The organism is Streptomyces sp. NBC_01190, from assembly GCF_045039895.1.
GTDB lineage: Bacteria > Actinomycetota > Actinomycetes > Streptomycetales > Streptomycetaceae > Actinacidiphila.
This window is the reverse complement of record NZ_CP108580.1, coordinates 4,752,932-4,840,000: the sequence shown is the minus strand read 5'-3', so window position 1 is coordinate 4,840,000 and position 87,069 is coordinate 4,752,932. Positions and strand designations below refer to the sequence as shown.

Genomic DNA, 87,069 nt, shown 5'->3' with positions numbered 1-87,069 from the left:
AGGTGGGTTTCGCCGGCGTGGCGTCCGGCGGAGATGACGGACATGCCCTCGTCGACCAGCACCGGGGTGTTGGGCATGACGCGGACGACCGCGATGCCGTCGGCGAGGCGCTCTTCGAAGAAGGTGGTGGGGATACCGGCGGCGGCGCTGATCACCAGCCGGTCGGCGCCCACGTGCGGGGCGAGTTCCTCCAGCAGGGCGCCCATGTCCTGCGGTTTGACCGCGAGGATGAGGGTGTCCGCGGTCTTGGCGGCCTCGGCGTTGCCGACGGGCGAGACGCCGTACCGCCCGCGAAGCTCTTCCGCGCGGTCCGCGCGGCGCGCGGTGACCAGCAGATCGGCCGGCGCCCAGCCGGCCCGGATCATCCCGGAGAGCAGCGCTTCGCCGATCTTCCCGGTGCCGAGAACAGCGACCTTCTGCCGCCCGGCGGCGGGGGTGTGGTGGCTCGGGTCGTTCGTATGCGGGGTCATGCGCTCATCTTTCCAGCGACAGGTGGTGGCGGGTGGAACGTCCAGGTGCCGGGATGAGGGGCGTGCCCTTCGGAAGTGAAGGTGCGCGGGGGGGAGGGGAGGAGAGGGGAGGGGAGGGTGAAAGGGAAAAGCCAGGGTCATCCCCTATGGCGTTCGGTGGCGGGGGGATGGACCGTTGACGGTATGAGTCGTTCATCCCGTAGTAGCGCGGTATCGGTCTCGGAGCAGCGGCACCTGGCCGTGGCGTCGGTGACGCTCGGACCTTGGCGGCCGGCGGCCGTTGTCGGGGCGCTCGGGGGCGGTGTGTCGCTGGCGCTCCATGTGGTGCACGGGCACTTCGGCCTGGGCATCCTGACCGGTGCGGTGTCGGTCGCCGCGCTGTTGTTCTTCTCGGTCGGCGGCGCCGGGTCGGTCCTCGGCTACACCAGCCGGGGCGCCGGGCGCGACCACCGGATCAAGCGGTGGGCCCGCGCCCACCCGTGGCGGGTCGCGGCGGTGCCGGCGGCGGCGATGTTCTGCACCGACCTGGTGATCCGCCAGGTCCTCACCAGCCAGGGCCTCTTCAGCACGATCTGGACCGGCCTGTGGCACGCCGCCCTGGTGGCGGCCGTGGTCGGCGTCGTCGGCTCGGTGGCGGCGGCACGCCGCTGAGAGGTGCCGTCAGCGACGGAGCCACCCCCGGCGCCCGCCACCCGCCCCAACGTCGAGTGCCGCCGTCCGGCTTGCGGATGGCGGCACTCGACAGTTTGCGTAATCCCCTGGTGTTCCCCTGGTGTTCCGCGGGCTCATGCCGCGCGTGGGTGTCGTCAGGCGCGGCGGCGGCTCCAGAGCGGGGTGACGAAGGCGACCAGGACGGCCGCGACACCGATCTGGAGAATGTGCCTGACCCAGTCCACCCCGTTGGTGTCGGCCACGCCGAACGCGCTGGCCAGCAAGTTGCCGACGAGACCGCCGACGATACCTACGAGGATCGTGGCCCACAGCGGAATGGGGTTGCGGCCCGGTACGACGAGCTTCGCCAGCAAACCGATGATGAGGCCCGCGATGATGGCCCACAGGAACGACATGACGCCTCCAATTGCCCAATGTCCCCGTCATCAGGAACCTGACGTCCGTATGCCCCTGTTCGAATCCGGCATGCCACCATCCGATCGAAGAGCTCGGCCAAGTCCGCGCGGTCAGCGGCGGCGTGGCTCCCGGCCGGTCCAGGCGGGTCAGGACGGGGGCGCCATCAGGTCGAACGGGGGTCGGCGGCGGCCGGGTTGCCGGAGCGGGCGGCGCGGCGGCGGGCGTGGTCGGCGCGGGCCGCCTCGTATTCGGCGCGGCGCAGCCCCTCGCCCGGGGCCTCGGTGAAGGTGCGCAGGAAGTAGGCGAAGAGGGTGCCGACGAAGCCGAGGGCGTAGAGGCTGGTGGAGGAGGAGGCGGACGAGGAGGTGCTGTGGTGCCCGGCGGGCGGGCGGCGCCGGGTGAAGCCTTTCCAGGTACGGGAGAAGCCGAGGACGGCGCAGGCCACGAAGCCGGCCACGCCGAGGGATGTCACGCCGGGGCCGTAGCGGACCAGGCCCATCAAGCCGAAGCCCAGGGCCAGCGCGCCCGCCAGGGCGGCCAGCAGGGAGCCGATCGCGACGGCGACGCGCCGCATGCCGTAGCCGCGGTCGTGCGCCACCCAGCTCGTACCGAAGAGGCGGATCGGCTCCGGTTGGGGCGGCGCGGTCGAGGCCTTCGCCGTGTCAGGGGCCCCGGGCGCCTTGGCCGCACCTGTGACGGTGCCGATTTCCGCCGCGCCCGTCACGCCCGTCACGCTCGTTGGGCCCGCCGCGTCGCCCGTGTCCGCTGTGTTGGCCGGCTTCGCCGCCTTGCTGTCGCTCACGTCCGCGATTATGTCCCTTATAGTCCGATATCCACGGTGGCGACACCGGTACGGCACCCCGCTTCGGCCAACCGGGTCCAGGCGCCCGTCCACGCCCCCCACCGCCGCCGCGGGCAACCGCTCCGACAGGGGTTTGTCCCCGGAGCAGCCGACATCCACCGAGTACGATGGGCGGCGAGAGGCATGCCGACCCGTACATCGAGGGCGTGAAGCCGGCGCTCGCCGAGGTCGCGACGGTACTCGGGACGGGCCCGCACACCGGGCCGGACCCCGAGGACGAGAGGGTGGCGAAGAACCGTGACGACCACACCGCGGGACCTGTTGATGGTGGCCATGGACATGCCGTCCAGTCGGCCGGTGGAGCCGGGTGATCTGTCGCTCGCGCTGGCCGGCGCCGAGCTGATCGAATTCCTGCGGGCGCGGGCCGTGGAGCTGAAGCACGATCGCGTGGTGCCGTCGGACACGGTGGACCTGGCGGATGTCACGCTGCCGGACGACCGGCTGCTGACGGAGGGCCTGGCCGCGGTGGTCCGCGAGGTGCCCTACGAACCGGTCGGTGAGTGGCTGTGGCGGCGTGGCCGCGGGCTCGCCGTCGCCTATCTGGCCGCCTTCGAGGCGGAGGGGCAGCTCAGCCGGCAGCGGGACCGGCGCTGGGGGATCTTCTGGACCAGCCGGAAAGTGCTGGTCGACACCCCCGCCCGGCGGCGGGCCGACCGGCGGTGGGCGGCGGACGAGCCGATCCTCGCGGCCCTCGCGGCGGCGGCCGGTATCTACGACAAGCGGACCGCGGACTCCCCCGAGGTGACCGACCAGGCGGCGGCCGCCGTGATCAGCGCCGTCACCGACGCCGTGGCCGAACTCGCCGAGGAGCGGCAGCGGCGGGCCAGCAAGCTCAACGACGCGGCGGTCACCAACTACCGCCGCGGCTACTGACGCCGGGAGCGGACAGCTCTACGGGACCGGGCCGCCACCACGGCCGTACGCCACGCGTCCCCAACGGCCCCAGGGTCCCCAGGGTCCCCGCCCCCGACCGCGGGCAGACCCGCCCCCCTCACATCCGGCTTTGCAGCGCCGCCTCCTCCGGGGTCAGCACCAGCGTGCGGGCCAGCAGCAGGGCGATGTCGTCCTCGGAGGGCTTGCGCGTCCTCGTCGGCCGGCCGGGCTGCCCCGGCGGCGCCTTCTCCCACAGGTGCGGGGTCATCCTGCCGATGACCTGCGAGCAGAGCAGCTCCAGTGAGGAGCCGGGACAGGTGAGCGCGGAGCAGAGCCGGTCGAGGCCCGCGTCGAGGTCGGCGGTGCGGGTCTCGATCAGGCCGTCGGTGTAGAGCGCGATGACGCTGCTCTCCGGCAGTTCGACCGCGAGCGACTCGTACGATCGGATGCCCATACCGATGGGCGGGCCCGCGGGCACCGCGGAGACGGCGACGGTGCCGTCCGGGTAGAGCACGGCCGGTGGCGGGTGGCCCGCCGAGGCCATGGTGCAGCTCCGGCTGACCGGGTCGTAGATCGCGTAGGCGCAGGTGCAGCTCATCACCGGGCCGCCGAAGCCCTCGTCGCCGTCCTCCTGCTCGGTCATCAGCAGGACCAGCCGGTCCAGCCGGCCGAGCAGCTCCTCCGGCGGCAGGTTGAGGTCGGCGAGGGTGCGCATGATCGTCCGGAGCTGGCCCATCAGGGCGGCGGCGTTGATGCCGTGTCCGACCACGTCGCCGACCACCAGGCCGACCCGGGCGTCGGGCAGCGGGATCACGTCGAACCAGTCGCCGCCGACGCCCTCGTGGGTGTCGGCCGGCAGATACCGCGACGCCAGCTCCACCGCTCCGCCGCCGGAGAGGTTGTGCGGCAGCAGATTGCGCTGGAGGGCCACCGAGGCGGCGCGTTCGCGGCTGTAGCGGCGGGCGTTGTCCAGGCTCAGCGCGGCCCGGCCGACGAGTTCCTCGATGAGCAGCAGATCGTCGCCGGAGAAGGGCGTCTTGTTCTCCGAGCGCAGGAAGACGGCTTCGCCGAGGACCGTGCCGCGGGCCTGGAGCGGGACGATGATCAGCGAGTGCATGCCGATCTCCTCGACGGTCGGCGCGCGCTCGGGTTCCTGGGCGAGCCAACTGCCGGGTGAGGAGTCGAGGACCGGCTCGAAGTGGACCTCACCGGAGAAGAGGGCGCGGGCGAAGGGTGAGGTCGGGGAGACGTAGACGGATTCGCCGACCCGCCAGGGCGACTCGGGGACGCCCTCGTGGACCGAGGACATGCCGGCCCGGCGGAAGATCGGAATGCTGGCGCCGCTCTTCGGGATGCGCTGGAGCGGCTCCTCGCCGAACTGGACCGTCTCGCCGAGGTCGACGGTCGCGTAGTCGGCGAGCAGCGGCACCGCCGCGTCCGCCAGCTCCTGCGCGGTCTTCATGACGTCGAGGGTGGTGCCGATCCGGTTGCCGGCCTCACCGAGCAGCAGCAGGTGCTGGCGGGCCCGGGATTTGTCCAGGTCGGTGGCCATGTTGACGACGCCGATCGGTTTGCCGTCGGCGCCGTCGAGCCGGAAGTAGGAGGCGGAGAGCACCCGCTCGTCCTCCTCGCCGGGGATCTTCCAGGTGTACTCGCGCTCGACGATCGGCTCGCCGCTCGCCAGCACCTGCCGCATCGCCGCGGTGATCGCCCTGCCGGCGTTGCCGGGCTGTACCTCGGTCATCAGGCGGCCGAGCCGCTGCCGGCGGAGGATGCCGTCCTGCCGCTCGGCGGCGCTGTTCATCCAGATACAGCGCAGGTCGAGGCCCCAGATCGACAGGCCCACCGGCGAGCGGGCCAGCAGGGCCTGGGAGACGGTCGAGCGGGCGGGCGCCCAGGACGAGGAGCTGGTGGGGCCGGTGGCCGTGACGAACCAGTCGGTCCTGCCGTTGCCGAAGAGCGGGGAGGCCTCCAGCATCATCCTGGTGTCGGTGCCGTCCTTGCGGCGGAGCTGGACCACGCCCGACCACGGTTCACGCCGGTCGGTGCGGGCGCCCCAGGTGGCCAGCTCGGTGACCGTGTCGCTGTTGACCAGCAGCATGGCGGCGGAACGGCCGACCGTGTCCTGGGCGCGGTGGCCCAGCGTCCGCTCCGCCGCGTCGGTCCACCCGAGGATGGTTCCCCCGGCGTCGATCACGGCGGCCGCCGTCCCGACCAGGCCCAGGGACTCCTGGGCCGACCACGGCGTCCCTCTGATGGATTCGGCCATACCTGCATCCCATCGGTTGATGCACTTGCACATGTTTTGCGGGTTTTTGTCCTCCTCCAGTTCCCAGTCTGCGCCTGATGCGGCGCGGGCGGAGGTCGGTGGTCCTCACCAGCGCCGGACGGGGCGGCCACGCCCACGGTCGGCGGTATGAAGCGGCCCCGATCAGGGCCGGGCGAAGATGCGACGGTGATGCGACCATGACTGCCATCGATTACTTCGCGAACACCGAGACCGTACGGATCGTGACCGAGCGTGCCGACGGCGGCGAGGTCGTGACGCCGATCTGGTCGGTCGTCGTGGACGGCGTGCCGTACATCCGCAGCGCCTACGGTCCCGACTCCAAGTGGTACCGCCGGGTCCAGCGGGCCGGACGGGCCCTGTTCGACGGCGACGAGCGCTATCTGGTGACGATCGACAACGTCGACGACGAGACGACCGTCGGCAAGGTCGACGACGCCTACCGGGCCAAGTTCGCCGGCAGCCCCTACCTTTCCGACCTCCTCGCCCCCGAGATCCGCGCCCTGACCATGCGGCTGACCCCGCGCTGATACGCGGGGCGCCACCGGGTGCAGGTCAGGCGACGCCCACGCGGGCGCCGCCGGGTGTGGAGGTCAGGCGACGCCCAGCCAGGTCTCCTGGCCGAAGCTGCCCTTGATCTCCGAGGCGATGGTCTCGTGGTTGACGAGGAAACCCAGCTCGTAGACGGTGGTCTTCTCGCGGCCCTGGACGCGGACCCGGACCGGGGTCTCGCCGGGGTGGGCGGCGAGGATGCGGCGGAGTTCGCCGATCACCGGCGGGCTCACCTTGTGTGCGCGCAGAAAGAGCTGGACCGGCGGCTTGCCGCCGAACTCGGCCGAGGAGATGTCGAGTTCGAGGATCTCCTGGCCGGCGATGTTGATCGAGCCGTCCCGGTCGTTGATCCGGCCGGTCACCGCCACGACGCTGTCCTCGACCAGGGCGTGCTGGACGAGCTGGTAGGAGGCGGGGAAGAAGCAGACCTCGATCGAGGCGTCACGGTCGGAGAGATGGACGATCGCCCACGCGTTGCCCTGTTTGGTCATCCGCCGCTCGACACCGGTGATCAGACCGGAGATCTTGACCACGCCCTGGGTCTGCCCCGAACTCACCAGGTCCGCGATGGAGGTGTCGCGGTTGCGGGCCAGGATGTGTTCGGCGCCGTCCAGCGGATGGGCCGAGACATACAGGCCGAGCATCTCCCGCTCGATGGCGAGGAGTTGCTTGCGGGGCCACTCGCTCTCGCCGATGGCGATGTCCAGGCCGAACCCTGAGGAGTTGTCGGCCGAGTCGTCGAGTTCGCCGAAGAGGTCGTTCTGCCCGTACGCCTCGGCCTTCTTCACCGGGATGATCGCGTCGATGGCGGTGTCATGGGCCATCGAGAGCCCCATCCGGGTGTGCCCGAGGCTGTCGAACGCGCCGGCCTTGATGAGGGATTCCACGGCGCGCTTGTTGAGGGCGTTGATCTCCGACTTCTGGAGGAAATCGGCGAACGAGGCGTATTTGCCCTTGGCCTTACGGGATTCCACCATCGACTCGATGACGCCGTGGCCCACGTTGCGCACCGACTTCAGGCCGAAGCGCACGTCCTCGCCGACGGCGGTGAAGTCGGCCACCGACTCGTTGACGTCGGGCAGCAGCACGTTGACGCCCATCTTGCGGGCGTCGGCCAGGTAGATGGCGGCCTTGTCCTTGTCGTCGTCGACCGAGGTGAGCAGCGCGGCCATGTACTCGGCGGGGTAGTTGGCCTTGAGGTAGGCGGTCCAGTAGGAGACCAGCCCGTAGCCGGCGGTGTGGGACTTGTTGAACGCGTAACCCGAGAACGGGAGCATGACGTCCCACAGCGCCTTGATGGACTCCTCGGAGTACCCGTTGCCCTCCATACCGTCGTGGAACTTCTGCCACTGGGCTGCCAGTTCGGCCGGCTTCTTCTTGCCCATCGCGCGGCGCAGCACGTCGGCTCCGCCGAGCGTGTAGCCGGCCAACTGCCGGGCGATGGCCATGATCTGCTCTTGGTAGACCAGCAGGTGGAAGGTGGTGCCGAGGATCGGCTCCAGCGGCTCCCGCAGCTCCGGGTGGATCGGCTCGATCGCCTGCCGGCCGTTCTTGCGGTGGGCGTAGTTGGTGTGCGCGTTGGCCGCCATGGGGCCCGGCCGGTAGAGCGCGAGCACCGCCGCGATGTCCTCGAATCGGGTGGGCTCCATCAGCTTCAGCAACTGCCGCATCGGGCCGCCGTCGAGCTGGAAGACGCCGAGGGTGTCGCCCCGGGCCAGCAGTTCGTAGGTCTTCTTGTCGTCCAGCGGCATGCTCTCGGTGGAGAGTTCGATGCCCCGGTTCTCTTTGATGATCTTGATGGCGTGATCGATGATGCCCAGGTTGCGCAGGCCCAGGAAGTCCATCTTGATCATGCCCATGGATTCGCAACTGGGGTAGTCGAATCCGGTGATGATCACGCCGTCCTTGTCCCGCCGGTGCAGCGGGATCAGGTCGAGCAGTGGCGTCTTGGAGAGGATGACCGCGCAGGCGTGGACGCCGGTGGTGCGGACCAGGCCCTCGATACCCCGGGCCATGTCGATGATCTTCTTGACGTCCGGCTCGTTCTCGTACATCTGCCGGACCTCGCCCGCCTCGCCGTAGCGGGCGTGGGCGGAGTCGAAGATGCCTTCGAGGGGGATGCCCTTGCCCATCACGTCCGGCGGCAGCGCCTTGGTGATCCGGTCACCCATCGCGAACGGGTAGCCGAGCACCCGGGAGGAGTCCTTGATCGCGGCCTTGGCCTTGATGGTGCCGAAGGTGTTGACCTGGGCGGTGAACTCCTCGCCGTACTTCTCGGTGACGTAGCGGACCATCCGGTCGCGCTGGCGGTCGTCGAAGTCGAGGTCGACATCGGGCGGGCTGATCCGCTCGGGGTTCAGGAACCGCTCGAAGAGCAGGCCGTGCTCCAGTGGGTCCAGCTCGGTGATCCGGGTGGCGTACGCGACCAGCGAGCCGGTGGCGGAACCACGGCCAGGACCGACCGGCACGCCGTTGTCCCGCGCGTACTTGCAGATGTCGGCGACCACGAGGAAGTACGAGGAGAAGCCCATCGGACCGATGACCTTCATCTCGGTCTCGAACCGCTCCATCACCTCGCCCGGGATGGGCGTGCCGTAACGGCGCTCCAGGCCGATCATGACCTCTTTGCGCAGCCACGACTCCTGGGTCTCACCCGGCGGCACGTCGAACTGGGGCATCTGGTCGACGTAGGTGAAGACCTCGTCGTACGGCTGGATGCGCTCGGCGACGAGCAGGGTGTTGTCGCACGCCTCGGGCAGCTCGGCGAAGAGCCGGCGCATCTCGGCGGCGGTCTTGATGTAGTAGCCCGACCCGTTGAACCGGAACCGGTTGGGGTCGTCCTTGTTCTTGCCCACGCCGATGCAGAGCAGGGTGTCGTGGGCGTCGGACTCGTGCTCGTGCACGTAGTGCGAGTCGTTGGTGGCCAGCAGCGGGATCTCCAACTGCTGGGCGATCCGCATCAGGTCGTCGCGGACGTTGCGCTCGAGGTCGAGCCCATGGTCCATCAGTTCGAGGAAGTAGTTGTCCTTCCCGAAGATGTCCTGGTACTCGGCGGCGGCCTTCAGCGCCTCGTCGAACTGGTTGAGCCGCAGCCGGGTCTGGACCTCGCCCGACGGGCAGCCGGTGGTGGCGATGATGCCGCCGGCGTGCTCGGCGATGAGCTCCTTGTCCATCCGGGGCTTGCTGTAATAGCCCTCGTACGAGGCCAGGGAGGAGAGCCGGAAGAGGTTCCGCAGCCCGGCGGCGTTCTCCGCCCACATCGTCATATGGGTGAAGCGGCCGCCACCGCTGACGTCCTTGCCCTCACCGTCGTCCGACACCGCCCGCTGACCGCCGGGTCCCCAGAAGACGGGCTTCTTGTAGCGGCGGGACTCGGGCGCCAGATACGCCTCGATGCCGATGATCGGCTTGACCGGGGTCTTCTTCGCCACCTGGAAGAACTCATAGGCGCCGAACATGTTGCCGTGGTCGCTCATGGCGACCGCCGGCATCCCTTCCTCCTCGATCTTCTTGAAGAGGATGGGCAGTTTCTGGGCGCCGTCGAGGAGCGAGAACTGCGTGTGATTGTGCAGGTGGACGAAGCTGTCGGACACCGGGAGGCACCTCCGGGCTGGACGCGGGAAGCCTCCACCCTATCCCTCCGGCGACCCCTTCGTCGGCTCGCACGACGACCTTCTGGACGACCTTCACGGGTCCTTCAGAGTCCTTCTACGCGTCCTCCGGCGGGTCCTTCCGCGCGTCCCTCGGCGGGTCCTTCGATGGGCCCGCGTCACTCGGTCCGGTGGGCGGTGTGGGCAGCGTGGGCAGTGTGGGCGGTGTGGTCGGTGTGGTCGGTGTAGACGCCGACGTAGCGCAGATAGCGGTCGGCGATCTCGTGCACGCTGCCGCGCTCGGAGACGCTGCCGGCCAGCTCGTCGGCGAGCGGCTGCTCCCAGATGCTGCGCCCGATCGCGAACCCCTCGAAGCCGGTGACGCCGGCCGCCACGGACAGCCACCGGTCGAGCACGGAGGGGGGCGCGTCGCGGCCGAGCACGATGCAGCGCACCGCGTCGCGCCCGCCCTGCTGGGCGGTGGCCACCACCCGGGCGGCGTCCTCGGCGCTGTCCAGGCCCTCGACCTTCCAGATGTCCGGCTCCACCCCGGCCCGCTGCATCTCGGAGATGACCTGCCGGGTCAGCCGCGGCCGTACCTCGGTGTCGTAGTCGCCGTCCGGATGGCCCGGGTGGTCGTGGCCCTTCTGCTCGTCGGTGGGCGGCACCAGCAGCTCCACCAGGAGGGATCGGCCGCGGTCGTGCAGCGCCCGGGTGACGACGGCCAGGTCGTCCTGCTGGGCGCGGCGCCGGTCGGCGTCGAAGGCGGGGTTGTCGCGGACCAGGACCTTGACGTAGCGGGGGTCGAACTCCTCGACGTGGTCGAGCCAGCGGTCCTCGCCGAGGGTGCCGTACTCCAGGGTGAACCAGTCCTGCCCCGAGCGCTCGATCGGCATGGCCAGGGTCAGGCCCGCCTCGCGCGCCCGGCGGGCCACGTCGGCGCCGTACCGCTCGTCCACCAGCACCCCGGTGCGCGCCGGGTCGGCGCCGGCCTCGACGGCGGCGAGCAGCCCCTGGAAGACCAGCCGCTTGCCCGCCGCGATCAGCCCGACCTGGGCGGGTCCGGGTTCGCCCTCGATGCCGTAGACGGTACGGGCCAGCGAGGCCCGGTGGTCCATGGCCAGCAGGAAGAGGGAGCCGCCGGCCCGCGCACCGGCCGCGCCGGACGCCCGGGACGCGCTGTTCTGGTCGGTCATCGAAGTCTCCTCTGCGGGTCCGGCGCGCGGCGCGATACCGCCAGAGGCAGCCAAACACGGCTGCCGCACGGCCGCACCGCGAGACGCCAGGCCGGGAGACGCCGGGAGGCTCCGGGAAAGCTCAGCCTTCGAGCTTGCTGACGTCCCGGACGGCGCCCTTGTCCGCGCTGGTGGCCATCGCCGCGTACGCGCGCAGCGACGCGGAGACCTTGCGCTCGCGGTTCCTGGGGGCGTAGACGCCGTTCAGGGCGGCCCGGCGGGCGGCCAGCTCGGCCTCGGGGACCAGGAGTTCCATGACACGTCCGGGGATGTCGATCCGGATCCGGTCGCCGTCCTCGACCAGGGCGATGGTGCCGCCCGAGGCCGCCTCGGGCGAGGCGTGGCCGATGGAGAGCCCGGACGTACCGCCGGAGAAGCGGCCGTCGGTGATCAGGGCGCAGGACTTGCCGAGACCGCGGCCCTTGAGGAAGGAGGTGGGGTAGAGCATCTCCTGCATACCGGGGCCGCCCCGCGGGCCCTCGTAGCGGATGACGACGACATCGCCGGGGGTGACCTCCTTGCGGAGGATCTTGTCCACGGCCTCTTCCTGCGACTCGCAGACCACGGCCGGGCCCTCGAAGGTCCAGATGGACTCGTCGACGCCCGCGGTCTTGACCACCGCGCCGTCGACCGCGAGGTTGCCGCGTAGCACGGCGAGGCCGCCGTCGGCCGAGTAGGCGTGGTCGATGTCGCGGATGCAGCCGCCGGCCGCGTCGGTGTCGAGGGTGTCCCACCGCTCGGACTGCGAGAACGCCTGCGCGGAGCGGACGCAGCCGGGGGCGGCGTGGAAGAGCTCGACGGCCGCGTCGGACGGGGAGCCGCCGCGGATGTCCCAGGTCTCCAGCCAGTCCTTGACGGAGGCGGAGTGGACGGTGTGCACGTCCTCGTTGAGCAGGCCGCCGCGGTAGAGCTCGCCGAGGATGGCCGGGATGCCGCCGGCCCGGTGCACGTCCTCCATGTAGTAGGTGCCGCCGGGCGCGACATTCGGCGCGACCTTGGCCAGGCACGGCACCCGGCGGGACACCTCGTCCATCTCGGTGAGGCCGTACGTCACCTCGGCCTCCTGCGCCGCCGCCAGCAGGTGCAGGATCGTGTTGGTGGAGCCGCCCATGGAGATGTCGAGCGCCATGGCGTTCTCGAAGGCCGCGGCGGTGGCGATGTTGCGGGGCAGTACGGAGGCGTCGTCCTGTTCGTAGTACCGCTTGGCGAGGTCCACGACGGTGGTGCCGGCCCGCTGGTAGAGCTCCTTGCGGGCGGTGTGGGTGGCGAGCACCGAGCCGTTGCCGGGCAGCGCCAGGCCGATCGCCTCGGTGAGGCAGTTCATCGAGTTGGCGGTGAACATGCCGGAACACGAGCCGCAGGTCGGGCAGGCGTTCTCCTCGATCCGCAGGATGTCCTCGTCGGAGACGTTCTCGTTCACGGCGTCGGAGATCGCGTTGATCAGGTCGAGCTTGCGGACGGTGCCGTCGACCAGGGTGGCCCGGCCGGCCTCCATCGGGCCGCCGGAGACGAAGACGGTCGGGATGTTGAGCCGCAGCGCCGCCATGAGCATGCCGGGGGTGATCTTGTCGCAGTTGGAGATGCAGATCAGGGCGTCGGCGCAGTGGGCTTCGACCATGTACTCGACCGAGTCGGCGATCAGGTCGCGCGAGGGGAGGGAGTAGAGCATGCCGCCGTGGCCCATGGCGATGCCGTCGTCCACCGCGATGGTGTTGAACTCGCGGGGGACGGCGCCGGCCGCGTGGATCGCCTCGGAGACGATCCGGCCGACCGGCTGGAGGTGGGTGTGGCCGGGTACGAACTCGGTGAAGCTGTTGGCGACCGCGACGATCGGCTTGCCGATGTCGGCGTTGGCGACGCCGGAGGCACGCATCAGCGCGCGGGCGCCCGCCATGTTGCGGCCGTGGGTGACGGTACGTGACCTCAGCTCGGGCACGGGGTCCACTCCCTTGGGGTTCGCTGGCGGGTGGCTTGCCGCTGGGCGCGGCGGGCCCCGCGGCTCGGCTGGCGCCGGGCCTGGCGGGTTCCCGCCGGGGGCGGGGCGTGCTGAAGAGGGTACGCCTGTGGTCAGGATTTGGACGGGGGGTCCGGGATTTGGGATGGTCCGGTGGGGGGTGACCGGCCCGTTCCGTCCAGCCCTTTGCGGCTGACCTTCTGTCCGGTGGGGGGTGCGGGACGTCCAGCCCATTGCGGCTGGGGCCCGACCTTCTCCCGGTGGGGGTGCGGGACCGTTCCGTCCAGCCCCTTGCGGCTGGGGCCCGATCTTACGGCCGGTGGGGGTTGCTCGCGCAGTTCCTCGCGCCCCTGACGGGGCTCGGGCCGGCGGCGTTCTTTGCCCCCTGACGGGGGCCGTGCGTTCAGCCCCTTGCGGCCGGATCCGGACCCTACGGCCGGTGGGGAGTTGCTCGCGCAGTTCCTCGCGCCCCTGAGGGGGCTTGGCCCGGACGCGGGGCGCGCGTCACAGGCGGGGCGGGTGGGGTGGGGGGTGGCGCCGTAGGCTGTTGGGCGTGGGACGACGAGGCGAGACGCGGCAGGACCGCGAAACGGAGGACATGAGCCCGGTTCGCGTGCCCGACGCGAAGGTCGCGTTGTCCACCGCGTCGGTGTATCCGGAGTCGACCGCCACCGCGTTCGAGATCGCCGCCCGCCTCGGCTACGACGGGGTGGAGGTGATGGTGTGGACCGACCCGGTGAGCCAGGACGTGGACGCGCTGCGCCGCCTCTCCGACTACCACCGCGTCCCGATCCTCGCGGTCCACGCGCCCTGTCTGCTGATCACCCAGCGGGTGTGGTCCACCGACCCGTGGGTCAAGCTCCAGCGGGCGAGGAAGGCGGCCGACCGGCTGGGCGCTTCGACCGTCGTCGTCCACCCGCCCTTCCGCTGGCAGCGCGGCTACGCCAGGGACTTCGTCAACGGCATCTGGCGGATGGCCGAGGAGACGGACGTACGGTTCGCCGTCGAGAACATGTACCCCTGGCGCTACCGCGACCGCGAGATGCTCGCGTACGCCCCCGACTGGGACGTCAGCAAGGACGACTACCGGCACTTCACCGTCGACCTCTCGCACACCGCGACCTCGCGGGTGGAAGCGCTGGCGATGGTCGGGCGGATGGGCGACCGGCTCGCGCACGTCCACCTCGCGGACGGGGCGGGCTCGGGCAAGGACGAGCACCTCGTACCGGGCCGCGGCGGCCAGCCCTGCGCCGAACTGCTCGAATCCCTCGCCCGCTCCGGCTTCGACGGCCACATCGTCGTCGAGGTCAACACCCGCCGCGCCATGTCCGCCGCCGAACGCGAAACCGACCTGGCCGAGGCCCTCGCCTTCACCCGCCTCCACCTAGCCACCACCCCCTCCCTCCCCCACTGAATTCCCCTCGGGGTCCCCACCAGCGATACGTCTCGGGGTGCCAACCAGGGGCGCGGGGAACTGCGCGAGCAACCCCGACCGGACGGGCGGTCCGGAAACAACCGCAAGGGGCTGGCCCGAACGGACTCGCACCCCAGCCCCCGCAAAAACTCAACCCTTTCGCCGACCCACCTCAGCAACCCCCCGCCCCGCCTCCTCAACCGTCTCCGGCCCCCCGTTCGCCGGCCCCCCTGCCAAAACATCGAGCTTCCGCAGGATCACCCCCTCCCGCAGCGCCCACGGACAGATCTCCAGCTCCTCGATCTCGAAGAGATCCATCGCCGCCTCCGCCACCAACGCCCCCGCGAGCAGCTGCCGCGCCCGCCCCTCCGACACGCCCGGGAGTTTCCGGCGTTGCTCGACCTTCATCTCGGCGAGCCGCGGCACCCACTCCTCCAGCGAGGAGCGCTCCAGCACGCGCTTCTTGTAGAGCCCCTCCGCGCTGCGGGCCGCGCCCGCCATCCGTGCCAACTGCTTGAAGGTCTTCGACGTGCCGACCGCCAGATCCGGCCGCCCCAGCTTGGCGAAGTCCGCCACCGTACGGCCGATCTCGGTGCGGATATGGCGCCGCAGCGCCCGTACGTCGTGGTGCTTGGGCGGATCACCGGGCAGCCAGTCGTTGGTCAGCCGGCCCGCGCCCAGCGGCAGCGACACCGCGGTCGCCGGGTACTCGTCCATACCGAAGCCGATCTCCAGCGAACCGCCGCCGATGTCGAGGCCGAGAAGCTGTCCCGCCGACCAGCCGAACCAGCGGCGTACCGCCAGGAAGGTCAGCCGGGCCTCGTCCGGCCCGGCCAGCACGGTCAGCCGGACGCCGGTCTCCCGCTCGACCCTGGCGAGCACCTCCTCGCCGTTGGCCGCCTCCCGCACCGCCGAGGTGGCGAAGGGCAGCACGTCCTCGACGCCCTTGTCCTCCGCCACCCGCATCGCGTCCGCGACGGTGGCCACCAGCCGCTCCACCCCCGCCGCGCCGATCGCGCCCTGGGCGTCGAGCAGTTCGGCCAGCCGCAGTTCGGCCTTGTGCGAGTAGGCGGGCAGCGGACGCGCACCCGGGTGCGCGTCCATGACCAGCAGATGGACGGTGTTGGAACCCACATCGAGTACGCCGAGTCGCATGGAGGAACGCTAGCGCCAGCCGGGCCCGGGGCGGGGCAGGGCCCGGGAAGACGGTCCCCCGGCGCGGGAATCCCGGTCGAGGCGACGCGTCCGGCAAAGACCGGTTGCGGCATTCCGCGCATTCCGGTCGTACGACATACCCTTGGGCGCGTGGCGAAGGTGAAGACCCGTAAGGGCGGCAGCAGAGGCGACGGCAACCGGGGCGGCAAGAGCAGGGCGGAGGTCGTGCAGAGCGACGAGGCGGAGCTGGACTTCGCGCGGGCGTGGGTGGAGTTCATCGACCCCGCCGACGAGGAGCAGCTCTTCCGCTGCGACCTGACCTGGCTGACCTCGCGCTGGACGTGCATCTTCGGCAGCGGCTGCCAGGGCATCGTGGCCGGGCACGGCGCCGACGGGTGCTGTTCGCTCGGCGCGCACTTCTCCGACGACGACGACGAGAAGCGGGTCGCCGAGCATGTCGCGCGGCTCACCCCGGAGACCTGGCAGTTCTATCCGAAGGGGGCCGGACCCGACGGTTTCTGGGCGGAGGAGAACGAGGACGGCGAGCGGCAGACCCGGGTGGTCGACGGCGCCTGTGTCTTCGCCAACCGGGCCGGTTTCGCCGGCGGCCAGGGGTGCGCGCTGCACGCGCTGGCGCTGCGCGAGGGGCGTGAGCCGCTGGAGACCAAGCCGGACGTCTGCTGGCAGTTGCCGATCCGGCGCACCTTCGACTGGGTGGACCGGCCGGACGAGAGCCGGGTGCTGGTGGTGTCGATCAGCGAGTACGACCGGCGCGGCTGGGGCCCCGGCGGCCACGATCTGCACTGGTGGTGCACCTCGGCCAGCTCCGCGCACGGCGCGGGGGAGCCGGTGTACGTCTCTTATCGGCCCGAGCTGACCGAGCTGATGGGTCCCGCGGCGTACGCGGAGCTGGCCGCGCTGTGCGAGGCGCGGCTGGGGGCGACGGGACAGCCGCTGGTGGCTCCGCACCCGGCGGACCCGGTGCTTCCGTTGCTGCCGCTGATCTCCTGACCGCGGCGGCCCCTCCCGACCGCGCCCGCTCGGCCGCCCCGGTGGCCCGGTGTTCGGCGCGGGGGGATACGGGGAGACCGGGGGACGGGGTGGGCGGGGTGGGCGCAAGGGCGGGTGCGGCGGTCAGGAGGTGGTCGGGGAGGGTTCCGCTTCCGCGGTGGTCGGTGCGGGGGTGCTCGGGGTGGGCGACGGGGTGTCCGACGGCGGGGTGGTGGGGGCGGTGGTGGCGGGCGTGGTCGGCGGCGGGGTGGTGGGCGAGGTCCGCACCGGGCTCGCGGGTGCGGTCGGGGACGGGGACGACCGCGGTACGGCGCGGGGCGAGGTGCCCTGGAGGGTGACCGTGGTGTGGCCGGGCGAGAAGCGGATCGCCGCGGTCCAGGACCCGGCCGGTTCCAGGCCGCGGTCCACCGTGACGCCGAGCGTGATCGACTCGCCCGGCTTCAGCGTGCCGCCGTGCGCCGAGAAGCGGAGCCAGTAGGCGTAGGTGCCGGCCTCCCAGTGCACCGGGGTGGCGCCGTCCGCGGTGAGGGTGATGAGCATGGTGCCCGCCCTGGCCCGGGCGGTGACCGTGAGATAGCCGGAGCCGTCGGGGGGCGGTGCCGCGGCGGACGAGGAGACCGCGACGGTGGTGACCGCCGGGACGCCGGACGCCGAAGCTCCCGCGCCGCTATCGGGCTGCCCGGACGGCCGGGAGCTGCCCGCCTTCTCGTACGGGACGCCGTCGAGCCCGTCGAGCCCGTCCGGCTCGCTGGCCGAGGCGCGGCCGCCGGAACCGTGCTGGTCGTCCCCGAGCGGCGCCGCCCGGCAGGCGGCCCACAGGGCCAGTACGGGTGCGGCCACCACGGCCGCGACCACCGCGCCGGTGACCGCGCGGTGCCGCAACTGGGCCCGCCGCGCCGCCCGGTCCTTCAGGTCCAGCGGAAAGCCGCGCCGGTCGAAGCGGGGCGTCACATCACGCACCCGGCCGAACCCCGCGTCCATGGCGCCGATCAGCGCCGCGTACGCCGCCGAACGGGACGCCTTGACCAGGGCCAGCACGGCGGCGGCGGCCGCCCCCTCGGAGGCCGCGCCCGGCCAGGGGCCCGCCGCCACGACCCGTTCCGCGGTGCGCCGGCACACCTCGCAGTCGTCCACGTGCCGCACGAGTTCGCCGCGCAGCGCCGGGCCGAGCGACACCGCCGCGCCGCCCGCGAGTTGGGCGACCGCGGCGCAGCGCCCGGTGTCCACCACGGCGAGCGCGGTGCGGGTGCGCTCCACCGCGCAGGCGGCCCGGGCCAGCAGCGCCCTGGCCGCCTCCGGTTCGAGGCCCAGCACATGGGCGACCTCGCGGGCGGGCAACTGGTGGCGGACCGCGAGTTCGAGCGCCTCGCGCTGCTCGGGGGTGGTGCCGGCCGCCTCGGGCCAGGCGAGCGCGGCGAGTTGGGCCCGGCGCCGCTCGGCCTCCGCGTCGGAAGGAACCGGCGCGGCGGCCGGGACCGCGGCGAGCCGCCGCAGACAGGCCCACCGGGCGAGCGCGTACAGCCAGGGCCGCCGCAGCTCGGGGTCGCGCAGCTTGGCCCGCTGGCGTTCGGCGAGCGCCAGCACCTCGCCGAGGGCGGCGGTGGCGGCGTCGTGCTCGCACAGGATGGCCAGGCAGTACGTGAACAGGCCGTCCAGGTACGGCTCGTAGTGGGCGGGCGGCTGCATCGGCAGCGTGCCCTGGGGGCGGTGCCGCTGCGCCGACGCGCGGGGGCCGCGGTTGCCGTCCCGCGCGGACCCGGCGGTGGCACGGGCGGATCGGCGGACGGCATCGGCTCCGCCGTCGGGGGCGCCGTTGCGAGCGGCGTCCCAAGTGGCCTCGCGTGCGGCCCGGTTGGTGTCGCGGCCGGGTGCACGGCCGGTGTCGCGGCCGGCCCACTCGCCGTCCCTGTCGCGATCCCGCTCGCCGTCCCTGTCGCGATCCCGCTCGCCGTCCCTGTCGCGATCCCGCTCGCCGTCCCTGTCGCGATCCCGCTCGCCGTCCCGCTCGCTCCGGGCGCGACCGGTCGGCGCCCGGTGTTTGCGGTGCGCACCGGTGCTCTGGGTGGGGCTCTCCTGCCTGCTCATCACCGGGCGACGGTAGGCCCGCAAGGCCCTCCGACTCGACGTTCCGGGCTGACTTTAATCCTTATGGGTAGCGATCTGCCCCATAAGGGGACATGAGCACCCCTCGGACGAGTGAATACGCGTGTCCTCCGACCTGGACGGGACCGCCCCCTTGTCGTACCCACCCACTACGGTGAACCGCATGGCCACCCGTAAGCCCGTTCAGAAGGACCGTCCCTCCTACCGCTGCGCCGAATGCGGCTGGACCACGGTCAAGTGGCTCGGGCGGTGCGGGGAATGCCAGGCCTGGGGGACCATCGAGGCGTTCGGCGGCGCGCCCGCGATCAGGACCACCGCGCCTGGGCGGGTCACCACCGCCGCCCAGCGGATCGGCGAGGTGGACGGCCGCCAGGCCACCGCCCGTTCCACCGGCGTGCCGGAGCTCGACCGGGTGCTGGGCGGCGGCCTCGTCCCCGGCGCCGTGGTGCTGCTGGCCGGCGAGCCCGGCGTCGGCAAGTCCACCCTGCTGCTCGACGTCGCGGCGAAGGCCTCCTCCGCCCAGTCCCCCACGCTCTACATCACCGGTGAGGAGTCCGCCTCGCAGGTGCGGCTGCGGGCCGACCGGATCGGCGCGCTCGCCGACCACCTGTATCTCGCCGCCGAGACCGATCTGTCGGCGGTCCTCGGCCACCTGGACGATGTGAAGCCGGCCCTGCTGGTGCTCGACTCGGTGCAGACCGTCGCCTCCCCGGAGATCGACGGCGCGCCCGGCGGCATGGCCCAGATCCGCGAGGTCGCGGGCGCGCTGATCCGGGCCTCCAAGGAGCGCGGGATGTCCACCCTGCTCGTCGGGCACGTCACCAAGGACGGCGCGATCGCCGGCCCACGGCTGCTCGAACACCTGGTGGACGTGGTGCTGAGCTTCGAGGGCGACCGGCATGCCCGGCTGCGGCTGATCCGCGGGATCAAGAACAGGTACGGGGCGACCGACGAGGTCGGCTGCTTCGAACTGCACGACGAGGGCATCATCGGACTGGCCGACCCGTCCGGGCTCTTCCTCACCCGGCGTGACGAGCCGGTGCCCGGCACCTGTCTGACCGTGACCCTGGAGGGCCGCCGCCCGCTGGTGGCCGAGGTGCAGGCGCTGACCGTGGACACCCAGATCCCCTCGCCGCGCCGCACCACCTCCGGCCTGGAGACCTCGCGGGTGTCGATGATGCTCGCGGTGCTGGAACAGCGCGGCCGGATCAAGTCGATCGGCAAGCAGGACATCTACACGGCGACGGTGGGCGGGGTGAAGCTCTCCGAACCGGCCGCCGACCTCGCGGTGGCGCTCGCGCTGGCCAGCGCGGCCATCGACACCCCGCTGCCGAAGAACCTGGTGGCGGTCGGCGAGGTGGGTCTCGCCGGCGAGGTCCGGCGGGTCACCGGCGTGCAGCGCCGCCTGTCGGAGGCACACCGGCTCGGCTTCACCCACGCGCTGGTGCCGCCGGACCCGGGCAAGATCCCGGCCGGGATGAAGGTGATCGAGGTCTCGGACATCAGCGACGCACTGCGCGCGCTGCCCCAGCGGTCGCCCCGCTCATAGCTGGCGGCGAGGCGTCCGGGGAGCCCCGGACCACCGGACCGTACCGGCCCCGGCCCTTGAGAATCCGGCGCTCAACTCCCGCCGGGCGCAATATGACCCGCTCCTCGCACCACCCGCCCGCTCCCCCACGGCGCCTGAGCCGCGCCCCTATCGCAAGCAGCAGAAAAGGGCCTCAGACACCGCCGGTGTCAACCCCTACCACCTCCGGCGGAGTCCTCATCTCCGCGTCTCGCGGCGCGGACGACGTAAACTTTGCCCTGGTCTCGCCTCCCGCCGAGTCGGCAGTGGGCACCGAAGCTAGCGGAGGATTGCAAGGTGGCAGCCAACGACCGGGCAGGGGGCACGAACCCGGCCCGAAGGGCAGCGGGGGACTCCGCCGGCAGGTCCGGCGGAGGTCCCGGGGCCGACGGCGGGCTGATGCGCGCCTCGCTGAGCGCCGTAGCGCCCGGCACCGCCCTGCGCGACGGCCTGGAACGGATCGTCCGCGGCAACACGGGCGGCCTCATCGTGCTGGGCATGGACAAGACGGTCGAGTCGCTGTGCACCGGCGGCTTCGTCCTCGATGTGGAGTTCACCGCGACCCGGCTGCGCGAGCTGTGCAAGCTGGACGGCGCGCTCATCATCGACAAGGACATCACCAAGATCCTGCGGGCCGGGGTGCAGCTGGTGCCCGACCCGGCGATCCCCACCGAGGAGACCGGCACCCGGCACCGCACCGCCGACCGGGTCAGCCGTCAGGTCAACTTCCCGGTGGTCTCGGTCAGCCAGTCGATGCGGCTGATCGCGTTGTACGTCGACGGCCAGCGCCGCGTGCTGGAGGACTCGGCGGCGATCCTGTCCCGGGCCAACCAGGCACTGGCCACCCTGGAGCGCTACAAGCTGCGGCTCGACGAGGTGGCCGGCACGCTCTCCGCGCTGGAGATCGAGGATCTGGTCACCGTCAGGGACGTCACGGCGGTCGCCCAGCGGCTGGAGATGGTGCGCCGGATCGCCACCGAAATCGCCGAGTACGTGATCGAGTTGGGTACCGACGGCCGGCTGCTGTCGCTCCAGCTCGATGAGCTGATCGCCGGGGTCGAGCCGGAAAGGGACCTGGTGGCGCGGGATTACGTGCCCGAGCCCACCGCCAAGCGGAGCCGTACGGTGGCGGAGGCGCTCGCCGAGCTGGACACGCTGCCGCAGAACGAGCTGATCGAACTCACCACGGTGGCCCGTGCGCTGGGCTACACCGGGTCGCCGGAGTCGCTGGACTCGGCGGTCTCGCCGCGGGGTTACCGGCTGCTGGCGAAGGTGCCGCGGCTGCCCAACGCCGTGATAGAGCGGCTGGTGGACCACTTCGGCGGGCTCCAGAAGCTGCTCGCGGCGAGCGTGGACGACCTTCAGACGGTGGAGGGCGTCGGCGAGGCGCGGGCCCGGTCGGTCCGGGAGGGGCTCTCGCGGCTCGCGGAGTCCTCGATCCTGGAACGTTACGTCTGACGCGGCGCGGGCTGACGGGGGTTCGGCCCCACCGGGTTCGTTCCAGCGGGGCTCGTCCCCGCGGGGGTCGGTCCGTCGGGGTTCAGCCCTGTGGAGTTAGGTCCGTCGGCGTTCAGTCTTGTGAGAGGACGAACGAGGCCTGCTTGCTTCCGTAACCGGCCAGCGTCGCCTGGATCAAGTACGTGCCCGGCGCGGCCTGCTGGCCCTTGGGCTTGGCGCACTTCGGCGAGCTGGTCTTGCCGTTCCACCGCAGGGTGTACGTGGTGGAGCTGTGCGCGGGCACCTCGAGCAGGTGGGAACCACTGGTCGGGCAGTCGTTCGAGGCCCAGACATGGCTGTTGTCCGCGGCCTTGGTGATGCCGAAGACCGCCTTGGTCGGCCCGAAGTCGATCTTGCAGGTGATGGCACCGCTGTTGGTGGCCCGCAGCGCGAACGCGGGGGTGTCGCCCGGCGAGTAGGAGTTCTGCTCGCTGGCCAGCGAGATCCGCACCGCGCCGGACGCGCAGTCGGGGAGCGAGGGATCGGCGAGCACCTGGCCGCCGGAGCCCGCGCCGTCGGAGTCCCCCGCCGTACCGCCGCCGCCCGCCGCCACGCCGCCCGCCGAGGCACCGGAGGTGGTGCCCGAGGAGGCGCCGGCCGCCGAGCCGGCACCCGCGGTGGTACCGCCGGCGCCGGTGTTGCCGCCGGCCGAGCCCGCCGTGCCGCCGCCCGCCGTGTCGCCCGAACCGCCGCCGCTCGTACCGCCGGTGGCCGAACCGCCGGTGGGGGAGCCGTCGCCGCCGGGCGAGGTGTCCCGGCCGCCCGGCCGCCCGCCGATGTGGGTGCCAGAGGGCGCGGGACCCGCGGTGATGGTGGCCGCCGGGGTGTGCGAGCCGGTGGGCGCTCCCGAACCGTTTCCGCCGCCGCCCCCGCCCGAGTTGACCGCCCAGAAGACGATCAGGGCCACCAGGGCGAGCACGCACAGCGCGATGACCCGCCGCCGCCAGTAGATGGTGGAAGGCAGAGGTCCGACGGGATTGCGCATTGAGCCCACAGAGGAACTCTAGGGGAGATCACCCGTCTGCCGCCGCATCACCCGCCGCTCGTCTTACGGTCTTTGCCGATCATCACGTTTACGCGGCCGGATCCACACCGCTCGGTCACCGGGTGATCATCGGGACGGAGGCGGGCGGTCACCATCGGTAATCGGGCACGTTCGGGTGATGTTCGGGTTATGCCCGGGTGTCGCTCACTGGTATTGAGTGGTCGCTGTCAGTCGCCGCGCGTTGTGGTGACGTCCGCCACGTGTGCGAGGATCGGATGGCCATGAGCACAGATTTCCGCGCCACCGCCGCACGCACGCCGTCCTCACGGTCCGCCCGCGGGTCCACCGCCGCGTCCCCCTACGCGGCCGCGGTCGAAGCGGCGCCGGCCGCCGCGCCGCTGCCCGCCGCCGTGGCCGCGCTGCACGACCTGGTGATCGACTGGTTCGACGGGCATGCCCGTGACTTGCCGTGGCGCCGCCCCGACGCCGGCGCCTGGTCGGTGATGGTCAGCGAGTTCATGCTCCAGCAGACCCCGGTGAGCCGGGTGCTCCCGGTGCACGCGGAGTGGCTGGCCCGGTGGCCCCGACCGGCCGATCTGGCCGGGGAGGCGCCCGGCGAGGCGGTCCGCGCCTGGGGCCGGCTCGGCTATCCGCGCCGCGCGCTGCGGCTGCACGCGGCGGCCACCGCCATAGCGCACCAGCACGGCGGCGAAGTCCCGCACGACCACGCGGAGTTGCTCGCGCTGCCGGGCGTCGGCGAGTACACCGCGGCGGCGGTGGCGTCCTTCGCCTACGGGCGGCGGCACATCGTGCTCGACACCAACGTACGGCGGGTGTTCGCGCGGGTGGTGACCGGTGTGGAGTACCCGCCGAACGCGACGACGGCAGCCGAGCGGCGTACCGCGGCCACGCTGCTGCCCGCGGACGAGGCGACCGCGGCGCGCTGGGCCGCGGCCACCATGGAGTTGGGCGCGCTGGTGTGCGGAGCCCGCTCCCCCGCGTGCGGGGCCTGCCCGGTGGCGTCACGCTGCGCCTGGCGGCTCGCCGGCTCGCCCGCGCACGACGGCCCGCCGCGCAAGGGGCAGGCGTACGCGGGCACCGACCGCCAGGTGCGGGGCCGGCTGCTGGCCGTCCTGCGGGCGTCCCCGGGCCCCGTACCGAAGTCCGCGCTCGACGCGGTGTGGCCGGAACCGATTCAGCGCTCCCGCGCGTTGGACGGCCTGGTCACCGACGGCCTGGTCGAACCCCTGGACAACGACGAGTTCCGCCTCCCGCGGTAGGGGGGTGGGGTGCCCTCTCGCCGCGGGCCGCCCAACTGTCGGCGGCGCGAACCCCGGGCGGACCCGGGACGGTCAACGTGCCGTTGGGTGGGGGCCGTCTGGCGCACGGGTGCCCCAGGGTGGGTGCTGCCTTAGGTGAGGGTGCCCCATGGTGGGCGCCGCCTGGGTATGGGCACCGCCCTGGCCCTTATTGCCGCCCTCTCGCCTCCGGCCGCTCAGACCCGGTGCCGACGGTCATTGGTGCTCGACCCCTCTCCCCCTACCTTCGGCGGGGGAACCCCCACTCAGGACCTCCGCGCGTTCTCCCCCAGACTCCGTCCGGGGGGACCCCCATTTCGACACCAGCGCGCCCTTCGGCTCGCTGGCTATCGGCGAACCCCCCGCAGAAAAGTGAACCCAAGGACCGGCCCCTCCCGCGTCAGGTGGGCGGCGCGCCGACGGGGGTTGGGCGGGGGCGCCCGCGCCGGCTGACCTTGCGGGTGGAGGGTGCCCGGCGGCGAGGGGGCGGCAAAGAAGGGCCCCGTTACAGGATTGATGGGTTGCTGTGCGTTTGCCGAAGGCTGGTCATGGCGAAAGCCCAACATCCGCTCCGTAGCGTCGAAGCGTCGGCCGTCGGGACCCGTGAAGGGGTGATCCGGGGGCCGGGCGCAAGAAGGCGAACGCGAGGGGTGGAGGCACCATATGGCGGCGAGCGGCGCGGTACTGGAGTTCGAGGAGTACGTGCGCACCCGGCAGGACGCCCTGCTGCGCAGTGCGCGGCGGCTGGTGCCCGACCCCACCGACGCTCAGGACCTCGTCCAGACCGCCTTCGTCCGTACGTACTCGCACTGGGACGGCATCGCCGACAAATCGCTGGCCGACGCGTACATGCGCCGGGTGATGATCAACACCAGGACCGAGTGGTGGCGCAGCCGCAAACTCGACGAGGTGCCGACCGGTGAGCTGCCGGACGCCAGTGTGGACGACGGGGCCGAGCAGCGGGCCGACCGGGAGATGCTGCGCGACGCGCTCCAGGTGCTCGCCCCCAAGCAGCGGCAGGTGGTGGTGCTGCGCCACTACCGCCAGTTCAGCACCGAGGAGACCGCCGACGCGCTCGGTATGTCCACGGGTACCGTGAAGAGCACCCTGCACCGGGCGCTGGCCCGGCTGCGCCATGAGCTGGAGCACGGCAGTTACGGATACACCCGTCAGGAGGATGTGTGCGCCGCCTAGGGCCGATCGCCGTGGCGTCCGCGCTGACCTGCGCGTGCGTCATGGTTTCCGGCTGTGCGGCGAGCGCCACCGGAGTCCGCAGGGAGGGGCCGGCGCCGAAGGTCACCCTCAAGACCTCGCCCGCCGCGGCGCCCGCCATCGCCTCCGACCCGGCGGCGCTGGCCGGGATGGTCCGCCGGGACGCCGGGGTCAGCGCCGGTGTCCGCAAGGATCTGGCACCCTGCCCGGGCAGCGACTATCCGATGGAGACCGACGCGGGCGAGCTCACCGCGGGCGACGGCCCCGACCTGGTGGTCAACATCACGACCTGCGGTGAGGGGCTCGGCATCGCCGCCTATGTGTACCGGATGACCGCGGGCAAGTACCGCCGGGTCTTCGCCGACGAGCGCGCGCCGGTGTACGGGAGTGTGACGGACGGCCGGCTGGTGGTGATCCACGAGGTCTACCGGGACGACGACACGGACACGTATCCGACGGACGGCGGGCTCGCGTACCCGACCGGTGAGGAGTCCACCACGTACGTGTGGCGGACCGACCATTTCGTGCAGAGCGCCCGTTCCTTCACCGACTTCGGGGCGCCTTCGCCGACCGCCTCCCCGGAGCCGACCTCCACGGCGCCGGTGCCGCTGCCGAAGTCCGGGCTGCTCGACCCGGAGCTGCCGGCCGGGGGAACCACCGGCGCCTCGGCGTCCGCCGGCACGGCGCGGGTCAGGCCCACGAGCGAGCCGACCGCCGCGCCCTCGCCCACGCCGACCCCGACCCCGACGCCGCCCGCCGCGGCCCGGCAGCAGACCCCCCGCAACCTGTCGGTGACCGGGCCGGGAGACTGACCGGATGGCTTCCCTGCACGGCCTCCACGGCACCCGCGGCACCCACGTGCTCTTCGTCGAGGACGACGACGTGATCCGGGAGGCCACCACCCTGGCCCTGGAGCGGGACGGCTTCCAGGTCACCGCCGCGCCCGACGGCCTCACCGGGCTGGACGCCTTCCGCGCCGACCGGCCGGATCTCGCGCTGCTCGACGTGATGGTGCCGGGTCTGGACGGGGTCAGCCTGTGCCGACGGATCCGCGACGAGTCCACGGTGCCGGTGATCATGCTCTCCGCGCGGGCGGACTCCATCGACGTCGTACTCGGTCTTGAGGCGGGCGCCGACGACTACGTCACCAAGCCGTTCGACACGGCGGTGCTGGTCGCCCGGATCAGGGCGGTGCTGCGCAGGTTCCGGGCCACCGCCGCCGAGGAGAAGGACGCAGCGCTCTCCTTCGGCGACCTGGCGATCGACCCCGAGGGTATGGAGGTCACCCGGGCCGGCGAGCGCCTCGCGCTGACCCCGACGGAGATGCGGCTGCTGCTGGAGTTCGCCGCCGCGCCCGGCACCGTGCTCTCCCGGGACCGGCTGCTGGAGCGGGTGTGGGACTACGAGTGGGGCGGCGACACGCGGGTGGTGGACGTCCATGTGCAGCGGCTGCGGGCGAAGATCGGCCAGGACCGGCTGGAGACGGTCCGGGGCTTCGGCTACAAGCTCAGGGGCTGAGCCGGCATGCGCCGTCCCTTCCGCCCGCGCCCGGCGCGGCCTTCGCGCGACTTCTTCCGCAGCGGTCTGCGCTGGAAGATCAGCGCGGCCATCGCGGTGGTGTCCGCGCTGGTCGCCCTCGCGCTGAGCCTGGTGGTGCACAACGCGGCCCGGGTCAGCATGATCAACAGCACCCGCGACGTCCAGGACGAGCGGGTGCAGTCGGCGCTGCGGATCTACGAGTCCACCGGCCGGCTGGTCTTCTACGCGCGGCTGGACGACCCGGCCCTGCCCAAGGAGTTGAAGGCTTACGCCGCCAAGGGGCAGCGCGCCACCTATGTGCAGGACCGGCGCGGCGAACCGGCCAGTGTGTGGGCGTCCACCCCGGTCTCGCACGGCCACGTCCTGTCGCTGCGGGCCACGTTCACCGACCGCTACTCGGTCCTCGGCGACCTCGACCGGACACTGACCGTCGGCTCGCTCGCGGTGGTCGTCGGCGGTACGGCGCTCGGCGTGCTGATCGGCGGCCGGATGTCGCGGCGGCTGCGGCTCGCCGCCATCGCGGCCCGCAAGGTGGCGGACGGCGACCCCCGGGTCCGGGTGCGCGAGGCGATCGGTGGCCGACGGGTCCGCGACGAGACCGACGAACTGGCCCGGGCGGTGGACGCGATGGCCGACGCGCTCCAGTTGCGCCTGGAGGCCGAGCGGCGGGTCACCGCGGACATCGCACATGAGCTGCGGACCCCGGTCACCGGCCTGGTCACCGCCGCCGAACTGCTGCCGCCCGGGCGCCCGGCCGAGCTTGTCCGCGACCGAGTGCGGGCCCTGCGGACGCTCGTCGAGGACGTGCTGGAGGTGGCCCGGCTCGACGGCGCCGCCGAGCAGGCCGACCTCCAGGAGATCGACCTGGGCGACTTCGTCCGGCGCAGGGTCCGTACGCTCGCGCCCGACGCGAAGGTGCTCGTGACCGAGAACGCCGTGGTGCAGACCGATCCGCGCCGCCTCGAACGCATCCTCGGCAATCTGCTGGCCAACGCCACCCGGCACGGTGAGCCGTCGACCGAGGTGGTCGTCGACGGCCCCTTCGTCCGGGTCCGCGACCACGGGCCCGGCTTTCCCGCCGAGTTGCTCCGCGAGGGGCCCAGCCGCTTCCGTACCGGCACCCCTTCCCGCTCGGCCCCCGGCCACGGCCTCGGCCTGACCATCGCCGCCGGTCAGGCCCGTGTGCTGGGCGCCCGCCTCACCTTCCGCAACGCCGCCGCGGCGGACGGCGGCGGCGCCGTCGCCCAACTCCTCCTCCCCGGCGGGCCCCGCTGAGCCGTCGCGGTCGGGTCAGAGCGCGTCGGCGAGGATGGGCGGCTGGGCCTCGTCCGCGGCGGGGGCGGTGGGGGCGCCGCGCAGCGGGGTCTCGGTCAGGAACCAGGCGGCGACGAAGCCGAGGACGCTGACCACGGCGCCCCAGAGGAAGACGACGTGGGTGCCGGAGGCGACCGCGTGGAAGTAGGCGTCCTTGATGGCGGCGGGGAACTTCGCGATGGTCGCCGGGTCGAGCTGGGCGCCGGCCGCGGTCGCGGCCGAGCCGCTCGCGCTGCCGGACATCCCGTCCTGGACCTTGTGCGAGAAGAGCGCCCCGAAGAGCGAGACGCCGAAGGAGCCGCCGATCGTACGGAAGAGGGTGGCGGAGGACGAGCCGACGCCGATGTCCTTCATCTCCACGCTGTTCTGCGAGACCAGCATGGTGATCTGGATGACGAAGCCCATGCCAGCGCCGAGGACCGCCATGAAGGCGCCGGAGGTGAAGCGGCTGGTGTGGACGTCCATGGTGGACAGCAGGAAGAGGCCGACGGTCATCAGCCCGCCGCCGAGGATCGGGAAGATCTTGTACCTGCCGGTGGCGGTGGTGACCCGGCCCGCGATCATGGAGACCGCCATCATCGCCAGCAGCATCGGGAGCAGCAGCAGCCCGGAGTTGGTGGCGGACGCGCCCTGGACGGTCTGCTGGTAGAGCGGCAGGAAGGTCATCGCGCCGAACATGGTGAAGCCGACGAGGAAGCCGATCACCGAGATCAGCGAGAAGTTGCCGTTGCGGAAGATGCGCAGCGGCATCACCGGCTCGGCGGCCCGGGTCTGGCTGTAGAGGAAGGCGCCGAGGGCGGCCAGGCCCAGCACGAGCAGGCCGATGATCTGTACGGACGTCCAGTCGTACTGGGTACCGCCCCAGGTGGTGAGCAGCACCAGCGAGGTGATCGCGATGGTCAGCAGCGCGGCGCCGAGGTAGTCGATACGGCCCTGCCCCCGCTTCTTCGGCAGGTGCAGCACGGCGGTGACGACCACCAGCGCGACCACGCCGATCGGCAGGTTGATGTAGAAGCTCCAGCGCCAGCCCAGGTTGTCGGTGATGGAGCCGCCGACCAGCGGGCCGCCGATCATGGCGATGGCCATGACGCCGGCGATGAGGCCCTGGTACTTGCCGCGCTCGCGGGGCGGTATCAGCTCGCCGATCACCGCCATCACGCCGACGATCAGACCGCCGGCGCCGAGGCCCTGGACGGCCCGGAAGCTGATGAGCTGGTCCATCGACTGGGAGGCGCCGGAGAGCGCCGAGCCGGCCAGGAAGAGCACGATGGAGGTGAGGAAGATGCCCTTGCGGCCGTACATGTCGCCGAGCTTGCCCCAGACCGGGGTCGAGGCGGCGGTGGCCAGCGTGTAGGCGGTGACCACCCAGGAGAGGTGGTCGAGGCCGCCCAGCTCGCCGACGATGGTGGGCATCGCGGTGCCGACGATCATGTTGTCGAGCATCGCCAGCAGCATCGCGATCATCAGGCCGACCATGACCACGCGGACGCTGCGCTGCCGCGGCTCGGCCCGCTCGCCCGGCGCGGTGCCCCCTTGCGGTGCCGACCCGTCCGCCGATGTGGCCGTCTTTGCCAGCGGTGAGCCTGGCTGTACACCTGACTGTGACGCCGGCTGCGACGCTGATGTCGATCCTGGCTTTGATTCTGTCTTGGACATGACCGCTTACCTCCCCCGGAGTGGGCGGTCGTTCGGCCCGGCGCCGCCGCGAGGGCCGCGCTCCCAGAGGCTACTTACTTGCCGCCCGGCTAGTTTTCCGTGCCGATCAACGTACGGTCCTTACTAGCCGGGCGTCAAGTAAGTGCGTAGGGTTCCGCTTAGGCCGTAGGTTGGCCGCAGGATATGTCGCACCGTGATCGCGGTATGACGCGCAGTACAGCAGGAGAGCGACACCATGGGCACACCGCATCACCCGCGCCGTAACGACACCCGGCGCCGTATCCAGGACGTCGCTCTGGAACTCTTCGCCGAGCACGGATACGAGAAGACCTCGCTGCGCGAGATCGCCGAACGGCTCGATGTGACCAAGGCCGCGCTGTACTACCACTTCAAGACCAAGGAAGACATCCTGGTCAGCATCTCCGACGACATGGCCGGGCCGGTGGACGAGCTGATCGCCTGGGCCGAGTCGCAACCGCGCAATCTGGCCAGCAAGCAGGAGTTGCTGCGCCGCTACAGCGAGGCCCTGTGGAGCGCCGCCCCGCTCTTCCGCTTCATCCAGGAGAACCAGGCGACGGTCCGCGAACTGTCGATCGGCGAGTCCATCAAGAGCCGGCTCAGCGCGCTCAGCGAGCTGCTCAAGGAGCCCACGTCGTCCATGGCGGCGCAGGTGCGCTGCATGACCGCGCTGTTCGCGATGCACGCCGGGATGTTCGCGGTGCGCGACATCGAGGGCGACCCCGAGGAGAAGCGCGCGGCCATCCTCGAGGTCGCCCTCGATCTTGTCGCCCAGGCGGAGGCGAGCATCGTCCCCCGCTGAGCCCCGTAGGGCCCTGGTGAGCCCTGGTGAGCCCCGGTGGACGCCGGGGAGCCCCGGTGAATCGTCTCCGCGCCTGCCCTCGTGCCCCTGCTTACGGGCGCACGCCGTGGTCCTTCAGGAAGTGCAGCGGCTCGACGGCCGAGCCGTAGTACGGCGTGGTCCTGACCTCGAAGTGCAGGTGCGGCCCGGTCGAGTTACCGGTCGAGCCGGACAGGCCGATCTTCTCACCGGTGATCACCTGCTCACCGACGTTGACGCCGATGTGCGACAGGTGGCCGTACTGCGTATACAGGTGGTCGGCGTGCTTGATCACGATGTTGTTGCCGTACGCGCCGCCCCAGCCGGCCGTCACCACGGTGCCGGTGTGCGCGGCCCTGACGGTGGTACCGGTGTTCACCACGAAGTCCTGACCGGAGTGCTTGTGTATCCAGTGGGGTCCGGCCTGGTTGAAGCCGGCGCCCAGCACATAGCCGGTGGTCGGGGTCTCCCACGAGGCCACCAAAGCCTTGTGGTCGGCGGCCGCCTTGGCCTGCGCCCGCTTGACCGCGGCTGCGGCGGCGGCCTTCTGCTGCGCCGCCACGACCTTCTGGTGCTCGGCCGCGGCCTTGGCGTGGGCGGCGGCGACCTTCGCCTTGGCGGCCACCACGGCGGCCTTGTCGGCGGCGGCCTGCTGCCCGGTCGCCTGCTGGTGCATGCTCACCGAGATGCTGCTGGTCGCCCCGCCGGCCATGAAGCCCTCGGGGTGGGTGTGTGCGGACGAACCTGCGCCGGCGGCGAACGCCGCCGTCGAACCCAGCGCGATCGCCGCGACCACTCCGCCGGTCACCATGGCGACGCGGCCGCGGGTGACGGACTGGGCGGCGCGGTTCTTCATCGTCGAGATCTTGCGCATGAAAAAATCAACCTCACTGAATGGGGGAGCGGCGGTTCCGACATCGATCCCGTCGCCGTTCCTTGATAACCCGCCTTTCGGCAGGTGCCAAAGAGCCCTCTTACTAAGTGAGGCCGTAGCCGGAGCCGCCCTGCCCCGGCCTTCATCGCAAAGGCGAAAAATCCCGAAAGTCCCTATTGCCCGCTCGGGTGTCAGCGGCCGGTGCGGGATACCCCCGCCGGGTCACCGCTCCTATTCCGGCTAGTAAGTGACGCGGGCCACGTGCGGCACCTCACCCGGGCTCCCATGGAAAACGGTCGGCCCCGGGTCCTCAAGGACCCGGGGCCGACCGTTCACGCGATGACGCGGTGACGCGCCCTGGTAGGGGTCACGCCTCCTTGGAGAGGTTCGGCGGGCCGCCCGCCGTCTCGATGGGCGGCGCGTCCGCCACCGTGACCTTCTCCTCGCCGCGGAAGGTGAACTTCGCGGCCTCGCCCTCACCCTCGACGTCCACGACGACGATGTGGCCGGGGCGCAGCTCGCCGAAGAGGATCTTCTCGGAGAGCGAGTCCTCGATCTCCCGCTGGATCGTGCGCCGCAGCGGACGCGCGCCCATCACCGGGTCGTACCCGTGCTTGGAGAGCAGCACCTTCGCGTCGGTGCTCAGCTCGATGCCCATGTCACGGTCACGCAGCCGCTCGTCCACCCGGCCGATCATCAGGTCGACGATCTGCAGGATGTCGGCTTCGGTGAGCTGCGGGAAGACGATCACGTCGTCGACCCGGTTGAGGAACTCAGGGCGGAAGTGCTGCTTCAGCTCGTCGCTGACCTTCGCCTTCATCCGCTCGTAGTTGGTCTTGGTGTCGCCCTGGGCGGCGAAGCCCAGGTTGAACCCCTTGGAGATGTCCCGGGTGCCGAGGTTGGTCGTCATGATGATGACCGTGTTCTTGAAGTCGACGACCCGGCCCTGGGAGTCGGTCAGCCGACCGTCCTCCAGGATCTGCAGCAGGCTGTTGAAGATGTCCGGGTGCGCCTTCTCCACCTCGTCGAAGAGGACCACCGAGAACGGCTTCCGGCGCACCTTCTCGGTGAGCTGGCCACCCTCCTCATACCCCACGTAACCGGGCGGGGAGCCGAAGAGCCGCGAGACGGTGTGCTTCTCGCTGAACTCCGACATGTCCAGGGAGATCAGCGCGTCCTCGTCGCCGAAGAGGAACTCGGCGAGCGCCTTGGAGAGCTCGGTCTTACCGACGCCGGACGGGCCGGCGAAGATGAACGAGCCACCGGGACGCTTGGGGTCCTTCAGACCCGCGCGGGTGCGGCGGATCGCCTTGGAGAGCGCCTGGACGGCGTCCCGCTGGCCGATGACGCGCCGGTGGAGCTCGTCCTCCATGCGCAGCAGCCGGGAGGACTCCTCCTCGGTGAGCTTGAAGACCGGGATGCCGGTGGCGGTGGCGAGGACCTCGGCGATCAGCTCGCCGTCGACCTCGGCGACGACATCCATGTCGCCGGCCTTCCACTCCTTCTCCCGCTTGGCCTTCGCCGCGAGGAGCTGCTTCTCGTTGTCCCGCAGCGAGGCGGCCTTCTCGAAGTCCTGCGAGTCGATCGCGGACTCCTTCTCGCGCCGCACCTCGGCGATCTTCTCGTCGAACTCCCGCAGGTCCGGCGGCGCGGTCATCCGGCGGATCCGCATCCGGGAGCCGGCCTCGTCGATCAGGTCGATCGCCTTGTCCGGCAGGAAGCGGTCCGAGATGTAGCGGTCGGCCAGCGTGGCCGCCTGCACCAGGGCCTCATCGGTGATGGACACCCGGTGGTGCGCCTCGTAACGGTCCCGGAGGCCCTTGAGGATCTCGATGGTGTGCGGCAGCGACGGCTCCGCGACCTGGATGGGCTGGAAGCGGCGCTCAAGGGCCGCGTCCTTCTCCAGGTACTTGCGGTACTCGTCAAGGGTGGTGGCGCCGATGGTCTGGAGCTCGCCACGGGCCAGCATCGGCTTCAGGATGGAGGCCGCGTCAATGGCACCCTCGGCGGCGCCCGCGCCGACCAGGGTGTGCAGCTCATCGATGAACAGGATGATGTCGCCGCGGGTGCGGATCTCCTTGAGCACCTTCTTCAGGCGCTCCTCGAAGTCACCGCGGTAACGGGAGCCGGCGACGAGCGCGCCCAGGTCAAGCGTGTAGAGCTGCTTGTCCTTGAGCGTCTCGGGCACCTCGCCCTTGACGATCGCCTGGGCCAGGCCCTCCACGACCGCCGTCTTGCCGACACCGGGCTCGCCGATGAGCACCGGGTTGTTCTTGGTGCGGCGGGACAGCACCTGCATGACCCGCTCGATCTCTTTCTCGCGCCCGATGACCGGGTCGAGCTTGGTCTCCCGGGCGGCCTGGGTGAGATTGCGGCCGAACTGGTCAAGGACGAGCGAGGTCGAGGGGGTGCCCTCGGCCGGCCCGCCGGCCGTGGCCGACTCCTTGCCGGTGGAATATCCGGACAGCAGCTGGATGACCTGCTGCCTGACCCGGTTGAGATCGGCGCCCAGCTTCACCAGGACCTGGGCGGCGACGCCCTCGCCCTCGCGGATCAGGCCGAGCAGGATGTGCTCGGTGCCGATGTAGTTGTGCCCGAGCTGAAGGGCTTCGCGGAGCGACAGCTCCAGCACCTTCTTGGCCCGGGGGGTGAAGGGGATGTGACCGGACGGGGCCTGCTGCCCCTGACCGATGATCTCCTCCACCTGCTGACGGACCGCCTCGAGCGAAATCCCGAGGCTCTCCAGGGCCTTAGCGGCGACACCCTCACCCTCATGGATCAGGCCCAGGAGGATGTGCTCGGTGCCGATGTAGTTGTGGTTGAGCATCCGGGCTTCTTCCTGAGCCAGGACGACAACCCGCCGCGCGCGGTCGGTGAACCTCTCGAACATCGTTAATCGCTCCTCAGAGCGGTCGGGCAGTGAGGGGTCGGTCCCCTCCCAGTCCTTCCGCATGCTAGTCCCGCACAGCGGCGCCGCTCGCGTATCACTCTCGCTCGCGCGAGGGAAGCTGCGCTACCGGCTGACGTCACTCCCACAACCTCGATGGTGCGAGACGATGTTCCCGCAGGCCAGGCGAATAGCCCTTTATCCAGTACGCCCGTGGCGAACGCCCGCCCCACCTGCTCGAACACCAGCCCTTCCCACTAGGTCCTTCTTACCCTCAGCGGCCCGGTAATCCACACGGAGCCACCACTTCCAGTGCGCTACGGGCGAACAAGCAGCCGCCGGGCAACCAGCGGCAGCCGGCCGCCGCGGCCCTCTGCCGGGACCGGGCGGTGCCGGATCCTTCACCCTGCGCACGTTTCCCACCACACTACGTAACTCTTGCGTAACCCTTGTCCCGCCCCGGAGTTGCATACGGCATGGGCTGGTACGAGCACGAGCTGGGGTGGCCGGTGGCGGACGGACCGCCCCCGGGCCTGTTCACAGGGGTCCGATTCGACGCGCTTGAGGTCCCGGCCGAGGCCGGGTTCGCGATGCTGAGCCGGTTCTCCCGGCCGGACCAGCTCGGGCCGGTGGCGCTGGACGGCCACCGGGTCCGGCTGCTGGTCGCCGCCGGTTCGGCGGCCGAGCTGCCGGGCCTGCTGGAGTGGCTGGAGTGGGGCGGCATCCCGCTGGACCTGGCCGCGCTCGGCGGCGGGCAGTGGATGCGGGCCCCGGCGCACCCTGAGTGGGCCCGCCGGGAGGCCGCGTACGACCGGTCGGCACCGGTGTGGCTGCGGCCTCCTCGGCCGGGATTCGACGTGGAATCCACCGTGCCCGCGCTTGGTGCCGGGGGCGAGGCCGATGGCTCGGGGGTACCCATCGGACTGTCGGCGCTGGTGGCCGCCTTGGCGACGGCCTGCCATCGGATCACGTTGCGAACGGGCCGCCAGGATCAGCCGTGGGCCTTCTCGTACGCCTCACGGATGGTCGCCGGCACGCGACCCCGGTCATTGACCTCGTAACCCTTCTCCTTGGCCCAGGCACGGATCTTCGCCGTGTCGGGGCCGGAGGCGCCGCCGCCGCGGGGTGCCTTGGTGCGGCCCCGCCCGGCCCGCCCACCGGTACGCCGGCCACTGTCCGTGTACGGGTTGAGCAACCCGCGCAGCTTGTCGGCATTCTCCGTCGTGAGGTCGATCTCGTACGTCACACCGTCGAGAGCGAACGTCACGGTCTCGTCCGCCTCGCCCCCGTCGAGGTCGTCAACAAGAAGAACCTGAACCTTCTGTGCCACCGGCTTCCCTTTCATCGAAAACGGATTAACGGTAAAAGCAAAGCGCCTTTCCGCGAAAAACACAAACCCCTTGCGCGAAGAGGCACACCCGAGGTAGCGCGATCCGGACAAACCGGATCCCTCAGAGTTGCAGCAGCATGCGGCTGTTGCCCAAGGTGTTGGGTTTCACCCGCTCCAGGTCGAGGAACTCGGCGACGCCCTCGTCATTGGAACGGAGCAGCTCCCCGAACACATCGCCGTCCACCGGGGTCTCGCCGATCTCGACGAAGCCGTGCTTGGCGAAGAAGTCGACTTCGAAGGTGAGGCAGAAAATGCGCCGGACTCCGAGCCAGCGCGCGGTGTGGAGCAACTTCCCGAGCACCTGGTGCCCGACACCGGCCCCGCGCAGTGCGGGATCGACCGCGAGTGTCCTGACCTCGGCCAGGTCCTCCCACATCACATGCAGTGCGCCGCACGCCACGACAGCCGCGTCCTCGTCGCGTTCGGCGACCCAGAACTCCTGGATGTCCTCATAAAGGGTCACCGTCGGCTTGTCCAACAGGATGCCGTCGCGCACATACGAGTCCAGCAAGCGTCGTAGGGCGACGACATCGCCGGTGCGGGCGCGGCGGATGGTGACCTCATTCGACTTCAGCGGCATGGGCGGACGCTATCGCCCTTCGGGATCCTCCTCGCCGGAGGGGTCCACGGACTGGATGATGCGCAATGCGTCCCGCACGGCTTCCCGCTGTTCCGGGGTCATCATGCCGAAGAAGTGGACCAGGGCCTCGGCGGGGTTGTCGGTCGCGGCCCAGGCTTCGTTCATCAGTGCGGCCGAGTATGCCGCGCGCGTGGATACCGCCTCATAACGATATGCGCGGCCTTCGGCGGACCGGCGCAGCCAGCCCTTCTGGCGCAGGTTGTCCATTACGGTCATCACCGTTGTGTAGGCGATGGAACGCTCCTGCTCCAGGTCTTCCAGAACCTCACGAACCGTGACCGGGCGGTTCCACTCCCAGACACGCGTCATCACGACGTCTTCCAGCTCTCCCAGTGGTCGTACCACAGGGAAATCCTACGGCTCGATGCGATTAAATGCCCGAATTGGGGCATTCGGAATCTTCGGCGGGGTCCGGTGATCCTCGGCGGGCTTTGGTGATCTTCGGGGATCTTCGGGGTCTGCCGGGGTCCGCCGGGATTTTAGGGGCCGCCGGCGGGCTTCAGAGATCCCGGGGCACTTCCGCGGCCTGCTTCGCCGCCTCGGCGCGGGCGAACGCGGCGTCGACCGCGGCGTCCTCCTTGGCCTTGTTGGCTCCGCCCTGGTTCTTGATCATCGTCACGATGACCGCGATGAAGAGAACGGCCATCACCAGCGGGGGTACGAGCGCGGAAACATAATCCATGCCGAGCAGCCTAGCCGCGGTGTTGTCGGGGCCTTTGCCCACCCTCGGTCGAGGGCGTGGCGGGGTGGAACGGGGGGAAATCGCGGAATGATGATGTGTCACACATATAGCGGGGAGGCCGGGCCGCCGGGAGCCGAGGGCCGGGGGGCCTGGAGGCCGGAAAGGGGAGCGGGGCCGCGGCGCCGAAATCCGGCGGGCCGGTGGGGGTGCGGCCGGCGCCGGAGTTCGGGGCGGGGGTGAGCGGGACGGGGGCGGGGCTGGGTGACCGGCCGGGTGGCCCGGGAGCCCGGTCAGGCGCTTCTGGCCTGGTCCGGTTTGGCGGGGGTACGGCGGTTGGGGGGCCAGATCTCGGCGGGGGTGGGGGTACGGCGGCCGGGCTCTTCGGGGGCGGGGGGCGTCTGCGGCTGCTGCGCGGGTTTCTTCTTGGCGTCCCGCTGGGGCTGCTGAGGCTGCTGGGGCTGCTTCGGCTCGTCGGCGAGGACCGGGGACGGCAGCAGGGTGAGCAGGCGGCGCGGCGCGGGCATAGCGGCCTCCAGGCGCAGTCGTACGTCGTTCTCCGCGAGGGTTTCGCACTGGCGCAGCAGGGCGGTGCGGCGTAGGTGCTCGGGGGCGGCGCAGGGTTGCGAGCGCAGCAGGCGCAGGGCGGCGAGGTCGTCGGGGACGGGGAGGTAGCCGCGGGCGAGGGCGGCGGCGAGCCGTTCCAGATAGCCGGCCGAGGCGCCCGGCAGTGCCTGCCGGTAGCGGCGCAGGTCGTCGAGGAGGAAGCCGTGCAGCCGGGCCGCCTCGTGCAGGGCCTCGTCGAGGGACGCCGTGAGCCGCAGATAGTCCTGGACGTACGCGGCGGGGCGCGGCACGGCGGTTGCGGCGGCGCTTCGGCTGGGGTGCAGCACTTCAGCGAGCGCGCGCCGCACCACGCGCAATTCGTCCGCGCTGAACGCGATGCCGCCTCGGGTTCCGTGTGGCGTGGGCATGCATGGACTTTAAGTGCTTAGCGGACAAACTTAGCGGATTCCCTCTTCCCCGGGAGCGTCGGGCTCCGCCGGTCCGCCGCGAAGTGGGGCACCCCCTCCCCCGGGCTCCGCCCGGACCCCCGTGCGGCCCACGCCACGCCCGGGGCACCCTCCCCGCCGAGGGCCACCAAAAACCGCCGCGACGGCAGGACGCGACACCGAGCAAACCGGCGGGGCCGGAGTGGGCTCGGCGCCGCCGGGACGGGATCATCCGCTTCCCGCCGCCGCGGCGGGACAGGGGGCCGACGGCCCCCAAGACCCCCGGTGCCCGCACCCGTCGGCGGCCCACGCCGCCGAGAGTGGGCGGTCGGGTCGGGAAAGGCACCCGCAGGGGGACGTACCGGTTAGGGAGAAGGCGTGTTGCGTTCGTAGACGAGGCGGAGGCCGATCAGGGTGAGCCAGGGCTCGTGTTCGTCGATCAGGGAGGCCTCGCCGAGGACGAGGGGGGCCAGGCCGCCCGTGGCGATGACGGTGACGTCGTCGGGGTCGTCTGCGAGCTCGCGGGCCATCCGTTCGGCGATCCCGTCCGCCTGGCCGGCGAAACCGTAGAGAATCCCGGACTGCATCGCCTCGATCGTGTTCTTGCCGATGATGCTGCGCGGCCGCGCCAGCTCGATCTTGCGAAGCTGCGCCCCCCGCATCCCCAGCGCGTCCACCGAGATCTCGATGCCGGGCGCGATCGCCCCGCCCACGTACTCCCCCCGCGCCGACACCGCGTCGAAGGTCGTCGCCGTGCCGAAGTCGACCACGATGCACGGCCCGCCGTACAAGTGCACCGCCGCCAGCGAGTTGATGATCCGGTCGGAGCCGACCTCCTTGGGGTGGTCGACCAGGATCGGCACCCCCGTCTTGACGCCCGGCTCCACCAGCACCGCCGGCACGTCCCCGTAATACCGCCGGGTCACCTCGCGCAGCTCGTGCAGCACCGACGGCACGGTGGAGCAGATGGCGATCCCGTCGATGCCGTCCCCGAGGTCACCGAGCAGCGGATGCATGCCCATCAGGCCCTGGAGCAGTACCGCCAGCTCGTCGGCGGTACGGCGCGGGTCGGTGGAGATCCGCCAGTGCTCGACGATCTCCTCGCCGTCGAACAGCCCGAGGACCGTATGCGTGTTCCCGACGTCGATGGTGAGCAGCATCCGCCTCTACGCTTCCGCTCGCAGGTCCAGCCCGATGTCGAGGATCGGGGCCGAGTGGGTGAGCGCGCCCACCGCCAGATAGTCGACCCCGGTCTCGGCGTAGGCGCGGGCGGTCTCCAGGGTGAGCCGCCCGGAGGATTCCAGGAAGGCCCGCCCCGCCACGATCGCCACCGCCTCGGCGGTCTGCTCCGGGGTGAAGTTGTCCAGCAGGATCAGATCGGCGCCGGCTTCGAGCACCTCGCCGACCTGCTCGACCGTGTCCACCTCGACCTCGATGGCCACCTCGGGGAACTCCGCCCTGACCAGCTTGAACGCGTTTGCCACACCGCCGGCCGCGATCACGTGGTTGTCCTTGACGAGCGCCGCGTCCGACAGCGACATCCGGTGGTTGACGCCGCCGCCGCACCGTACCGCGTACTTCTCCAGGGCCCGCAGGCCCGGCGTGGTCTTGCGGGTGTCGCGGACCTGGGTCGTGGTGCCGGCCAGCGCGTCCGTCCAGGCCCGGGTCGCGGTGGCGATGCCGGAGAGCCGGCAGAGCAGGTTGAGCGCGCTGCGCTCGCCGGTGAGCAGATCGCGGGTCAGCGCCCGCACGGTGAGCAGCTTCTGCCCGGCCGTCACCCGGTCGCCGTCCTCCACATGCCGCTCGACCTCGAACTCGTCTGTGCACACCACCGACAGCACGGCCTCGGCGACCCGCAGCCCGGCGACCGTACCGGCCTCGCGGGCGGTGAAGTCGCCCACCGCGCGGGCGTCCTCCGGCACGGTCGCGACCGTGGTGACGTCCACGCCCTGGTCGAGGTCCTCCTCGATCGCGAGGTGCGCGATGTCCTCGACCTGGACGGGGTCGAGGCCGGCGTCGGCGAGCAGCTGGGCCAGGTCCGGGTCGAGGCCGCACTCCAGCGGGTCCAGTTCGTACTCCTCCGCGTGGCCGTCGCCGCAGCCGCAGCCGTCGCCGCAGCCACCGCCGCCGGCACTCTCGGCGGGCGGCCCGAACTGCGGCAGGGGGAGGGACACGGGCCCAGGACGGTCGGGGGCGGTCACGAAAGCTCCTTCACTAGCGGGGTGGCGGCCCCATCATCCCCGAATCCGGGGCCTTCGGTGGTACGGACGGCGAGGGTGCGCTCCGGAGTCAGCCGTACCACCAGATGACGGCCCCACCGCTCGTCGTCGCGGTCCGGGCGGTCCTCTCGCCAGTGGCAGCCGCGGGTCTCCTCGCGGCGCCGGGCGGCGGCGACCAGGACCTGGGCGACCAGGCCGAGATTGGTGGCCTCCCAGGTCTCCACGCAGGGCTCCGCGGTCTTGCCCTCGCGTTCGTACGCCTCCACCGCGGTGGTGTGCAGCCGCTCCAGGGCGTCCGCGGCGACCGCCAGACTGTCCGCGCTGCGCAGCACCCCCGCCCCCGCCGTCATGATCCGCTGCACCTCGAACCGCGCCTCGGAGGCGAGCAGCGGACCGGCCGACGGCTCGGGGATGACCGGCTCGCCCGGCCCGGTCCCGTCGCCGAGCACGCCGCCGGTGACCACGTCGTCGGCGATCCGCTCGGCGAAGACCAGGCCTTCGAGCAGTGAGTTGGAGGCGAGCCGGTTGGCGCCGTGCACGCCCGTGCAGGCCACCTCGCCGCACGCGTAGAGCCCCGGCACGCTGGTGCGGCCGCGCAGGTCGGTGCGGACCCCGCCGGACGCGTAGTGGGCGGCCGGCGCGACCGGGACGAGCTGGGTCACCGGGTCGATGCCGTGCGCCCGGCAGGCGGCGAGGATCGTCGGGAAGCGCTGCTCCCACATCCGCGCGCCGAAGTGCCGGGCGTCGAGGTACATGTGCTCGGCGCCGGTCTCCAGCATCCGCCGTGTGATGCCCTTGGCGACGATGTCCCGCGGCGCCAGCTCGGCCAGTTCGTGCTGCCCGACCATGAAGCGCGTGCCGTCCGCGTCCACCAGGTGGGCGCCCTCGCCGCGGACCGCCTCCGACACCAGCGGCTGCTGGCCCTCGGCGTCCGCGCCGAGCCACAGCACGGTCGGGTGGAACTGCACGAACTCCAGGTCGCTGACCTCGGCCCCGGCCCGCAGCGCCAGCGCCACCCCGTCGCCGGTGGACACCGCCGGGTTGGTGGTGGCGGAGAAGACCTGGCCCATGCCGCCGGTGGCGAGCACCACCGCCCGGGCCCTGACCGCGCCCACCCCGTCCCGCTGCCCCGCTCCCATGACGTGCAGGGTGACGCCCGCGGTCCGGCCGGCCGCGTCGGTGAGCAGGTCGAGCACCAGGGCGTTCTCCACCAGCTCCAGGTTGTTGCGGCCGCCGGCCGCCGGCCCCCTGGCGCCCATGACCGCCTCGATCAGCGCCCGGGAGACCTCCGCGCCGGTCGCGTCGCCGCCCGCGTGCACGATCCGCCGGCGGTGGTGGCCGCCCTCGCGGGTGAGCAGGATGTCGCCTTCGCCGTCGGTGTCGAAGTGGGCGCCGGTCGCGATGAGCCGGCGGACCGCGTGCGGACCCTCGGTGACCAGCGCGCGTACCGCCTCCTCGTCGCACAGGCCCACGCCCGCGACCAGGGTGTCCGCCAGGTGCTGGTCCGGGGTGTCGCCGTCGCCGAGCGCCGCGGCGATGCCGCCCTGCGCCCAGCGGGTCGACCCGTCGTCGAGCCGGGCCTTGGTCACCACCGTGACCTTCGCGCCGGCCGCGGCGCAGCGCAGCGCCACGGTGAGGCCGGCCACGCCGGAGCCCACCACGACCACGTCGGAGTCGATGGCCCAGCCGGGGGCGGCGGCGCGCAGCCGGATGCCGGTGCTTTCGCCTTCGGCGCCGCCCGGCGCGGCGGGGACCGCCGAAGGCGCTGACGTCCCGGAAGATGCTGAGGTCCCGGAAGACGCTGAAGACGCTGAGGTCCCGGAAGGCGCTGAGGTCCCGGAAGACGCTGAAGACGCTGACTGCACGGTCATACGGCGGCTCCGGGCTCAGGGGGCTTCGCGGGCGCTCCGGCCGGGAAATCCAGCGGGAGGTTGTCGATCAGGCGGGTGCTGCCGACCTTCGCGGCGACGGCGAGGACCGCCGGGCCGGTGAACCCGGAGGCGGCCTCGGTGAAGTCGGCGGGGTCGATCAGGGCGAGATAGTCGAGGCTGAGGCCGCCCGCGCGGTCGAGATGCTCGCGGGCCGCCTTCCGGACGGCCTCCGGCCCGTCCGGGACCGCCTCCCGGCCGGCGAAGAGCGCGCCGGACAGGGCGAGGGCCTGCTCGCGCTCGGCGGCGGACAGGAAACGGTTCCGGCTGGACAGGGCGAGGCCGTCCGGCTCCCGTACGGTCGGCACCGCGATGATCTCCACCGGGAAGTTGAGGTCGGCCACCATCCGGCGGATCAGCGCGAGCTGCTGTGCGTCCTTCTGCCCGAAGAAGGCGGCTCCCGGACGGGTGAGGTGCAGCAGCTTGGCGACGACGGTGAGCATCCCGTCGAAGTGTCCCGGCCGGTACGCGCCTTCGTACCGCTCGCCCATCGGGCCGCCGGAGATCCGGACCCGCGGCGCGCCGGTCGGGTACATCTCGGCGACGTCGGGGGCGAACACCAGGTCGGCGCCGGCCTCCTCGGCGACCCGGAGGTCGGCGTCGAGGGTGCGCGGATAGCGGTCCAGGTCCTCGTGGGGGCCGAACTGCAACGGGTTGACGAAGACGGTGACGGTGACCAGCCCGCCGCCGGCCCGGGACCGCGCGGCCCGGATCAGCGAGGCATGGCCCTCGTGCAGGGCGCCCATCGTCATGACCACGGCCGAGGCCGGGGCGAGATCGCGGGCGTGGTGTACCAGTTCCGTCATCGGGTCATCGGGTCCCCTCGTCGGCGAGGACGCCGAGCAGCGCCTCCGCGTACTCCGCTTTGAGCATGCCGTTGGCGAGCGCCCGGTCGGCGGTGGCCCGGGCCATCGCCACGTAGGAGGCGACGGTCTCCGGGGCGTGCGCGCGCAGTTCCGCCAGGTGGGCGGACACGGTGCCGGCGTCGCCGCGGGCGACCGGGCCGGTCAGGGCGCCGTCGCCGGAGCGCAGCGCGTTGTCCAGGGCGGCGCCCAGCAGGGGGCCGAGCATCCGGCCGGGCGCGGCGACGCCGGCCGCCCTGAGCAGGTCCATGGACTGCGCCACCAGGGTGACGAGATGGTTGGCGCCGATGGCCAGGGCGGCGTGGTAGAGCGGCCTGGCGGCCTCCTCGATCCACTCCGGTTCGCCGCCCATCTCGATCACCAGCGCCTCGGCGGCCATCCGCAGCTCGCCCGGCGCGGTCACCCCGAAGGGGCAGCCGGCCAGCCGCTGGACGTCCACCGCGGTGCCGGTGAAGGTCATCGCCGGGTGCAGCGCCATGGGCAGGCCGCCGGCGCGCAGCATGGGGTCGAGTACGGCTGTTCCGTACCGCCCCGAGGTGTGCGCGACCAGTTGGCCGGGCCGTACCGCCCCGGTCTCGGCGAGCCCCACGGCCAGCGCGGCCAGCGCGTCGTCGGGCACGGCGAGCAGGACGAGGTCGGCGCGCTCGAGTACGGCGGCGGGCTCCATCAACGGCACGCCCGGCAGCAGGGCCTCGGCGCGGCGGCGCGAGGCGTCCGAGACCCCGGACGCGGCGACCACCCGGTGCCCCGCCAACCCCAGCGCGGCCCCAAGCGCGGGCCCCACCCGCCCGGCCCCCACCACACCCACCGCCAGCCTCGCCGGCTTCTCCTCCACAGTCACCACGCCTCCCAGGACGCCTTCTCGTCAATCCTACGCGAACGGTTTTCCCTATCTATGCCGCGCCCTCGCCTCCGGCCGCATAGGCCCCCAAAGGGCGACCCTCCAGCGCGTGGTGGACCCAGGGGTACCCCGCATGGGCCCATCCAACGCCCAGACGTCGGCCTCATTGGTCCACTTCACGCTCCGGGGTTCGCCGGTAGCCAGCGAGCCGAAGGGCACCCCCGCTTTGAAAGGTTGCCCATCCACCTTGGGGAGTAGCGGGGATCGCTCTGGCGGCTGACCCCCGGAGGGAGAAGCTTCCTTACGCTGGCTGTGTGCAGCGCATCTACGACTTCTTCCGCCGGCACCCGACGTGGGTCGACAGCTTCGGGGCCGTCGCACTCCTCGGCGTGTGCGCGGTGTGGATCGCGCTGGGCGGAGCCCTCTCGCCGGGGTCGGCCGTCGCCGCCGTGCCGCTCTCCTTCGCGCTCGCGGTCGTCGTGGCGCTGCGCCGCCGCGCCCCGGAGCGGATGCTGCTGGTGGCGCTCGGCGCCGGGCTGCTGCAACTGCTGCTGAACGTCCAGACCAACCCCGGGGACGCCGCGTTCCTGGTGATCATCTACACCTGCGCCTCGAACGGCCGGCGCTGGTCGTCCCGGCTCGGCCTGGTCGCGGGGCTCGCCGCCGCGCCGCTGGCGATGGTGCGCTGGCCGCCGGGGGGCCCGTACTCCACGCTCTGGAGGACCCTGCTCCAGACCTTCTTCCTCGCCGTGATCTTCGCCCTGTCCTGGGTGGTCGGCGACCGCCTCCGGACCCGGCGCGCCTATTACGCCGAGTTGGAGGAGCGGGCCGCCCGTCTGCACCGGGAGCGCGAGGCGCAGTCCAAGGCCGCGGTCGCCGCCGAGCGGGCCCGGATCGCCCGGGAGCTGCACGACGTGGTGGCGCACAACGTCTCGGTGATGGTGGTCCAGGCGGACGGCGCCGCCTATGTGCTGGACGCCGCCCCGGACCAGGCCAAGCAGGCGCTGGCCACCATCTCCGCCACCGGCCGCCAGGCGCTCGCCGAGATGCGCCGGCTGCTCGGCCTGCTGCGGGCCGGGGACGACGCGGGCGGCGAGTATCTGCCGCAGCCCGGCGTGGACCAGCTCGAAGACCTGATCGACCAGGTGCGCGGGGCCGGCCTGCCGGTGCGGTTCGAGGTGGCGGGGAACGCCCGGCCGCTGTCCAGCGGGGTGGAGCTGACCGCGTACCGCATCGTGCAGGAGGCGCTGACCAATGTCCGCAAGCACGGCGGCGAGGGCGCCAGCGCCCGGGTGCTGCTGGACTTCGGCGAGGCCGCGCTCGATCTGCTGATCGAGGACGACGGGCGCGGGCCGCTCGCACCGTACGACCAGGGCGGGCGGGACGGCCTCGGGCAGGGCCTGATCGGGATGCGGGAGCGGATCGGCATGGTGGGCGGCACGCTGGACGCCGGTCCGCGGCCGGGCGGCGGCTTCCGGATCAGCGCGGTTCTGCCGCTGAAGACCGGCGGCTCCTCGCTGCCGCCCCGGCCGCCGCAGGCTCCCCCGTCGGCCCCGTCGGCCCCGTCGCCTCCGTCAGCCCCGTCGGCCCCGTCGCCTCCGTCCGCTGTCCCCACCTCACCGCTCTCGAGTTCCGTCAACTTCCAGCACGAACCCGCCGAGTGAAACCCTCCGAGTGAGAAGAGCCAAGCGATATGGCGATCCGCGTCATGCTCGTCGACGACCAGGCGCTGCTGCGCACCGGCTTCCGGATGGTGCTGGCCGCCCAGCCGGACATGGAGGTCGTGGCCGAGGCGGGCGATGGCGTCGAGGCGATCGAGGTGCTGCGCTCCACCCGGGTGGACGTGGTGCTGATGGATGTCCGGATGCCCCGGATGGACGGGGTGGAGGCGACCCGGCAGATCTGCGGCGCCGACCGGGACGAGCCGGAGCGGCCCAAGGGAGCGGCGGAGCCGGCGCAGCCGGCGGACCCGAAGAAACCAGCCGGTCCGCGGGTGCTGATCCTCACCACCTTCGACCTGGACGAGTACGCCTTCGCCGCGCTGCGGGCCGGCGCGAGCGGCTTCCTGCTCAAGGATGTGCCGCCGGACGAACTGCTGACCGCGATCCGGGCGGTGCACAGCGGTGACGCGGTGGTCGCGCCCTCCACCACCCGGCGGCTGCTCGACCGGTTCACCCCGATGCTGCCCAGCTCCGGCGCCGACCAACGGCTTCATGTGGTCGACCGGCTGACCGAGCGGGAGCGCGAGGTGCTGCTGCTGGTGGCGCAAGGTCTGTCCAACGGGGAGATCGCCCGGAAACTGGTGCTGTCCGAGGCGACCGTGAAGACGCATGTGGGGCGTATTCTCACCAAGTTGGAGCTGCGCGACCGGGTGCAGGCGGTGGTGCTCGCTTATGAGTCGGGATTGATCAGGGCGGGCAGCGGCGGATCGTTCTGAAGGATCAGCGCCAACGGGCCGGGAAGCGCGCGTCGATCTCCTCGCGCCCCAGCCGGTTGAAGCGCTTGGCGCCGCCGTCGCGTTGTCCGGTTCTTTCCCGGGATGGGCGCGCAAGAGCCGCGAGACCCAGGCCACTTGCGCATCAGGAGACCCGGAAAACCGAAAAATTGGACCTTGCGGAGCGTTCGAACAGAACCATACAGTCGCAACTGTTCGCCCTGCATCGAACTAGTTCTTTCGTCAACAGTTTTCGCCGTCTCGTCGGTCGGTCGGGGATACCGATCCGCCGGGTCGTCACACAGTCAAACAGTTCCACTCACGGGGGAGCACTCTATGCGTGCCATCGTCTTCGAAGAGTTCGGCGGTCCAGACGTCCTTACATACGTCGAGGTGGCGTTACCCGAGCCCGGCTCGGGCGAGGTGACCATCGACGTCGCCTACAGCGGTGTCAACTTCGCCGACATCAAGGCCCGTTCGGAGGGCTACCGGGTGCCGTCCCTGCCGTTCCGGCCCGGCCTTGAGGTCTCGGGAGTGATCCGGGCGGTCGGGCCGGACGTCACCGGGCTCGCCCCCGGGCAGGAGGTCGCCGCCCTCGTCGACGGCGGCGGGTACGCCGAAGTCGTCGTCGCCCCGGCCGCCACGGTCTTCGGCATACCCGACGGCCTATCGCTGCGGGCCGGAGCGACCCTGCCCAGCGCGCTGCCCACCGCGTACGCACTGCTCTACGAGGTGGCCCGGCTGCGGGAGGGCGACACCGTCCTCATCCAGGGCGCGGCCGGCGGCATCGGCACGGTCGCCGGCCAACTCGCCCGGATGGGCGGCGCGTCGGCGGTCTACGGGGTGGTGTCCTCCCTCGACAAGGCCGAGCACGCGCTCAAGTCCGGCTACGACCAGGTGTTCGCGGCGGACACCTTCGACACGGACGTACGGGCGGCGACCGGCGGCCGGGGCGTGGACATCGCGCTCGACCCGGTGGGCGGCGAGACGTTCCAGCGCACGCTGGCGGTGCTGGGGCGCTTCGGGCGGCTGGTCTCCTTCGGCAACGCCTGCTCGGGCGAGCCCTGGCGGATCGGGCCGGCGGACACCTATCCGCTCGGCGTGTCGGTCGCCGGGTTCTCCATTCTGAGCATGGCCGCGGCCGATCCGGCGCGGCTGCGGGTCATCGCCGAGCAGGCGTTCCGTACGGTCGCCGAGGGCGAGGTCGAACTGCCGGTGAGCGCGGAGTTCGCGCTGGCGGACGCGGCGGCGGCGCACCGGCTGGTCGAATCCCGTACGAGTACGGGCAAGTTGCTGCTGCGGGTCTGAGACCGGGCCCCGGCGGGCTCAGTCGGCGGTGGGGCTGTCGGCCGCGCTGGCGTCGGTGGCGTCAGTGGTCTCGGTGGCGTCGGTGGTCTCGGCGACGTCGGCGACGTACCGGGCGAAGGACACCGCGGCGTCGCGGGCGTCCTGCTCGGTCCACTCCAACGCGGGTGCGGCGATGGTCAGTTCGGTCATCGAGAGGCCGGGCAGGCCCGGCTCGTGGAACTGTGCGCGGCCGAAGAGGCTGATCCCGTCCTGTTCGGCCTGGCGCAGCGCGGCCTCGTTGAGGACGTCCGCGGGGTAGGGCAGCCAGAGCTGGAACTGGTGGGTGTGCGGCTCCGCCGGGTGGACGCGGGGCCAGGTCAGGCCGCCCTCGGCCAGCCCCTCACGCAGCGCGCGGGCCACCGGTTTGGCGTGCGCCACGTACGAGGGCAGCCGGGGGAGTTCGTGCCGCAGTCCCGACAGGGCGGCGAGCACGGCGGGGAACTGCTGGAAGACCAGGCCCCCGTAGCGGTGGCGCCACGCCTTGGCCTCGGCTATCAGTTCGGCGGAGCCGGCCAGTGCGGCGCCGGATATGCCTTCCAGGGACTTGTAGAAGCTGACGTAGACGCTGTCGGCGAGGCCGGCTATCTCGGTGAGCGGGCGGCCGAAGTGCGGCGGGCACTCCCAGAGGCGGGCGCCGTCGAAGTGCACCACGGCGTCCCGCTCGCGGGCCGCGGCGACGGTGGCGGTCAGTTCGTCCCAGGTCGGGAGGACGAAGCCGGCGTCGCGCAGTGGCAGTTCGAGCATCAGGGTGCCGAACGGCTCCTCGAAGTCCCGCACTTCGTCGGCGCTGGGCAGGCGGGGCTGCCGGGTGGGGTAGACGGTGCGCAGGCTGGTGACCGCCTTCAGCGCGCCGCGCTCGTGCACCTCGGGGTGGGCCAGCGGGTGCAGGGCGACCACGTCGTTGCCGGTACGGCCGGCCCACGCGCGCAGCGCGACCTGCTGGGCCATCGTCCCGGTCGGAAAGAAGGCTGCGTCCGCCATCCCGAGCAGCCCGGCGACCTCCCGCTCCAGTTCCTCGACGAGCCCGTCCCCATACGTGTCCGGCTGCTTCCCGTCCCCCGCGAACTCCTCAGCGGCGCTCCCGAGCCGCGCCACCAACTCCGCTACCGACCCCCGCCCTCCGGCCCCCAACACCAGCCGGCACCCACGCAACGCCGCCTCCCGCCGCCGAGCCGCGTCTTCCCCGCTCCCACCCTCATGTCCACCCATCCCCCCATCCTCCCCCACCCCCCAGCGATCCCGAGCCCGGGGGGCGTGGGCGCCTTGAGGGCCGGGGGCCTCGGGTGGAGCCGGCGGGTCCCCCGGAACCGCCGCGGGGGTGCGGGGTGCGTCGGGGTCGGCCGGGCCGGAGGGTCTAGCCGGCCCGGCGGTGGTTGTTGCGGGGGGAAGACGCGGAGCGGCTGCGCTTCTCGATGTACATCCGCTGGTCCGCGCTGTGCAGGACCTCCTCCGCGGTCATGCCGCACCCCGCCCAGCCGATACCGAAGCTCGCCCCCACCCGCACCGCCCGCCCGTCCACCCGGATCGGCGGGATGATCGCGTTCCGCAGCCGCACCGCGAGGTCCGCCGCGTCCGCCGGAGTCAGATGATCCGCGAGCACCACGAACTCGTCCCCGCCGAGCCGCGCCACCGTATCCCCGTCCCGCACCGCCGCGGTGAGCCGCCGGGCCACCTCGATGAGGACCGCGTCCCCCGTGTGGTGGCCGAAGCGGTCGTTGATGGACTTGAACCCGTCGAGGTCGCAGAAAAGCACCGCGAGCCCCTTCGCCGTGGTCTCCTCGTCCGTCTCGTCCGGCGCCACCGTATGCGTGTGCGAGTCGAGCGTGCCGAGCGGCGCCGCCATCTCGTCCGGCCCGTAGCCGTAGCTGAAGGCGAAATCGTCCAGCCCCTGCACCGGTCCGGCGGCCTCCGCCGGATCATCGGCGTCCCGGTCCTGCGGCCGCGGGCACAGCCGGGAGGACAGCCTCGCCCGCAGCTCCGCGCTGTTGGGCAGCCCGGTCAGCGAGTCATGGCTGGCCCGGTGCGCCAACTGGATCTCCCTGCTCTTGCGTTCCTCGATGTCCTCGACGTGGGTGAGCAGGAAGCGCGGCCCGTCCGCGGTGTCGGCGACCACCGAGTTCCGCAGGCTGACCCACACATAGCTGCCGTCCCGCCGGGCCAGCCGCAGCTCCGCCCGGCCGCCCTCCGCGGAGGTGCGCAGCAGCAGCCCGACGTCCTCGGGGTGCACCAGGTCGGAGAAGGAGAACCGCCGCATGGTGGACGCCGAGCGCCCGAGCAGCCGGCAGAGCGCGTCATTGGCCCGCAGCAGCTTCCCGTGCTGGTCGCCACCCATCTCCGCGATGGCCATACCGCTGGGCGCGTACTCGAACGCCTGCCGGAAGCTCTCCTCGCTGGCCCGCAGCGCCTGCTGATCGCGTTCCAGCCGGACGAGCGCCCGCTGCATGTTCGCCCGCAGCCGGGCGTTGCTGATCGCGATGCCGGACTGGAAGGCGAACATCTGGAGCGCCTCGCACCCCCACGGCCCCGGGTGCCGCCCGTTGGCCGGCTGGTCAACCGAGATCACGCCGATCAGCTCGCTGCCGACGCTCTGCGAGGAGTACATGGGCGCGTAGAGCCGGTCCCCCGGGTGCCACTCGTCGGCGAACCGCGGCAGCGGCCCCTCGGTGTGCCACTGCGGCACATCGTCGTCGATGAGCACCCAGCCCTCGGTGTGCGGTATGAACCGCAGCGTGCCCCAGCGCTCGCCCATGGTCAGCCGCCGCTCCCACGACGTACGGGAGCCCGCCCGCCCGAGCAGCAGCGCCTCACCGGCGGAGCTGCCGGCGAACGCGGCGACCACCAGGTCACCGTCCGGCCGGACCAGGTTGACGGCGGCCAGTTCGTAGCCCAGCCCGCGCACCACCCCGTTGGCCACCGCCTGGAGGGTGTCGGCGAGACTCCGCGCGGTATTGAGATCCGCCACGACCTGATGCAGTTGACGCAGGGTCGCGAGACGGACATACGGCTCCGACTCGGTGTCCATGCCCCTCTCCGCCCCTTCCACGCCCTCGACAGCGACTCCTCGGTGGTGCGGTTCCGATCCCCGTGTCAGTGGTGGCCCGCGCACAGGCCACGGTGTAATTCACACTCTTCCAATTACACCGCCACTGAATCACAGTGAGCTGTTCGTTCGGTACACAGGGTCAACAATTCCTGCATCTTGTGACCCAAGTCACATCGTCGGGTAATCACTTGAACACGGATCGTAGCGAGTGTGCGCCCGGCCGGGACCGGAGAGCAAGAGCCGGGCGCCCCCTGAAGCCTCCCCGACGAGTGCCGGGGAGGCTTGAGGGGGCGCCCGGGGAGCGCCAGGGAAGGCCCGGGGAGCTTCGCAGAGCGCCGGGGAGGCTCCCCCGAGGTCCTAGGACCGGGCGGTACGCGTTCTGCGACCACAGCCCGATGTGGCCGATCCGCGCCGACCCGTACCGTGGAGAGCGTGTCCGCTACTCCGCCGGGACGGCATTCTGGGACCACCATGGGCCAGACCTCCGTCAACACCGATGACTTCCGCGCCGCCATGACCCGCCTCGCCGCGGGCGTGGTCCTGATCACCGCGCACGACCCCGACGACGGGCCGCGCGGCGAGGACGTCGGCATGACCGCCACCGCCTTCATGTCGGTGTCCCTCGAACCACCGCTGGTGCTGGCGAGCGTACGCGTCGGCTCCCGGATGGACGAACTGCTCGAACGCCAGACGCGGTGGGCGGTGTCGGTGCTCAGCGAGAGCCAGCGGCACATCGCCGGGCGGTTCGCGCTGCGCGGCCGGATCAGCGACCGGCTGCTCTTCGAGGACATCGCCTACTACCGCGGTGAGCTGACCGGCGCGCCGATCCTCGGCGGGGCGCTGGCGATACTGGAGTGCGAGACCGAGCAGCGGGTGGCCGCGGGCGACCACACCCTGGTGATCGGCCGGGTGCTGTCGGCCCGCACGCCGAGCGCGGAGGGCGGCCCGCTGACGTACTTCCGCGGCCGCTACCGCTTCCTGGCGTGAGGCCCGGGGATCGGCTCAGTCCCAGTCCCCGCCGCTGCGCCCCCGCTTGGTCTGGCCCCGCTGCTTCTTCACCCGCAGCCGCCGCTCATTGATGCCGCGCGGGATCCTGGTCGGCCGGCGGACCTTGGGCGGCGGCGCGGTGGCCTGGGCCAGGATCGCGGCCAGCCGCGTCGCGGCGGCCTCCCGGTTGCGCCACTGGGAGCGGTGCTCCGACGCCCGGACGGTCAGCACGCCGTCGGCGGTGAGCCGGCCGGCCAGCCGCTCCAGGGCCCGCTCCTTCCACACCGGCGGCAGCGACTCGGTCGCCGCCAGGTCGAACCGCAGCTCCACCTGGCTGTCGCTGGTGTTGACATGCTGCCCGCCGGGCCCGGACGACCTGGAGAAACGCCAGACCAGCTCGGCCTCCGGCAGAGAGACGGAACCACGGATGAGCAGGGGCTCGGACATACGTCCCATGATCCCGCCTCGGCGCCGTCACGTCACGTGGATTGCGCGCCGTACCCAGGGTGGGAACCACACCCTGCCCGGTCCGCGTTCTGTCGGATGACGGTACTTTCGTCCGGCACACCGACACACACCGACGACCACGACAAAGGGGACTTCCCATGGCGGTAAGCCTGTCCAAGGGCGGCAACGTCTCGCTCACCAAGGAGGCTCCCGGCCTGACGGCCGTGACGGTCGGCCTCGGCTGGGACGTGCGGACCACCACCGGCACGGACTTCGACCTCGACGCGAGCGCCATCGCCGTCAACGCCACCGGGAAGGTCTACTCGGATGGCCACTTCGTCTTCTTCAACAACAAGCAGAGCCCCGACCAGACCATCGTCCACACCGGTGACAACCGGACCGGCGAGGGCGAGGGCGACGACGAGTCGATCAACGTCAACCTGGCGGCGCTGCCCGCCGATGTCGACAAGATCGTCTTCCCCGTCTCCATCTACGACGCCGAGACCCGCAGCCAGAACTTCGGCCAGGTCCGCAACGCCTACATCCGCATCATCAACCAGGCGGGCGGCGCCGAGATCGCCCGCTACGACCTGAGCGAGGACGCCGCCGTCGAGACCGCCATGGTCTTCGGCGAGCTGTACCGCAACGGCGCCGAGTGGAAGTTCCGCGCGGTCGGCCAGGGTTACGCCTCCGGTCTGGTCGGCATCGCCACCGACTTCGGCGTCACCCTCTGACGCTCTCAGCGCTCCCGAGCCTCTCCCGAGGCTCACCGGCTCACCCGCCCGGGGCGCCGCCCGGCGCCCCGGGCCCCGGCCCGTACCGCCCCCGCACGCCGTACCCCGTTTCACCCGTCTGGCACGATCAGCCGGTGATCGACCTCGGCTACGCCCTCTCCCGCCGCTTCCCCGACCCACCGCAGACCGACTACCGGACCGCGGACGTACGGTCGCTGCGGCACGACCTCTTCTGCGGGGACGTGTATCTGGCCGAGGGCGAGCGGGAGTTGTCCACAGCCTGGGGATGGGTGCCGGTGCTCGACTTCGCCTGGGCGCTGTGCGACATCGTGGAGCTGCTCGACCGGGACCCGCGGGGCGGCCGGGCGGCCCGGCCGCAGCACGCCGAGTTCGACTTCACCGAGTCCACCGACCGGCTGCGCTTCGTACGGCGCTTCGGACATGTGGACGTCACCGCCGACTGGCTGCCGGACGAGCCGCCGCTCGGTCTGCACCACGGCGGGCTGCGCCGCGAGGCCCGCGACTTCCTGCACGACCTGACCGCCGACCTCACCGACATGCACGAGGGCCTGGCCGCCAACCCGGTGGTCTGGGAGCTGCTCGCCCGCTTCCCCCGGCTGTGACGGATTCCCCCGGCGGCGGCAAACCCTCCTCACGGGTGGCCCTACCGCGTGGCGGGGCCCGGGAGGCGGGTGACCGGCTTGGGAACTCCTTTACGCTCGCCAAGAGTTCTCAGCGCGCAGAACCGAACCCCGTCGAGGAGAGATCCACCATGGCCCTGTGGGACCGCTTCAAGGAATCCGCCCAGAGCATGCAGACGCAGCTCAACGCGAAGAAGAACGACCTCAAGAGCGGTGCCTTCCGCGATGCCAGCATGGCCATCTGCGCCCTGGTGGCGGCCGCCGACGGCTCGGTGGACCCCGCGGAACGGCAGCGCGTCGCCACCCTGATCGGCAGCAACGAGGTGCTCCAGAACTTCCCCGCCCTGGACCTCCAGCGCCGCTTCGACGACTACCTCAACAAGCTGACCGCCGACTTCGACTTCGGCAAGGTGGCGATCCTCCAGGAGATCGCCAAGGCGAAGAAGAAGCCCACCGAGGCCCGCGCGGTCATCCAGATCGGCATCGTCATCGGCGGCGCGGACGGCACGTTCGACAAGTCCGAGCAGGCCGTGGTGCGCGAGGCGTGCTTCGCCGTCGGGCTGAACCCGGCGGAGTTCGACCTCTGAGTCCCGGCTCACCCGCCTGGACCCCGGCGCCGGTCAGGGCCTTTCGCCCCGCCCGGCGCCTGGCGCCTGGCGCCTGGCGGTCAGACCACGTCGACGAACACGCCCGCGGCGTCACTGTCGTAGTGCGTGCCGTCCCCGAAGTACTGGATCAGCCACTTGCCGTCCTGCGTCGCCTTGTGGGTGAACTTGGCGCGGCCCGCCGCGTCGGTCCTTCCGTATGCCAGGTAGGTCCACTTGGTGCTGCCCTTGGGCTGGAAGTACAGCTCGACGTACTGGCCGGCGTAGGGCTTCCAGACCTTGCCGATGTACGCCTTGAGGTTGCCGGTCAGGGTGAGCGTCGCGTTCTTCTTCACCCGGGCGGTGTTGGCGTACATCTGGAAGATCCGGGTGTTGGTACGGGTCAGGTGGACGATCGGGCCCGCGCTCGCGACCAGTTGGTCGGAGGTGGCGTGCCGCACCTGGTAGTAGCCGTCGAGGTAGCCGTAGGTGGAGATCTTGAAGGTGCTCGTGTAGTCGAGGTTGACGCCGGCCAGGCCCTTCCAGCCGGTCTTCCCGTCGGGCGAGTACCACAGGCCGACGTTCTGCGAGCCGGTGTACTGGTCGCGGTGGTAGGTCCGCAGCAGCTTGCCGGAGACGGTCACCCGGTCGTCCGCGGACACCGACGAGACGAGGCCGGCGAAGGAGGAGTCGTCGGGCACGATGACGCTGCCGGTGGCGCGGCCGGACCGCAGCGGCTGGGTGATCGTGGCGTCCCAGGTGCCGTCGGACTCCGGATCGCCCAGCAGGGTGACCGAGAAGTGCCCGGCGCTGTCGGTGACGGCCGTGGTCCTGGCCGCACCGGTCGAGCTGAACCCGGCGGAGACCGGCACCCCGGCCACCCCGGGCGAGGTGGCGCTGGACGTGGCGTGCACCACGCCGCTGACGGTGAACGCCTGCCCCGGCAGCACCCGCTTGGCGCTCGCCGCCGCCGTCACCGCGGACGGGGTGGAGCGGTACGTGGCCGGCTGGTCCCCGACTGACGCGGCGCCGTCGGCCACTCCGGAGTCCTCGCTGAACCGCGCGTCGAAACCGACGGCGCCCGACACCGCGAAAGCGGCTCTGAACCGGCCGTCCGCGTCGGTGACGGCCGACTGGGAGGTCAGGACCGTCGACGACCGGGGATAGGTCATGTCCACCGTGACCGTCCGCCCCGCCAGCGGGACCAGGTCGCCGCTGCCCGGCTGGACGCCCAGCAGCACACCGCCGGTGGTCTCGGTGGTGTGGTCGACGTCGAGGACCGCCGGATCGAGCATCAGCGCGCCGGGGTTCGCGGTGGTCCCGTCGGCGGCGGCGAACTTCGGCGTGAGCGTGAAGTCCAGCGCCCCCGGCTCGGTCCTGGTGACGGTGTCGCCCTGGCTGTCGGTCGCGGTGACCTCGACGTCGTACCGGCCGAGGCGCGGCATCGTGCCGCCGTCCTCGGTCAGCTTCAGCAGATCGTCCCCGGCCCCCGTCACCCACTGCTCGCCGACGGCGGTCAGGGTGGGCTCGGCGAGCACGGCGCCTTCACGGTCGCCGTCCAGGACCTTGGCGGTCACCGAGGTGACCTGGTTGCCGGCCACGTCGGTCCAGGCGGCGACCGTGAAGGCGCCGCGCTGGCCGGACTCCGTGACCACCCGGCCGATGCCGATGGGCGCGGCCTCGTCGGCGGCGTAGGCGGGCGCGGCGATCAGGCTCGCGCCGCCGAGCACGGCCGCCACGACCAGGGCGGAGAGGGCGGTGTCAGTGCGCATCGACGTACACGTCCTTCGACTCGGCGTAGTAGTGCTTGGCGTCGGGCTCGATGTAGGTGCCCCAGGTGCCGTCCTCGAACGCCTTGGTGTTGAGGGTGTAGTGGCCGGCCGCGTTGGTGTAACCCTTCACCACCCAGTACCAGTTGGGGTCGCCCTTGGGCTTGAAGACCAGCACCACGTGCACCCCTGCGTACGGCTTCCAGCCGCTCGCGGTGAGCTGGTAGACGTTGCCGGACGCGGTCAGCTTGGCGTTGAGCTTCGGCTTGGTGGAGGACATCGCGACCGAGACGCCGGTCCTGGTCCGGTTGACCCGCTTGGCGGCGCTCACGACCGGCTGCATGATGTCGGTCTCTGGGTGCCGGACGCGGTAATAGCCGTCCCAGTAGGCCGGCTTGGAGATCTTGTAGGAGCAGGTCCCGTTGTAGGTGCCGCCGTTCGCCTTGAACCACTGCAGGTTGGACCAGCCGGTCTTGCCGTTCGCCGAGTACTCGAGCGACAGCGGCTCGTAGTCGCAACTCCCCCTCAGCGAACCGGACACCGTCACGGTGTCGTACTGGTCGACCGAGGCGGCCGGGGTGGTGAGGCTGCCGACGGTCGGCACCGCGATGCGCTCGCTGAAGCTGCTCGATCCGGCGAGATAGACCGACGGCTGTACGAAGGTGTAGGTGTCGGTGGTCCGGGCGGCCACCACCGAGTAGCCGAACGTGCCACCGGTGCCGGTCGTGCCGTGGCCGAGTACCCCGGTCAGACCCGTGGTGTACGGGCTGCCGTAGACGGTCGCGGTGTAGACCGGCGCGCCGGCCCAGGGCTGCCAGATCCCGTTCACGAAGCGCTGGACGCTGCCCTGCTCGGTGAACGGCACGTTCGGGTTCGCCCGGGTGCGGCTCTCCGTCGCGCTGATCCGGTAGCGCGAGGTGGTGACCGACGGCGTGGGCCCGTAGCCGACCGGGCCGGGCACGGTGTCGGCGGCCGGCGCGATGACCCGGGCCCGGACGCTCTGCGCGCCGGCCGGGAAGGTGAGCGGCACCTGGAAGGCGCCGTCGGCGCCGGTGGTGGCGGTCACCGGGGAGCCGGTCAGCCCGGTCAGGGTGTCGTAGTCGACCTCGACCGTCGTCCCGGCGCGGGCCGGACCGGTCGTCCCGGTGGCCGGGTCCAGGGTGGTGGCGGCGCCCGAGACCACGATGGTCTGGTGGTCCCAGTCGAGGGTGTCCCGGTCGAAGGAGAGTGCCCCGACACCGGTGCGCAGGCGGTAGTCGAGATCGCTGGCGGATCCGTGGTCGGCGCCCGACCAGTGCTGGACCTGGCCGCCGGGCAGCCGGTAGTCCACGTCCACCGGGTAGTCGCCGTAGGCGGTACCGGCCGGCAGGGAGACGGTGTGCTCGGTGGTCCAGCGGCCGTCGGCCTCGGTCAGGTCGTCGGTCGAGGCGAGGACCGGGGCGTCGGCGGCCGCGGAGGCCCGGACGCTCACCTGGACCCACAGCGCGTCGACGGAGTCGAGGTAGACCGTCAGCCGGCCGTCGTCGTCGCTGGTCACCTGGCTGACCGCCGGGCTGTCCGCGTGCGCGGCCGGGGCCACGGCGAGCGCCGGGACGGCGCATCCGGCGGCGAGCAGGAATGTGGCGGCCGCTCGTACGGAGGCAGGCCGGACAGAGCGCACTTGGCGCATGAAAGAACCCCCCACAGGTTCGCAACGTGCCCACAGAAAGCACGTGGAGCGGCACCCTATCCGACCTCAGGAGCAACGTTTTCCCCGGGGGCCACGGGGAGTTCACCGACCGGAAGGACCTGGCGCCGTCGTTCCCGGCCCACCGCCCGGTGACCGTTTGACCCGACCAGCCACGCCCCACCCGCAGCCGGCAACGGACCTGCCCCGTCAGGGGCGCGAGGAACCGCGCGACCAGCCACAGCGGACCCGCAGCCGGGAACGGACCGGTCGACAGCGGACGCACCCCGCAAGGGGGCGCGAGGAACCGCGCGACCAGCCACGACGGACCGCGGCCAGGAACGGACCGTCCGACGGCCCTGGAGCGTAATACCGTGGGGCCATGGGATTACATCACCACAGCGAGGATCCCTGGCGGGTGCGGGTGGACGCCGAGGACGGCACGCCCTGCGGAGCCGGCGTCCTGCTGGACGACCGGCACGCCCTCACCTGCGCCCATGTGGTGCGGTACGCCGGGGCCGGCCCCGAGGGAACGGCCACCCGCGTGCGGATCAGCAGCGTCGCGTGCCGCGAGGAGTGGAGCCGTACCGCCCGGGTGGCCCCCGGCTCCTGGGTGCACAGGAACGGCACCCGGCGCGGCGACGTGGCCCTGCTCGAACTCGACGAGCCCGCCGAGTGCGGGACCGTGACGACCCTGTGGCGAGCCCCCATATCCGGCGGCCGGGTGCGCGTCTACGGCTTCCCGCGGGCCGAACCCTTCGGGATCGGCGCCGACGCGGAACTGTCGGGCCCCGGCGGCCGGGCCGGCGAGTGGGGCCTGCTCAACCAGGTGCGGGACGGCGGTCCTTGGATCGAGGAGGGCTACTCGGGCGCCGGAGTGATGGCGCTCGGCGGCGAGTTCGACCGGCACGTGATCGGCATCGTGGTCGCCGACTACGTCAACGGCGACGCCAGAGCCGCGTGGATGCTGCCGACCGAGACCGTACTGGCCTATCTGCCGCAGATCGAGCGGTTCATCGACGGCGGGCGCACCAACCACCTCGGCCCGTCCGCCGGTTCGTGGCCGGACGACGTGCTGGGCGACACGCTGCGCCTCGCCCTCACCAGGGAACTCACCGGCCTGCTCGGCGGCGGCTGGTCGGGGACCGCCGTCGTCGGCACCGGCGGTGCGACCGGGGCCGGCGCCTCCTGGCTGCTGCGCCTGGTTCGGACCGCCGACCCGGCCGCCCGCGCCGGCTTCTCCGACGCCGAACTCACCGACGCGCCCGGCGACACCGTCCTCGGCCTCGGCGCCATCGACGCGGCGTACGACGCCCGTGACCGGAGCGTCGCCGACGTACGGGGGTATCTGGCCGACCGGTTCGGCCTGCCCGGCGGCGGCAGCGCGCAGGTCGTGGGCCAACTGCTGCGCCGCAAGCCGCCCGCCTGTGTGGTGGTGGGCAGCGTCGACCGGGCCGAGAACCCGGAGGCCCTCGTCCGCGAGTTGCTCGGGCCGTTGGCCCGCCGGGCCAGGACCTGGGGGATGCGCCTGGTCATCGGAGTCGAGGACAGGCCCTCTCCCGATCTCGCCTATGAGGTCTCCCTCGATCCCGGACCGCTCACCGGCGGCCCCCCGGGCGGCCGCACCGAAGCCACGACGGCGGCCGCGGCCGAAGCGGCCGTGCGTCAACTCGCCGCCGCGGAGGACGCGGCCACGCTGCTTCAGGTCGAGCAGGGGTGGAAGTTCTTCAGCCCGCCCCGGCTGCCGCCGTCCGCCGCGCCCCGGCTGCGGGTGCGCCTGGCCGTCGCCCGCGAGCGGGAGCCCGACCCCGAACTCGCCGCGATCCACGCCCGCGCCGTCGAGGCCCTCACCGTGGTTCTACGGTTCGAGCGCAATCTACGGCGGCTCATCACGATCTGCGAGGAGCTGCGCACGAGCCTGGAACTGCACCGGGTGCGGGCGGCCCGGTTCTTCGGCGACGAGGACCTGCGCCTGGGCGACCTGCACGCCCCCGCCGCCCGGGAGTTGCGGACCCCGCCGATCGATCTGACGGCGGCCCGCACCCTGGTCAAGCGGTACACCGACGAGGTCAACCGGCGGATCGACGAAGGGTGAAGGTGGCACCGTGGAGCGATGTGTCCGTCCCGAGTGCGGTCGCGGCGTCATCGACGAGGACGGCTTCTGCACCGCGTGCGACCTGCGGCCGGTGGCGGCCGCTGCCGGATCCGCGGGCCCGGGCCTGGGCCCGGCCTCGGCTCCGGGTCCGGCCGACCCGCCGGGGTTGCCGGGGCCGTCTGGGACGCCCGGGCCAACGGGGTCACCGGGGCAGCCGGGGTCGCCTGAGCAGCCTGGGCAGCCGGGCTCTCCGGGGATGAGCGTCGGTGTGGCGAAGGTGCGCTCCGACCCCTGGTGGGGCCTTGAGCTGGTCGGCGCGGGCCATCCGCCCGACTTCGCCGACGTACCGTCAGGCCCGGCCGGACCCGTGCCCGAGGAGCACCGCTTCTGCGCCAACCCGGCCTGCGGGGAGCCGGTCGGGCGCGGGCACGACGGCGAGCCGGGGCGGACCGCCGGCTTCTGCCCCACCTGCGGCACCCGCTTCGACTTCGCCGGCGCGGGCCACCCGGGCCACCCCGGCAGGTCCGGCAGCTCCGGTCGACCCGGCGGCCCGGGCCACCACACCATCGCCGGGCGCTACGACGTCGAGCGCGTCCTCGGCTCGGGCGCGTACGGAGCGGCGTACCTCGCCTACGACCGCAACCTCGAAACCCGGGTGGTCCTCAAGGCACTGAAGCGGACCTCGGTCGCCGAGACGGCCAAGGACGAGCGGAACGCGCTGGTCGGACTCCGGCACGACAGCATCGTGCGCATCCTCAGCTACGAGAGCGAAGGCCCCCACCTCGTGCTGGAATACGTCCCCGGCACCCCGCTGTCGGCCCGCGCCGACGACCCGCTGGAGATCCTCCTCGCGCACGGCATCCGCATCCTCCAGGCCCTGGACTATCTGCACGCCCGCGGCCTGCTGCACTGCGACGTGAAACCCGGGAACATCATCCGCTTCCGGGAGGAGAGCTCGCTCGGGCCGCGCGACCGGGTCCGGCTCATCGACTTCGGCTCGGTGCGGACCCTGGACGACATCCGGCCGCTGGTCGCGTACACCGAGGCGTACGCGCCGCCCAGGGACCAGCCGGGCGGCCCCGATCCCGAACACCTGCGGCCCACCGCCGGCTTCGACCTCTACAGCCTCGGCATGACCCTCGCCGAAGTGTGCCGCGCCCCGCTGCGCGACCGCACCTCCCCCGGCGTCGACTCGCTCCGCCTGCTGATCGACCGCGCCACCGACCGGGCGGTGCCGGAGCGCCGCTTCGTTTCCGCCCGGCAGTTCGCCGAGCAGCTCAGCGGGGTGATCCGGCAGGTGGTGGCGGCGCCGCCGACCTCCCGGCAGTACACCCGCGCCTCCGCGCTCTTCGGCTCCATGACCGAGCCGCTGCACGGCGGTCTCGGCGCGGCCCGGCCGCTCGACCACTGGGTCACCGCGGACCTGGGCGAGGACGCGCGGCTGACCCTGTCGGCGCCCTTCTCCTCCCCGTCGCCCAGGGACATGGCGGCGGCGCTGCCGACGCCCCTGGCCGACCCCGACGAGACCTTCATCGCCGGGCCAGCCGAGAGCTGGCTCGCGGAGAGCCGGCTCGCGCTGCGCAGGGGCGAACTCGGCGCGGCCGACCAGGCACTGGCCAACGCCAATCTGCCCCAACGGCACTGGCTGCACTCGTGGTACAGCAGCCTGATCGCGCTGGCCGGCGGCGACGCGCGGCGCGCCACCGGCCACTTCACCGCCGTACGCCGCGCGTTGCCCGGCGAACTCATCCCCCAACTGGCGCTCGGCCTGTGCGCCGAGCTGCGCGGCGATCTGGTGGTCGCCCAGGCGCACTACGGCACGGTCTTCGCGACCACACCCGCGCTGGGCGCGGCCGGCTTCGGGCTGGCCCGGGTGCATCTGATGGCCGGCCGGCGGGATGAGGCGGTGGCCACCGCCGAGCGGCTGGCGCGGGAGTTCCGCTTCGAGCGGGAGGCGCGGATCGCCGCCGTACGGCTGCTCGTCACCGCGGTCACCCCCGATACGGCGCCGCCGACCGCCGCCGATCTGGAGCGGGCCGCCCTGGCGGTGACCGATCTCGATCTGGACACCGGCTCGGCGGCCGGGCTGCGGGCCGAGATCCAGTACGCGCGCTTCACGAACGACCGGTCGAAGCTGTCGGAGGTGGTCCGGGAGATCGCGCGGTACGCGGCCACCGAGCGTGAGTACGTATCCCTGGTCGACCTGGCGAACCGGCTGCGTCCGCCGCTGGCGCGCCGATGGCCGAAACGGCACGCACGAGCCGGAAAATCCCGTTTCGACGGAACAGCCGGGACGCTAAGCTCCTAGGCCGTATACGACACTCCGACGGACCGCTGGACCTAGTGGACCTGCTGGACCGCTGGACCGCTGGACCGCTGGAGTACCAAGGCCACCGCAGAAGACGCAAAGACGCGATCGGATGGTGCCGATGGGGGACGAACCGTCCGTTGGGCTGAGCTTCACCGTCGAGGTGGACGCGCCTTCGGACCTGGCCTTCGACGCGACGCGTGCCGACGCCCTGATCACGGTGAAGGCGCTCGCGGCCGGCGGGACCCGCCCGGTGCCGGCCGCCGAGATCCTCATCATGGACCGGTCGCTGTCCATGGCCGGCCGGGGCAAGCTCGACGAGGCCAAGCGCGCGATGTGCGCCGCCGTCGACGCCCTGCGGGACGGTACCCGACTGGCGATCATCGCGGGCAACCACACAGCGCGGGTCGTCTATCCCCCCACCGGCACGCTCGCCGGGATCGACGCCGGCACCAGGGCCGCGGCCAAACTCCAGATCGCCCGTCAGCTCCCCGAGGGCGGTACGGCGATCGGCAGCTGGCTGACCCTGGCCGGCCAAGTCTTCGAGACCCTGCCGGACAGCGGCACCGTGCGGCACGCGGTGCTCTACACCGACGGCAAGGACGAGCACGAGACCCCCGAGGAACTCGGCACCGCGCTGGCCGCCTGCTCCGACCGCTTCGTCTGCGACGCGCGGGGGCTCGGCGACGACTGGAACTACGCCGAGCTGCTGCGGATCACCGAGGCGCTGCACGGCACCGCCGAGGCGGTCGTCACCATCTCCGACCTCACCGGTGACTTCACCCGGCTCATCCGGCAGGCCCGGCGGATCGTGCTGCCCCGGGTCTACCTCGGCTTACGCCTCAACGACCGCTTCCGGCTCGACTCCGTCCGGCAGACCCGTCCCGTCGACGCCGGACTCACCGGCTCGCAGCGGCAGTCCGACGGCGAGCTGCACGTACCCCTCGGCGCGTGGTCGCCGGAGACCCGGCAGTACGAGGTGTCGCTCTCCTTCGACGCCGAGTCGCTGCCGGTGGACGAGGATCTGCGCGCCGCCCGCATCACCCTGCACGCCGAGCGGCCGGACGGCACCCGGCAACCGTGCGCCGGCACCATGGCCATGGTCGTACGGCGGCGGTCCACCCCCGGCTTCGAGACCATGCGGCCCAGCGAGCTGACCCGGGTGGAGAGCCGGCGCGAGCTGGGCATGGCGATGAGGGCGTGCGCCGACGCCTGGGACGAAGGCGACCTGGCGCGGGCCGACCGGGAGTTGCGGCTCGCGGTCGAGGTCGCCGAGTCCCTCCAGGACACCGCGCGCCTGCGGGTGCTGCGGGCGGTCGCGGAGACCGGGCCCGATGGGCGGCCGCGGCTGCGCCGCACGGCTTCCCGGGGGGAGATGCAGCGGCTCGGGCTCGAATCGACCCGGACGGCGGCGCCGCGGGTCGATCCGGTGGGGCCGTGGGGACCCGTGGGAGCGGGCGAGCGGGGTGAGTGGGGCGATCATCCGGCCGCCGACGGGACGCCCCAACGGCGCTGCCCGCGGTGCGGCGCGACGACGGCGGCCCGGCTGCTCAGGCACTGCGAGGCGTGCGGGTACGGGTTCGACGACGCGGGTGAGGGGGCGGGTGAGGGGGCTGCCGCCGGTGGCGCTCGGGGACCGGCGGGCGGGCCTGCGGACGGCCTGGCGGAGGGGCCCGCCGCCGACCCGGTGAGGTCCGCGGACGGCCCGGTGGACGCCTCATGAGCGCGGTCGCGGCGCCCGGACCGTCGCTGCGGCGCTCCCTGACCGGCTGGCGGGCCCGGCTCCGTACCACCCACCCGGTCACGGTGCTCCGCTGGTTGCGCGGGGGCGTGCTGGCCATGGTGCTCGGCACCGCGCTGCTCTACCTGCTGGTGTCCATCCAGGCGGACCACCAGATAGCCGCCGCCCGGCGCACCGCGGTGGCCATCGCGGACATCGAGAGCGCCCGTCTCTCGGCCGATCACGCGCGTAACGAGCTGGTGGACTTCGCCGCCATCCGCCAGGTCGGTCTGACCGGCCCCGGCGCGGAGTTCGCCATCCACACCGGCCGGGTGAGCACCGACCTCACCTCGGCGGCCCAGGGCAACGCGGCCGGCCGACAGGGGCTGACTCAGATCCTCTTCGTCCAGGGGCAGTTGACGAGCTGTACGCAGTCGGTCTACGCCACGGCCGGCGCCGCCCCGGACAGCACCGCGGGGCTTGCGGCGTGCCAGGACGCGCTGCACCGGCCGCGGGAGGTCTTCGACGGCCGGAGCGTGCCGGGCACCGGCGGAATCCAGGCCTCGCTCGAAGACCTCAGCAACCTCGAGCGAACCGCGCTCGACCACCAGCGTCACTCGCGCTGGCTGGACCCGGCCCTCGTCCGGGGCGTGCTGCTGGGACCGGTACTCGTGATGGCGCTGCTGGTCACCGCCACGGGCTCGGTGACCAGGCGGCACTTCCGACGGTACGCCAGCAGAAAGCTGACGGCCGCGCTGTCGGCCACCGCGGCGGTCGCGGTCGTCACCTGCCTTCTCAGCCGTTACGACGAGCGGCACCTCGCCGCGCACCCGTGGGCCGGGCATCCCGTCACGCTGGCGCTCGCGCTGACGCTGCTCACCGCCGCCGGAGCGCTGGCCTACCTGGCCTATCTGCCGCGGCTGGCCGAGTACCGGTTCCCCCGCTCATGAGGGGGCTGATGAAGGGGCTCATGAAAGCGCTCGGGAAGCCGCGCCGGACCTCGCTCGGGACCTCGTTCGGGACCTCGTTCGGGACCTCGCGCCGGATCGCGGCGACGCCTCGGCTGGCCCGCTGCGCGCTGGCTCTCGGCCTGCTCCTGGGGGCGGCCGGCTGCGGCGGCGGACCGCGGCACAGCGAGGTGACGATCATGGTGCCCTGGTCGCAGGGCGAGTTCCACGCGTTCTACTCCGTCATCGAGCAGTTCGAGCACCGGACCGGAATCCACGTCAATGTGGAGGTCACCCGGGCGCTGACCCAGCAGCTCGACGCCGCGGTGGCGGGCGGCGCCCCGCCCGATCTGGCGATGCTGCCGAATCCGGGCGCCATCGACCAGTACGCCAGGGCACACCAGTTGCGACCGCTCGATGTCGCCACCGGGACGTACGTACAGCCCTTCCGCGGGCTGGCGACGCTGAACGGCAAGGCCTACGCGGTACCGGTCAAGGCCGACGTCAAGAGCCTGATCTGGTACGACCCGGCGGCCGGGTCGGGCAAGCGCCTCGACGCCCTCCAGGACCTCGCCGCGCCCGAGCCCGCCGACTGGTGCCTGGGCCTGGAGTCCGGTCCCACCTCCGGGTGGCCCGGGGCCGACTGGATCGCGGACATCCTGCTCGCCCGGCAGAAGCCGGCGGCGTACGCGGCATGGGTCTCCGGGGAGCTGCGGTGGACCGACCGCCAGGTCCGCGACGCGTGGACCACCTGGCTGAAGATGCTCGGCGACGGCATCGACCAGGCGACCGTCCGGCAGTTCGGTGATGCCGCCAAGGGGATGACCCGGCAGCCGCCCACCTGCTCCTTCACCCACGGCACGCTCGCCGCGATGTCCTTCGCCGACACCGAAGTCGCCCAGCGGGACTACGACTTCGAGACGTCGACCGGGCAACCCCTGCTGGAGGTCTCGGCGGACTTCGTCGGCCTCTTCACCGACAACCCGGGCGCCACCGCGCTCATCGGCTATCTCTCCGGCCGGACCGCCCAGCGGGACTGGGTGAACGCGTCGGGCGGCTACGCGATCTCCGCCGACAGCGAGGTGACGCCCGGCCTCTACGCCAACCCGGTCCAGCGGCGGATAGCGACGATGCTCCAGCCGGACTCCGGCTACACCCTCTGCTTCAGCGCCGCGGACGCGATGAAGCCGGACATGGCGGCGGCCTTCTACCGGGCCGTGCTCGACTCCGCCGCCGCGCCGGCCACCCTGCCGGAGCTTTTGCGGGGCCTGCAGAACGTCCAGGCGAAGGTGGGGGCGTCGCCGGTCTCCACTGACAAGCTGTGCACGTAACCGATCACTTGCCCGTTTCGTACCGCCCGTCGCACCGCGCGTGCCCGCCGTCACCGTACCGAGGAGTGCCGATGTCCGACGCCGTCGAGTTCACGCTGTCCAACGGAGCCGTCGTCCTGGTGGCGCCCCCTGGGCGGGCGGGCAGCCGGGCGGTCGGTGTCACCGCCCGGATCGAGGCCGCCGAGCGGACCCTGCGCGAGGCGCTAGCGCCGATCACCTCCGCCGCCGCCGACATCATCGACGACTTCCGGGCCCTCACCCACCGCCCCGACGAGGTGGAGGTCGCCTTCGGCGTCGTCCTCGACGGCAAACTCGGCGGGATCATCGCGAGCGCGAACGCGGGCGCCCACCTGGACGTCACCCTCCGCTGGCACGCCGCCGACCCGAGCCCAGCGCCGACCCCGACCCCGGGCGCCGACACGTGAAGCAGCCGAACCGGCGGGCCCTGAGGCCGACTTCCCCGTAACCGCGGATGGCCGGCCGGCGAACGCATATCTTGAGGCGGTGACGACCCTCCCGACGGAACCCGCGCCGCAACTCGGACTGCTCGACCTTTCGGTGGACCTGTCGGTTCCCGAGGTTTACTCGGGTGCGGACTTCACGCTGTATCTGCACATCAAGAATCCCTTCTCCATACCGGTGTGGGTCGAGTCCGTGGAGTTGAGCCTCCCCGCGCAGTTGCAGTGGCGTTCGATAGGGGACGGCAAGTGGCGCTGGCGGCGTCGCAGCCGTGCGACCCCGGAGAACGACGCGCTCCATCGGCTGCTCGCGGAACAGACGAAGAAGCTCGCCCGTATCAAACGAGAACTGAAGCCCCTTGAGGGCTCGTCCGACGAACGGGCCGAGCGGCTCAGGGCCGAGGCGGGCGAGACGGAGGCGGAAGCGGAGCGCATAAGAAACCTGATCGCCAAGTCACCGCACAACGTCAGCTTTCACCTCCAGGACGATGCGACGCTCAATCTCTACGACCCCCGGGCGCACACCTCACCGTGCACGTTCAAGACGGCTCGACCGCGAACGTGTACGGGTCCCGTGCCGCGGACGAGCCGGAGCGGGTCCCGCTGACCGGGTCGCTGCCGAAGGGCGTGGCTCTGCAGCCCGGATGCACGGATGTGTGGACGATCCGGCTGGGTACGGGGAAGAACCCGTTCTTCCTGCCGGCCAAATACCATCTGCAACTCACCGCCGTCTATGGGCAGGAACCGCCGGACCGCCGCGAACGGAACGAGGAGGGCTCCCCCATGCGGCGGGTCTTCTCCAATACCACCTCCTTCACGGTCCCGGTGAAAGCCGCCCTGTGGAAAGTCATGCTCGGCGGTGTGATCGGCGGGGCGGTCGGTAGTATCGCCCGATCCTTGCAGGACGCCAAAACACAGCAAGCGCTGCTGAGCACCACGAACCTGTCGTCAACCATCGGCGCCCTTGTGCTCGCCGTCATTCTGAGCGGAGCGGCGATCGTTTTCTCCGCACGTAAATCAGAAGCACAGTCCTTCGTCACGGTCGAGGACTTCTGGGGCGGACTGCTCGTCGGCTTCCTCATCGGCTATTCCGGCACAGCGGCATTCGGCAATATCACTCAGGTAAATACCTGAACGGGGAGTTGAGCGTGCGCGGTACGGCGCGCATGCCCGGATGAGCCCGGGCCCGGTCGCGGGCACTCCCCATGCGACACCGATTTTCCCCCGGCCGAGCCGTACGCGTACGGCAGGCCCGAACGCCGGGATACGCCCGACCGTCGTGGACGTGACCGGCACCGCCCGCTGGGCCATCATCACCGACGCCTGACCGACCGGCCCCCGGGGGCTTTCTCAGGCGCGGCCCCTGTCGCCCGGCGGCAACAGGGCCGCGTCCGGCGGGAGTAGGGCCAGCAACCCGGTCGCCGTGCGTGACGTGATCAAGGCCACACAACCACTTGGTGAGGCGCTTCGTCACGAGTGCCGTCGGAACTCTCCGCGCCGCGGCACGGGGAGTCGTACGCGGCCAGAAAGCTGAGGGCACGTGAAGAAACGTGGACGGATACGCATCAAAACGGCGCCAACGAGCGCGCTGGGCAGGGTCGTCGGGGTAGCCGTACTGCTGGCCGGCTCGCTTTTGGCGGCCGGCCTCGGCTCGTCCGCGGCGCTCGCCGACGGGGCGTCGCCCGCGACGGCACCCGCGGCCTCACCCACACCCACCCCGTCGGGCCCCGCGCCGGCGACCGGCACCGCCAACTCCGGTGAGAGCGTGGCCCGGGTGCACCAGCAGGTGACCAGCGGGACCCTGCTGGCCCACCACGGCGTACGCGAGGTCTGCCCGCGCTGCGACGCCCGGATCGTCACCGAGACGGCCGGCAAGAACACCCCGCTGCGGTCGGCCGCGCCGGCCGGCTACGGCCCCGCCGACCTGCGAACCGCGTTCGGTCTGCCGGCCACCTCCAGCAGCACCCGGACCATCGCCATCATCGACGCGGGCGTCTACCCCACGTTGGAGAAGGACCTGGCCACGTACCGCAAGACCTTCGGACTGCCCGCCTGCACCACCGCGTCCGGCTGTCTGACGCTGGAGAACTACACCGGCGGCAGGCAGCCCGCCCCGCAGAAGGGTGCGCAGGGCGCGTACATCGAGGAGGAAGTGGCCGTCGAGACCGCCCTCGACCTCGACATGGCCGCCGCGGCCTGCCCCTCCTGCCACCTGCTGGAGATCTCCGTCCCCTGGCAGGACGCCCAGGACGACAACGACGTCTCCACCGGCGACTTCGCCACCGCCGTACAGACCGCGGTGGCCGCCAAGGCGTCGGCGATCAGCATGAGTTACGGCTTCAGCGCGGACGTCCAGAACACGCACGGCGCCGATCTGACCGCCCTCGACCAGAAGGGCATCGCGATCACCGCGTCCACCGGCGACTCCGGTTTCAACGGCGGGATCCACCAGTCCTGGCCGTCCGACCTGCCGTCGGTGATCAGCGTGGGCGGCATCACCCTGCCCGCCACGGGCGCGGCCAGTGCCTGGTACGCCGCGGGCAGCGGCTGCGAGACCAACTTCAGCGCCGCCACCGGCCAGCCGGCCGCCGTCACCGCGGCCTGCGGCGGGCACCGGGCCGCCGCCGACATCTCCGCGGTCGCCGACCCGGCCACCGGTGTCGCGGTCCGTGACACGTACGCGCCGAGCAGCGGCGAGCCCAACAACTGGATCGTGGTCGGCGGCACCAGCGCGTCCGCGCCGTACGTGGCCGGTCTTTTCGCCCGCGCCGGGCACCTCGCGGCCGTCGACGGGCCCAAGAGCCTCTACCAAGCACCGGCCGCCGACTTCACCGACGTCACCAGCGGCAACAACGAGGCCTACCACCAGTGCGCTACCTACCCGGGGGTCAGCACCTCGCTGTGCAACGCGGGCCCCGGTTGGGACGGGCCGACCGGCCTCGGCGTCCCCCACGGCCTCGGCGCGTTCTGATCCGGCCGGCCCGGGGGACCGGGCCGAGACCGTATCCGCCAGGTAATCCACCGGATCCGCGCGAGGCATTCGCCGGATCCGTCCCGCGTCCACGGAGAGGAACCCCCATGCGTCGTACAACTCGCGCCGCCACGGTCGGCGCGGCGGCGGCCGCGCTGCTGCTGGGCGGCTCGGCGGTGGCCAGCGCCACCATCGGCAAGGCGTCACCCGGCAGCGCGTCGGCCGGCACTACTTCGGTCACCGGTAGGTCGAGCGCCGGTACGTCCAGCGCCGGTACGTCGGCCGCCGGCGCCGCGGCCGCCCGCCCCTGCGGCGTCGATGACGTCTCCTTCTACTTCGGCGGCATGACCGCGGGCACCGGCCACCGCAGCTTCGATCTGACCCTGCTGGCCCACGACGGCATCAGCTGCACGCTCAAGGACACCCCGCTGATCACCGTCGCCGGGCCGCCGGACCAGACCAAGCCGATCCCGCTGACGGTCAACGGCCGCGGCGGCACGCTGATACTGCGGCCCGACTCCCCGCTGCACGCGACCGTGGCGTACAGCATCCCGGACACACCGGAGGACAAGCTCGAGGTCAGCTCGCTGACCCTGGCGATGCCCGACCTCACCTCCCGCGGCACGTACTTCGGCGTCCCCGGCGTGAACGACATCTACAGCGGCGGCATCTCGATCACCTCCTGGACCACCGGCCTCGGCCTCGGCGAGGGCGAGGAGGCCTTCTAGAACCCCCACCGGAATCCCCCCACCCGCCCCTTGATCCGCCCCGACCCCGCGGCGGTTCAGGGCCCGCGGCCCTCGCGGGGCCGGCCGGGGGTCGGATCGGCTCGACGTCCCGGGGTGGGGGGGACGGCGGGGCGGGTGATGCGTCATATGACCCCCGCCGCGAGCAGCAGTTGCCAGGCGGTTGTGGGCAGGAGCACCGGCCGTACCGGCGCGGGCGGTTCGCCTGGGGAACGGCCGGGGGCGGGAGCGGTTGCGGTTGCGGTTGCGGTTGCGGTTGCGGGAGTCGGTACGGGAGTGGCCGCGGGAACGTGCGCGGAAGCGGAAGCGGAGTCGTTGACGAGCTTGGCGGACTCCAGGGCGGACGCGCCGACCAGCACGATCTGGTCGTCGTCGCCGTGTGTTCGTCCGGCCGGTGAGCTTCAAGGAGGGGCAGCGGCCGCGGCGGATCAGCCGGATGCCCGGTGATAGCTTTCGTCCGCTCCAGATCATCTCCGCCTCGGCCCTCAACCCCGCGGCGAAATAGCCGGGTTGCCCGGCAGGGGAGAGGACGGGCGTGCGGGGACACGATCGGGCGGCCCGCTGATCAGCCAAAAACCCGTTCACCGGTTGCCGTCGGTTCGCGTCACTTTCCCGGCCCCTGTGTGCTGAATCCGTGCTCGGGCACAATCCAGACTGCGCCGTCCACGTTTCAGGAGTAGGTCAGCAGGCTCGCAGTGTCCAGGTCGAAGTCGAACGGCTCCGGGATCTTGATGATCTCACCGAAGTCCGCGTCTTCGCGACGGTGATATCTTCCACCGTCAGGGTGGCTGAAGAGAGTGACGGATTTCATTCTGGCATCCACCACCAGATACATCGGGATTCCCATCATCGGGTAATCCCTGACCTTCCCCACCCAGTCGTTCTCAGGGTTCGACGGCGAGACCAATTCAACGGCAATCACCGCGGCCTCCGCAGGGACCTGGTTGTCCGTGGTCTCCAGGACATCGGCCGGCAGATAGGTGAGGTCGGGGTTACGGCTCTTGCCCACCCCAGGAGAGACGAGGTCGGTGTTCTCGCTCGGCAGCAGGTCGCCTGGGCAGTACGCGTCGAACTGACGCCGCACCACCACGAGATTGCACTGATGAATTCCCGGGGGCCCGACCATCATGATAATGGTGTCGCCCGAGATCTCTGTCTTGAAGCCGTCCGGCAGATTCCTGCGGGCCTCGTCGAGGAGTGCGAAATGCTGCGGGTCCATGCTGCTGCGCTTTCCAGGGCGGGCCGACCGGACTCCAAGACAAGCGTGGACCTGCGGCCCAGGGGTCCCGCGCCGCTCCACGAACGCTATCTGCTCGGCGTATGTCAGCCCACCGAGTACGAGATGCTCCACTCCGCAAGGGACAGTTCTGAGGCGACAGGGATCAGCACCTGGCTGCACGCCTTCGACTACCACCACAGTACCGACGACGCCTTCACCCGCGCGCTCCAAGCAGCGCCACGTACTCAACGCGGGCTTCCACCGGGCCCTGCCCCTCCCCGCCCTCCTCGTCGCCGCCACCGCGGAATTGAGCCGGCTGACCGTCCCCCCTACGACGGCGACTTCGACATGATCACCTCCCTCACCGGCCAGCCCGCCGAATGGGTCGTCCCGCCCGGCAGCGCCGACCACTGACACCGGCGCGGGGACGCCGCACGCGCCGGCGACCGCGACACCGCCCAGCAATGGAGGGGCTGGGCTGACCCGCGCGCCGCTGCTCCGGCCGGATGTCCGCCGGCCGGAGCAGCGTTCTCCCCGGCTTATGACGCGCGCGCGCCGCACGGGATCAGGCGGTGCGGGGTGCCCGCAAAATCCGCACGCTGTGGGCGGGGAGGGTGACCGACGCGCTGGCCCCGACGACGGCCTCCTCAGTGCTGTCGGGCTCGGCGGTGTCCACGGCGGTGGCCCACTTCTCCGGGTAACCGGCACCGGGGACCCGGAAGTCCACCGGTTCGTAGTGCGCGTTGAGCAGCACGAGGAAGGAGTCGTCCGGCGCCGGGGCCCGCTGGGCGCGTTCGATGTCGCTGTCACCACCCAGGTAGACGGCCAGGGCGTGCGCGTCGCCGCGCTGCCAGTCCTCCGTATTCATGGGCTGGGCGTCCGGCCGCAGCCAGGCGATGTCGGCGCGCTCGGCGGGGATGCCGTCGTCGGCCCCCAGGAGGAAGCGGCGCCGCCGCAGCACGGGGTGGTCACCCCTGAGCTTGAGGAGTCGGGCGGTGAAGTCGCTCAGCCGCTGCTGGTCCTCGTCGAGATCCCAGTGCATCCAGGCCGTCTCGTTGTCCTGGCAGTAGACGTTGTTGTTGCCGCCCTGTGTGCGGCCGGTCTCGTCGCCGTGCGCGATCATGGGAACACCCTGGGAGATGAGCAGGGTGGTCAGGATGTTCCGCTGCTGACGTGACCGCAGCTCGCGGACCGACGCGTCGTCGGTCGGGCCCTCGGCGCCGCAGTTGAAGGAGCGGTTGTCGCTCTCGCCGTCCGCCCCGCCCTCGCCGTTGGCGTCGTTGTGCCGCTCGGCGTACGAGACGAGGTCGCGGAGCGTGAAGCCGTCGTGCGCGGTGACGAAGTTGATGCTCGCCCGCGGGCGGCGGCCGTCCTGCTGGTAGAGGTCCGGGGAGCCGGTGATACGGGCCGCGAGTTCGCCGAGCGTCCCCTCGTCACCGCGCCAGAAGGCGCGCACGGTGTCCCGGTACTTGCCGTTCCACTCGCTCCACAGCGCCGGGAAGTTGCCGACCTGGTATCCGTCCGGACCGACGTCCCACGGCTCGGCGATGAGCTTGACCCGGCCGATCACCGGGTCCTGCTGGACGATGTCGAGGAAGGCGGAAAGCCGGTCGACCTCGTGGAACTGGCGCAGCAGCGTGGCGGCGAGGTCGAAGCGGAAGCCGTCCACGTGCATCTCGGTGACCCAGTACCGCAGTGAGTCCATGATCATCTGAAGGACGTGCGGGTGCCGCATCAGCAGGCTGTTGCCGGTGCCGGTGGTGTCGAAGTGGTGGCGCGGGTCGTCCTCCACCAGGCGGTAGTACGCCTGGTTGTCGACACCCCGGAAGGACAGCGTCGGGCCCTGCTCGTTGCCTTCGGCCGTATGGTTGTAGACGACGTCGAGGATCACCTCGAGATCCGCCGCGTGCAGCGCCTTGACCATGGCCTTGAACTCGTCGACCTGCTGACCGCGGCTGCCGCCGGCCGCGTACGCGTTGTGCGGGGCGAAGAATCCGATGGTGTTGTAACCCCAGTAGTTCGACAGGCCCCGGTCGACGAGGAACCCGTCCTGGGTGAACTGGTGCACCGGCATGAGCTCCACCGTGGTGACCCCGAGCTCGACCAGGTGCGCGATCACGGCGGGGTGCGCCATGCCGGCGTAGGTGCCGCGCAGTTCCTCGGGGACCTCGGGGTGCAGCCGGGTCATCCCCTTGACGTGAGCCTCATAGATCACCGACTCGTGGTACGAGCGACGCGGCGGCCGGTCGTCCCCCCAGTCGAACGCCCGGGGGTCGGTGACGACGCCCAGCATGGCGTGGCCGAGCGAGTCACGCTCATCGGGCAGATCCGGCTCGTCCAGGCGGTGTCCGCACAGGGAGGGATCGCCGTCGATCTGGCCGTCGATCGCCTTGGCGTACGGGTCGAGCAGGATCTTGGCCGGATTGCAGCGCAGGCCGTTGGCGGGGTCGAAGGGCCCATGGACCCGGTAGCCGTAGCGCTGCCCAGGTCCCACACCGGGCAGATAGCCGTGCCAGACGGAGCCGTCCACCTCGGGGAGCTCGATCCGGCGCTCCGTTCCGTCACCGTCGATGAGACACAGCTCCACCTTCTCGGCGACTTCCGAGAAGAGGGCGAAGTTGGTACCGGCACCGTCGTACTCGGCACCCAGCGGGTAGGCGCGACCGCCCTGAAGATCCATGTCCATGGCCTGCCCTCAATGTCCCGTTTCACGCAGCGGGCGAGAAGGATCACATGAGGGGAGGGGCGCCCCCGGGATTCGGGGGCGCGTGGCTGGGGGCGGGGCGGGCCGGCGAGCGTCGGGCGGGGCGGGCGAGCCGCGGGCCGTGTGGGTGAGCTGCCGGGCCGCCGTGCGGGGCGGGGCCGGCAGGCCTCGGACGCTCAGCCCTGCCGTTCCCGCGGGAGCCGCTCCAGCAGGCCGCGCAGGTCGTCCGCGTGTTCCTCCTCCTGGGCCAGCAGCTCCTCGAACACACGGCGGGTGGTCGGGTCGCCGTCGCCGAGCCACTTGACGATCTCGGTGTACGAGGCGACGGCGACCCGTTCCGCCACCAGATCCTCCTCGACCATCTTCGCCAGGTCGGCGCTCGCGTCGTACTGCGCGTGTGAGCGAGAGGTCAGCGTGTCGGGATCGAAGTCGGGCTCCCCGCCGAGCTGCACGATCCGCCTGGCCAGTTTGTCGGCGTGCTGCTGCTCCTCCTGCGCGTGCTCCAGGAACTCCGCCGCCACCGGTTCGGCGTACATCCCCGTCGCGGTGTAGTAATGCCGCTTGTAGCGCAGCGTGCAGACGATCTCGGTGGCCAGGGCCTCGTTGAGGATCTGGAGCACCCTCTTCAGATCCGCGCCATAGGCATCGGTCACGGGCCCCTTGTCGATCTCGCTGCGGGCTCGCTCACGGATGGTCTCGATGTCGGTCAGGAACTCCGCCACAGGTCTTCCTCCTCTTGTCGCCCCGCACGCGCCCGCTGACGCGGAGGACGTGCCGGCAGATCGCGTCTCGCCCTCCTTGTGCCCCGATCCGCGCCCGGTACCTCTGCCTCGGCCGGCCAGGGCAGTCGCGCTACCGGTCACGCCGGGCCGGAGCGGGGTGGCGGGAGGCCGCACAGTCCGCAAGGTGGCGTTGACGCGGAACGGCTCACGACGCCGGGCCGGCCGAGATGTCGAGGCCGCGCCGAAGCCAGAGTCCTTCGAGGAGCAGCTACGCCCGCTTGAACAGCCAGGTGTTGCACCGGCCGGTTGAATTCGCCGACTACGTATCCGAGCAGTTCGCGAAGACGCTGGAGAAGCTGGGCCTCCGGCAATCCGTCGGGCGGATAGGAGCCTGGAGCCACCCCGTCAAAGCGTCCCCGTGACAGTTCTGTCCGCCCGGCCGGCGACAGCGTGCACCCCACGCTACCGACCGGGAGGAACGCGGTGAACACGGTGAACGCGGTGAACACGGACGAGCGGCACAGGTCCGGGCACGTCGTGATCGGCGTCGACACCCACAAGAACGTGCGCGTCGCCGCCGTGACGGACACGATCGGCGGCTCGACCCATATCGGCCAGGGGTCCATCACGTGGCAGGGACGCCTTTTAGAGAAAGCTCCGTCCTGACGGCGCTCAGGCGGCGAGGCCCACTCGGTGGGCGTAGAGCGCGGCCTGGGTGCGGTCAGTCGCACCGATCTTCGGATATATGCCGGTGAGGTGGTTCTTCACGGTCTTCTCGGATATCTCAAGCCTCCGGGCGATGAGCCGGTTGCTCAACCCCCGGGCCAGCAGGCGCAGTACACCGCGCTCGCGCGCGGTCAGCGTGGGGTCGGCGGGCGGTTCCGCATTGGCCGAGGCGGCGGGCGGCGCCCCCTTGCAGAGCTCGGTCAGGCCCACTCGGTGGGCGTAGAGCGCGGCCTGGGTGCGGTCAGTCGCACCGATCTTCGGATATATGCCGGTGAGGTGGTTCTTCACGGTCTTCTCGGATATCTCGAGCCTCCGGGCGATGAGCCGGTTGCTCAACCCCCGGGCTAACAGGCGCAGTACGCCTAACTCCCGGCAGGTGAGATTCGCGGTCGGCGCTTCTTCCATGGCATTGCCTCTCATGAAGGGCGCGAGAAAACGGACGCTCAGAAAACGCATCCGGAGATTTTCCGCACACAATGGGACCAGGCATCGGTCGGAAGTTGCGCGATTCCTCGAAGGTTTGCCCATCGGCCATTCCGGCCGCAGTCACCGTGTGCGCTCAAAAAACAAGTGCGGGCACGGATATTGAGGGGGCAACATGCAGTAACCTCTGCACGGGGTGCCTTGATAGACTAATCAACACCCTCATGGAGAATACGACACCGCTATAACTCCGTCAACTGGCGTGGCCGCACGTACCCCCAAGCATGCTTTCAGTTGTCAGCAACCAGGCGATAGAAGTGGGGGTATATGGGCATACAACCGATCATGTCGCTGACTAAACGGCTGAACCACCTTTTCAAGGTGGAGAGCGTCGGCGGTGACGACCGCCCCGGCGAGGTCCACGTCGTCGATCCGGCCGAGCAGGGGTGCGAACTCGGGTATCCCGTTTGTTTTCGCGCCGATCTCCCGCGAGGCCAGGGTGATGCCGTCGCCGTGGAGGACCGCGGACAGCACGAAGACCTGACGGCCGTCGGGACACTCCGCACCGCGCAGGCACTTGCCGTCCACCGCGATCGCCCGGTGCCTTGAACGCACCGGATCGGCCTCGCTCCAGACCCAGGCACTCCCGGCCGAGGGTCTCCAACGACAACCCCTACAACCCCTACAGCGAGGCCCAGTTCAAGCCACGAAGTACATGGCGGACTATCCCGGACGGTTCGACTCGCTGACCCGCGCCACACCGGGGCGGTACGGGTGGGTGCTGCCCAGCGCGATCGTCCGCCCCGGGTCGGCGGCGGGGACGACCAGCAGCGCGTCTGTCCCCGCCTTCCGCGACAGCACCGCGCACAGATGGTCCTCGGGGATCTCCGGACACGTGGACAGGAACCGGTAGTAGCGCGTGAGCGGCGTGCATCCGCGGTACATGAAGCGGAGGGATGTCCCGCCGGCCGGGGACACGCGCCGAACCCCGAACTCGTCCGAACGGTCAGCGGATGTGTTCCTCACCGCGCGGTCCCTCCTGTACGGAACGGAGCCGATGCATTACACCGCAGTCTCCTCCGGATCTCAGCAGAGTGGGCCTGGGACCTTGGTCCTATTGATCGGGAACGAGCGACCCTGACACGCTGTTGCGCCATGGACGCAGCGAAACCGAGAATTCTCTACAACCCACGTGATCCGAAGATGCGCAGCGACCCATACCCCTTCTATGCGCGACTGCGCGAGACCGAACCGGTCCATCTGACGCCATTTGGTTTCTGGGTCGTTTCCGGATACGACGAGGCCGCGCAGCTACTCCGTGACCCGCGGCTCACCAGCGAATTCCACCGGGACGCGAAGTGGGCGGAACATCGGGGTGGCTGGAACAGCCCCGTGGTGGACGACGCCCGGATGTGGATGCTCATGCTGGACGGCGGAGCCCACCGGCGCATCCGCGGGTTGGTGAATCCTGTGTTCAGCGGGCGTTCCATACAGGAGATGGCTCCTCGAGTTTCCAGGATTCTGGCGAAGGTCCTGGACGACATGGGCTCGGGGGAGGGCATCGACCTCATCGACGAGCTCGCGCTACCCCTGCCGGTGACAGTGATCTGCGGGGTCGTCGGCCTGCCGGTCGAGGACCGGGACCAGTGCCGACGGTGGACGGAAGCCATCGGGCACGTGGTCGACCCCGCGCTGGACGAGGCGACCCAACAGGTCATGAACAGCTCGGTGGTGGAGTTCCGCGCCTACATCGCCGAACATCTGGCCAAACGGCGCAGCGAGCCGCAGGACGACATCCTGTCCCGGCTGATGCTCGCGGAGGTGGACGGCGAGCGGCTCTCCGACGACGAGATCATCGCCAACGTGCTGCTGCTGTTCAACGCCGGCCACGAGACGACGGTCAATCTCATCGGCAACGGCATGCTGGCCCTTTTGCGCCACCCGGACCAGCTGCGGGCCCTGCGGGAGAATCCCGGACTGATCGAGGAGGGCGTCGACGAATTCGTGCGGTACGACGCCCCCGTACAACTCGTCGCGCGTATCACCACCGCAGACGTCGAGGTCGGCGGGAAAACGATCCCGGCCGGATCGAAACTCATGATCCTGCTCGGTGCCGCCAACCGGGATCCGCGCCGGTACGCACATCCGGACACCTTGGACATGACGCGCACCGCTATCAAGCCACTGGCCTTCGGCGGCGGTCCGCACTATTGCATCGGTGCGCTGCTCGGGAAGATCGAGGGCCGGCTCGTCTTCGACGAGTTGCTGCGGCGCTATCGGAACATCTCACTCACCACAGAGGAAGTCGTGTGGCGCCCCCACGTTAATTTCCGCGGACTGAGCGAGTTGCGGGTCGACCTGGTCCCCTGACCGCACGCCGATCGGCCCGCGCTTCGTCCCCGCGGCGGGACCCGCAGGAATGAAGCCCGCGAGAATGGCACGAAAGGACCCGATCCCTTGCGCAGCTCCCTGCTGTCCGGCAACACCCTCACGGAGAGTTTCCTCCACCACACTCAGGCCTCACCCGACGCCGTGGCCGTCTTCCCCGGCAGCGGGGAGCGCCTCTCGGGCGCCCAGCTCGCCGAGTCCTCGCTGCGATGCGCGGTCGGCCTGATGGACCACGGGGTCGGCCCCGGCGCTGTCGTCGGCCTCCTCGTCCCCACGGACGCACGCTTCCTCACCCTGTTCTTCGGGGTGCAGCGCACCGGAGCCGCATGCAGCGTCCTGCCTCTGCCTGCGGGATTCGCCGACGAGCAGGGCACCGCCCGCCGGCTGGCCCGCGTGCTGCGCATCGCCGGCATCCGCCACCTCGTCCTCGGGGCCGCGTTCGAGAATCTGGGGACCCTGCTCACCGAGCAGCTACCTGGCCTCGTCCTCATCGATCCCGCGGTTTCCGCCATCGGCGGCGCGAGCCGGCTACCCGCCGTCGACCCGGACGCCCTGTCGGTCGTGCAGTTCACTTCCGGCAGCACCAGCGCACCCAAGGGCGTGATGCTCACGCAGAGCACCATGGCCGCGGGGCTGCGGGCCTGTGTGGTCTCCGGGGAGTTCAGTCCGGACGACGTCTTCATGCAATGGGTTCCCACCTTCCACGACATGGGCCTGGTCGGACTCTGCTCGCATCTGCTCAACGGTGCCGATGTGCATGTGTTCACACCGACCGCGTTCCTTCGCCGCCCCGCACAGATTCTGAAGTACTTCGCCGAGCAGCGGGGCACGGTGATCACCGGACCCAACTTCTCGTACGACCAGTTCGTCGATGCCGCGCCGCCGGAGCTGGTCAAGGAGCTCGACCTGTCCGCCTGGCGGCTCGCGTTCAACGGGGCGGAGCCGGTGAGCGCCGAGACGGCCGAGCGCTTCACCACCCACTTCGCACCCGCCGGCCTGCGCGACAGCGTCATGTACCCCGTGTACGGCATGGCCGAGGCCACGCTCGGCATCACGTTCCCCCGGCCGGGCAGCCCGGTAAGGATCCTCTCCCTCGACCGGAACGAACTGGCCGCCACCGGGCGGGTGGTGCCGGTGGAGCGCGGCATCCGCGGAGCCAAGGACGCGGTGGCGCTCGGCGGCCCGGTGCACGGCATCGACATGCGCCTGGTGGCCGACGACGGCCGGGAGTGCGGGCCGGGCGAACTGGGCGAGGTGCAGATCGCCGGACCGGCCGTGACCACTGGCTACTACAACAATCCCGAGGCCACCGCGGCCGCATTCGACGGACGCTGGTTCCGCACCGGCGACGTCGGATTCCGCCACGAGGAGGACCTGTTCGTCACCGGTCGCACCAAGGACATGGTGATCGTCCGGGGCCAGAACTACTTCCCCGACGATGTGGAGGCCGTCGCCCGGGAGGTGCCCGGCATCTACCGCAAACGCTGCGTCGCCTTCTCCGACGTGACGGAGGACGGCCGTGAGGTGGTCCGGGTGGTGGTCGAGGCCGACCCGAAGCAGGCCGGGGCCGATCTGCGGGCCGAGATCACCGCCAGGGTCGTACAGGAGATGGACTTCACCGAGGTCCGTGTGCATCTGGTCAAGCCGCGCTGGATCACCCGTACCACCAGCGGCAAGTGGCAGCGCTCCCGCACCCGGGAGCGCCTGGCGGAACTGGCCGACATCACTGCCGCCGACGCGCGGCCCGGCGACCGAACCGAACCGGAGGACACCCCGTGACCACCCCGAGCAAGCTGAAGACCGCCCGCGACCCGGACGCGGAGGAACTGCACAGCTACGACGTCTTCCCGGCCTACCAGAACGCCTCGTGGGAGATGAACGACATCCCGTGGGACGAGTTCCGCCCCGACCTGGTGCGGCCCGAGTACATCGCCTTCGCCATCGGCGCGGTCATGGGCGAGTCCAACTCGATCGCCGCGCAGCACGGCTTCTTCAACGAGTTCGTCGACGACTACGATTTCTCGGCCTTCGTCTGCCTGTGGGGCTACCAGGAGCTCCAGCACCACCTGGCGTTCAAGAAGTGGCTGCGACTGGCCGGCACCGATGTCGACTACGAGCAGATCAACGCGATGCGCGCGCCGTATCCGCCGGGCATCACGCCGTCGGCGACCCTCGCCACCAACATCATCTCCGAGATCGCCACCAACCACATGTACAAGTGCGTGAGCCGGGCCACCGAGGAACCCGTCATCGCCACGATCATGAAGAGGGCGAGCGGCGACGAGGCCCGTCATGCACGGGAGTTCATCCACTACACAGCCCGCCGGCTGGTCAGCCACCCCGAGGAGCTCGCCTCGGTCCTGGAGACCTTCTACGTCTACATGGCCGACCCCAAGGGCCGCTACAACCACCCGGTGAGCAAGTTCAAGGGCAACCTCCCCGAACTCGACGGCCATGTCACCATCGACGAGGTCTTCCGCCACTTCGGCGAGGTCGACGACGGCACCGAGTGGGACCGCATCCACCGGCAGCTGTTCAACACGCTCGCCGAACTCACCGGCCGTCCGGTGGAAAAGCTCCGTGACATCCGGCGCATCCTCGCCGAACTGCCCCGGGCCGAGGACGGAGCACGATGACCGAAGAGGTCACCCCTGTCGAGCTGCCCTGGCTCGACGAGCCGCGCTTCCAGTGCTTCGGCTGCTCGCCGCGCAACAAGATCGGCCTGGCCCTGAAGATGTTCCGCCTCGCCGACGGCCGGCTCGCCACCGACATCACCTTCTCCGACGAATACGCCTCCTACCCGGGAGTCGTCCACGGAGGCATCGTCAGTGTCCTCGTGGACGAACTGATGGGCGATCTGATCGCTCTCGACCGTGGCCTGCTGGCCTTCTCCGTCACCCTGCGCACCAAGTTCCTTCGCCCGATGCGGACCGGCACCCACTACCGGGCCGTCGCGCGGATCATCCGGGAGGGCAACGGCGTGGTGCACGCGGAGGCCGACGTCCTCGGCCCCGACGGCAGTCCGCATGTCATGGCCAACTCCGCCTACCAGCCCATCAGTTCGGTGCAGGCCGAAGACCATATGGGCCTGGTCGGCGCCGACCGCGACCGTCTCGCACACTTCTTCGACCACGCGATTGGATGACCATGTCCCAGCAGATCGGTCCGCAGGCCTCCTCCCTCCAGGAGTCCGCCGTCCTCCACGAGGTCCTGGCTCAGACAGCCAAGGAACTCGGTCTCGGTATCGATGAGATCGCCGAGGACTCCGTCCTCAAGCAGCTGCCCGGCGCGGACTCCGTGCGGCTGCTGCGCGTCGTCGCGCAGATAGAGCGCGTCTACGACGTCGAGTTCGAGGACGAGGACATCTTCGACGTCGGCACCCCGCGGCAGCTCGCCGGCCTCGTCCTCGCCCAGGCCCGCACGGAGGGCTGACGATGACCACCCATGCACGGGCGGACGCCCGCCCCGAGCCGCACGCCGGGCGCGAAGGCGACCTGGCTCTCCCCCCCGAGGATGCGAGGCGGGCCACCAACGAGCACTACGAGCTGCCCCCCGAGGTCTTCAGGGCCTTCCTCGACGAGCGGGTCAAGTACAGCTCCGGCCTGTACCGCACCCCGGATGCCACCCTGGAAGAGGCGCAGACGGCCAAGCTCCACTTCGTTGCCGAACGCCTCGGTCTGGGCGGCGGCGAGCTCCTCCTCGACATCGGCTGCGGCTGGGGCAGCCTCACCCTGTTCATGGCCGCGGAGTACGGCTGCGAGGTGACCGGGGTCACCCCCTCGGCGCCGCAGGCCGAGTACATCCGGGAGCGGGCCCTCCAGCTCAAGGTGGCCAACCTGGTCGACATCCGGGTCGGCTCCTACAGCGACCTGGAGATCGACGGACGCTACGACGCGGCCACGATGCTCGGCTCGATCATCCACATGCCGGACCGGGTGGCCGTGCTGCGCAAGGTGTACGGCTCGCTGCGCCGCCAGGGCCGGCTCTACCTCTCCGAGAGCTGCTTCCGCAGCACCGAGGTCTACCGGGAGTTCGCCGCCCGGCCAGGCACCCGGCACGTCACCGAGACCATCTTCGGCTTCGCCGACATGGTGCCCTTCTCCCATCTCATCGAGGCGACCGAGTCGGCCGGCTTCAGCCTGGAGGCGCTCGACGACCTCACCGCCCACTACCACCGCACCATCGAGGAGTGGGAGCGCCGCGCGGAGGCCAACCGCGACCGGATCGAGGCCGCCGCTCCTGGCATGGCCGAACCGCTCGTACGGTATCTGCGCACCGCCAACGCGGGCTGGGGCTACACCTCCAAGCACTACGCCCTCACCGCGGCCAAGTCCCGGCTCGGACCCAAGGCGGGGGCATGACCAAGACCGCCGCACTCGACGACCTGCTGCCCGCCCTGGAGATGCACGAGCTCGTCGACCAGGCGGTGACCCGCGCCGGCGAGCGGTCCTGGACCATCGCCGAGTTGGACTGGGACTCCCTGCGCCCCGAACGGCTCAGTGAGACCGACCGTTCCGCGGTGCGGTTCATCACCTTCGTCGAGGACCACATCCCCGGCTACCTCTCCCACTTCCTGGAGGCCTTCCCGGTCGCCGACGCCGAACAGGAGCTGGAGCGCTTCGGATTCAACCGGGAGTACTTCCGCTTCCTGGTCGCGTGGGCCGGCGACGAGGAGCGACACGCGTCGGCCCTCGGCCGCTACCAGGTCGAGACCGGCATGGCGACCCGGGAGGAACTGCTCAGGAGCCTCGCGGAGGAGGGGCGCAAGAAGTTCGCGCTGCCCTACGAGCACCCCGTCCAGTCCTTCGCGTACACCCTGATCCAGGAGAAGGCGACGCAGCTCTTCTACCAGCGCTTCCGCGAGACGGTCAGCGAACCCTTCCTCAAGGACCTGCTCGGCCGGCTCGCCCGTGACGAGGCCCGACACTTCGCCTTCTACAGCAATCTCGTCGGCGCCTACGTGGCCCGGGACGGCGCCGCCGCCGTCCCCGGCCTCAAGGACGTCATCGCCACCTTCCGGATGCCGCTCGCCGACACCATGAAGGGGTACTGGCGCTGGTCCCTGAAGGTGGCCGACGCCACCTCCTACGACCACACCGAGTCGTACGACGCGGTGGTACGGCTGGTACGCGGCTTCGTGGACACCCCTGGCGAGCCGACGGTCGACGACCTGGGCGCCTTCGTCCAGGCCATCCGGCGCGTGCGGTGAGCCCGGGCGGTGCCCGGGTCCTGGTGGTCAGCTGCGCGTGGGCCGGACGGCACGCACCTGAGGAACTGCTCGGGGAACGCGAACGCGCCCACGCCGAAGGCCTGACCGGGAACCGGCGCGCCGAGTGGGTCCGCACCCGGCTTACCGCCAAGACCGCGGTCCACTGGGCCACCGGGGACCGCGGCATCGAGATCCTGCCCGACCCCGACGGTGGCCCCCGTGTCTGGGACACGCCGTCCGGGGCGGCCGTCTCGCTCGCCCACACCGGGGAGTTCGCCGTCTGCGCGGTTACCCGCGCGGGCCCCGCCCACCCGCTCGGCGTGGACGTCGAACCCGTCGACGCCCGTAACGACATCCTGCTGCCGAGGCTGCTGGGTCCGGACGAATCACCCTGCGCCGTACCGGGGACGCTGCCGGAGGCGCTACCGCCGGGCTTCGTCGCCACCGTCCTCGCGGCCTGCAAGGAGGCGGCGCTCAAGGCGTATCGGCGGCCCTCGCCCGCACTGGGCGACTACCGGCTGCGCCGGGGGCCCGACGGCCGGCTGAGGGTGCGGGCCCCCGGTACCCCGCAGGGCGAGCTGAGCGTGTGGTGGTCCTGCCGCGCGGGCCGGGTGACCGCCGTCTGCGGCACAGGGCGGCTGCCGCCCGTACGCCGCACCGTCTCCGCCGAGAGCGTCCTCGCGGCCTTACGGGGCGACTCCCGGCTGTCCAGCGGGACGCGCCGGGGCGCCTGACGGGAGCGAGGGAAAGCTAGTGGCGGATCACACCCGAGCTGTCGCCGCGCAGCACCGTCTCCCCGTCCTGATTGAGGATCTCGATGTCGAACTCCACCCTCGTGCCGGAACGGACCTCGTTCAGGGTCCGCACGGTCACCTCCGCGGTGATGGTGTCCCCTGTCCAGACCGGCCGGAGAAACTCCCACCCCATGCGACGAGCGATGAAGTTCAGCCGGCCGCCGATCTTCGTGGCGAGCGAGGCGGTGAGCAGTCCATGGGCCATGGCCCGGCCCTGATCGGGCAGATGGTGCCGTCCGCGGTCCCCCGCGAGATCGGCGAAGGCGGTGATGTCCTCGGCGGTGATCAGACGATGCTCGCGCAGCACCTGGCCGACCGCGAGGTCGGGCGGCGCGGTCTCCTCCTCGGCCGAGCTGCTCATCAGCGGGTCTCCACTGGGTCGTTGGAGGCCGTGACGGGGGCGGCGGGAGATTTGGTCCGTACCAGACAGCTGCTCTTGCCCACGGCGCAGAGCTTGCCGTCCGAGTCCACGACGCGACAGGTCGCCAGGCCGCGGTTACGCCCGAGATGCACGACCTCGGCGTCGACCGTGATCAGACCGGACGCCTCGCGCACCGGACGCAGGAAGTCCACGTTCAGGTCGAGGGTGACGATGTCCTTGTCCTCGGGGATCGCGGAGAGGATCGAGCATCCGAGTGCGGAGTCGACGAGCGTCGACAGAATCCCCCCGGCGAGCAGGCCGAGGTGGTTCGTGAAGAAGTTCTTCACCGGCATCGTGAACTGCACCCTGCCGGGGTCGGCTTTGACCACTTCGATCCCGAGGACTTGCGCGACGGGCGGCGCGACGACATCACCGGAGATCAGCCCTCGCAGATACGACAGGCCCGTCGCTTCGGCCTGGGTGGCGAAAAGCGGCCCCTGGTCCCGCCATTCGATTGTCGCGGTGTGGGTGCTGCCCGCAGATACCTCTGACATTTCGCTCCTCCGGGTGGGTGCCGGGTATGAGGGCGCCAGTCTGACAGCGTCGACGTTCAGCCGCAACACACCTTCAGAAAGTGCGAGTTGACGATCCGTCGATTCACTGGGCCAAAGTTCCCTACAGCCTCTCCTTGACAGTACGGGATTGTCGGCCGTTAGATAAAACATCATCCGGGTGCACTGATCCGCGATTGGATTGATGACGTCGATGACCGCTGAAATTCGATCCTTACCCAGTCGGTTCGCCCGCATCCTTGGGGTGGGTTCATATCGCCCGGGGCGCGTGGTCGGCAACGAAGAAATATGCCGCCTCATCGATTCCGACACCAAATGGATAGAGGCACGGTCGGGAATCGTGACCCGCCATTTCGCCGATGCCGACGAGACCATTCCCGTCATGGCGGCGAGGGCTGCGGAGAAGGCCCTGAGCTCGGCCGGTCTCACACCCTCGGACGTCTCCTGTGTGGTCCTGTCCACGATGTCCTACCTGCATCAGGCGCCGCCCGCTGCGGCGGCCTGCGCCGCCGAGCTGGGGGCACGCGGAGCTGCCGCCTTCGACCTGGGCGCGGCCTGCGCCGGGTTCTCCCACGGCCTGGCGGTGGCCGGCAGCCTGGTGGCGGACCGTCAGGCGGAGCGCGTCCTGGTGATCGGGGCAGAGCGGATGAGCGACATCGTCGACCCCCGGGACCGTTCGACGGCGTTCATCTTCGGCGACGGGGCGGGTGCGGCCGTGGTCGGTCCCGCGGATGAGCCGGGCATCGGGCGCGCGGTCTGGGGGGCCGACACGGAACATCTGCGGGCCATCGAGCAGAGCCGGTCCTTCGCGGAGCTCCGACACGACCCCACGGCGCGCTGGCCGTTCCTCGAAATGGCCGGCCAGGAAGTCTTCCGCTGGGCCATCGGCGCGGTCGCCGAGGTGTGCGGCCGGGCCCTGCTCGCGGCCGGCGTGACGATGGACGACATCGACGCGTTCGTGCCGCACCAGGCGAACATGCGCATCATCGACGCGGCGGTGAAATCGATGGGCCTGCCGCCCTCGGTCGAAGTGGCACGGACGGTCCGGGAGGACGGGAACGTGTCGGCGGCCTCGATCCCGCTCGCCCTCGACACCCTGATCGCCTCCGGCCGGATCAGGCCCGGGGCGCTCGTGCTCACGGCCGGCTTCGGCTCGGGCCTCAGTTACTCGGCGCAGGTGGTCGTCGCCCCCTGACGCCGGACGCCCGCGCGGGCACAAGTACGGGTCGGCTCCCCGCTCTTGACGGGGAGCCGACCCGTCCGTACGTCCGCGGGTGCGGGCCTCAGGTGCCGTGCTTGGATCCGCCCCGGGGGGACCCGTCCTTCTCGGGTTCGAGTCCCTCCATCTCGCGGAGCTGGTCGAGAATGACCTTGGCGAATTCCAGACCCCTGGCGGAAAGACCCACCGCACGCAAGGCCACACCTGTGACTCCAGCGTGCTCCGGGGATTGCGGATCCTGTTGCGTCAGGCCGGCATCGCGCCAGGCTGCGAGTTCTCCAAGTCTTTTCTCCGTGTGCCCCGCCGACTCGTCGTCGAAGAAGTACGAGACGGACACTCCGAAGATTCTGGCGAGAGCCTCCAGATGGTGGAGGCGTGGATTCTCTCGCTCACCCTTGCGGAGACAGGCGATGTACTGCTTGGAAACGTCACCGCCCTGCGTTTGCCCGGGCCGCCGGCGACACGGCTGCGGACGCTGGCCGATCCACGGCACCGGCGCGGGAAGCGTCACCCATTCGTGAGCGTACTGCTGGCGGCCTGCTCGGCCGTGGCGCCGGGGCCAGACAGCCGGACCCGAGTCGCTCCGCCCGGTCTGCCCGATACGTACGGCCGCGTCGACTTGGCTGCGACCCGGAGCGCACCCCCAGCCCGCAGAGAGTCGGGGCCGCGCGAGGTCGGAGTGCCTGACGCGCCGTCTACATCACGAGTATG

At 71.3% G+C, this 87,069-nt stretch carries 79 protein-coding genes and 1 pseudogene (1 of these 80 running past the window's edge); 43 read left to right on the top strand and 37 right to left on the bottom strand.

What is annotated here, in order from left to right; translation table 11 throughout:
• Positions 1 to 470 carry the 5' portion of a pyrroline-5-carboxylate reductase gene (gene proC, locus OG519_RS20205; RefSeq protein WP_405585778.1) on the bottom strand. The gene continues 382 nt to the left of window position 1, outside the view, so 470 of the gene's 852 nt are visible here — the first part of the coding sequence; it begins with the start codon at positions 468 to 470; its stop codon lies off the left edge, out of view.
• Between the two features lie 183 nt (positions 471 to 653).
• Here proC and OG519_RS20200 point away from each other — a divergent pair, with 183 nt between their 5' ends.
• Entirely contained in the window at positions 654 to 1,121 is a 468-nt protein-coding gene (locus OG519_RS20200; protein WP_405585775.1) for a hypothetical protein, read from the top strand.
• 155 nt (positions 1,122 to 1,276) lie between these two features.
• Here OG519_RS20200 and OG519_RS20195 read toward each other — a convergent pair whose 3' ends face one another.
• Complete coding sequence (locus tag OG519_RS20195) at positions 1,277 to 1,537, bottom strand: GlsB/YeaQ/YmgE family stress response membrane protein (protein WP_405585773.1); 261 nt, start codon at positions 1,535 to 1,537, stop codon at positions 1,277 to 1,279.
• 164 nt (positions 1,538 to 1,701) lie between these two features.
• A complete protein-coding gene (locus OG519_RS20190) occupies positions 1,702 to 2,340 on the bottom strand; it encodes a hypothetical protein (RefSeq protein WP_405585770.1) in 639 nt (212 codons plus the stop codon).
• 297 nt (positions 2,341 to 2,637) lie between these two features.
• Here OG519_RS20190 and OG519_RS20185 point away from each other — a divergent pair, with 297 nt between their 5' ends.
• The gene (locus OG519_RS20185; RefSeq protein WP_405585768.1) at positions 2,638 to 3,273 is read left to right on the top strand and encodes a GPP34 family phosphoprotein; all 636 of its coding nucleotides are present in this window, start codon (positions 2,638 to 2,640) and stop codon (positions 3,271 to 3,273) included.
• Positions 3,274 to 3,391: 118 nt separating this feature from the next.
• Here the strand turns inward: OG519_RS20185 and OG519_RS20180 are convergent, their stop codons facing one another.
• Positions 3,392 to 5,542 (bottom strand): SpoIIE family protein phosphatase, encoded by a 2,151-nt coding sequence (locus OG519_RS20180; RefSeq protein ID WP_405585765.1) that lies wholly within the window; start codon positions 5,540 to 5,542, stop codon positions 3,392 to 3,394.
• Between the two features lie 197 nt (positions 5,543 to 5,739).
• Here OG519_RS20180 and OG519_RS20175 point away from each other — a divergent pair, with 197 nt between their 5' ends.
• The gene (locus OG519_RS20175) at positions 5,740 to 6,090 is read left to right on the top strand and encodes a DUF2255 family protein (protein WP_405585762.1); all 351 of its coding nucleotides are present in this window, start codon (positions 5,740 to 5,742) and stop codon (positions 6,088 to 6,090) included.
• 63 nt (positions 6,091 to 6,153) lie between these two features.
• On the opposite strand, the gene dnaE is transcribed toward OG519_RS20175, so the two are convergent.
• The 3 genes from dnaE to ilvD all read right to left on the bottom strand — a co-directional run bounded on the left by dnaE (position 6,154) and on the right by ilvD (position 12,873).
• The gene (gene dnaE / locus OG519_RS20170; RefSeq protein ID WP_405585759.1) at positions 6,154 to 9,705 is read right to left on the bottom strand and encodes a DNA polymerase III subunit alpha; all 3,552 of its coding nucleotides are present in this window, start codon (positions 9,703 to 9,705) and stop codon (positions 6,154 to 6,156) included.
• Positions 9,706 to 9,881: 176 nt separating this feature from the next.
• A complete protein-coding gene (locus OG519_RS20165; protein WP_405585757.1) occupies positions 9,882 to 10,898 on the bottom strand; it encodes a 2-deoxy-5-keto-D-gluconate 6-phosphate aldolase domain-containing protein in 1,017 nt (338 codons plus the stop codon).
• A 121-nt stretch (positions 10,899 to 11,019) separates the two neighbouring features.
• Positions 11,020 to 12,873, bottom strand: a complete 1,854-nt coding sequence (gene ilvD, locus OG519_RS20160) for a dihydroxy-acid dehydratase (RefSeq protein ID WP_405585754.1) — start codon at positions 12,871 to 12,873, stop codon at positions 11,020 to 11,022.
• Positions 12,874 to 13,489: 616 nt separating this feature from the next.
• Here ilvD and OG519_RS20155 point away from each other — a divergent pair.
• Complete coding sequence (locus tag OG519_RS20155) at positions 13,490 to 14,305, top strand: sugar phosphate isomerase/epimerase family protein (protein ID WP_405585752.1); 816 nt, start codon at positions 13,490 to 13,492, stop codon at positions 14,303 to 14,305.
• 150 nt (positions 14,306 to 14,455) lie between these two features.
• On the opposite strand, the gene OG519_RS20150 is transcribed toward OG519_RS20155, so the two are convergent.
• Positions 14,456 to 15,460, bottom strand: coding sequence for a Ppx/GppA family phosphatase (locus tag OG519_RS20150; RefSeq protein WP_405585750.1), 1,005 nt, complete (start codon positions 15,458 to 15,460; stop codon positions 14,456 to 14,458).
• 225 nt (positions 15,461 to 15,685) lie between these two features.
• On the opposite strand from OG519_RS20150, the gene OG519_RS20145 reads away from it, so the two are divergent.
• Positions 15,686 to 16,471 carry a hypothetical protein gene (locus tag OG519_RS20145; protein ID WP_405592860.1) on the top strand — a complete coding sequence of 262 codons (786 nt, stop codon included), beginning with the start codon at positions 15,686 to 15,688 and terminating at the stop codon, positions 16,469 to 16,471.
• 123 nt (positions 16,472 to 16,594) lie between these two features.
• Here OG519_RS20145 and OG519_RS20140 read toward each other — a convergent pair whose 3' ends face one another.
• Positions 16,595 to 18,556 carry a BACON domain-containing protein gene (locus tag OG519_RS20140; RefSeq protein ID WP_405585747.1) on the bottom strand — a complete coding sequence of 654 codons (1,962 nt, stop codon included), beginning with the start codon at positions 18,554 to 18,556 and terminating at the stop codon, positions 16,595 to 16,597.
• Positions 18,557 to 18,737: 181 nt separating this feature from the next.
• Between OG519_RS20140 and radA the strand changes: the two genes are divergently transcribed.
• The gene (radA, locus tag OG519_RS20135) at positions 18,738 to 20,123 is read left to right on the top strand and encodes a DNA repair protein RadA (RefSeq protein ID WP_405585744.1); all 1,386 of its coding nucleotides are present in this window, start codon (positions 18,738 to 18,740) and stop codon (positions 20,121 to 20,123) included.
• A gap of 315 nt (positions 20,124 to 20,438) precedes the next feature.
• A complete protein-coding gene (gene disA / locus OG519_RS20130) occupies positions 20,439 to 21,599 on the top strand; it encodes a DNA integrity scanning diadenylate cyclase DisA (RefSeq protein ID WP_405585741.1) in 1,161 nt (386 codons plus the stop codon).
• 112 nt (positions 21,600 to 21,711) lie between these two features.
• On the opposite strand, the gene OG519_RS20125 is transcribed toward disA, so the two are convergent.
• Positions 21,712 to 22,623 (bottom strand): hypothetical protein, encoded by a 912-nt coding sequence (locus OG519_RS20125; RefSeq protein ID WP_405585739.1) that lies wholly within the window; start codon positions 22,621 to 22,623, stop codon positions 21,712 to 21,714.
• Positions 22,624 to 22,904: 281 nt separating this feature from the next.
• On the opposite strand from OG519_RS20125, the gene OG519_RS20120 reads away from it, so the two are divergent.
• From OG519_RS20120 to OG519_RS20100, 5 genes are all read left to right on the top strand, one after another.
• The gene (locus OG519_RS20120) at positions 22,905 to 23,903 is read left to right on the top strand and encodes an A/G-specific adenine glycosylase (protein ID WP_405585736.1); all 999 of its coding nucleotides are present in this window, start codon (positions 22,905 to 22,907) and stop codon (positions 23,901 to 23,903) included.
• Positions 23,904 to 24,584: 681 nt separating this feature from the next.
• A complete protein-coding gene (locus OG519_RS20115; RefSeq protein ID WP_405585733.1) occupies positions 24,585 to 25,115 on the top strand; it encodes a SigE family RNA polymerase sigma factor in 531 nt (176 codons plus the stop codon).
• The gene (locus OG519_RS20110; RefSeq protein WP_405585730.1) at positions 25,103 to 25,945 is read left to right on the top strand and encodes a hypothetical protein; all 843 of its coding nucleotides are present in this window, start codon (positions 25,103 to 25,105) and stop codon (positions 25,943 to 25,945) included. Before OG519_RS20115 ends, OG519_RS20110 begins: the two co-directional genes overlap by 13 nt.
• A 4-nt stretch (positions 25,946 to 25,949) precedes the next feature.
• On the top strand, positions 25,950 to 26,651 hold the full coding sequence (gene cseB, locus OG519_RS20105) for a two-component system response regulator CseB (protein WP_405585727.1): 702 nt from the start codon (positions 25,950 to 25,952) through the stop codon (positions 26,649 to 26,651).
• A gap of 6 nt (positions 26,652 to 26,657) precedes the next feature.
• Positions 26,658 to 27,947, top strand: coding sequence for an ATP-binding protein (locus tag OG519_RS20100; protein WP_405585724.1), 1,290 nt, complete (start codon positions 26,658 to 26,660; stop codon positions 27,945 to 27,947).
• A 15-nt stretch (positions 27,948 to 27,962) separates the two neighbouring features.
• Here OG519_RS20100 and OG519_RS20095 read toward each other — a convergent pair whose 3' ends face one another.
• Positions 27,963 to 29,561 carry an MDR family MFS transporter gene (locus OG519_RS20095; RefSeq protein ID WP_405592858.1) on the bottom strand — a complete coding sequence of 533 codons (1,599 nt, stop codon included), beginning with the start codon at positions 29,559 to 29,561 and terminating at the stop codon, positions 27,963 to 27,965.
• 316 nt (positions 29,562 to 29,877) lie between these two features.
• Between OG519_RS20095 and OG519_RS20090 the strand changes: the two genes are divergently transcribed.
• Positions 29,878 to 30,462, top strand: coding sequence for a TetR/AcrR family transcriptional regulator (locus OG519_RS20090; RefSeq protein ID WP_405585721.1), 585 nt, complete (start codon positions 29,878 to 29,880; stop codon positions 30,460 to 30,462).
• A gap of 91 nt (positions 30,463 to 30,553) precedes the next feature.
• On the opposite strand, the gene OG519_RS20085 is transcribed toward OG519_RS20090, so the two are convergent.
• Positions 30,554 to 31,354 carry a M23 family metallopeptidase gene (locus OG519_RS20085; RefSeq protein ID WP_405585719.1) on the bottom strand — a complete coding sequence of 267 codons (801 nt, stop codon included), beginning with the start codon at positions 31,352 to 31,354 and terminating at the stop codon, positions 30,554 to 30,556.
• Positions 31,355 to 31,721: 367 nt separating this feature from the next.
• Entirely contained in the window at positions 31,722 to 34,244 is a 2,523-nt protein-coding gene (locus tag OG519_RS20080; protein WP_405585716.1) for an ATP-dependent Clp protease ATP-binding subunit, read from the bottom strand.
• Between the two features lie 473 nt (positions 34,245 to 34,717).
• On the opposite strand from OG519_RS20080, the gene OG519_RS20075 reads away from it, so the two are divergent.
• Positions 34,718 to 35,302, top strand: a complete 585-nt coding sequence (locus tag OG519_RS20075) for an SCO3374 family protein (RefSeq protein ID WP_405585713.1) — start codon at positions 34,718 to 34,720, stop codon at positions 35,300 to 35,302.
• Here the strand turns inward: OG519_RS20075 and OG519_RS20070 are convergent.
• The 10 genes from OG519_RS20070 to OG519_RS20025 all read right to left on the bottom strand — a co-directional run bounded on the left by OG519_RS20070 (position 35,233) and on the right by OG519_RS20025 (position 43,796).
• Positions 35,233 to 35,571, bottom strand: coding sequence for an Lsr2 family protein (locus OG519_RS20070; protein WP_329135062.1), 339 nt, complete (start codon positions 35,569 to 35,571; stop codon positions 35,233 to 35,235). The two genes, OG519_RS20075 and OG519_RS20070, sit on opposite strands and share 70 nt — an antisense overlap.
• A 121-nt stretch (positions 35,572 to 35,692) precedes the next feature.
• Entirely contained in the window at positions 35,693 to 36,211 is a 519-nt protein-coding gene (locus tag OG519_RS20065; RefSeq protein WP_405585710.1) for an amino-acid N-acetyltransferase, read from the bottom strand.
• Positions 36,212 to 36,220: 9 nt separating this feature from the next.
• Positions 36,221 to 36,616, bottom strand: coding sequence for a BlaI/MecI/CopY family transcriptional regulator (locus tag OG519_RS20060; protein ID WP_405585707.1), 396 nt, complete (start codon positions 36,614 to 36,616; stop codon positions 36,221 to 36,223).
• A gap of 154 nt (positions 36,617 to 36,770) precedes the next feature.
• A complete protein-coding gene (locus OG519_RS20055; protein WP_405585704.1) occupies positions 36,771 to 36,953 on the bottom strand; it encodes a hypothetical protein in 183 nt (60 codons plus the stop codon).
• A gap of 290 nt (positions 36,954 to 37,243) precedes the next feature.
• Positions 37,244 to 37,924 (bottom strand): hypothetical protein, encoded by a 681-nt coding sequence (locus tag OG519_RS20050; RefSeq protein ID WP_405585701.1) that lies wholly within the window; start codon positions 37,922 to 37,924, stop codon positions 37,244 to 37,246.
• Between the two features lie 383 nt (positions 37,925 to 38,307).
• On the bottom strand, positions 38,308 to 39,102 hold the full coding sequence (locus OG519_RS20045) for a type III pantothenate kinase (RefSeq protein WP_405585698.1): 795 nt from the start codon (positions 39,100 to 39,102) through the stop codon (positions 38,308 to 38,310).
• Positions 39,103 to 39,108: 6 nt separating this feature from the next.
• Positions 39,109 to 40,143 (bottom strand): carboxylating nicotinate-nucleotide diphosphorylase, encoded by a 1,035-nt coding sequence (gene nadC, locus OG519_RS20040; protein WP_405585695.1) that lies wholly within the window; start codon positions 40,141 to 40,143, stop codon positions 39,109 to 39,111.
• Entirely contained in the window at positions 40,140 to 41,873 is a 1,734-nt protein-coding gene (locus tag OG519_RS20035; RefSeq protein WP_405592856.1) for an L-aspartate oxidase, read from the bottom strand. Before OG519_RS20035 ends, nadC begins: the two co-directional genes overlap by 4 nt.
• Positions 41,874 to 42,028: 155 nt before the next feature.
• Positions 42,029 to 42,895 carry a pantoate--beta-alanine ligase gene (panC, locus tag OG519_RS20030; RefSeq protein WP_405585692.1) on the bottom strand — a complete coding sequence of 289 codons (867 nt, stop codon included), beginning with the start codon at positions 42,893 to 42,895 and terminating at the stop codon, positions 42,029 to 42,031.
• Positions 42,896 to 42,899: 4 nt separating this feature from the next.
• Positions 42,900 to 43,796 carry a Rossmann-like and DUF2520 domain-containing protein gene (locus OG519_RS20025; protein ID WP_405585689.1) on the bottom strand — a complete coding sequence of 299 codons (897 nt, stop codon included), beginning with the start codon at positions 43,794 to 43,796 and terminating at the stop codon, positions 42,900 to 42,902.
• Positions 43,797 to 44,107: 311 nt separating this feature from the next.
• Here OG519_RS20025 and OG519_RS20020 point away from each other — a divergent pair, with 311 nt between their 5' ends.
• The 3 genes from OG519_RS20020 to OG519_RS20010 all read left to right on the top strand — a co-directional run bounded on the left by OG519_RS20020 (position 44,108) and on the right by OG519_RS20010 (position 47,535).
• Positions 44,108 to 45,457, top strand: coding sequence for a sensor histidine kinase (locus OG519_RS20020; RefSeq protein WP_405585687.1), 1,350 nt, complete (start codon positions 44,108 to 44,110; stop codon positions 45,455 to 45,457).
• A 29-nt stretch (positions 45,458 to 45,486) separates the two neighbouring features.
• Positions 45,487 to 46,230, top strand: coding sequence for a response regulator (locus OG519_RS20015; protein WP_405585684.1), 744 nt, complete (start codon positions 45,487 to 45,489; stop codon positions 46,228 to 46,230).
• 333 nt (positions 46,231 to 46,563) lie between these two features.
• Positions 46,564 to 47,535 carry a zinc-binding alcohol dehydrogenase family protein gene (locus OG519_RS20010; protein WP_405585681.1) on the top strand — a complete coding sequence of 324 codons (972 nt, stop codon included), beginning with the start codon at positions 46,564 to 46,566 and terminating at the stop codon, positions 47,533 to 47,535.
• Positions 47,536 to 47,553: 18 nt separating this feature from the next.
• On the opposite strand, the gene OG519_RS20005 is transcribed toward OG519_RS20010, so the two are convergent.
• Positions 47,554 to 48,783, bottom strand: coding sequence for a threonine aldolase family protein (locus OG519_RS20005; protein ID WP_405585678.1), 1,230 nt, complete (start codon positions 48,781 to 48,783; stop codon positions 47,554 to 47,556).
• Positions 48,784 to 48,928: 145 nt separating this feature from the next.
• Entirely contained in the window at positions 48,929 to 50,596 is a 1,668-nt protein-coding gene (cdgB, locus tag OG519_RS20000; protein ID WP_405585675.1) for a diguanylate cyclase CdgB, read from the bottom strand.
• Between the two features lie 492 nt (positions 50,597 to 51,088).
• Here cdgB and OG519_RS19995 point away from each other — a divergent pair, with 492 nt between their 5' ends.
• Positions 51,089 to 51,604, top strand: coding sequence for a flavin reductase family protein (locus OG519_RS19995; RefSeq protein WP_405592854.1), 516 nt, complete (start codon positions 51,089 to 51,091; stop codon positions 51,602 to 51,604).
• A 15-nt stretch (positions 51,605 to 51,619) separates the two neighbouring features.
• Here the strand turns inward: OG519_RS19995 and arfB are convergent, their stop codons facing one another.
• Entirely contained in the window at positions 51,620 to 52,051 is a 432-nt protein-coding gene (gene arfB, locus OG519_RS19990; RefSeq protein WP_405585672.1) for an alternative ribosome rescue aminoacyl-tRNA hydrolase ArfB, read from the bottom strand.
• 158 nt (positions 52,052 to 52,209) lie between these two features.
• Here arfB and OG519_RS19985 point away from each other — a divergent pair, with 158 nt between their 5' ends.
• The 3 genes from OG519_RS19985 (at position 52,210) to OG519_RS19975 (ending at position 54,013) form a co-directional block, all read left to right on the top strand.
• A complete protein-coding gene (locus OG519_RS19985; protein ID WP_405585669.1) occupies positions 52,210 to 52,785 on the top strand; it encodes a TerD family protein in 576 nt (191 codons plus the stop codon).
• 134 nt (positions 52,786 to 52,919) lie between these two features.
• The gene (locus OG519_RS19980) at positions 52,920 to 53,408 is read left to right on the top strand and encodes a hypothetical protein (RefSeq protein WP_405585666.1); all 489 of its coding nucleotides are present in this window, start codon (positions 52,920 to 52,922) and stop codon (positions 53,406 to 53,408) included.
• Between the two features lie 149 nt (positions 53,409 to 53,557).
• The gene (locus tag OG519_RS19975) at positions 53,558 to 54,013 is read left to right on the top strand and encodes a tellurite resistance TerB family protein (RefSeq protein ID WP_405585663.1); all 456 of its coding nucleotides are present in this window, start codon (positions 53,558 to 53,560) and stop codon (positions 54,011 to 54,013) included.
• 80 nt (positions 54,014 to 54,093) lie between these two features.
• Here OG519_RS19975 and OG519_RS19970 read toward each other — a convergent pair whose 3' ends face one another.
• Complete coding sequence (locus OG519_RS19970; protein ID WP_405585661.1) at positions 54,094 to 55,782, bottom strand: hypothetical protein; 1,689 nt, start codon at positions 55,780 to 55,782, stop codon at positions 54,094 to 54,096.
• Positions 55,772 to 57,439, bottom strand: coding sequence for a hypothetical protein (locus OG519_RS19965; protein WP_405585659.1), 1,668 nt, complete (start codon positions 57,437 to 57,439; stop codon positions 55,772 to 55,774). Before OG519_RS19965 ends, OG519_RS19970 begins: the two co-directional genes overlap by 11 nt.
• A 388-nt stretch (positions 57,440 to 57,827) precedes the next feature.
• On the opposite strand from OG519_RS19965, the gene OG519_RS19960 reads away from it, so the two are divergent.
• The 10 genes from OG519_RS19960 (at position 57,828) to OG519_RS19915 (ending at position 70,003) form a co-directional block, all read left to right on the top strand.
• Positions 57,828 to 59,540: a serine protease gene (locus OG519_RS19960; RefSeq protein ID WP_405585656.1), complete on the top strand. Its 1,713-nt coding sequence runs from the start codon at positions 57,828 to 57,830 to the stop codon at positions 59,538 to 59,540.
• 256 nt (positions 59,541 to 59,796) lie between these two features.
• The gene (locus tag OG519_RS19955) at positions 59,797 to 61,848 is read left to right on the top strand and encodes a tetratricopeptide repeat protein (RefSeq protein ID WP_405585653.1); all 2,052 of its coding nucleotides are present in this window, start codon (positions 59,797 to 59,799) and stop codon (positions 61,846 to 61,848) included.
• 121 nt (positions 61,849 to 61,969) lie between these two features.
• On the top strand, positions 61,970 to 63,571 hold the full coding sequence (locus OG519_RS19950) for a vWA domain-containing protein (RefSeq protein ID WP_405585650.1): 1,602 nt from the start codon (positions 61,970 to 61,972) through the stop codon (positions 63,569 to 63,571).
• Positions 63,568 to 64,518 (top strand): hypothetical protein, encoded by a 951-nt coding sequence (locus tag OG519_RS19945; protein ID WP_405585648.1) that lies wholly within the window; start codon positions 63,568 to 63,570, stop codon positions 64,516 to 64,518. Before OG519_RS19950 ends, OG519_RS19945 begins: the two co-directional genes overlap by 4 nt.
• A gap of 20 nt (positions 64,519 to 64,538) precedes the next feature.
• The gene (locus OG519_RS19940; protein ID WP_405585645.1) at positions 64,539 to 65,846 is read left to right on the top strand and encodes an extracellular solute-binding protein; all 1,308 of its coding nucleotides are present in this window, start codon (positions 64,539 to 64,541) and stop codon (positions 65,844 to 65,846) included.
• A gap of 71 nt (positions 65,847 to 65,917) precedes the next feature.
• Positions 65,918 to 66,271, top strand: coding sequence for a CU044_2847 family protein (locus tag OG519_RS19935; protein ID WP_405585642.1), 354 nt, complete (start codon positions 65,918 to 65,920; stop codon positions 66,269 to 66,271).
• A 79-nt stretch (positions 66,272 to 66,350) separates the two neighbouring features.
• On the top strand, positions 66,351 to 66,911 hold the full coding sequence (locus OG519_RS19930; protein WP_405585639.1) for a hypothetical protein: 561 nt from the start codon (positions 66,351 to 66,353) through the stop codon (positions 66,909 to 66,911).
• The gene (locus OG519_RS19925) at positions 66,836 to 67,438 is read left to right on the top strand and encodes a hypothetical protein (protein WP_405585637.1); all 603 of its coding nucleotides are present in this window, start codon (positions 66,836 to 66,838) and stop codon (positions 67,436 to 67,438) included. Before OG519_RS19930 ends, OG519_RS19925 begins: the two co-directional genes overlap by 76 nt.
• 406 nt (positions 67,439 to 67,844) lie before the next feature.
• Positions 67,845 to 69,275, top strand: a complete 1,431-nt coding sequence (locus OG519_RS19920) for a S8 family serine peptidase (RefSeq protein WP_405585636.1) — start codon at positions 67,845 to 67,847, stop codon at positions 69,273 to 69,275.
• A 107-nt stretch (positions 69,276 to 69,382) separates the two neighbouring features.
• Positions 69,383 to 70,003, top strand: coding sequence for a hypothetical protein (locus OG519_RS19915; protein WP_405585633.1), 621 nt, complete (start codon positions 69,383 to 69,385; stop codon positions 70,001 to 70,003).
• A gap of 688 nt (positions 70,004 to 70,691) precedes the next feature.
• On the opposite strand, the gene OG519_RS19910 is transcribed toward OG519_RS19915, so the two are convergent.
• On the bottom strand, positions 70,692 to 71,240 hold the full coding sequence (locus OG519_RS19910) for a Uma2 family endonuclease (protein ID WP_405585630.1): 549 nt from the start codon (positions 71,238 to 71,240) through the stop codon (positions 70,692 to 70,694).
• A gap of 45 nt (positions 71,241 to 71,285) precedes the next feature.
• Between OG519_RS19910 and OG519_RS19905 the strand changes: the two genes are divergently transcribed.
• Entirely contained in the window at positions 71,286 to 71,654 is a 369-nt protein-coding gene (locus OG519_RS19905) for a VapC toxin family PIN domain ribonuclease (protein WP_405585628.1), read from the top strand.
• Positions 71,655 to 71,805: 151 nt separating this feature from the next.
• Here OG519_RS19905 and glgX read toward each other — a convergent pair whose 3' ends face one another.
• Complete coding sequence (gene glgX, locus OG519_RS19900; RefSeq protein ID WP_405592852.1) at positions 71,806 to 73,920, bottom strand: glycogen debranching protein GlgX; 2,115 nt, start codon at positions 73,918 to 73,920, stop codon at positions 71,806 to 71,808.
• Positions 73,921 to 74,120: 200 nt separating this feature from the next.
• On the bottom strand, positions 74,121 to 74,666 hold the full coding sequence (locus OG519_RS19895; protein WP_405585625.1) for a bacterioferritin: 546 nt from the start codon (positions 74,664 to 74,666) through the stop codon (positions 74,121 to 74,123).
• A 278-nt stretch (positions 74,667 to 74,944) separates the two neighbouring features.
• On the opposite strand from OG519_RS19895, the gene OG519_RS19890 reads away from it, so the two are divergent.
• A complete protein-coding gene (locus OG519_RS19890) occupies positions 74,945 to 75,088 on the top strand; it encodes a hypothetical protein (RefSeq protein WP_405585622.1) in 144 nt (47 codons plus the stop codon).
• Between the two features lie 61 nt (positions 75,089 to 75,149).
• Positions 75,150 to 75,332: a hypothetical protein gene (locus OG519_RS19885; protein ID WP_405585619.1), complete on the top strand. Its 183-nt coding sequence runs from the start codon at positions 75,150 to 75,152 to the stop codon at positions 75,330 to 75,332.
• Positions 75,333 to 75,338: 6 nt separating this feature from the next.
• Here OG519_RS19885 and OG519_RS19880 read toward each other — a convergent pair whose 3' ends face one another.
• From OG519_RS19880 to OG519_RS19870, 3 genes and pseudogenes are all read right to left on the bottom strand, one after another.
• Complete coding sequence (locus OG519_RS19880) at positions 75,339 to 75,848, bottom strand: response regulator transcription factor (RefSeq protein ID WP_405585617.1); 510 nt, start codon at positions 75,846 to 75,848, stop codon at positions 75,339 to 75,341.
• A 339-nt stretch (positions 75,849 to 76,187) separates the two neighbouring features.
• A pseudogene (locus OG519_RS19875) lies at positions 76,188 to 76,445 on the bottom strand (ISAs1 family transposase); the annotation flags it as partial.
• A gap of 93 nt (positions 76,446 to 76,538) precedes the next feature.
• Positions 76,539 to 76,841, bottom strand: coding sequence for a hypothetical protein (locus tag OG519_RS19870; RefSeq protein WP_405585615.1), 303 nt, complete (start codon positions 76,839 to 76,841; stop codon positions 76,539 to 76,541).
• Between the two features lie 129 nt (positions 76,842 to 76,970).
• On the opposite strand from OG519_RS19870, the gene OG519_RS19865 reads away from it, so the two are divergent.
• The 8 genes from OG519_RS19865 (at position 76,971) to OG519_RS19830 (ending at position 84,146) form a co-directional block, all read left to right on the top strand.
• Positions 76,971 to 78,185 carry a cytochrome P450 gene (locus OG519_RS19865; protein WP_405585612.1) on the top strand — a complete coding sequence of 405 codons (1,215 nt, stop codon included), beginning with the start codon at positions 76,971 to 76,973 and terminating at the stop codon, positions 78,183 to 78,185.
• A gap of 87 nt (positions 78,186 to 78,272) precedes the next feature.
• The gene (locus tag OG519_RS19860; protein ID WP_405585609.1) at positions 78,273 to 79,982 is read left to right on the top strand and encodes an AMP-binding protein; all 1,710 of its coding nucleotides are present in this window, start codon (positions 78,273 to 78,275) and stop codon (positions 79,980 to 79,982) included.
• Positions 79,979 to 80,839 carry a ferritin-like domain-containing protein gene (locus OG519_RS19855; RefSeq protein WP_405585607.1) on the top strand — a complete coding sequence of 287 codons (861 nt, stop codon included), beginning with the start codon at positions 79,979 to 79,981 and terminating at the stop codon, positions 80,837 to 80,839. Before OG519_RS19860 ends, OG519_RS19855 begins: the two co-directional genes overlap by 4 nt.
• Positions 80,836 to 81,348, top strand: coding sequence for a PaaI family thioesterase (locus OG519_RS19850; protein ID WP_405585604.1), 513 nt, complete (start codon positions 80,836 to 80,838; stop codon positions 81,346 to 81,348). The genes OG519_RS19855 and OG519_RS19850 overlap by 4 nt, the downstream gene beginning before the upstream one ends.
• Positions 81,345 to 81,635, top strand: a complete 291-nt coding sequence (locus tag OG519_RS19845) for an acyl carrier protein (protein WP_405585601.1) — start codon at positions 81,345 to 81,347, stop codon at positions 81,633 to 81,635. Before OG519_RS19850 ends, OG519_RS19845 begins: the two co-directional genes overlap by 4 nt.
• A 2-nt stretch (positions 81,636 to 81,637) precedes the next feature.
• The gene (locus tag OG519_RS19840) at positions 81,638 to 82,564 is read left to right on the top strand and encodes an SAM-dependent methyltransferase (protein WP_405585598.1); all 927 of its coding nucleotides are present in this window, start codon (positions 81,638 to 81,640) and stop codon (positions 82,562 to 82,564) included.
• Positions 82,561 to 83,412 carry an acyl-ACP desaturase gene (locus tag OG519_RS19835; protein ID WP_405585595.1) on the top strand — a complete coding sequence of 284 codons (852 nt, stop codon included), beginning with the start codon at positions 82,561 to 82,563 and terminating at the stop codon, positions 83,410 to 83,412. Before OG519_RS19840 ends, OG519_RS19835 begins: the two co-directional genes overlap by 4 nt.
• A 23-nt stretch (positions 83,413 to 83,435) precedes the next feature.
• Positions 83,436 to 84,146 carry a 4'-phosphopantetheinyl transferase family protein gene (locus OG519_RS19830; protein WP_405585592.1) on the top strand — a complete coding sequence of 237 codons (711 nt, stop codon included), beginning with the start codon at positions 83,436 to 83,438 and terminating at the stop codon, positions 84,144 to 84,146.
• Positions 84,147 to 84,162: 16 nt separating this feature from the next.
• Here the strand turns inward: OG519_RS19830 and OG519_RS19825 are convergent, their stop codons facing one another.
• On the bottom strand, positions 84,163 to 84,567 hold the full coding sequence (locus OG519_RS19825; RefSeq protein WP_405585589.1) for a hypothetical protein: 405 nt from the start codon (positions 84,565 to 84,567) through the stop codon (positions 84,163 to 84,165).
• The gene (locus OG519_RS19820) at positions 84,567 to 85,121 is read right to left on the bottom strand and encodes a PaaI family thioesterase (RefSeq protein ID WP_405585586.1); all 555 of its coding nucleotides are present in this window, start codon (positions 85,119 to 85,121) and stop codon (positions 84,567 to 84,569) included. Before OG519_RS19820 ends, OG519_RS19825 begins: the two co-directional genes overlap by 1 nt.
• A 211-nt stretch (positions 85,122 to 85,332) precedes the next feature.
• Between OG519_RS19820 and OG519_RS19815 the strand changes: the two genes are divergently transcribed.
• Positions 85,333 to 86,334, top strand: a complete 1,002-nt coding sequence (locus OG519_RS19815) for a beta-ketoacyl-ACP synthase III (RefSeq protein ID WP_405592850.1) — start codon at positions 85,333 to 85,335, stop codon at positions 86,332 to 86,334.
• Between the two features lie 88 nt (positions 86,335 to 86,422).
• Here OG519_RS19815 and OG519_RS19810 read toward each other — a convergent pair whose 3' ends face one another.
• Positions 86,423 to 86,869: a helix-turn-helix domain-containing protein gene (locus tag OG519_RS19810; protein ID WP_405585583.1), complete on the bottom strand. Its 447-nt coding sequence runs from the start codon at positions 86,867 to 86,869 to the stop codon at positions 86,423 to 86,425.
• Positions 86,870 to 87,069 lie beyond the last annotated feature (200 nt).

Coding starts and splice junctions, on each gene's coding strand:
- OG519_RS20090 (WP_405585721.1), top strand. CDS start 29,878: ATGGGCACACCGCATCACCCGCGCCGTAACGACACCCGGCGCCGTATC.
- OG519_RS19945 (WP_405585648.1), top strand. CDS start 63,568: ATGAGCGCGGTCGCGGCGCCCGGACCGTCGCTGCGGCGCTCCCTGACC.
- OG519_RS19960 (WP_405585656.1), top strand. CDS start 57,828: ATGGGATTACATCACCACAGCGAGGATCCCTGGCGGGTGCGGGTGGAC.
- OG519_RS20045 (WP_405585698.1), bottom strand. CDS start 39,102: ATGCTGCTCACCATCGACGTCGGGAACACGCATACGGTCCTCGGGCTG.
- glgX (WP_405592852.1), bottom strand. CDS start 73,920: ATGGATCTTCAGGGCGGTCGCGCCTACCCGCTGGGTGCCGAGTACGAC.
- OG519_RS20150 (WP_405585750.1), bottom strand. CDS start 15,460: ATGCGACTCGGCGTACTCGATGTGGGTTCCAACACCGTCCATCTGCTG.
- arfB (WP_405585672.1), bottom strand. CDS start 52,051: ATGTCCGAGCCCCTGCTCATCCGTGGTTCCGTCTCTCTGCCGGAGGCC.
- OG519_RS20100 (WP_405585724.1), top strand. CDS start 26,658: ATGCGCCGTCCCTTCCGCCCGCGCCCGGCGCGGCCTTCGCGCGACTTC.
- radA (WP_405585744.1), top strand. CDS start 18,738: ATGGCCACCCGTAAGCCCGTTCAGAAGGACCGTCCCTCCTACCGCTGC.
- OG519_RS19955 (WP_405585653.1), top strand. CDS start 59,797: ATGAGCGTCGGTGTGGCGAAGGTGCGCTCCGACCCCTGGTGGGGCCTT.
- OG519_RS19880 (WP_405585617.1), bottom strand. CDS start 75,848: ATGCGTTTTCTGAGCGTCCGTTTTCTCGCGCCCTTCATGAGAGGCAAT.
- OG519_RS20125 (WP_405585739.1), bottom strand. CDS start 22,623: ATGCGCAATCCCGTCGGACCTCTGCCTTCCACCATCTACTGGCGGCGG.
- OG519_RS19835 (WP_405585595.1), top strand. CDS start 82,561: ATGACCAAGACCGCCGCACTCGACGACCTGCTGCCCGCCCTGGAGATG.
- OG519_RS19915 (WP_405585633.1), top strand. CDS start 69,383: ATGCGTCGTACAACTCGCGCCGCCACGGTCGGCGCGGCGGCGGCCGCG.
- OG519_RS20075 (WP_405585713.1), top strand. CDS start 34,718: ATGGGCTGGTACGAGCACGAGCTGGGGTGGCCGGTGGCGGACGGACCG.
- OG519_RS19950 (WP_405585650.1), top strand. CDS start 61,970: ATGGGGGACGAACCGTCCGTTGGGCTGAGCTTCACCGTCGAGGTGGAC.
- OG519_RS20195 (WP_405585773.1), bottom strand. CDS start 1,537: ATGTCGTTCCTGTGGGCCATCATCGCGGGCCTCATCATCGGTTTGCTG.
- OG519_RS19815 (WP_405592850.1), top strand. CDS start 85,333: ATGACCGCTGAAATTCGATCCTTACCCAGTCGGTTCGCCCGCATCCTT.
- OG519_RS19825 (WP_405585589.1), bottom strand. CDS start 84,567: ATGAGCAGCTCGGCCGAGGAGGAGACCGCGCCGCCCGACCTCGCGGTC.
- OG519_RS20175 (WP_405585762.1), top strand. CDS start 5,740: ATGACTGCCATCGATTACTTCGCGAACACCGAGACCGTACGGATCGTG.
- OG519_RS20080 (WP_405585716.1), bottom strand. CDS start 34,244: ATGTTCGAGAGGTTCACCGACCGCGCGCGGCGGGTTGTCGTCCTGGCT.
- OG519_RS19910 (WP_405585630.1), bottom strand. CDS start 71,240: ATGGACCCGCAGCATTTCGCACTCCTCGACGAGGCCCGCAGGAATCTG.
- OG519_RS20180 (WP_405585765.1), bottom strand. CDS start 5,542: ATGGCCGAATCCATCAGAGGGACGCCGTGGTCGGCCCAGGAGTCCCTG.
- OG519_RS20055 (WP_405585704.1), bottom strand. CDS start 36,953: ATGGATTATGTTTCCGCGCTCGTACCCCCGCTGGTGATGGCCGTTCTC.
- OG519_RS19820 (WP_405585586.1), bottom strand. CDS start 85,121: ATGTCAGAGGTATCTGCGGGCAGCACCCACACCGCGACAATCGAATGG.
- OG519_RS19975 (WP_405585663.1), top strand. CDS start 53,558: ATGGCCCTGTGGGACCGCTTCAAGGAATCCGCCCAGAGCATGCAGACG.
- OG519_RS20010 (WP_405585681.1), top strand. CDS start 46,564: ATGCGTGCCATCGTCTTCGAAGAGTTCGGCGGTCCAGACGTCCTTACA.
- cseB (WP_405585727.1), top strand. CDS start 25,950: ATGGCTTCCCTGCACGGCCTCCACGGCACCCGCGGCACCCACGTGCTC.
- OG519_RS19845 (WP_405585601.1), top strand. CDS start 81,345: ATGACCATGTCCCAGCAGATCGGTCCGCAGGCCTCCTCCCTCCAGGAG.
- OG519_RS20120 (WP_405585736.1), top strand. CDS start 22,905: ATGAGCACAGATTTCCGCGCCACCGCCGCACGCACGCCGTCCTCACGG.
- OG519_RS19970 (WP_405585661.1), bottom strand. CDS start 55,782: ATGCGCACTGACACCGCCCTCTCCGCCCTGGTCGTGGCGGCCGTGCTC.
- OG519_RS20115 (WP_405585733.1), top strand. CDS start 24,585: ATGGCGGCGAGCGGCGCGGTACTGGAGTTCGAGGAGTACGTGCGCACC.
- panC (WP_405585692.1), bottom strand. CDS start 42,895: ATGACGGAACTGGTACACCACGCCCGCGATCTCGCCCCGGCCTCGGCC.
- OG519_RS19840 (WP_405585598.1), top strand. CDS start 81,638: ATGACCACCCATGCACGGGCGGACGCCCGCCCCGAGCCGCACGCCGGG.
- OG519_RS19985 (WP_405585669.1), top strand. CDS start 52,210: ATGGCGGTAAGCCTGTCCAAGGGCGGCAACGTCTCGCTCACCAAGGAG.
- OG519_RS20005 (WP_405585678.1), bottom strand. CDS start 48,783: ATGGGTGGACATGAGGGTGGGAGCGGGGAAGACGCGGCTCGGCGGCGG.
- OG519_RS20015 (WP_405585684.1), top strand. CDS start 45,487: ATGGCGATCCGCGTCATGCTCGTCGACGACCAGGCGCTGCTGCGCACC.
- OG519_RS20050 (WP_405585701.1), bottom strand. CDS start 37,924: ATGCCCACGCCACACGGAACCCGAGGCGGCATCGCGTTCAGCGCGGAC.
- OG519_RS20085 (WP_405585719.1), bottom strand. CDS start 31,354: ATGCGCAAGATCTCGACGATGAAGAACCGCGCCGCCCAGTCCGTCACC.
- OG519_RS20065 (WP_405585710.1), bottom strand. CDS start 36,211: ATGCCGCTGAAGTCGAATGAGGTCACCATCCGCCGCGCCCGCACCGGC.
- OG519_RS19850 (WP_405585604.1), top strand. CDS start 80,836: ATGACCGAAGAGGTCACCCCTGTCGAGCTGCCCTGGCTCGACGAGCCG.
- OG519_RS20200 (WP_405585775.1), top strand. CDS start 654: ATGAGTCGTTCATCCCGTAGTAGCGCGGTATCGGTCTCGGAGCAGCGG.
- OG519_RS20140 (WP_405585747.1), bottom strand. CDS start 18,556: ATGAGCAGGCAGGAGAGCCCCACCCAGAGCACCGGTGCGCACCGCAAA.
- OG519_RS19940 (WP_405585645.1), top strand. CDS start 64,539: ATGAAAGCGCTCGGGAAGCCGCGCCGGACCTCGCTCGGGACCTCGTTC.
- OG519_RS20165 (WP_405585757.1), bottom strand. CDS start 10,898: ATGACCGACCAGAACAGCGCGTCCCGGGCGTCCGGCGCGGCCGGTGCG.
- OG519_RS19865 (WP_405585612.1), top strand. CDS start 76,971: ATGGACGCAGCGAAACCGAGAATTCTCTACAACCCACGTGATCCGAAG.
- OG519_RS20155 (WP_405585752.1), top strand. CDS start 13,490: ATGAGCCCGGTTCGCGTGCCCGACGCGAAGGTCGCGTTGTCCACCGCG.
- cdgB (WP_405585675.1), bottom strand. CDS start 50,596: ATGGACACCGAGTCGGAGCCGTATGTCCGTCTCGCGACCCTGCGTCAA.
- OG519_RS19935 (WP_405585642.1), top strand. CDS start 65,918: ATGTCCGACGCCGTCGAGTTCACGCTGTCCAACGGAGCCGTCGTCCTG.
- OG519_RS19995 (WP_405592854.1), top strand. CDS start 51,089: ATGGGCCAGACCTCCGTCAACACCGATGACTTCCGCGCCGCCATGACC.